Origin of the sequence: Rossellomorea oryzaecorticis (genome assembly GCF_038405515.1) — a bacterium.
GTDB lineage: Bacteria > Bacillota > Bacilli > Bacillales > Bacillaceae_B > Rossellomorea > Rossellomorea oryzaecorticis_A.
The window spans coordinates 1-115,343 of sequence record NZ_JBBYAF010000007.1; the positions used below are offsets into that span (position 1 = coordinate 1).

121 protein-coding genes and 3 pseudogenes (1 of these 124 running past the window's edge) are annotated in these 115,343 nt (G+C 44.7%); 99 read left to right on the forward strand and 25 right to left on the reverse strand.

All coding sequences use genetic code 11. The annotated features are described in order from the left end of the window. Positions 1-261: 261 nt before the first annotated feature. The 10 genes from AAEO50_RS05025 to AAEO50_RS05070 all read left to right on the forward strand — a co-directional run bounded on the left by AAEO50_RS05025 (position 262) and on the right by AAEO50_RS05070 (position 10,415). Positions 262-1,065 carry a nicotianamine synthase family protein gene (locus AAEO50_RS05025; RefSeq protein WP_341981144.1) on the forward strand — a complete coding sequence of 268 codons (804 nt, stop codon included), beginning with the start codon at positions 262-264 and terminating at the stop codon, positions 1,063-1,065. Further along, entirely contained in the window at positions 1,062-2,387 is a 1,326-nt protein-coding gene (locus tag AAEO50_RS05030) for an opine metallophore biosynthesis dehydrogenase (protein WP_341981145.1), read from the forward strand. Before AAEO50_RS05025 ends, AAEO50_RS05030 begins: the two co-directional genes overlap by 4 nt. A gap of 58 nt (positions 2,388-2,445) precedes the next feature. Next, the gene (gene cntA, locus AAEO50_RS05035; RefSeq protein WP_341981147.1) at positions 2,446-4,056 is read left to right on the forward strand and encodes a staphylopine-dependent metal ABC transporter substrate-binding lipoprotein; all 1,611 of its coding nucleotides are present in this window, start codon (positions 2,446-2,448) and stop codon (positions 4,054-4,056) included. Between the two features lie 111 nt (positions 4,057-4,167). After that, on the forward strand, positions 4,168-5,100 hold the full coding sequence (gene opp1B / locus AAEO50_RS05040) for a nickel/cobalt ABC transporter permease (protein WP_341981150.1): 933 nt from the start codon (positions 4,168-4,170) through the stop codon (positions 5,098-5,100). Next, positions 5,100-5,996: a staphylopine uptake ABC transporter permease subunit CntC gene (gene cntC, locus AAEO50_RS05045; protein ID WP_341981151.1), complete on the forward strand. Its 897-nt coding sequence runs from the start codon at positions 5,100-5,102 to the stop codon at positions 5,994-5,996. Before opp1B ends, cntC begins: the two co-directional genes overlap by 1 nt. A gap of 15 nt (positions 5,997-6,011) precedes the next feature. After that, positions 6,012-6,827: a staphylopine uptake ABC transporter ATP-binding protein CntD gene (gene cntD / locus AAEO50_RS05050; RefSeq protein WP_341981152.1), complete on the forward strand. Its 816-nt coding sequence runs from the start codon at positions 6,012-6,014 to the stop codon at positions 6,825-6,827. Next, positions 6,821-7,552: an ABC transporter ATP-binding protein gene (locus tag AAEO50_RS05055; RefSeq protein WP_341981154.1), complete on the forward strand. Its 732-nt coding sequence runs from the start codon at positions 6,821-6,823 to the stop codon at positions 7,550-7,552. The genes cntD and AAEO50_RS05055 overlap by 7 nt, the downstream gene beginning before the upstream one ends. Positions 7,553-7,643: 91 nt before the next feature. Next, complete coding sequence (gene cntE, locus AAEO50_RS05060) at positions 7,644-8,816, forward strand: staphylopine family metallophore export MFS transporter CntE (protein WP_341981156.1); 1,173 nt, start codon at positions 7,644-7,646, stop codon at positions 8,814-8,816. Beyond that, positions 8,803-9,522: a DUF488 domain-containing protein gene (locus tag AAEO50_RS05065; protein ID WP_341981158.1), complete on the forward strand. Its 720-nt coding sequence runs from the start codon at positions 8,803-8,805 to the stop codon at positions 9,520-9,522. The genes cntE and AAEO50_RS05065 overlap by 14 nt, the downstream gene beginning before the upstream one ends. Positions 9,523-9,695: 173 nt before the next feature. Continuing rightward, entirely contained in the window at positions 9,696-10,415 is a 720-nt protein-coding gene (locus tag AAEO50_RS05070; protein WP_341981161.1) for a UTRA domain-containing protein, read from the forward strand. Positions 10,416-10,455: 40 nt separating this feature from the next. Here the strand turns inward: AAEO50_RS05070 and AAEO50_RS05075 are convergent, their stop codons facing one another. Next, positions 10,456-12,183, reverse strand: a complete 1,728-nt coding sequence (locus AAEO50_RS05075) for an amylo-alpha-1,6-glucosidase (RefSeq protein WP_341981163.1) — start codon at positions 12,181-12,183, stop codon at positions 10,456-10,458. Positions 12,184-12,307: 124 nt separating this feature from the next. On the opposite strand from AAEO50_RS05075, the gene AAEO50_RS05080 reads away from it, so the two are divergent. From AAEO50_RS05080 to AAEO50_RS05095, 4 genes and pseudogenes are all read left to right on the forward strand, one after another. Continuing rightward, entirely contained in the window at positions 12,308-13,804 is a 1,497-nt protein-coding gene (locus tag AAEO50_RS05080; RefSeq protein ID WP_341981165.1) for a PTS transporter subunit EIIC, read from the forward strand. Positions 13,805-14,169: 365 nt separating this feature from the next. After that, positions 14,170-14,301: pseudogene (locus tag AAEO50_RS05085) on the forward strand (hypothetical protein); the annotation flags it as partial. Positions 14,302-14,929: 628 nt separating this feature from the next. Beyond that, the gene (locus AAEO50_RS05090; RefSeq protein WP_341981167.1) at positions 14,930-15,193 is read left to right on the forward strand and encodes a hypothetical protein; all 264 of its coding nucleotides are present in this window, start codon (positions 14,930-14,932) and stop codon (positions 15,191-15,193) included. 115 nt (positions 15,194-15,308) lie between these two features. After that, a complete protein-coding gene (locus AAEO50_RS05095) occupies positions 15,309-15,431 on the forward strand; it encodes a hypothetical protein (RefSeq protein WP_341981169.1) in 123 nt (40 codons plus the stop codon). A 174-nt stretch (positions 15,432-15,605) separates the two neighbouring features. On the opposite strand, the gene AAEO50_RS05100 is transcribed toward AAEO50_RS05095, so the two are convergent. Next, positions 15,606-15,890, reverse strand: coding sequence for a hypothetical protein (locus AAEO50_RS05100; RefSeq protein ID WP_341981171.1), 285 nt, complete (start codon positions 15,888-15,890; stop codon positions 15,606-15,608). A gap of 219 nt (positions 15,891-16,109) precedes the next feature. Here AAEO50_RS05100 and AAEO50_RS05105 point away from each other — a divergent pair, with 219 nt between their 5' ends. Next, on the forward strand, positions 16,110-16,850 hold the full coding sequence (locus AAEO50_RS05105; protein ID WP_341981173.1) for a class I SAM-dependent methyltransferase: 741 nt from the start codon (positions 16,110-16,112) through the stop codon (positions 16,848-16,850). 94 nt (positions 16,851-16,944) lie between these two features. Then, positions 16,945-17,415, forward strand: a complete 471-nt coding sequence (locus AAEO50_RS05110; protein WP_341981175.1) for a DUF4306 domain-containing protein — start codon at positions 16,945-16,947, stop codon at positions 17,413-17,415. A gap of 227 nt (positions 17,416-17,642) precedes the next feature. On the opposite strand, the gene AAEO50_RS05115 is transcribed toward AAEO50_RS05110, so the two are convergent. After that, positions 17,643-17,987, reverse strand: coding sequence for a hypothetical protein (locus AAEO50_RS05115; RefSeq protein WP_341981177.1), 345 nt, complete (start codon positions 17,985-17,987; stop codon positions 17,643-17,645). A gap of 193 nt (positions 17,988-18,180) precedes the next feature. Between AAEO50_RS05115 and AAEO50_RS05120 the strand changes: the two genes are divergently transcribed. The 12 genes from AAEO50_RS05120 (at position 18,181) to AAEO50_RS05175 (ending at position 24,861) form a co-directional block, all read left to right on the forward strand. After that, entirely contained in the window at positions 18,181-18,384 is a 204-nt protein-coding gene (locus AAEO50_RS05120; protein ID WP_341981179.1) for a helix-turn-helix transcriptional regulator, read from the forward strand. Then, the gene (locus AAEO50_RS05125) at positions 18,381-18,758 is read left to right on the forward strand and encodes a hypothetical protein (RefSeq protein ID WP_341981181.1); all 378 of its coding nucleotides are present in this window, start codon (positions 18,381-18,383) and stop codon (positions 18,756-18,758) included. Before AAEO50_RS05120 ends, AAEO50_RS05125 begins: the two co-directional genes overlap by 4 nt. A gap of 220 nt (positions 18,759-18,978) precedes the next feature. Continuing rightward, positions 18,979-19,377, forward strand: coding sequence for a DUF4181 domain-containing protein (locus tag AAEO50_RS05130; protein WP_341981183.1), 399 nt, complete (start codon positions 18,979-18,981; stop codon positions 19,375-19,377). A gap of 76 nt (positions 19,378-19,453) precedes the next feature. Then, positions 19,454-20,368 carry a Nif3-like dinuclear metal center hexameric protein gene (locus AAEO50_RS05135; RefSeq protein WP_341981185.1) on the forward strand — a complete coding sequence of 305 codons (915 nt, stop codon included), beginning with the start codon at positions 19,454-19,456 and terminating at the stop codon, positions 20,366-20,368. 27 nt (positions 20,369-20,395) lie between these two features. After that, positions 20,396-20,806 carry an NUDIX hydrolase gene (locus tag AAEO50_RS05140; protein ID WP_341981187.1) on the forward strand — a complete coding sequence of 137 codons (411 nt, stop codon included), beginning with the start codon at positions 20,396-20,398 and terminating at the stop codon, positions 20,804-20,806. A 252-nt stretch (positions 20,807-21,058) separates the two neighbouring features. Continuing rightward, complete coding sequence (locus AAEO50_RS05145; RefSeq protein ID WP_341981189.1) at positions 21,059-21,448, forward strand: NUDIX hydrolase; 390 nt, start codon at positions 21,059-21,061, stop codon at positions 21,446-21,448. A 46-nt stretch (positions 21,449-21,494) separates the two neighbouring features. Then, positions 21,495-22,061, forward strand: a complete 567-nt coding sequence (locus tag AAEO50_RS05150) for a GNAT family N-acetyltransferase (protein WP_341981192.1) — start codon at positions 21,495-21,497, stop codon at positions 22,059-22,061. 56 nt (positions 22,062-22,117) lie between these two features. Next, positions 22,118-22,462, forward strand: coding sequence for an ASCH domain-containing protein (locus AAEO50_RS05155; RefSeq protein WP_341981194.1), 345 nt, complete (start codon positions 22,118-22,120; stop codon positions 22,460-22,462). 101 nt (positions 22,463-22,563) lie between these two features. Then, positions 22,564-23,454 carry a GNAT family N-acetyltransferase gene (locus AAEO50_RS05160; protein WP_341981196.1) on the forward strand — a complete coding sequence of 297 codons (891 nt, stop codon included), beginning with the start codon at positions 22,564-22,566 and terminating at the stop codon, positions 23,452-23,454. Between the two features lie 165 nt (positions 23,455-23,619). After that, positions 23,620-23,874, forward strand: coding sequence for a hypothetical protein (locus AAEO50_RS05165; protein WP_341981198.1), 255 nt, complete (start codon positions 23,620-23,622; stop codon positions 23,872-23,874). Positions 23,875-23,969: 95 nt separating this feature from the next. Then, on the forward strand, positions 23,970-24,512 hold the full coding sequence (locus tag AAEO50_RS05170) for a GNAT family N-acetyltransferase (RefSeq protein WP_341981200.1): 543 nt from the start codon (positions 23,970-23,972) through the stop codon (positions 24,510-24,512). 97 nt (positions 24,513-24,609) lie between these two features. Further along, the gene (locus AAEO50_RS05175; protein ID WP_341981203.1) at positions 24,610-24,861 is read left to right on the forward strand and encodes a hypothetical protein; all 252 of its coding nucleotides are present in this window, start codon (positions 24,610-24,612) and stop codon (positions 24,859-24,861) included. A 70-nt stretch (positions 24,862-24,931) separates the two neighbouring features. Here AAEO50_RS05175 and AAEO50_RS05180 read toward each other — a convergent pair whose 3' ends face one another. Next, positions 24,932-26,041 (reverse strand): hypothetical protein, encoded by a 1,110-nt coding sequence (locus AAEO50_RS05180; RefSeq protein WP_341981205.1) that lies wholly within the window; start codon positions 26,039-26,041, stop codon positions 24,932-24,934. Positions 26,042-26,301: 260 nt separating this feature from the next. Between AAEO50_RS05180 and AAEO50_RS05185 the strand changes: the two genes are divergently transcribed. From AAEO50_RS05185 to AAEO50_RS05255, 15 genes are all read left to right on the forward strand, one after another. After that, complete coding sequence (locus AAEO50_RS05185; RefSeq protein WP_341981404.1) at positions 26,302-26,829, forward strand: ATP-binding protein; 528 nt, start codon at positions 26,302-26,304, stop codon at positions 26,827-26,829. Between the two features lie 55 nt (positions 26,830-26,884). Beyond that, positions 26,885-27,355 carry a GNAT family N-acetyltransferase gene (locus AAEO50_RS05190; RefSeq protein WP_341981207.1) on the forward strand — a complete coding sequence of 157 codons (471 nt, stop codon included), beginning with the start codon at positions 26,885-26,887 and terminating at the stop codon, positions 27,353-27,355. Between the two features lie 305 nt (positions 27,356-27,660). Further along, positions 27,661-28,356: a Type 1 glutamine amidotransferase-like domain-containing protein gene (locus tag AAEO50_RS05195; RefSeq protein WP_341981405.1), complete on the forward strand. Its 696-nt coding sequence runs from the start codon at positions 27,661-27,663 to the stop codon at positions 28,354-28,356. Between the two features lie 61 nt (positions 28,357-28,417). Beyond that, a complete protein-coding gene (locus AAEO50_RS05200; protein ID WP_341981209.1) occupies positions 28,418-28,840 on the forward strand; it encodes a GNAT family N-acetyltransferase in 423 nt (140 codons plus the stop codon). A 44-nt stretch (positions 28,841-28,884) separates the two neighbouring features. Beyond that, positions 28,885-29,418: a cysteine hydrolase family protein gene (locus AAEO50_RS05205; protein ID WP_341981406.1), complete on the forward strand. Its 534-nt coding sequence runs from the start codon at positions 28,885-28,887 to the stop codon at positions 29,416-29,418. Positions 29,419-29,429: 11 nt separating this feature from the next. Beyond that, the gene (locus AAEO50_RS05210) at positions 29,430-29,717 is read left to right on the forward strand and encodes a DUF4306 domain-containing protein (RefSeq protein ID WP_341981211.1); all 288 of its coding nucleotides are present in this window, start codon (positions 29,430-29,432) and stop codon (positions 29,715-29,717) included. A 54-nt stretch (positions 29,718-29,771) separates the two neighbouring features. After that, entirely contained in the window at positions 29,772-29,993 is a 222-nt protein-coding gene (locus AAEO50_RS05215; RefSeq protein ID WP_341981213.1) for a DUF3953 domain-containing protein, read from the forward strand. Between the two features lie 59 nt (positions 29,994-30,052). Further along, positions 30,053-30,922 (forward strand): alpha/beta fold hydrolase, encoded by an 870-nt coding sequence (locus tag AAEO50_RS05220; RefSeq protein WP_341981215.1) that lies wholly within the window; start codon positions 30,053-30,055, stop codon positions 30,920-30,922. Positions 30,923-30,945: 23 nt separating this feature from the next. Continuing rightward, positions 30,946-31,740 (forward strand): aminoglycoside phosphotransferase family protein, encoded by a 795-nt coding sequence (locus AAEO50_RS05225; RefSeq protein WP_341981217.1) that lies wholly within the window; start codon positions 30,946-30,948, stop codon positions 31,738-31,740. Between the two features lie 393 nt (positions 31,741-32,133). After that, positions 32,134-32,571 (forward strand): hypothetical protein, encoded by a 438-nt coding sequence (locus AAEO50_RS05230; RefSeq protein WP_341981219.1) that lies wholly within the window; start codon positions 32,134-32,136, stop codon positions 32,569-32,571. Positions 32,572-32,952: 381 nt separating this feature from the next. Continuing rightward, on the forward strand, positions 32,953-34,560 hold the full coding sequence (locus AAEO50_RS05235) for a metal ABC transporter solute-binding protein, Zn/Mn family (protein ID WP_341981221.1): 1,608 nt from the start codon (positions 32,953-32,955) through the stop codon (positions 34,558-34,560). 279 nt (positions 34,561-34,839) lie between these two features. Then, a complete protein-coding gene (locus AAEO50_RS05240; RefSeq protein ID WP_341981222.1) occupies positions 34,840-35,262 on the forward strand; it encodes a hypothetical protein in 423 nt (140 codons plus the stop codon). Positions 35,263-35,326: 64 nt separating this feature from the next. Continuing rightward, complete coding sequence (locus tag AAEO50_RS05245; protein ID WP_341981224.1) at positions 35,327-35,932, forward strand: hypothetical protein; 606 nt, start codon at positions 35,327-35,329, stop codon at positions 35,930-35,932. A 235-nt stretch (positions 35,933-36,167) separates the two neighbouring features. Continuing rightward, positions 36,168-37,037 (forward strand): hypothetical protein, encoded by an 870-nt coding sequence (locus tag AAEO50_RS05250; protein WP_341981226.1) that lies wholly within the window; start codon positions 36,168-36,170, stop codon positions 37,035-37,037. Positions 37,038-37,083: 46 nt separating this feature from the next. Continuing rightward, positions 37,084-38,340, forward strand: a complete 1,257-nt coding sequence (locus AAEO50_RS05255; RefSeq protein WP_341981228.1) for a hypothetical protein — start codon at positions 37,084-37,086, stop codon at positions 38,338-38,340. A 559-nt stretch (positions 38,341-38,899) separates the two neighbouring features. Here the strand turns inward: AAEO50_RS05255 and AAEO50_RS21395 are convergent. From AAEO50_RS21395 to AAEO50_RS05270, 4 genes and pseudogenes are all read right to left on the reverse strand, one after another. Then, a pseudogene (locus AAEO50_RS21395) lies at positions 38,900-40,615 on the reverse strand (diflavin oxidoreductase); the annotation flags it as partial. Between the two features lie 122 nt (positions 40,616-40,737). Next, positions 40,738-42,094 (reverse strand): annotated as a pseudogene (locus tag AAEO50_RS21400) (cytochrome P450); the annotation flags it as partial. Between the two features lie 50 nt (positions 42,095-42,144). Further along, entirely contained in the window at positions 42,145-42,786 is a 642-nt protein-coding gene (locus tag AAEO50_RS05265; RefSeq protein ID WP_341981232.1) for a TetR/AcrR family transcriptional regulator, read from the reverse strand. Positions 42,787-43,445: 659 nt separating this feature from the next. After that, complete coding sequence (locus AAEO50_RS05270) at positions 43,446-44,687, reverse strand: S8 family peptidase (RefSeq protein ID WP_341981234.1); 1,242 nt, start codon at positions 44,685-44,687, stop codon at positions 43,446-43,448. A gap of 818 nt (positions 44,688-45,505) precedes the next feature. Between AAEO50_RS05270 and AAEO50_RS05275 the strand changes: the two genes are divergently transcribed. The 11 genes from AAEO50_RS05275 to dnaN all read left to right on the forward strand — a co-directional run bounded on the left by AAEO50_RS05275 (position 45,506) and on the right by dnaN (position 57,522). After that, entirely contained in the window at positions 45,506-46,333 is an 828-nt protein-coding gene (locus AAEO50_RS05275; RefSeq protein ID WP_341981236.1) for an MBL fold metallo-hydrolase, read from the forward strand. 305 nt (positions 46,334-46,638) lie between these two features. Then, complete coding sequence (locus tag AAEO50_RS05280; protein ID WP_341981238.1) at positions 46,639-47,169, forward strand: RNA polymerase sigma factor; 531 nt, start codon at positions 46,639-46,641, stop codon at positions 47,167-47,169. After that, on the forward strand, positions 47,166-48,098 hold the full coding sequence (locus AAEO50_RS05285; protein WP_341981240.1) for a hypothetical protein: 933 nt from the start codon (positions 47,166-47,168) through the stop codon (positions 48,096-48,098). The genes AAEO50_RS05280 and AAEO50_RS05285 overlap by 4 nt, the downstream gene beginning before the upstream one ends. 38 nt (positions 48,099-48,136) lie before the next feature. After that, positions 48,137-48,970: an ABC transporter permease subunit gene (locus tag AAEO50_RS05290; RefSeq protein ID WP_341981242.1), complete on the forward strand. Its 834-nt coding sequence runs from the start codon at positions 48,137-48,139 to the stop codon at positions 48,968-48,970. After that, positions 48,967-50,007, forward strand: coding sequence for an ABC transporter permease (locus tag AAEO50_RS05295; RefSeq protein WP_341981244.1), 1,041 nt, complete (start codon positions 48,967-48,969; stop codon positions 50,005-50,007). The genes AAEO50_RS05290 and AAEO50_RS05295 overlap by 4 nt, the downstream gene beginning before the upstream one ends. Before the next feature lie 461 nt (positions 50,008-50,468). Then, positions 50,469-51,746 carry a S1C family serine protease gene (locus AAEO50_RS05300; protein ID WP_341981246.1) on the forward strand — a complete coding sequence of 426 codons (1,278 nt, stop codon included), beginning with the start codon at positions 50,469-50,471 and terminating at the stop codon, positions 51,744-51,746. 284 nt (positions 51,747-52,030) lie between these two features. Then, entirely contained in the window at positions 52,031-52,912 is an 882-nt protein-coding gene (locus AAEO50_RS05305) for a peptidylprolyl isomerase (RefSeq protein WP_341981249.1), read from the forward strand. Between the two features lie 137 nt (positions 52,913-53,049). After that, positions 53,050-53,760: a hypothetical protein gene (locus AAEO50_RS05310; protein WP_341981251.1), complete on the forward strand. Its 711-nt coding sequence runs from the start codon at positions 53,050-53,052 to the stop codon at positions 53,758-53,760. Positions 53,761-53,884: 124 nt separating this feature from the next. After that, entirely contained in the window at positions 53,885-54,589 is a 705-nt protein-coding gene (locus AAEO50_RS05315) for a response regulator transcription factor (protein WP_341981253.1), read from the forward strand. Beyond that, positions 54,579-55,982 carry a HAMP domain-containing sensor histidine kinase gene (locus tag AAEO50_RS05320; RefSeq protein ID WP_341981255.1) on the forward strand — a complete coding sequence of 468 codons (1,404 nt, stop codon included), beginning with the start codon at positions 54,579-54,581 and terminating at the stop codon, positions 55,980-55,982. The genes AAEO50_RS05315 and AAEO50_RS05320 overlap by 11 nt, the downstream gene beginning before the upstream one ends. A 409-nt stretch (positions 55,983-56,391) precedes the next feature. Continuing rightward, positions 56,392-57,522, forward strand: coding sequence for a DNA polymerase III subunit beta (gene dnaN / locus AAEO50_RS05325; RefSeq protein WP_341981408.1), 1,131 nt, complete (start codon positions 56,392-56,394; stop codon positions 57,520-57,522). Positions 57,523-57,615: 93 nt separating this feature from the next. Here dnaN and AAEO50_RS05330 read toward each other — a convergent pair whose 3' ends face one another. After that, positions 57,616-58,131 (reverse strand): GrpB family protein, encoded by a 516-nt coding sequence (locus tag AAEO50_RS05330; RefSeq protein WP_341981256.1) that lies wholly within the window; start codon positions 58,129-58,131, stop codon positions 57,616-57,618. Between the two features lie 298 nt (positions 58,132-58,429). Here AAEO50_RS05330 and AAEO50_RS05335 point away from each other — a divergent pair, with 298 nt between their 5' ends. The 4 genes from AAEO50_RS05335 (at position 58,430) to AAEO50_RS05350 (ending at position 62,356) form a co-directional block, all read left to right on the forward strand. Next, entirely contained in the window at positions 58,430-59,458 is a 1,029-nt protein-coding gene (locus AAEO50_RS05335) for a serine hydrolase domain-containing protein (protein WP_341981258.1), read from the forward strand. A gap of 223 nt (positions 59,459-59,681) precedes the next feature. Continuing rightward, entirely contained in the window at positions 59,682-59,951 is a 270-nt protein-coding gene (locus AAEO50_RS05340) for an autorepressor SdpR family transcription factor (protein ID WP_341981410.1), read from the forward strand. Then, complete coding sequence (locus AAEO50_RS05345; RefSeq protein WP_341981260.1) at positions 59,948-60,559, forward strand: hypothetical protein; 612 nt, start codon at positions 59,948-59,950, stop codon at positions 60,557-60,559. Before AAEO50_RS05340 ends, AAEO50_RS05345 begins: the two co-directional genes overlap by 4 nt. Positions 60,560-61,114: 555 nt before the next feature. After that, entirely contained in the window at positions 61,115-62,356 is a 1,242-nt protein-coding gene (locus AAEO50_RS05350; protein WP_341981263.1) for an ATP-binding protein, read from the forward strand. A gap of 65 nt (positions 62,357-62,421) precedes the next feature. Here AAEO50_RS05350 and AAEO50_RS05355 read toward each other — a convergent pair whose 3' ends face one another. Beyond that, positions 62,422-62,802 (reverse strand): VOC family protein, encoded by a 381-nt coding sequence (locus AAEO50_RS05355; protein WP_341981265.1) that lies wholly within the window; start codon positions 62,800-62,802, stop codon positions 62,422-62,424. Positions 62,803-63,022: 220 nt separating this feature from the next. On the opposite strand from AAEO50_RS05355, the gene AAEO50_RS05360 reads away from it, so the two are divergent. Next, the gene (locus tag AAEO50_RS05360) at positions 63,023-64,696 is read left to right on the forward strand and encodes an aminoglycoside phosphotransferase family protein (RefSeq protein ID WP_341981412.1); all 1,674 of its coding nucleotides are present in this window, start codon (positions 63,023-63,025) and stop codon (positions 64,694-64,696) included. Positions 64,697-64,906: 210 nt separating this feature from the next. Here the strand turns inward: AAEO50_RS05360 and AAEO50_RS05365 are convergent, their stop codons facing one another. Then, positions 64,907-66,559, reverse strand: coding sequence for an ABC transporter substrate-binding protein (locus AAEO50_RS05365; RefSeq protein WP_341981267.1), 1,653 nt, complete (start codon positions 66,557-66,559; stop codon positions 64,907-64,909). Positions 66,560-66,658: 99 nt separating this feature from the next. Here AAEO50_RS05365 and AAEO50_RS05370 point away from each other — a divergent pair, with 99 nt between their 5' ends. From AAEO50_RS05370 to AAEO50_RS05390, 5 genes are all read left to right on the forward strand, one after another. Then, positions 66,659-67,924, forward strand: coding sequence for an MFS transporter (locus tag AAEO50_RS05370; RefSeq protein WP_341981270.1), 1,266 nt, complete (start codon positions 66,659-66,661; stop codon positions 67,922-67,924). 201 nt (positions 67,925-68,125) lie between these two features. Beyond that, complete coding sequence (locus tag AAEO50_RS05375) at positions 68,126-68,935, forward strand: DUF2935 domain-containing protein (protein WP_341981272.1); 810 nt, start codon at positions 68,126-68,128, stop codon at positions 68,933-68,935. Positions 68,936-69,285: 350 nt separating this feature from the next. Then, on the forward strand, positions 69,286-69,684 hold the full coding sequence (spxA, locus tag AAEO50_RS05380; protein WP_341981274.1) for a transcriptional regulator SpxA: 399 nt from the start codon (positions 69,286-69,288) through the stop codon (positions 69,682-69,684). Between the two features lie 76 nt (positions 69,685-69,760). After that, positions 69,761-70,174: an Rrf2 family transcriptional regulator gene (locus AAEO50_RS05385; RefSeq protein WP_341981276.1), complete on the forward strand. Its 414-nt coding sequence runs from the start codon at positions 69,761-69,763 to the stop codon at positions 70,172-70,174. A gap of 70 nt (positions 70,175-70,244) precedes the next feature. After that, positions 70,245-70,571, forward strand: coding sequence for an IDEAL domain-containing protein (locus AAEO50_RS05390; protein WP_341981278.1), 327 nt, complete (start codon positions 70,245-70,247; stop codon positions 70,569-70,571). A gap of 144 nt (positions 70,572-70,715) precedes the next feature. Here AAEO50_RS05390 and AAEO50_RS05395 read toward each other — a convergent pair whose 3' ends face one another. Then, positions 70,716-71,030: a hypothetical protein gene (locus AAEO50_RS05395; RefSeq protein WP_341981280.1), complete on the reverse strand. Its 315-nt coding sequence runs from the start codon at positions 71,028-71,030 to the stop codon at positions 70,716-70,718. Positions 71,031-71,434: 404 nt separating this feature from the next. On the opposite strand from AAEO50_RS05395, the gene AAEO50_RS05400 reads away from it, so the two are divergent. The 6 genes from AAEO50_RS05400 (at position 71,435) to AAEO50_RS05425 (ending at position 78,560) form a co-directional block, all read left to right on the forward strand. After that, the gene (locus AAEO50_RS05400; RefSeq protein ID WP_341981282.1) at positions 71,435-74,464 is read left to right on the forward strand and encodes a carbohydrate binding domain-containing protein; all 3,030 of its coding nucleotides are present in this window, start codon (positions 71,435-71,437) and stop codon (positions 74,462-74,464) included. Positions 74,465-74,645: 181 nt separating this feature from the next. Then, entirely contained in the window at positions 74,646-75,314 is a 669-nt protein-coding gene (locus AAEO50_RS05405; protein WP_341981284.1) for a nitrous oxide reductase accessory protein NosL, read from the forward strand. Continuing rightward, positions 75,277-76,635, forward strand: coding sequence for a right-handed parallel beta-helix repeat-containing protein (locus AAEO50_RS05410; protein ID WP_341981286.1), 1,359 nt, complete (start codon positions 75,277-75,279; stop codon positions 76,633-76,635). Before AAEO50_RS05405 ends, AAEO50_RS05410 begins: the two co-directional genes overlap by 38 nt. Next, complete coding sequence (locus AAEO50_RS05415; RefSeq protein WP_341981289.1) at positions 76,611-77,075, forward strand: nitrous oxide reductase accessory protein NosL; 465 nt, start codon at positions 76,611-76,613, stop codon at positions 77,073-77,075. The genes AAEO50_RS05410 and AAEO50_RS05415 overlap by 25 nt, the downstream gene beginning before the upstream one ends. After that, on the forward strand, positions 77,065-77,877 hold the full coding sequence (locus AAEO50_RS05420; protein ID WP_341981290.1) for an ABC transporter permease: 813 nt from the start codon (positions 77,065-77,067) through the stop codon (positions 77,875-77,877). Before AAEO50_RS05415 ends, AAEO50_RS05420 begins: the two co-directional genes overlap by 11 nt. Before the next feature lie 5 nt (positions 77,878-77,882). Next, the gene (locus AAEO50_RS05425; protein WP_341981292.1) at positions 77,883-78,560 is read left to right on the forward strand and encodes an ABC transporter ATP-binding protein; all 678 of its coding nucleotides are present in this window, start codon (positions 77,883-77,885) and stop codon (positions 78,558-78,560) included. 73 nt (positions 78,561-78,633) lie between these two features. On the opposite strand, the gene AAEO50_RS05430 is transcribed toward AAEO50_RS05425, so the two are convergent. From AAEO50_RS05430 to AAEO50_RS05450, 5 genes are all read right to left on the reverse strand, one after another. Beyond that, on the reverse strand, positions 78,634-79,854 hold the full coding sequence (locus AAEO50_RS05430) for an MFS transporter (protein WP_341981295.1): 1,221 nt from the start codon (positions 79,852-79,854) through the stop codon (positions 78,634-78,636). Between the two features lie 69 nt (positions 79,855-79,923). Continuing rightward, a complete protein-coding gene (locus tag AAEO50_RS05435; protein WP_341981297.1) occupies positions 79,924-80,577 on the reverse strand; it encodes a metalloregulator ArsR/SmtB family transcription factor in 654 nt (217 codons plus the stop codon). Between the two features lie 224 nt (positions 80,578-80,801). Continuing rightward, positions 80,802-81,119: a hypothetical protein gene (locus tag AAEO50_RS05440; RefSeq protein ID WP_341981299.1), complete on the reverse strand. Its 318-nt coding sequence runs from the start codon at positions 81,117-81,119 to the stop codon at positions 80,802-80,804. Between the two features lie 38 nt (positions 81,120-81,157). Continuing rightward, positions 81,158-81,637 carry a GNAT family N-acetyltransferase gene (locus AAEO50_RS05445; RefSeq protein ID WP_341981301.1) on the reverse strand — a complete coding sequence of 160 codons (480 nt, stop codon included), beginning with the start codon at positions 81,635-81,637 and terminating at the stop codon, positions 81,158-81,160. A 64-nt stretch (positions 81,638-81,701) separates the two neighbouring features. Continuing rightward, complete coding sequence (locus tag AAEO50_RS05450; protein WP_341981304.1) at positions 81,702-82,112, reverse strand: NUDIX hydrolase; 411 nt, start codon at positions 82,110-82,112, stop codon at positions 81,702-81,704. A 685-nt stretch (positions 82,113-82,797) separates the two neighbouring features. Here AAEO50_RS05450 and AAEO50_RS05455 point away from each other — a divergent pair. From AAEO50_RS05455 to rbsK, 7 genes are all read left to right on the forward strand, one after another. After that, positions 82,798-83,556, forward strand: a complete 759-nt coding sequence (locus AAEO50_RS05455) for a YdcF family protein (protein ID WP_341981305.1) — start codon at positions 82,798-82,800, stop codon at positions 83,554-83,556. Positions 83,557-83,791: 235 nt separating this feature from the next. Continuing rightward, entirely contained in the window at positions 83,792-84,199 is a 408-nt protein-coding gene (locus AAEO50_RS05460; protein ID WP_341981307.1) for a hypothetical protein, read from the forward strand. Between the two features lie 155 nt (positions 84,200-84,354). Next, entirely contained in the window at positions 84,355-84,801 is a 447-nt protein-coding gene (locus AAEO50_RS05465) for a GNAT family N-acetyltransferase (RefSeq protein WP_341981310.1), read from the forward strand. Positions 84,802-84,946: 145 nt separating this feature from the next. Then, on the forward strand, positions 84,947-85,297 hold the full coding sequence (locus AAEO50_RS05470; protein WP_341981312.1) for a DUF4181 domain-containing protein: 351 nt from the start codon (positions 84,947-84,949) through the stop codon (positions 85,295-85,297). 179 nt (positions 85,298-85,476) lie between these two features. Continuing rightward, entirely contained in the window at positions 85,477-87,531 is a 2,055-nt protein-coding gene (locus tag AAEO50_RS05475) for an alkaline phosphatase D family protein (RefSeq protein WP_341981314.1), read from the forward strand. 340 nt (positions 87,532-87,871) lie between these two features. Continuing rightward, a complete protein-coding gene (locus tag AAEO50_RS05480; protein WP_341981316.1) occupies positions 87,872-88,654 on the forward strand; it encodes a DUF2935 domain-containing protein in 783 nt (260 codons plus the stop codon). An 84-nt stretch (positions 88,655-88,738) separates the two neighbouring features. After that, positions 88,739-89,629, forward strand: coding sequence for a ribokinase (gene rbsK, locus AAEO50_RS05485; protein WP_341981318.1), 891 nt, complete (start codon positions 88,739-88,741; stop codon positions 89,627-89,629). A 211-nt stretch (positions 89,630-89,840) separates the two neighbouring features. Here the strand turns inward: rbsK and AAEO50_RS05490 are convergent, their stop codons facing one another. Then, on the reverse strand, positions 89,841-90,638 hold the full coding sequence (locus AAEO50_RS05490; protein ID WP_341981320.1) for a LysM peptidoglycan-binding domain-containing protein: 798 nt from the start codon (positions 90,636-90,638) through the stop codon (positions 89,841-89,843). A gap of 140 nt (positions 90,639-90,778) precedes the next feature. Here AAEO50_RS05490 and AAEO50_RS05495 point away from each other — a divergent pair, with 140 nt between their 5' ends. From AAEO50_RS05495 to AAEO50_RS05510, 4 genes are all read left to right on the forward strand, one after another. Next, the gene (locus AAEO50_RS05495; protein ID WP_341981322.1) at positions 90,779-92,458 is read left to right on the forward strand and encodes a spore germination protein; all 1,680 of its coding nucleotides are present in this window, start codon (positions 90,779-90,781) and stop codon (positions 92,456-92,458) included. A gap of 27 nt (positions 92,459-92,485) precedes the next feature. Continuing rightward, the gene (locus AAEO50_RS05500; RefSeq protein WP_341981325.1) at positions 92,486-93,595 is read left to right on the forward strand and encodes a GerAB/ArcD/ProY family transporter; all 1,110 of its coding nucleotides are present in this window, start codon (positions 92,486-92,488) and stop codon (positions 93,593-93,595) included. 5 nt (positions 93,596-93,600) lie between these two features. After that, positions 93,601-94,719, forward strand: coding sequence for a Ger(x)C family spore germination protein (locus tag AAEO50_RS05505; RefSeq protein ID WP_341981414.1), 1,119 nt, complete (start codon positions 93,601-93,603; stop codon positions 94,717-94,719). Positions 94,720-94,906: 187 nt separating this feature from the next. Then, positions 94,907-95,323: a YbaN family protein gene (locus tag AAEO50_RS05510; RefSeq protein WP_341981327.1), complete on the forward strand. Its 417-nt coding sequence runs from the start codon at positions 94,907-94,909 to the stop codon at positions 95,321-95,323. A gap of 76 nt (positions 95,324-95,399) precedes the next feature. On the opposite strand, the gene AAEO50_RS05515 is transcribed toward AAEO50_RS05510, so the two are convergent. Together AAEO50_RS05515 and AAEO50_RS05520 are read right to left on the reverse strand one after the other, a co-directional pair. After that, entirely contained in the window at positions 95,400-95,894 is a 495-nt protein-coding gene (locus tag AAEO50_RS05515; RefSeq protein ID WP_341981329.1) for a L,D-transpeptidase family protein, read from the reverse strand. 92 nt (positions 95,895-95,986) lie between these two features. Then, a complete protein-coding gene (locus AAEO50_RS05520; RefSeq protein WP_341981331.1) occupies positions 95,987-96,439 on the reverse strand; it encodes a hypothetical protein in 453 nt (150 codons plus the stop codon). 127 nt (positions 96,440-96,566) lie between these two features. Here AAEO50_RS05520 and AAEO50_RS05525 point away from each other — a divergent pair, with 127 nt between their 5' ends. After that, positions 96,567-97,106: a GNAT family N-acetyltransferase gene (locus tag AAEO50_RS05525; protein WP_341981333.1), complete on the forward strand. Its 540-nt coding sequence runs from the start codon at positions 96,567-96,569 to the stop codon at positions 97,104-97,106. Positions 97,107-97,292: 186 nt separating this feature from the next. Here the strand turns inward: AAEO50_RS05525 and AAEO50_RS05530 are convergent, their stop codons facing one another. Beyond that, positions 97,293-97,520, reverse strand: coding sequence for an IDEAL domain-containing protein (locus AAEO50_RS05530; RefSeq protein ID WP_341981336.1), 228 nt, complete (start codon positions 97,518-97,520; stop codon positions 97,293-97,295). Positions 97,521-97,753: 233 nt separating this feature from the next. On the opposite strand from AAEO50_RS05530, the gene AAEO50_RS05535 reads away from it, so the two are divergent. The 4 genes from AAEO50_RS05535 (at position 97,754) to AAEO50_RS05550 (ending at position 99,528) form a co-directional block, all read left to right on the forward strand. Further along, the gene (locus tag AAEO50_RS05535) at positions 97,754-98,263 is read left to right on the forward strand and encodes a GrpB family protein (RefSeq protein WP_341981416.1); all 510 of its coding nucleotides are present in this window, start codon (positions 97,754-97,756) and stop codon (positions 98,261-98,263) included. Between the two features lie 24 nt (positions 98,264-98,287). Continuing rightward, entirely contained in the window at positions 98,288-98,725 is a 438-nt protein-coding gene (locus tag AAEO50_RS05540; protein ID WP_341981338.1) for an NUDIX hydrolase, read from the forward strand. A 230-nt stretch (positions 98,726-98,955) separates the two neighbouring features. After that, positions 98,956-99,162 (forward strand): hypothetical protein, encoded by a 207-nt coding sequence (locus AAEO50_RS05545; RefSeq protein ID WP_341981340.1) that lies wholly within the window; start codon positions 98,956-98,958, stop codon positions 99,160-99,162. Positions 99,163-99,222: 60 nt separating this feature from the next. Beyond that, positions 99,223-99,528 carry a hypothetical protein gene (locus tag AAEO50_RS05550; protein WP_341981342.1) on the forward strand — a complete coding sequence of 102 codons (306 nt, stop codon included), beginning with the start codon at positions 99,223-99,225 and terminating at the stop codon, positions 99,526-99,528. Between the two features lie 97 nt (positions 99,529-99,625). Here AAEO50_RS05550 and AAEO50_RS05555 read toward each other — a convergent pair whose 3' ends face one another. Both AAEO50_RS05555 and AAEO50_RS05560 read right to left on the reverse strand, forming a co-directional pair. Beyond that, a complete protein-coding gene (locus AAEO50_RS05555) occupies positions 99,626-99,820 on the reverse strand; it encodes a hypothetical protein (protein WP_341981344.1) in 195 nt (64 codons plus the stop codon). Between the two features lie 284 nt (positions 99,821-100,104). Beyond that, positions 100,105-101,655, reverse strand: coding sequence for a hypothetical protein (locus AAEO50_RS05560; protein WP_341981346.1), 1,551 nt, complete (start codon positions 101,653-101,655; stop codon positions 100,105-100,107). A 193-nt stretch (positions 101,656-101,848) separates the two neighbouring features. On the opposite strand from AAEO50_RS05560, the gene AAEO50_RS05565 reads away from it, so the two are divergent. From AAEO50_RS05565 to AAEO50_RS05595, 7 genes are all read left to right on the forward strand, one after another. Then, positions 101,849-103,429, forward strand: a complete 1,581-nt coding sequence (locus tag AAEO50_RS05565) for a bifunctional metallophosphatase/5'-nucleotidase (RefSeq protein WP_341981349.1) — start codon at positions 101,849-101,851, stop codon at positions 103,427-103,429. A gap of 260 nt (positions 103,430-103,689) precedes the next feature. Further along, positions 103,690-104,577 (forward strand): alpha/beta fold hydrolase, encoded by an 888-nt coding sequence (locus tag AAEO50_RS05570; protein ID WP_341981351.1) that lies wholly within the window; start codon positions 103,690-103,692, stop codon positions 104,575-104,577. 143 nt (positions 104,578-104,720) lie between these two features. Further along, positions 104,721-105,131, forward strand: a complete 411-nt coding sequence (locus AAEO50_RS05575) for a VOC family protein (protein ID WP_341981353.1) — start codon at positions 104,721-104,723, stop codon at positions 105,129-105,131. 145 nt (positions 105,132-105,276) lie between these two features. Next, positions 105,277-106,797 carry an MDR family MFS transporter gene (locus AAEO50_RS05580; protein WP_341981355.1) on the forward strand — a complete coding sequence of 507 codons (1,521 nt, stop codon included), beginning with the start codon at positions 105,277-105,279 and terminating at the stop codon, positions 106,795-106,797. Between the two features lie 182 nt (positions 106,798-106,979). Beyond that, the gene (locus AAEO50_RS05585; RefSeq protein ID WP_341981357.1) at positions 106,980-107,498 is read left to right on the forward strand and encodes a phosphatase PAP2 family protein; all 519 of its coding nucleotides are present in this window, start codon (positions 106,980-106,982) and stop codon (positions 107,496-107,498) included. A 44-nt stretch (positions 107,499-107,542) separates the two neighbouring features. Next, complete coding sequence (locus AAEO50_RS05590) at positions 107,543-108,688, forward strand: glycosyltransferase family 1 protein (RefSeq protein ID WP_341981359.1); 1,146 nt, start codon at positions 107,543-107,545, stop codon at positions 108,686-108,688. 306 nt (positions 108,689-108,994) lie between these two features. Further along, positions 108,995-109,567: a DUF4256 domain-containing protein gene (locus tag AAEO50_RS05595; protein WP_341981361.1), complete on the forward strand. Its 573-nt coding sequence runs from the start codon at positions 108,995-108,997 to the stop codon at positions 109,565-109,567. 119 nt (positions 109,568-109,686) lie between these two features. Here the strand turns inward: AAEO50_RS05595 and AAEO50_RS05600 are convergent, their stop codons facing one another. Beyond that, positions 109,687-110,607 carry an NAD(P)-dependent oxidoreductase gene (locus AAEO50_RS05600; RefSeq protein ID WP_341981418.1) on the reverse strand — a complete coding sequence of 307 codons (921 nt, stop codon included), beginning with the start codon at positions 110,605-110,607 and terminating at the stop codon, positions 109,687-109,689. 227 nt (positions 110,608-110,834) lie between these two features. On the opposite strand from AAEO50_RS05600, the gene AAEO50_RS05605 reads away from it, so the two are divergent. Then, positions 110,835-112,514, forward strand: a complete 1,680-nt coding sequence (locus AAEO50_RS05605) for an alpha-glucosidase (RefSeq protein WP_341981363.1) — start codon at positions 110,835-110,837, stop codon at positions 112,512-112,514. Between the two features lie 516 nt (positions 112,515-113,030). On the opposite strand, the gene AAEO50_RS05610 is transcribed toward AAEO50_RS05605, so the two are convergent. Next, positions 113,031-113,153 (reverse strand): hypothetical protein, encoded by a 123-nt coding sequence (locus AAEO50_RS05610; protein WP_341981366.1) that lies wholly within the window; start codon positions 113,151-113,153, stop codon positions 113,031-113,033. Positions 113,154-113,611: 458 nt separating this feature from the next. On the opposite strand from AAEO50_RS05610, the gene AAEO50_RS05615 reads away from it, so the two are divergent. From AAEO50_RS05615 to AAEO50_RS05635, 5 genes are all read left to right on the forward strand, one after another. Further along, positions 113,612-113,989: a hypothetical protein gene (locus tag AAEO50_RS05615; protein ID WP_341981368.1), complete on the forward strand. Its 378-nt coding sequence runs from the start codon at positions 113,612-113,614 to the stop codon at positions 113,987-113,989. Further along, a complete protein-coding gene (locus AAEO50_RS05620; RefSeq protein ID WP_341981370.1) occupies positions 113,986-114,477 on the forward strand; it encodes a hypothetical protein in 492 nt (163 codons plus the stop codon). The genes AAEO50_RS05615 and AAEO50_RS05620 overlap by 4 nt, the downstream gene beginning before the upstream one ends. 101 nt (positions 114,478-114,578) lie before the next feature. Next, complete coding sequence (locus AAEO50_RS05625) at positions 114,579-114,788, forward strand: hypothetical protein (protein ID WP_341981372.1); 210 nt, start codon at positions 114,579-114,581, stop codon at positions 114,786-114,788. A 43-nt stretch (positions 114,789-114,831) separates the two neighbouring features. Next, on the forward strand, positions 114,832-115,005 hold the full coding sequence (locus AAEO50_RS05630) for a hypothetical protein (protein WP_341981374.1): 174 nt from the start codon (positions 114,832-114,834) through the stop codon (positions 115,003-115,005). A 184-nt stretch (positions 115,006-115,189) separates the two neighbouring features. Beyond that, a protein-coding gene (locus tag AAEO50_RS05635) for a GntR family transcriptional regulator (RefSeq protein WP_341981419.1) crosses the window boundary here: on the forward strand, positions 115,190-115,343 show its 5' end (the start). Its footprint extends 233 nt past the window's final position; the window shows 154 of its 387 coding nt (coding positions 1-154); its start codon is at positions 115,190-115,192; the stop codon falls past the right edge of the window.

Below are 115,343 nucleotides of genomic sequence, written 5' to 3' on the forward strand. Positions count from 1 at the left end.
TTTGAGCCAGGCACAAAAGGGGTGATTTGAGCCAGGCACAAAAGGGGTGATTTGAGCCAGGCACAAAAGGGGTGATTTGAGCCAGGCACAAAAGGACTGGTTTGAGCCAGGCACAAAAGGGTCGAATTGAGCCAGGCACCATCCCCTCGACACCATCCCCCGGTCAATCACACCAATACAAGCCTGTTTCAATCAGGGCTCAATTCATTGGGGCAGGCGGCAAATTTCAGAATACAAAATAATTCATCTGGAGGAAATGAAGTGAAAGCACTCAAGACATTTGAAGACGAATTGCTTATGTTTTTGGAACGATTTGATCATGCCGTTCAGGGATTCACTTCTGAAGACGATGATGCTTTGGAATTGGAGAGAGTGGTCGATGAGTATTCCCGTTTCATACTCGACGATGCATACATAGAGAAATGGGGACAGCTTGAACGGAAGGGGGTCCCGAGCGAAGTTTATCTGCTGCGTAAGGCTTCGGCATTCGCTGTTGCCACCCTGGAGAAACATCGCGCCCATGCGCTTTTAAAAGGAAGGACTGGGAAGGCGGATTACTTTGAAAATATTGAATCGTGCATCGATGAAGAATTCGGAAGTTTCCAAGTAACGAGTGAATCGGTTGTCCTTCTTGTCGGATCCGGTTCTTTCCCGATGACTCCGCTTGTCATTGCGAGACGCACGGGGGCGAAGGTCCTCGGAATCGATATTGATGAAGAAGCGGTCACATTGGGACGCCGGGTTGTAGAGAGTCTTGGTTCGGGTCTTGATATCAGGCTCGAACAGAAGAGTGTGGAAGAACTAGAAAACTTGAGAGAAGTAACGCATATCATCTTCAGTTCTACAGTGGAAGTGAAATACGACCTGCTCGATCAGCTGCATGACTTGACGGGGGACGGGGTTGTCGTGTCGATGCGTTATGGGAATGGTCTTAAATCGCTGTTCAATTATCCTTCCGAGGAAGTGGATGCAGGGAAATGGATTACAGCAGGGAACGTGATCCGCCCTGATCAGATATTCGATCTATTCATTTACGAGAAAGCTTTACGGGGAGGGGTCCGATGAACAAGCGGGTATTATTTGCCGGGACGGGACCTGCTTCCGTGCAGCTTGCTGTGATGGTGAAAAACAGATTGGGCTGTAAGGTAGGGCTGGCAGGGAGGCAATCCTTCCGTTCGAGGGTTTTTTTTCAATCACTCGAGGTGAATCAGGATCACATTCTTGTGTCTGTTCAAAATCAGAAGAATGAGAGAATGATAGGGGAATGCAAGGTGGATCATGTATATCCCGGGTTTGAAACGGTGGAAGGCGGATGGGATGTCCTTGTGCTGGCAGTCACCACTGATGCTTATATTGATGTGCTTAAAGCAATCAAACCGGAAGTTTTGAAAAAGGTCCAGGCCATTGTACTTATTTCTCCTACATTCGGATCCAACAGCCTGGTTAAAAATTTCATGAGGCCGGTTAATGAAGAGGCGGAAGTCATCAGTTTTTCCACGTATCTAGGGGATACGCGCTGGGCAGAAGAGGAGCCCTCTCATCGGGTGATCACAACGGCCGTTAAGAAGAAGCTGTACATCGGTTCCAGCAGGCCATCGTCGCCTATCGTCCAGTCGCTTGCGGCACTGGGAAGGGAACTTGGCATTGAATTGGTCAAAATGCGGTCCCCGCTTGAAGCGGAGACGAGGAATATTTCCCTGTACGTCCATCCTCCCTTGTTCATGAATAAGTTTACGCTTCGGGCCATTTTTGAAGGGGACGGCCCCAAGAAGTATGTCTATAAACTTTTTCCTGAAGGTCCGATCACTCAGCAGCTGATCCGGGATATGCGTTCTCAGTGGCAGGAGATGATGAAGATCCTTGCGAAGCTTGGCATCGCTCCACTCAATCTTCTCCGGTTCATGACGGACGATACCTACCCGGTAAGACTTGAAAGCCTGCCTCGTCAGGACATCGAAAACTTTGAACAATTGCTGCCGATTCACCAGGAATATTTACTGTACGTACGCTACACCTCCTTGTTGGTCGATCCATTTTCGACTCCGGACGAGGAAGGGAGATACTTCGACTTCTCTGCAGTTCCGATTCGTAAAATGTTCATCAATCGGGAAGGTGAGCTCGATATCCCGAGAATGCCGAAAGAGGATTACTACCGGATCAAAATCATCCAGGGGATAGCCAGATATTTGCATGTTGCGTGCCCCTCCATAGACAAACTGATTGGGACATATGAGGCTAAATTGAAAGAAATGGCGCACATCCATCAGGAAGACAGGCGATCCGACGCATTCCTGGTCCCGGATTTTCGTGAAGATGTTGAACGGATCACGGGGGAGCTCGGGGCAGATGTTCCTGAAAGAGGGAACACTTTACAGAATAAAACGTAAGTACGCACGTCATTTACAATGAATTTTTAAAAAAGAAATCAAGATAAGGGAGAAAAAAATGAAAACATACAAACGATTTGCGTTGTTGTCTTTGACACTAGTGATCCTGACAGCCCTGGCTGCCTGCTCATCCAAAACGGAGGGAGGCTCAGGGGAGCATAGTGAAAAAAATGAACTGGTATATGCGACGGCAAAGGATATCAATGACATGAATCCGCATCTTTACACGGGCTCGATGCCTGCGCAGGGGAAAGTGTTCGAGTCGCTCGTGGAAAATACGGAAGACGGCATCAAACCGCTGCTTGCCCAATCATGGGAAATCTCAGAAGACGGTAAGGTGTATACGTTCCATCTGAGGAAAGGGGTCACCTTTCACGACGGGGAGCCATTCAATGCGAAAGCGGTAAAGAAGAATATCGAAGCCGTTCAACGCAATGCTGAAAAGCATGCCTGGATCAAGCTTTCGTCGAAAATCGACAGCGTCCGGACAACGGGAGAACATACAGTGGAACTTGTTTTAACAGAGCCTTATGATCCGGCGCTTGTCGAGCTTTCCATGACAAGACCATATGTGTTCCTGTCGCCGAACGATTTCAAAGACGGAGAAACGAAGAGCGGGGTCAAGGACTATAACGGAACAGGGCCATATATCCTGAAGGAACATAAGGTGGATGAGTACGCTGCATTTGAAGCGAACAAAGACTATTGGGATGGAGAGCCTTCCTTAAAGAAAATCACAGCAAAAGTGCTGCCTGCCGGTGAGACGACCTTCCTTGCCTTTCAAAAAGGGGAAATCAATTTCGCGTTCACTGATGACCGTGGTGCCGACAGTCTGAACAAGGAAGCAATGGATCAGTTAGTCGAAAGCGGTGATTATCAAGTGGTGAAAAGTGATCCGATGAATACGAAAATGATCGTTGCCAACAGCAGCCGCAAGAACTCACCTGTCAGTGACAAGGCCGTCCGTGAAGCCTTTTGGTATGCAATCGACAGGGAGACCATTACAAAAAAGATCCTGGAAGGAACCGAAACCGAAGCACATACCCTGTTCTCGTCGAACGTTAACTACGCTGATGTCGAGCTTGAAAAACGGGAATTCGATTTGGAAAAGGCAGGGGATATTCTCGATACTGCAGGCTGGAAGGATGTAAAAGAAGGATCCGTGCGCATGAAAGACGGCAAGCAGTTGGCCATGCACTTATACTATGACATCAATTCATCCTCGCAGAAGACACAGGCTGAATTCATTCAGAGTTCATTGAAGAAAATCGGGGTGAAGCTTGACCTCGTCGGGGAAGAATCTACATCCATTGCCAATAGACGGTCAACCGGGGAGTATGATCTTCTATTCAACCAGACATGGGGACTTGCCTATGATCCACAAAGCACAATCGCAGCATTCACTTCGGAAGCATCATATCTTCATACAACACAAGGCATTCAACAGGCGGATGAATTGTACGAGAAAATCGACGATGTGATGAGGGCGACCGACGAAGAAACAAAGAAAGCATTGTATAAAGATATCCTCACCATCGTCCACAAGGAAGCGGTCTTCATCCCGATCTCGAATGGAAGCATGACCGTGGTCGCACCGGCCGATATGAAAGGATTATCGTTCAAGCAGACGCAGTTCGAACTGCCATTTGAGAAAATGAGATTTGAATAGGGTGACAGCAGAGTCTGGTATCAGTCCCGTTCAATTCATAAAGATGACCCGGAATTCCGCCGGGTCATACCTCATTTTTAATATGAAAATCAGTGTAAGGGGAGTGTTGATATGGTTCGCTATATGATAAGGAGGCTGTTGATTTCCATCCCCGTCCTCTTCATCATTTCGTTCATCACCTTCGTACTGATGAATTTATCTCCGATGGACCCGGCGAAAGTCGTCCTGCAGGCACAGGGGGTCCCCGTCATTACTGGGGAGTTGATGGAACAGACGAGGGAGGAGCTTGGCATGGATCGGCCGTTTCTTATCCAGTATGCGGATTGGCTGTGGTCCTGTCTCCACCTGGACTTTGGGACATCCTTTGTAACGGGGCAGCCTGTTTGGGCACTTCTTGGACCTGCGTTTTTCAATACGTTGAAGCTGACGCTTGTATCTTCCTTCATGGTCGTTCTGTTTTCCATCCTTCTGGGCGTCATCTGCGCCCTTCGGGAAGGGAAAGCGCTGGATCAGTCGGTCAGGGGGATTTCCTTTTTCTTGACGGCGATGCCTTCTTATCTGCTTGCATCGTTGATGATCTGGTACTTTGCCGTGAAGCTTGACCTGTTCCCGACAAATGGGACGGGTTCGATAGGCAGTTACATCCTGCCCGTTACCGTTATTACTATAAGCTATGCAGGTATCTATTTCAGGGTGGTCCGGAGTTCGATGATCAGCAACATGAGAAAAGACTATGTGATGTACGGACGTGCTTGCGGGCTTAAGGAAAGGCATATCACGATGAGGATATTGCGCAATTCCCTGCAAGTGGCGATTTCTGTCTTCTGCATGGCGATTCCCATCATCCTTGGAAGCACGGTTGTGGTGGAGAATGTGTTCGCCTGGCCGGGGGTCGGGAGTCTCAGTGTCAAATCGATCGTCAGCCGCGATTTTCCGATCATACAGGCATACGTGCTGCTCGTAGCCGCGGCGTTCGTCTTGTTTAATGCATTATCGGATATCTTGAACGCTGTGATAAATCCAATGGTAAGGAATGATCTGTAATGACAAGGCTGAAACATTTAAGGAATGATCCTCTGGCAATGATATCGATTGTGATCATCCTGTTCACGATCATCTGCGGGATCTTCGCACCTTACATCGCCCCCCACGATCCTGAAGAAGTGAACATGAACCTGCGCTATGCCCCTCTTTCCTGGGAATACCTTCTCGGGAATGACCATTTGGGACGCTGCATCTTATCACGCATCATCTACGGAATCCGGCCGAGTGTACTGTGGGTCCTCGCAGCGCTTGTCGTGTCGGTGCTGATCGGGGCGGTGATCGGTTTCACGGCTGGATATTTCAGGGGGAAAGCGGATACCTTTCTCATGAGAATCTGCGATATCATGCTGTCGTTCCCCGGATATGTGATGGCGCTTGCCATCATCGGTGTGCTTGGAGTCGGCCTTGAAAACATCCTGATCGCCTTCATCACAATAAAGTGGGCATGGTTCGCGCGTATTATTCGCACCTCCGTCCGCCAGTTTGCAGAGGCGGATTATGTGAGGTATGCGAAAACGATCGGAAAGGGGCATATCGAGATCATGGTCAAGCACATCATCCCGGTGACATTCGCCGACATCGCTGTGATATCAAGCAGTTCAATTTCCTCGATGATCCTTCAAATCTCGGGATTCTCCTTTCTCGGACTCGGGGTCCAGGCACCGACGGCCGAATGGGGGATGATGCTTAATGAAGCGAGAGAGGTCATGTTTACCCGTCCGGAATTATTGCTCGCTCCGGGGGTTGCGATCATCCTCGTTGTCATGGCTTTTAATTTCTTCTCGGATGCGCTCCAGATTGCACTTGATCCTTCGACGCAGGAAAAGAAAAAGAACGTGAAGGGAAATTATCTATTGAAGAGACGGCTGAACCGTCATGAATCTACGCAGGCATAAGGAGGAGAACGTGACGTGACCATACTGAAAGTAACGGGCTTGACCATCCTGGATGAAAGGACGGGTGACACCCTGGTGAAAGACAGCTCTTTTCAATTGAAAAAAGGGACTTGCCTTGCCATCGCGGGAGAAAGTGGAAGCGGAAAGTCATTGACGTGCCGGGCGCTCATGAGGCTGAATCAACCTGGGCTTAAAGAAACGGGGACGATCCTGTTCAAAGGGGAGGATATCTCCCTTTTCACAAAAAAAGAGATGAGGAAAAAACGGGGCAGGGAAATCTATATGATCATGCAGAACGGCATGACCGCGTTCGATCCCTCAAGCGTCATCGGTGTGCACCTGAAGCAGGCGGCAGCCGAACATTTCGATTGGTCGGCTGAGGAAACGGAGAGAAAGCTTCATTGGGCATTGGAAAGTGTGTTATTGAAGAATCCTGGTGAAGTGATGAACCATTATCCCCACCAACTTTCCGGGGGGATGATGCAAAGGGTGATGATTGCCCTTGCCCTCGTCCTTGAACCAGACCTGATCATTGCGGACGAACCGACAACGGCACTAGATGCGATCACTCAATATGAAGTGATGAACGAGCTCTCCCGCTTACGGGAAAGAATTGGCTGTTCGATGATTTTTGTCTCTCATGACCTCGCCATGGTAAGGAAAATCGCGGATGAGCTGCTCGTGATGAAGGAAGGGGAAATTGTCGAGTGCGGCACGGTAGAATCGGTCTTCCGCAAGCCAAAGAATGACTATACCTCGTATCTGATTTCGACGAGGCAGGCTTTGAGCGATCATTTTACAAGCTTAATGGGGAGTCGTGAACAATGCTGAAGGTTGAACATGTAGTCAAATCGTATAAACAGGGGGGGCTCTTTTCCCAAGAGAAGAAACAAGTGCTTAACGGGGTCAGCTTTCAAAGCCTGCCGGGCGAATGCCTTGGGATCATTGGTGAAAGCGGCAGCGGTAAATCGACCCTTGGGCGGCTCCTGATTGGAATCGAGAAGCCAGATCAAGGGACCGTCCTAATGGATGGTGCCGATGTATCGAAACGTAAAATACGAGCAGGGAAAATGAGTGCCGTCTTTCAGGATTATAAATCGTCCATCAACCCTTTTTTTACAGTGGAAGAAGCAATCATGGAACCGCTCGGCAGGAATGGGGAGACCAATAAGGTGGAAACCCTGCTGAAAGAAGTCGGCCTGCCGCCTTCTTACAGACAAAAATATCCCCATGAACTATCTGGGGGAGAAGTTCAAAGGGTCTGCATCGCCAGGGCTGTTGCTGCCGAACCCCGGTGTATCCTTTTGGATGAAGCCATCAGCTCCCTGGATGTGTCCGTCCAGCTGCAAGTCCTGGATCTCTTACGGACCTTGAAGGAACGCAGGAGGATGAGTTACGTGTTCATCACTCATGACATCCAGGCAGCCGCTTATCTGTGCGACCGCATCATCTTTTTCCGGGATGGACGGATCGAAGAGATTACAGAGACCCGGCAGTTGAAAAATGTGAAGTCCGATTATGCGAAAAAGCTGCTGGGTGCGCTCGTGATGGTGTAGCAGCGGCGGCTGCAAGTCAAGAACATCTAGAGTCGAAGGGGAGGGCTGTCCGGCAAGGTGCCCTCTCTTTCTAAAAGAAGGAGGGAGCAATGTGAAGGGAGCTTTATCATGGCCCTTTTTACGATTATACATATTAGTACTATTTTACTTCAGTGCAAACGCCATCCTGAACGTGCTGATTCCGCTGCAGGGAAAAGAGTGGGGCGCGAGCAATACGGCGATTGGCTTGGTGATGGGGGCGTATTTATTCACTACCATGTTCTTCCGGCCCTGGGCTGGAAGGATCATTCAGAAGCACGGTCCCATAAAGGTGCTCCGTATCATTCTCGTCCTGAACGGTATTGCCTTGGCGATTTACGCCGTATCAGGATTGGGTGGGTATGTACTGGCACGGATCCTGCAAGGTGTGTCGACTGCCTTCTTCTCTATGGCGCTCCAAATCGGCATCATCGACGCACTTCCTGAAAAAGATCGTTCTCAGGGGATTTCCCTTTATTCATTGTTCTCCTATATTCCCGGGATTCTCGGTCCATTGGCGGCTGTCGCCATCTGGCAGGAAGGGATGGATTCCTTCGGCTGGGTGATGATCGGGATCGCTGTCGTCACCGGTATTGTCGGGTATAGTGCAAAGATGGAAAGTGGGGAAGCTGAGGAACAGTCGGGTAACACAGAGAGGGGACATGTGCTGGCATCTTTCGGGCAATTAGTAAAGAATCCGTTCCTATTCAAATGCAGTGTGCTTATGCTTGCATCGTCTATTGTATTCGGGGCGTTCACCACGTTCATCCCGCTCTACGCCCTTCAACTGGATGGCGGCAGTGCCGGGGTCTTCCTAATGATGCAGGCGGCGACTGTCGTACTGGCGCGTTTCACATTGAGAAAGCATGTCCCTTCTGACGGAAAATGGCACCCGGTATTTGTGATGGGAACATTCCTCCTGCTCGCCCTCTCCGCGCAGTCCGTCAGCTTTTCCTCCACTGGCGGCGCAGCCTATTTCTATGCAGCGGCCATCGGGATCGGGGTGGCTCAGGCCTTGATTTATCCAACCCTCACAACCTACCTGACCTTTGTTCTCCCCAAGGCGGACCGAAACGTTTTACTTGGGCTGTTCATCGCAACGGCCGATCTTGGCGTTTCCATGGGAGGCGTCATCATGGGTCCGATAGCCGACTTGACGTCATACTCAAAGATGTATATGGTGTGTGCGGGATTAGGGGTGATGATGGTTGGTTTTTCTTATTGGGGCCGGAATGAAAACGTGTAGCTCATCATCCATGTTATTGATAAACATGGAAGCGTCCTTTCCTAAGTCAAAACAAAAAACGAGAAAAGAGCTTGCCAATCATAAGGATAATGGGAAGATGAACGGGTATAGTAGTATACACGTCAATTTCCTTATGAAAGGGGATGTTCTTATGAAAATATATACAATTGGTCACTCGGTTCATTCCGAGGAACATTTCCTAAAGATGCTGGAGACCGTCGGAATCAGGTGCGTAGCGGATATCCGCGCCTTTCCAGCCAGCCGAAAGCACCCGCAGTTTAAGAAGGAAAACATGGAGAAGTGGCTGGGGGAAGCGGGCATCGGGTATCGTCATTTTCCTCAGCTCGGAGGCAGGAGGAGCCTGTCGGGGCATACAGGTGAAGACCTGAATGCCGGATGGAACAACAGGTCCTTTCACAATTATGCGGATTACACCCTGACGGATGAGTTCAAAGGGGGCCTTGACGAATTGAAGGAACAGGCATCGGGGACCAGTCTGGTCTATATGTGCTCTGAACGCCATCCTGCCAGATGCCACCGTCTGCTCATCAGCAACTTGCTGAAAGCACAGGGATGGGATGTCCGCCATATCATCGATGATTCAAATGGCCAGTCTGAACTGATCCCTCATGAACTCGGAAAATGGGGGGCCATGCCGATCATTGAAGAAGACGGCACGGTCGTGTATCCTGAGCTGGATGGGTAATTTTCGTCATCATAAGACAGGTGAGGGCTTCCTGTTCCGTATTAAGTCCTTCGGTGTGTGTAATCATTTGATGGCCCGTGGGGCTTTTTGAATGAGGGAAATTAAGGTCCACCTTTTCCCCGACATATGATACTATCTCAATAAGAAGAACAAGTGCAGTACAGGAGGCAACCATGCCAAAAACGAAATACATAGAAATTTATCAAGACCTGAAACATAAAATTGAACAGAATATTTATGAGTATCAACAGCTGCTGCCTTCGGAGAATACGCTCGTGAAGGAGTACGACTGCTCGCGGAATACGGTGCGGCGGGCGATCGGGAACCTGGTGAGCGAGGGGTATGTGCAGACGAAGCACGGTCAGGGTGCACGTGTGATTTATCAGGATTTCAAGCAGAATGAGTATATGTTCGGGGAGACGGAGACGTTCAAGGAATTTGCCCTCAGGAATCATAAGAAGCATGAGACGAAGGTGATTGTGTTTGAGGAGCTGACGGTGGATGAGGAGCTCCATGCGCATACGCTGATCCCGGTCGGGGTTGAGGTGTATCATCTGAAGCGGGTCCGTTATCTCGAAGGAAACCCGGTGATCATGGACTACAATTATTTCCGGAAAGATGTCGTGAAGGGGCTCACAGTTGGGATTGCAGAGGACTCGATTTACGAGTATCTGGATCGTGAACTCGATCAGCGGGCGGTCACGGCGAAGCGGAAGATGGTGGTGGAACGGACGACGGAAGCGGATGAAACGTATTTGAAGCTGGACGGTTTCAACAGCGTTGTCGTGGTGACGAGCCATATCTTCAATGCGGACGGTGTGATGTTCGAGCATACGCAGTCGCGGCATACGCCGGGGAATTTTGTGTTTTTTGATCAAACTCAAAGAAAGTAAAAAAGTGTACGAGAACCAGTTCTCGTACACTTTTTTTGGATTATTGAGCGAGCTTCGCAGCCAGGTGAATAAATACACTCGACGTCCATGTATGGGCAAGATCTCTCAATCCCTCACCGGTTTCTGCATGAAAATTCTCTGCGAATCCGCCATGCTTGCAAAGCTCAAGGAATTTCCAGGCGACGTCTTTCGCCAGTTCATGTTCCCCGCATTCTTCAAAAGCTTCCACAAACAGTAGGGTCGTCGGAGCCCAGATCGGTCCGCGCCAGTAGGCATCTTCTTCATAAAGAGGGCTGTCGATTGCTTCCGAAGCAATTCCCCACTTGGTCAAGTAGCGTTCGCTGCTCAGTGTGTCGATCATTTTTTTTCGGGCAGCTTCCGGCAGTTTGTCTGCAAGGATGATTGACACAAGCGGCAGGTAACCTTGGCTCTCAATCACTTTGCCGTCCCGTGTGAAGCGGGCGACGGGCAGGTCATCTACTAAGAAGTAGTCGCAGAATTTCTTAGTGTATCTGTCCGCTTCTTTTTCCCAATGGTTTTGATCCTGTGTACGTCCAAGTTTTCCTGCCACGACCGCAAGCATGTCCATCGACTTGATCAGGAACGCGGTCAGGTCGGGTGAATCGATGATGTCGGCATCCCTGAACACGGTGCTGTTGTCCTGGCCGGAATCATTGCCGTGATGGTATTCGCAGATGCCGTCGCGGTTGAAATCCTTGTAGTGAAGATAGAATTCTACGTGTCTCTTAATCTGAGAAAAGATGGTCTCCAATTGGTCGGTGGAGAGCGTCATGTTTTCCATCATCTTCAGTACGAACAAACCTTGCACCGGCGGCTTGGAGAAGTTCCAGCGAATGGTCGAGTCACTGACGGATCCCGGGATCTGTCCTTGGTCGTCCTGGTGGTCGAAAAGAAGCTGGATCTGATCCCAGGCGAGCTGATCGTCGACACCGGCAAGGGCCAGTCCGTTGAAGGCATTGTCCCAGCTCCATACACCTGGGAAGTTCGCATTCGACATGTACATCGCTTTTCGTTTTAACAATCCTTGCTCATTGACGATGCAGGTCCAGTTCAGGTACGCGGCTTCTCTCAATGTCTGTTCATAGCCCTCGGGCACAGTTGATTGCTTTTCCAAGAATGATAGGAAATGATTCGTGCTTTTATCGATTGCTGCTTCAAAGGAATATTCCCTCTCTTCAGGGAATCCGCCATTGGTCGGCACGTCTTCGATGACACATAGGAAATCCACAGCACCGTCAAGCTGGGTAATGTGTATGGAGGACAGGTTGTCCGCCTCGACCGTGCTTCCGACTGAGTCCATGAAGACATTCTGCTGAAGGGAGACATTGCCATTCGGGGCAAAGATCATGTACTTGGTGAGATTCTTGTAGCTGTTGATCAGGCAGAACTCTTCACCGGGATTGCCTAATAGATAGTTATATTCGAAGTTGAAGACGGGCTGGGTGTCGAGGATGAGCCCGACGTTGTCACCTGTCCCTTTTACAAAAATACGCTCGGAATCTTCGAAACACAGTTGAAGTTCCCCGCCCTCGAATGAAAGGGAGATGCGGAATTCGTCTGCTTCATATGTGTAAGGAACGGGTTTTCCGTTCACTGCCGGGATAACCTTTAGGGCATTTTGGTGCTGCTTTGATTTCCCCCGAACCGAGTTCAGGTACAAGCCATTATTTTCAGGCGTTTCGCTTTCCTGGAAGGTGAGGGCCATATAAGAACCGAAATGGCTCATCGGTGTGATTGTGATATCCATGTTGAACGCTCCTTTTTTCAAAATAGTCTTGACAATGATTGATAACAATTTATACTGTACTATAACGAACTTGTTTAAACAAGTTGAAAATTTATGAAAGCGATTTATTGAGGAGGTCGTGAGGATGGGCTTTAAAGAGAATGTTGCTGACATTATAAAGAATATAGGCGGCGCGGAGAACGTCAACAGTGCTTCGCATTGTGTCACAAGGCTCCGTTTGGTGCTGGTGGATGAGAGTTTGGTAGATAAAGAAGCATTGGAAGAAAATGAACTTGTGAAAGGGACGTTCACGGCGAGCGGTCAATTCCAGGTGATCATCGGTCCGGGCATGATTGAAAGGGTTTACAATGAGTTTGTCACGCAAACCGGTGCGGAGGCCGTGACGAAGGACGACATGAAGAAGGAAGTAGCCGAGAAGGGGAATGTCATCCAGAAGGGTGTCCGGGTGCTTGCTGATATCTTTATCCCGATCCTGCCGGCGATTGTTGCGGCCGGATTGCTGCTCGGGCTGAATAATATGCTTGCGAATCCGGGCATCTTCTATGATGAAAAATCATTGCTCGACGTTCACACGGGCTGGACAGGCTTTGCCGAGTTCATCAATGTGATTGCGAATACAGCGTTTACATTCCTGCCGGTGCTCATTGCCTGGTCGGCTGCGAAGAAATTCGGCGGAAGCCCGCTGCTCGGGATCGTGCTTGGTTTGTTATTAGTTCACCCCTCACTGATGTCCGCTTACGCGTATGCGGAAAATCCGGGAGACGTTGAATACTGGAGCCTGTTCGGTTGGGACATTGCGAAGATCGGCTATCAGGGACAGGTACTGCCGGTCATTTTTGCGACATGGATCTTGACCTGGTCGGAAAAACAATTGAAGCGTTTCATTCATGATAATTTACAGATGATTTTTGTGGCACCTCTTGCATTGGTGTTCGCAGGGCTTTTGACGTTCGGGGTCATCGGACCGATCACGATGACTGGTTCGAACTGGATTACGGACGGCATTCTGTATCTATTTGAAGTGTCACCTGCATTTGCCGGTGCCGTGTACGGATTCATCTCCGGTCCGCTTGTCATCACAGGGATGCACCACATCTTCTTGGGCGTCAACCTGCAGATGGCGGGAACGCTCGGCTACGTAACGTTATGGCCGATCGGGGAAACCGTCACACTCGCACAGGGTGCTGCTGCGTTGACGATGTTCTTCATCATTAAGCAGAACAAGAAATTGAAAGGTGTTTCTTTGACAGCAACACTATCTGCGTGGCTCGGGGTAACAGAACCGGCCATCTACGGAATCAACCTCCGCTTCCGCTATCCGTTCATCGCAGTCATGATCGGAAGCGCGATCGGAAGTGCGTACCTCGCAGCACAAGGAGTGAAAGCGACATCAGTCGGGGTCGGCGGCTTGTTATCGTTCCTGTCTGTTTATCCGGAACACTGGGCTTTCTATTTTACCGGAATGGCGATTACGTTTGTGATCACGGTTGGATTGACGTTCGGGTTCTTCAAGAGTAATTTCTTCAAGGCCGGGAAGACGGCTGATGGGAAAGCCGGTGCTGGGAGTGGTGCTGGTGTGAAGGGAGAGAAGAAGTTGAAGGCAGAGAATGCTTCGGTTTGATGATTTTCTAGGAGGTACCCAGTGATGGGGCCTCTTTTTTTGGTTGTAAAGTGCCGAGAGGGGTGACTCGACACTTGACCTTTTAATTCAGTTTGTATTGTGGGAGGTGAATCTGATTTTGGGGGTAATACACTCGAATTGGGCTTGATACTTTGATAGAGGACTCTTGATAGAGTGAAAATAGGGGATTGAGGTAGGTGGAGATGGAAGAGAATTGGTTATTTTTTGATATTGGTTGTTAATCTTCGAAATGAAGTCGATAATCTTTTAATTTCCACCTTTAATTTTTGAATTTACCCGATTATTCTTTCGATTCTGCGAATATTTCCACCACTTACCAATAATATCCAAAATGGACACATAAAAATCGGAAAGAGGCCGCTTGTGATTGTATAACTTAGATTACGCCGGAAAGAGCGCAAACCTTAAAAAATGCAGGATACAAAACGGTGGGCAGGTATCTGACGAATGCCAGCGCAACCGGTCTGAATAATAAATCATCTTCCGCTTTAAGCCGGATTACTTAAAAATTCAGCCATGAATTCCATGATTAAAACAAAAACAATGAGACTGAGCGGGAAGAAATTTACGACTAGGATCAAGATTCTTTTGGCCAGCTTTTCTTTGCTGAACATGGACACAATACTTAATGGAATACCAATCAAAGGAACTAAAAAAACGCCAGTAAAGTAAAGATGCGGAGGACAGGTTGTATGCTGTCGCCGGCAGTTATAGATGACAGAAATAAGGAAATCGGTAAAATAATAATGGTTAGTAGGGCGGTCACAAACGAAAACGTTGTAAATATTTTTAAATTTTTCCTTTCCAATCTAATCACCTCGCTGGAAATAAATTATAGCAGGACCAGGAGGGACAGGTACAGTGGTTCACTTTTTGGACCGGTGTACCTGTCCCTCTGATTACCTCCCTCTGGCTCCCTCTGGTTACAAATAAGGGAGGTTTTTCTCGTTAACCTTCAGAATAGGGCTAGGTTCTAGGGGTATAAGGGAAGTTTTTCCCGTTAAGGCAAGTGAAATGGTTCATTTTCATGCTTTTGGAGTGAATAGGGGAAATTTTTCCCTCTATTTACTCTGTTTTTAATTTATCAGTGACTGGGCCCATGCAATGAGTACAGGTGATACAAGCTCAGTGGAAAGAATAGCAGAAGATTATGTGGCTTTTTTTAAGAGTGGATATGAAAAGCCTGTTTTTTTCACCAAAGACGAAGCTATAAACGGGTTGAAACAATCGGTTAAGCAATTCTTAGGTGCTGAAAAGAAGTTTGAAAATCGAGTGATCCGACTGAGGAATAAGGAAAACGCTGTAGTGTTTTACGAACAATTGATTGTAAAAGATGAGAAGGTATCGGCACGATTATTTACAATATAACCGGTTCCAATTGGAATCGGCTTAGATTTATTCATCAACAGACAATAAACAAATTCTTCATATTTTTCTCCATCCCTGCGCACGATATAAACAAAACACAAAGGGTGGTGAATGTATGTCCAAGCAGAAGAATAAGGACCGCAAGAATAATAAAGCGATGCCGAAGACCGATGTGGAATTTGCTCAAAATGGTCTTGAGAAGCTGGCGTTGAAGACGGAGGAAAGAGAGAATAAGTAAAGAGTGACGTTTTTAAAATTGGCTCTGTTAAAGTTTAAAGTTGATATTGAGAGAAAAAACATAACTTCCGTAAAAATGGAAGTTATGTTTGGTTTGATTGTCTTATTGAAGTAATGCCTCATTTAGTTATACATAAAGACTTACACATTAATTGAATCTTATATAAATAATGAATTATTTCTTACCTTTTAGTTCTAAAAGTATCGGTGCTATATTTAGTAAGATAGAAACAATTGTCAAAAACCATAATGCCCTTGCCATACCAGGTACTACATCAGATAAGGCCGCCCAATCTTCCGCTTTTACCCACCGAGATACATAACTGTAATCTGCACAAAGTGTTAATGCTGTAAATGATAATCCCATCGCCATAGCAAGCTTATAATCCTTTCCTGCTGCATACATATAAAGGTTTATAAAAGTTACTATTATTGCAATAACCCCAAATATTATCCACATAACTATTCCCCCATATCCTTTTGTGATTTCTTATTGAACAAACATGCCTGTTTATGGAATACCTATTATTTCCAATTTTATCATACAAATCCTTATCTGTTTTTCTAAGAAGATAAAAGATTACAATATTACTATTATTTTACATATAGTATGGTAAACTATCCAAAGGAAATTATTTGTTACGTTCCAACAAGAAGCAGGGAAGGGGAAATGTGTGAGATGGAATTCAGGGGTTCACGTGCATATGATCAAGAAGGTTTCTATTCGAGCTATATGAAACGCCGGGACCGGAAAGACAGTCCCAACAATGCAATCGAGGGTCCGATCATCAATGAGCTTTTAGGCGATGTTCAGCAAAAAGACATCCTGGACTTGGGCTGCGGGGATGCTTCATTTGGTAATGATTTATTAGAGCGGGGTGCAGCTTCTTATACCGGAGTAGAAGGTTCTGAACAAATGGCGCAAGCTGCAGAGCGGAATATGACTGATAAAAATGGGACGATCATTCGCGAGAATATGGAATCGTACCCTTACCCGGCGCACGCCTTCGATATCGTCACTTCCCGCTTTGCCATCCACTATGTCCAGGATATTCATACATTGTTTCAACACGTACATGAATCATTAAAAGAAAATGGGACGTTTGTGTTCAGCGTCCAGCATCCCCTTACCACTTCATCATTCGCAAGCAAACAAACAGGTGACAGGCGCGGAAACTGGATTGTGGATAACTATTTTCTTGAAGGGGAAAGAAAGGAGCCGTGGATCGATCAGGTTGTGGTGAAGTATCACCGGACGATCGAGCAGTATTTTCGGACACTTACTGCATGCGGTTTTACAGTCATGGATTTGCGGGAAGGGACGCCAAGACGGGACCATTTCAGCAGTGGGGAAGAGTTTACCAGACGGCAGAGGATTCCGGTTGTGCTCGCTTTTTCTTGCAGGAAGCTGAAGGGTTGAAAAGAACAATCAATTGATGGATGCCTGTTTCCGATAAATGAAAGATTCACGATACTTGGCGGCAGGCACAATAGTATGGAGGGGAGGTTTGCCAATGAATCGTTACGTAGTCCTGTTCGGACTTGGAGTGGTTTTTCTTCTTTTTTCTAGTGTGGCAACCTGGTATGAAGGAGCAGAAGTAGTGGATAGACCGTTCGAATGGAAGTATTCAACTCCTTTTTCAGGCGAAGTACTTAAAAGAAGTGATATTTTACAACTGGATTACTTTGTATATGCAGTGAAGTTTAAACCGACATTCCCGATTGTCATGGCACTATGCAGCATCTATCTATTAATTGTGACTGGCCATTATTTTTTGAAAAACAGGAAACGTTTATTTATCGGTTATGTTTCTTTGATTGCCGCATTTCTGTTTATCTTAGGTTGGTTGATGTTTTCCTCCACTACCGGAGGAGCCCGAACATTGTCGTATGTGTTGTTATCCAGCGGGGCTCTTTGTTTGGTGATTTCCATTCTGTATCATTTTGATCCTTATAAACGAGGACTGGTCTCTGTTAAAAAGTAGGTTGATTTACAGCGGAACTTGTTATTTTGTTAAAATCAGCATGAGTGATCGAAAAGTCCGCCTAAAACTTAATGAGCATGAAAAAAGCTTTCGTAACAGGGGGCTGGCTTTGATTTAAGGATTTAATTTACTAGAAGAATCGGAGAAAATAGTGTGGGTCTCGGTGAGAGGGTCCGAAGTGTAGGTGAAAACTAATTGTCCCAGACTTAAGTATCTTACGGTGACGATTAACCTTCAGCCTGATTTTCGAGGTTGAACACCCGCTTATCGATGTTTGTGATTCGTGTGTTCAGATAATGAAAATCAGTTTCGGAATTTTTGTTGGTTACTTTTAACATAGCGATGACATCTTCTGTTTGTGTTGCTTCAATCTGTTTGACTGTTGCGTCGATCTGATTGACGTTTACTTCGACCTGATTAACCTTTTCTTTGATGTCTTTGACATCAGTACTAGTCTCATATAACTCATTTCGAAACTCTTTCATTTCACTTTTGACTCCGGTCAACTCGCTTTGAAACTCCTTCATCTGACCTTGAATTTCGGTCAACATCCCAATGATTTGATTGTCCATTTTTCTCACCTCCTTCATATCATTATAAAGTATGGCAATGCATCGTACTACCTTAAGAGGCAATAATTTGGTGTGTTGAATTTCTCTTATTTTGGTAATTTTTATACTTTTAAATGTAAAGTAAACTTGACTAACCCAATAAATGTAAAGTACACTTTGTGTAAAGCGACCTTTACATAAAGAGGGTGAATGGATGAAAAATAAAATAAAAGAACTGCGGGCTGAAAGAAGGATGACCCAGGATCAGCTGGCGGCCAGACTGGATGTATCAAGACAAACCATTATCTCGCTGGAAAGGGAACGGTATAATCCATCCATCAATCTTGCCTTCAAGCTTGCACGGGTTTTTCAATGCAGCATCGAAGATATTTTTATTTATGAGGAGGAAAGCGAATGAAGAACAATAAGACGGTCTTTTTGGTTCTGGGTGTCATCTTGCTGATCAATGCTATTTTAGTCAATTCGGCTTACATCTCCGCAGGAAAGTTCCCGGAAGGTCTCATGACCGCGGCGATTGCCATCATGAGTTTTTGCATGGCCTACTTATCAGATCACTTTGCCGCAAAAGATGAACGTGCTCAGAAAATCAGGGAACGCGGGGTTTTCGTCAGTTACTTTTGGATGCTCGGCATCATCATTGTCCTGATGGCCCTTGTTAATCCTTATGTGGGACCCGTTCATCTTTCTGCATACCATTTATTGCTCCTGATCGCTTCCCTCTATATTTCAGTTGTGTTTGTGAATATGGTTTATTATGCGAGGAAATATTGAGAGAGCGTCCGCAAAAGTTTGTCTTAAATCTAATGAAGGATTCGATTGCTTCTATGGTGTTGATCCTTTGAGTATTTTCATATTTTAGTAACTGGGCTTACCTAAGAAGGGTAAGTCTTTTTTATTGAAAAATTTTCCTTGAGTAAGAAGAGGGGTTTTGAAATAATTGGTATTAAGTGAAACGTCTATTATCAATGCAGCGGTTAACAGGAGGGATTAAATGTTTTGGATGAAATTCAGCATTACTGTAATCGGTGTTTTTATGCTTATATCTATCGTAAAGCTGGTCTTAAGAAAATTATTTAAAATAGAGAAAGTTAAAAGAGAGTGGTTTTCCTATAATCATATAAATGAGCTGCATGGCAAAATTGATATGTGGATAGGGGTTATCACAAGCATCTCACTGGTTAGTTTTAGCTGGTTTCTTCTGTTCTACAATGAAGATCTCATGTACTTATTTTTAATCGTAGCAGGCTTTTTCACGATGGTGGACTATGGAGTAAAAGCATTTTTTGAATGGAAACATAGTGAATTTCCAAAACAAGCAATATTAACGATGGCTGAGATGACGATTTTGGTAACGGCTATTTTGACAGTGTTTCCGAGTATACTTAATTGAAGTCTTTTCCATCAAAGTTCAAAAGGGCAGCTTGTGATACCCATATTGAGTTTTTCGAATAGTGAGGAGCGTGACAATGGAAAATTTAATTCACATCGTTCGTCAATTAGATGCAAAGTTCAAGATCAAAAGCTTCGGAAAAGATCCTGCTTTCAGCAGATTCATTCCTCAGGTTTATGAAGGCGAGGTTCATTGGAGGGAGAAATTCGAACCTGAATTCAACAAGTTATTCAATGGCTTGATGATAAAAGGCAATCCAGAGGTAAAAAATATATTTTTGGCCGTTTTTCCTACTAAGGAAGTGTTAGAAGGATTTATTGAAAACGGGGAATCCGGTGACCTGCTTTTCATGCATCATCCTTTATTGATGGAGTGCGGGGATCCCAATGGAAAGTGGGGAAGGGGATTCGTGCCGATTGAAGAAAAACTGTTGGACGAAATCAGGAGCAAAGGTCTTTCCGTCTATACATGTCATGCTCCCATGGATTATCACGAAACGTTAGGGACAAGCCAGGCGATGGCGGAAGCACTGAATGTGGATATTACGGAAAGGTTCATTCATGACGATCGACACGGCTGCATTGGAATAATCGGAAATGTTGAAAAAACAAATACTGAAGATTTAATAGAAAACCTCAAACGTATTTTTGACATCCCTTATGTGGATTTTGAAGGACGGAAAAAAGAGATCAAAAAGGTAGCCATTGTTGCCGGCTGCGGAGATAAAACTCAATGGATGCAGCAGGCTGAAGACAAAGGAGCAGACGCGTACATCTCGGGGGAAATCCACTGTCACATCGATAATGATTATGGGAGAAAAAGATTTGATGAAGTCATAGACTACGCCAGACAAACAAACATGTCATTGATTGGCGTATCACATTCTGCCTCCGAATATTTAGTGAAGAAAACGTTGATGGCTCCTTGGTTTGAGGAGAAGTTTGACTTTGAAGCGATTCATTTGATTCCACAGGAAGATTGGTGGCTGTAAGGAACAATAAGAGTAGGAAGTGATATAATGCAAGGCTACAACGTCCTAATGATTTACAACAAAGAAATGAACAAGCTATTAATGTGTGAAAGGCTGAAAGATCCATACAAGGGACTGAGTAATTTAGTCGGCGGAAAAATTGAAAATGAGGAAACAGGTCTGGAAGGAGCCTATCGAGAACTTCTTGAAGAAACGTCTATTTCCAAGGAAAACATCACTCTTCATCATTTAATGGATTTTACCTATCACCATCAAAATTGTTATGTAGAAGTATATGTTGGAAGATTGAACAGCGATGTGTCAATTTCGGGTGTTGAAAATATACTCTATTGGTCTGAATTAGACCATAACTTTTTTGATACGTCCTTATATGCGGGTGAAGGGAATATCGGGCATATGATTGAGCAGGTGAATCTAGTTAGAGACAGACTTTTTTAGATGATTAGTGTCTTTTTTTTTTCTTCTGAAAGGTTAACATCACCTGCGATAATTATGGCCCTGTCTCTCAAAAGCATCGAGAGAATTGTCTATAAACAAAAAGAATAGGTGTTTTCTAGAAAGGTCTTATGCAGTGATAGAGCATAAGGCCTTTTTTGCTCAACATGCCCCAAAATCAATGACAAGAATAATCTGTAAATTCCGAACTGTTGTGGTAAAATTTAACTTATTAATAAATATAGAGGTGACCCCATGAAACACTGGTTTGGCTCAGCAGCAATCTGCTTCAACGAAAAGAATGAAGTTCTTATGGTCCGGGGCAGTGATAATGAAGGGTGGGCCATCCCGTCAGGCGGTATTGAAAAAGGCGAGACGCCTGAGGTTTGCTGCATTAGGGAAGTAAAAGAAGAGACCGGTTATGACGTCAGGATTATTGAGAAGCTGACTGTAAAAGAAACCATAATTAAAGGGTTCGAAGTGAAGACCCATTATTTTAAAGTAGAGAAACTTGGTGAGAGCGAGGGCATCGATGACCCGGATGAAACCATCGTTGAAGCAGCTTGGATAGCATTGTCTGATTTAAAAGACTTGACGCATATGTATCCGGAGGATGTGGGAACGATTATTAGGTGCACTAAATAGATATTACTTATTAGTTTGGTAAAATCAAATGCTTGCGAGGTGTAGAATGATAACTTATTTTGGGACTCCACGCATTGAAACAGACCGGTTGATTCTCGAGAAGTTCAAACTCACTGATGCCCAGGCCGCTTTTGACCACTGGCTGTCAGACGAAAGAGTATCAGACAACCGGGTGAGTGCGGCTCATCAATCAATCTCACAAACTGAAGAGAGGCTGTTTAACATTGTTTCGGATTATGAAAGTAAAGAGTTCTGCTATTGGGCTATTAAACTCAAGGAAAGCGGAGAACTGATAGGCGAGATCGACCTGTATGATATTGAAAAAGCAACCGGGAATTGCGAGGTCAGCTATTCGTTAGGCTGCAATTGGTGGAACAAAGGGTATGGAACGGAAGCATTGAGGGCAGTTGTCGAATTTGGTTTCACGCAAATGAGTCTGCACAAGATTTCTGCTGCTCATAACACCGATAATCCAGCATCCGGAAGAATCATGAGCAAAGCCGGTATGCTGCAGGAAGGAATTATCCGGGATATGATCCGCAACTCGAAGAATCAATATAAGGATTGCGCGGTTTATGGGATTCTTCAGGGGGATTATTGTAAGAAAATTTAAGAACGCAAGCTGTAATACTGAAAATAAGGATGTACGTTTATTAAAGGAGAACCACAATGAAAGCACTCATCATTAAATCACCCTGGATCGATATGATTTTTGAAGGAAAGAAGACGTGGGAAATCAGGGGGTCTAACACCAAAATCCGGGGAAAGATTGCGCTCATAAAGAGTGGTTCGGGAATGATATATGGAGAAATAAACCTCGTTGAAAGTATAGAGTTGAGTTTAACAGATTACCAGGAAAACAGACGATTCCACGGGGTGGCTAGTGAAGCTGCTGGAGAGCTTCCTTATAAAAGGACGTATGCTTGGGTACTCGATAAGCCGCGAATTTATAAGGAGCCCGTTCCTTATAAGCATCCGATGGGCGCGGTCATTTGGGTAAGGTTAACCGAATAGAAATAAGTTGAAATGAAAGAAACTCATTGTATTACTAGGGAAAGAAGAAAAGAATGGACTCAAAAAGAGCTCTGGCCGCTTGCCATAGTAAGGGGGATTAAATGAGTATCTCAATACAACCACCAGCAAATACAGAAGAACTCGTACGATTTATCGAAAAAGTGAATAGGAAAAAATCAAGTCACGTCGGTTATTGCGGGGGAGAGAAAGAGGAAATCTTAGACACTCTGCTGAACGATTTTTCTGACCTCAAACTTGAGGATTCATTCATGGTTGCTTATCGAGATGGCAGTATTGTAGGAGCAATTGGATTTGATATTGATCTTGAGGAAATAACGGCAGAGGTTTGGGGCCCATTTGTTGATGAAGGGGAAGGATGGAAAGACCTTGCCGGTTCATTATGGGAAAGATCCTTGGTGATGCTCGGGAAGTATGAAATTAAGAGTGTCTCTTTTTTCTTGAATCAATTAAATAAAAATAGCATTCACTTCGTTTCATTATTGAATGGGGTCCACCAGGGAGACCATTTAATCTTAAAGGCTGGTAAAGAAACTATCCCCAAGGATGGATATTGTTCAGGAGTATCCCCGTACACTCCTGAACATAAGGCAGCATTTCTAACGTTACATAAAGAATCCTTCCCTGATACATATTACCGGGGCGAGGAAATTCTAGATAAACTGAACAATGAAAACCAGCTACTTACTGCCCATGGCGAAAATGGCGAATTCACAGGCTATGTGTATCTCGAGGCATCGCCTCAGCATGGAGAAGGGACGATCGAGTACATAGCTGTCTCTCTTACGCATCGAAAAAAAGGAGTCGGTGTAGGGCTTGTCAAAGCTGCCCTTAAAAGATTATTTGAAATTGCCAATATCAATGAAATATCACTTTGTGTGAGTAAAGAAAATACGAAGGCTATAAATCTATATACTTCTGCGGGATTTGTGACGGAGCACGAGCTGGTGTATTATCAGGTACAATTAAAGTAATACTAGATAAATCTTAAAATATGGAAAGGGATTCCCTTGGGCAGTGGGACGGTCTCCACGGGACCTGTCCCCATGGTTTATTGTGCTTATGCTATTTGCTGGTCAACTAATCTATAACTTTTATATGTGGAAGAATAAAGAGAATGAATATGAGGGAGAAATACCATGCAAAACTCCACAAGTTTTAAACCAGAGTATATCACCATCCCGCTGATCGTCATCGTAAGCATTGTCTCATTATTGACACTGTTTACAGGTCATGGGTCCATGCAAGAGACGGTTTCATTTATTTTAACGATTGCCCTTCTTTCTTTTTTAGCGTCCGATCTTAAGAAGGGTTCCTTTGGGAAGAGGTCACCACACGCAGCCTATAAGTATGTGTTGTTGGTGTTTTTATTCTCGTTTTTAACACTCATGTGAATAGGATACTTTAAATGATCAGAAATTTTATTGAATAAGGGAATTCCAGGAGGATCTTGGATACCCCTTTCTTTACTAATGGAGTTGACGAGCCAATGACAATAAAAATGATACCATGCCAATGGGAAACAAACAGACTCACCATCAAGGACATGACCGAAGTAGAAATTCAACCTGTCCAGGAGCTATATGAACAGGGAAGCTATATCCACCAATGGGACGGCGGCAGCTTGGATCACGGGTATGCTTACCGCTGTTTTACGGATGGTGACCTTCCGCCTGGCGGTACCAGGGCTCAATATAAAATCCAGGTAATAAGGCAGAAGGAAACTGGACGTCTTGCGGGATTGCTGACAACTTATAACGGCTACCCAACCCGTGAAACCTTTTACATTAACTATCTGTATATTGACAAGTCGTACCATAGACAAGGACTGGGGCAGGAGGTCGTTCGTGAACTGATCGGTATCGTAAAGCAGACTGAATATCGTGAAGTGCGGGCAAATGTTGCAATGAAAAATTGGCCTGCTCTCAGGTTTTGGACGGGGCAGGGGCTAGACATCATTCAGGGGATATATGGCGATAGAGAATACGGCGCTGACAAGTACGCCGATTTAGAGTTGGTAAAGTTTTTGTGAGATTAATAATATAAAAAGAAGAAAAGATTAAAAGTTTGCAGGGGGAGAAAATGAAGAAGTATTATTTCGTGATCCATATTGAAAGGGAGGAAATGCAGTGGAGAAAATATTAGTGAAAACAGGGATTTATTCATTTATTATTTCTTTTTTCTTGTTTGTCGCCTTTTTCAAAAGAGAAAAAAACATTGGTTTTGAAGAGGAGACTATATATGAAATCACACCATTACCTGAGTTCTTCTTTAAAATCTTCAGGTTTTCTGTCATCCTTTCAATCATTGCGGTGGTTGCCGCCTTTTTATATGTACAATATCTAAAGGATGACATTTCTGAAAAGGAGAGCGGTGATTGAATCAGATTGATGCCATATAATTGGATGCAATAAAAAACACAGGGACGAATCTCCTGTGTTTTTTTACACATCATTGATAATTAACAATCGCAGGACTCGGTTCCATTTTTAATACTTCTTCAGGCGTCAGCACCGGTACGTCTTTGTCATAAAAAATTTTGAATCCGCCATATTGATTCGGTTCATCACGTATGTACTTCTTGTACAGGGCCAGCTTGTCCGCAGCCGGTCCCCAGCCGTCAAAGTTGATGGCGACCTCGACGTTGCTTGTCGGTTGGATCTTGTCTTTATGCGTCAGTACGTGACCGGTGAACTGGTGGACGAGTACCAGTTTATCAGGCAGGTTGTTCTTTTTGGTCAGCTCCGATACATACTCGACTGCCTCCTGGATTTCCCTTCCGTCCACCTGCCCGAGATCCTCTCCGGGTTTCTCGCCTTCAGCGACGTGGAATTCGGTATCGATGGCGAGGTGAACCTGCGGGTGTTTGAGCCATTTTTCGACCATTTTCACCTGATTCATGACGGTGTCCGTCCCAAGCTGGATATCGAGGATCACCAGCGCATCATGTTTTTCAGCAAGCTCTACATACGTTTCAATATTCTCCTCTGATGTCATCCGTACATACTCTCCCTTTGGACCCGGTTCATTCTGTGCCATGGTCGTAATCAGCTCAATCGTCGGCACAGCCGGACGGTCGGGATCGGCATCGGAATACGCCTGTGTCTGTTCCTTCAGTTTCTTCATGAATTCCTCGGGCTCCATCGTACCCAGAATTCCCATGTTTTCGGACTGCGGCGTACCGTAGAAAGTGACGAGGCGGTGATTTTTTAATGGTCCGTCGGATGGATCCTTCATTCCGTTTGCCAGCGTTTCGCCTGCAGGAACCGTACGTTCGGGGTTCCCGCCCCGCGCCTCTTTATCAGGCATGTGCTGCTCTTCCTCTTTTGACAGTTTTTCCTTCAAAGGCACAGCATCTTCAGATGGTTCCAGCGGTTTGAAAGGCTGTTCGGTTTGTTCGTTTTTCTTTTTTTTCGGTGTCTCATTCTGATTTTGTGTCTCTTCCGTCTTTGATTTCTCATCTGAAGACGTTACTTCCTTCCCGGTCTTCTCAGAAGATGAATTCGTGCACGCCCCCAGTATAAGTAATGCAGATGCAAGAGCCAGAGATATTTTTTTCATTCCCACACACCCTCTCATAGAAGAAGAATATGGATGACTTTAACACATTTTCCTATACAAGAAACCTATGTAAACAGATTGATAGGAACTTTTAATCTTTAAGTAAGAGCCAAGCGGGGGTGATTTTTAAGCAAAAAAATGGGAGTCAGCAGTGAATGGTTTTCAACAAAAGGGATATTAAAACAATGTTTTATCGTATCTGCCAGATGATTACGAATTGTGGTAAAATAAGTAAAAATCGAAAAACGGGGGATGCCCAGATGTTTGAAACGTTTGACTTTGACCTCATTTTTAGGGAACGAAGCGTTGTAACACCTTTGGTGGTCATAATGTGCGGCGTGGCTGGTTCCGGGAAGACCACGTTTTCGCAGCGATTGGAGAAGAAAGGTTTTGTCCGGCTTTCCATTGATGAAGAGATATGGGCATCCAGGGGCCGGTATGGGGTTGATTTCCCCCTTGAGAAAATAGAAGAATACAAGAAAGAAGCAGAAAGGACTTTACGCACCCGTTTAATAAAGTTGATTCAAGAAAAACATCAGGTGGTCATTGATTTCAGTTTCTGGGACCGGGCAAGACGGGGTCAATATAAGAAACTTATAGAGAACTCCGGCGGTAATTGGAAACTCATTTATATGAAGGTGCACCCTGATGATTTGCGCAAACGGCTTGCAATGCGAAATCAACATTTTGACGCCAATTCGTTTCCGATTTCAGAAGAGTTATTGACCTCGTACCTAGAAGGGTTTGAAATTCCTGATGGAGAAGGGGAAATCGTTGTTGAAAATTAGTTCTGGCTGCTAATAATGGCTTTAATCACACGAATGGATGCAGGGAGGTAGCGGGATGTCTCAAACACGCTGGATTACTAAAGAGGAGATCGCTATGATGCCAGACTTCTGGTACAGAATGGCTAGTGAGATGGGAGAAGTTGATGGAGTCCCCAAGCCGGATCTGGAAAGGCTGGAAGAAGTGAAAAGCTTGTTTTACAGTGAATTTGAATCAGGCAGATTAATGTTTAGAGTCGCTGTAGATCGCAATGGGAAGATTGTTGCTTGTGCAGGTGGACTCCTCAGAAAAGAATATTCTTTTCCGCTCGCCATAGAGCAGACTCTATTTGGCTGGGTGATAGCTGTATATACGGAAAAGGATCACCGTCGTAATGGCCTGGCTTATATGTTAGTGGAGGACATCTGCTTGTGGCTGAAAGAAAAAGGGGCTGACCGGGCAAGGTTGTGGACGAGTTCGGGTGGAAGAAGCGTTTATGAGAATCTGGGATTTGAAAAGATGATGGATATGGTAAAGCCGCTTACTTGAAAAGGAGAAGACTGCAGGAGAGGCCATCTGCTTATTACTTTTTGTCTTGGAATATGAGCTGCGGTCCTGACCTTATTGAGACGGTATGAAATGGTGATGATTGCACCCATTGCCTACTTAACGTCTGGTGTCTGTTTTTATTATACGTTCTTTGGCGGTGGCGGCGATCATTTTATCGCTTGGTTTACTTGGGGTTTTATTTGATATTTTTTATAAAAAATTGAATATAGAATGAAGGAACTGTTTTGTTGAAGGCAGAAGAAAGTAGCATGCACATTTCTAAATGAAAGGCTGTGAAGCAAGTGGTGAAACAACTTATTACAATGGGCGGCGGAGGGTTCTCCATGGAACCTGAGAATCCGTTGCTCGATCGGTATATTCTTAAGCAGTCCGGTAAGGCAAATCCGAAGATCTGTTTTATTCCTACAGCTAGTGGGGACTCGGATACATATATCTCGAGATTTTATGACTTCTTTGAAAAAGAAGACTGCCAGCCTTCCCACTTGTCATTGTTCAAACCGCCTACAAGAGATATCGAGGGCTTTTTACTAGACAAAGATATTCTGTATGTTGGCGGCGGGAATACGAAGAATCTGCTGGTCTTATGGAAAGAATGGGGATTGGATAAGATGTTGAAAAAGGCTTGGGAGCAGGGTACCGTGCTCGCGGGGATCAGTGCAGGATCCATTTGCTGGTTTGAAGAGGGAGTGACGGATTCATACGGAGACGGGCTGGAGCCTTTAAAGTGTCTCGGTTTCTTAGAGGGCAGTAATTGCCCGCACTACGATGGTGAAGCCGAGAGGAGACCCTCCTATCATAGATTCATTGAATCAGGGGAAGTTCAATCCGGCATTGCGGCTGATGATGGGGCGGCTGTTCATTATATTGATCGGGACATATATAAAGTCGTCAGTTCACGACCGGATGCGAAGGCGTATAAGGTTTATTTTAAAGAAAAGGTTCATGAGGAAGAGCTTGAGACGACCTTCTTGGGGACTTAAATAAAAAAAGCAGGGGGACGACCCCCTAGTATGCTAATTTAATAGAAAGCAGGACATACACATGCAGGAATTAACGTTAAAAAACGGAACGGCATACAAAATCAGAGAATTTGAAGAAATGGATTTTAAGGGTGTTCATCAGTTAAACGCCGAAGAGGAATGGAACAATCTCGTTAAGAAAGAGGAAGATACGAAAAATGCATGGATGCATTCAACGATCAGATTCCTTGTTTTCGATGGTGACACTCTCGCCGGGTATATAAGGGGGTTCACAGATGAGAACGTGACGACATACATTTGCGAACTGCTCATCAACAAGCGTTACCGCGGCCAGGGGATCGGGTCGGAGCTGATTAAATATGTTCATCATCTGTATCCGAAAACCAGGGTCGAATTACTGGGTTCGCAAACGTCGAAATCTTTTTATGAAGCGAATGATTACAGGGCGTTCTATGGATTTAGAAAGACGATTGAGGAGTATTGAAATCGGAAGAAGATGTGCTGATGAAAAGGGGAGAATTCAATAGTATGAGCAGTGCCTTGATCATAATAGATGTACAGAAAGGGATGTTTATAAAAGGGGCAGCCGTGTACAAAGGGGAGGAGCTGATTTCTACTCTAAAAACATTGATAGAGAAGGCTCGTTCCACCGATACGCCTGTCTTTTACGTGCAGCATAATGCTCCGGCAGGAAAACCGTTGGAAGTTGGAAAAGAAGGATGGGAGATTCATGATGAAATTAAACCTCGGCCTGGGGATCCCATCATCCAAAAAGAAACTCCGAATTCCTTCTTGCATACCAAATTAGAAGAAGAATTGAATGAAAGAGGGATTAAACACATTCATATTGCAGGAATCCAAACAGAAGCATGTGTCGACACCACTTGCCGCAGTGCGTTCAGTAAGGGTTATAAAGTAACATTGATTTCAGATGCACACAGTACCTGGGATTCAGGTGATCTTACTGCGGAACAAATTATCGGCCACCATAATGGAGTGTTGAGGTGGTTTGCGGATGTTTACCCGTCTGAAGAAATAGAATTCGAGCAGCCGGCAACGTAGGGAGGGTTTTCATGAAGGGTTGGATTTTCTTTATTCTTTGTTTACCGACATTCCTGATCTCATATGTTTATTCTTTTTTTATTGCAAGTAAAATTGCCTACTTGCCGCAATCAGATTGTAAGCCTGAGTTTATTCTCACCCCGCAAGATGTTCATTATTGCAGTGATATTTATGCCATCGATGTCTTTTTAATCGCCTTGAAGACCAATCCGATTTCGTATCTATGCTTGTTTTCTGGGCTTTATATAATCGGGTTTCTGGGATATAAAATTTTCGCAAAAATAAAAGGCGGAGAATGAGGGGAATGGTGAAGGCTGCAGAAGCAGAGAACCATAACACGGGGGGATTACTCTATGTTGAAAATATTAAGAATTACTATTGCCTCCATCGCACTTATCATGGCAAGTTACAGCCTGATAACAGACAACTTTTGGCTGCAGCCTTACACGTTATTCTTGTTGGGCATGATGCTGCTGATAATGGGACTGGAAGAATTCCAAAAAGGAAAGATCGTTTACGGCTACCTAAGTGTTGGGGTTAGTTTGTTTTTAATGGTGGTGTTGTTTTTTATTTGAGTGGGATATGGATATGTTTATATAAAAATAGTTGGATAATGCAATGAGGGGGTGATCCGTTGGAAAAAGGCATTTTGGAATATATGGTTCTTGGTGAGGGAAAGACTCCCTTGGTCCTTGAAGTTGGCATAGGGGGCTCTTTCTATAATTGGTGGCCCTTTGTCCAGGAGTTGAGAAAGGATTTTACGATTGTGATGTACCATAGAGCTGGTTATGGAAAAAGCAAAGTATCAAGTAATCAACGAGATATCAAAAATATAGCTGAAGAATTGGATTCGTTACTAATTCATTTAGCCATCAAAGAAAAATTTGTTTTAGTTGGTCATTCATTTGGAGGTCTGTGCGTACAGCAATATGCAAAGATGTTCCCCGAGAAATTGAAAGCCGTGGTGCTGATTGATTCAACTTCTTTCCAATTTAAGAGACTGTATGATCTTGATTTACCAGTTATGTATTCGTATATCAGTCTGGAAAAGATGATTGAAAGTAACTTACAATCCTCATTGAAAACTAGAGAAGAGCTGGAATTGGATTTTCAAGATACACTCCAAGGTGCACAACAGATTCTCCCCGAAGAGCAGTTTGATCGATTTGTGGACTTTATCACAAGCCCTGATCTTTTTAAAACCATAGCGGAAGAATTTCAAAATTGGGATAAAGACAGCGAGATCATAAAAGCTGCTGGTGAGTTTCCTGAAATTCCACTAGTCGTTATTGCTCGGGATGAAAAGGTATCTGCGCTTCCCTTTATTGAATTCGGGATTCCCGAAGAGGAAGCGTACCTGCACGAGAAAATATGGAGAGAGTTACAAATCGAGTTATCACAGATGAACAGCCAAGGTAAGCTTGTTCTGGCTCATGATAGTGATCATGAAATACATAAGGACAGACCTGAAGTGATTGTGGAATGTTTGCAAAAGTATAAATAAATCGAGTGCTGGGAGAAATCTACATGTCATACAACAAAAAAGAAGAAAAGCTCACCGGAGGTAACGTCTCATCCGTCTATCGATTGGAAGATACGGTCCGCCGGGAATTAAAACCGGAGAGTCATAAAATACATAAGCTGTTAAATCATTTGGAAAAGAAAGGATTCAGCCAAGCACCTGTGTTTCTAGGGATCGATGAGAAAAACAGGGAGATTCTTTCTTTTATAGAAGGAGAAGCGGGCAACTACCCTCTGAAGGAATACATGTGGGCTGATGAAGCGCTGGAGGAGATCGCAAAAATGCTCCGTTTTTATCATGACGCGGTCAGCGATTTTCCATTTGATGAAAGCTGGCAGCCGATCGATAACACTCCAAAGCCGTATGAGGTCCTGTGCTATAATGATTTTGCAATTTACAACATCATTTTTAATCATAAAAGGCCGGTTGGGATCATCGATTTTGATGTTGCCGGCCCGGGCCCGAGGATTTATGACATTGCCTACACGCTCTACACATGTGTGCCGTTAAGCCGGCATTACCATACTGAAGCGGGTGAGGAGGTCCTCTATCAATCAGCCAAAGATGCCGAGCTGATCAAACGAAGAGTGAAGTTATTCTTTAAAGCCTATGGAATGGATTTTGAAGAGGATTTTGTGGAGATGGTTGTACTGCGGTTGGAAGGACTGTGTAAAACGATGCAACGTAAAGCCGCAGAAGGTGATGCTGCTTTTCAAAAGATGATCGATGAAGGGCATGTCGAGCATTATAAAAAGGATATTGCGTTTGTTCGGGAGCATGGGGAAGAGTGGAGATCGTAAGTGGGCGATTTCTCTGGGAAAGGGACAGAAATGTCCTTTTTTTCGTTGGAAATGATGAAAAAATGACTGAATCTGTCCGCAGTGGTCATACTTGGGCCTGTTTCCCGGAGTGGAAGGAGTATCGAAAAGGCAAAAAAGCGGCTCGGAACGGAAAATATTAATATACTAATTTTTATTGCGCCGGTTTTCGAATAATTGCGCCGGAATCTCAATTATTGCGCCGCTTTCTCATTAATTGCGCCACTTTCACGATAATTGCGCCTGTTGTCGAATTTTCTTTACTGGGAAGGATGGGTACTGCCGCGTCCGCATAAAACAAACATCATAATAACAAGTGTAACAATGACATCATCAGGGAAAAGGGGGAGAAAACAATAGAGGAGGACCTTCAAAGTGACGCAGCAAAATGACATGGATGAGGCATTAAAGCGGCTGGAAGATGATTATGTGAGAGCCGTAAAGGAGAATGACAGCACGAATGTAAAGGATTTTATTGAACAATTTTTGTATGATTCGTGGGAGTATAATGATCAGAATATAGAAATGATCAAGACCGTTCTGGGCCGTTACTCAAGTGGGAGGATTCCTCAGCGAACCTTTCGCTCATCATTCAATTATATGACTGAAGAGCTTCAGGAGAAATTGAGGCAGCTAGATCATGATAAGGTATATCCTGTCCTTCACTCGAAGGATGGAGCTTCTATGCTCGTCGCTTTCGTAGACGGTCTGGTGCTGCAGTACTATATAGGAGCATATGACGTTGACGATTTAAGAGAGATGACTCCGTATTTAAAACGTGTCATTCTGCAGATGTTGAAAACGGAAGTGTAAGGGAAACGAGAAGATAGGGCCAGTCCCCCAGGCGTGCTTGGGGACTGGCCCTTATTTTGATGTGGCAGTAAATAGGGCGGAGGAGGTATTGAAATGCAGGATACTTTTCCTTTGATTTAATGAATAAATAACTTGAATTCAATTGAAACATATATTACAATTCAAATCGTAATGATTTCGATTTAACCAAGGTATAGGATGTAAAACGGTGAAGTCAGAAGTTTGCAGGCTCATTGAATTCACGTCAAAATCAATGGATTCTTCACAGTACCTAAGAAATCGTACCTACATACAAGTCACAAAGGTGAAACGTGTAACAAAATAATATTTTTTTAAGTTGTAAATCGTAATGATTTCGATTTAATTATTGGAGGAGAAAAAATGTCTAAGAGAATTGTAGGTTTACTAAGTTTGTTTACTCTGATTTTCGGGGTGGCTGCTTGTGGTCTTGTAGAGACAAATAGCGGGGAAGAAAGCAAAGATCCAAAGGAGAAGGTAAAGGTTTTTACTACTGTTTATCCCCTGCAGTATTTTGCTGAACAGATTGCAGGGGATGAAGCTGTGGTGGAGTCAATCTTGCCGCCGGGTTCCGATCCTCATCATTATGAACCAACGACGAGAGAGATGGTGAAAATCGCTGAGTCCGATGCTTTCATTTATAATGGAGCAGGTCTGGAATCTTATGCAGAGCAAATCTCAGATTCTATTCAATCCGCAGACGTGAAAATAGTGGAAGCTTCAAAAGGGATAGACTTAATAGATCACGGCCATGATCATGAAGGAGAAGAGGGAAATCATGATGAAGAAGAGGAAAATCATGATGAAGAAGGGGATCATGAAGATGAACATAAGGGACATGGGAACAAAGATCCCCACGTGTGGCTGGATCCAATGCAGTCTATCAAGCTGGCAGAAAACATTAGGGATACACTGGTAGAACTTAAACCTGAAAAAGAAGAAACCTTTAATGAAAACTTCAAAGAGCTAAAAGGAAATCTTGAAAATCTACATGATGAATTCCATACAAAGATTGAGAGTTTGCCAGGAAATCGAATCATTGTATCTCATGCTGCATACGGATATTGGGAGCAAGCCTACGGGATCGAGCAACTTGCTGTTTCTGGTTTAAGCCCCAGCAATGAACCTTCACAAAAAGAGCTGCAAAACCTTATTGAAATGGCAGAAAAGTATGGATTGAAATACGTGCTTTTCGAACAGAATGTAACTCCTAAAGTGGCCGATGTCGTTAGAAAAGAAATCGGTGCAGAGGCTTTGCGTGTCCACAATTTATCAGTTTTGACAGAAGAAGACATGAATAATAACGAGGATTACTTTACACTCATGCATCATAATTTAGAAATATTATCCCAAGCCTTATCCCAACCTTCAAAGACTTCGGCAGAATCATCTGGCAGTGAGCAAGGGCACGACCATGCTCATGACGAAGAAACAGAGAAAATTTATGATGGGTACTTTGAAGACAGTCAAGTAAAGGACCGTTACCTTTCAGATTGGGAAGGTGACTGGCAATCTGTTTATCCATTCCTTAAAGATGGTACTCTTGATGAAGTGTTTTCCCATAAAGCAGAACATAATGGAGATAAATCAGCCGAAGAATACAAAGAGTACTATAAGGCAGGGTACCAAACAGATGTCGACCGGATATTGATTGAAGGAAACACTGTAACATTCTATGAAAACGGGGAAGAGAATTCGGGTGAATACATCTATGATGGATATGAAATCCTGACCTACGATGCCGGAAATAGAGGAGTAAGATTCATCTTTAAACGAGCAGAACAATCCGGGGATCTTCCACGATACATTCAATTCAGTGACCATAGTATCTATCCGACAAAAGCTGATCACTACCATCTGTATTGGGGCGACGACCGTGAAGCTTTACTAAATGAAGTCACCAACTGGCCAACTTATTATCCATCAGAAATGACTGGAGAAGAGATAGCAGATGAAATGATGGCTCATTAATTTGAATTTCAAATTTTGATATTTCTTACGGTCTTGGTGCTCAGGTGCCAATACTGATGGATTGCTGACCCCTGCAGTTTTTCCTGGTTTTCAACAATATTTTAAAAAATCCGGGCCTGACCCCCGATGCGGTGAAATTTCACTGTGCCTCGGGTCAGGCCCTTTTCCCTGTGCTTGCTAATCATTTGAAAAAATACGGAAAAAATGTAACTTTATTGAAGGTTAAGCGTCTCTATAGTAGATAGGGGATGAAAAGGGGCAATGAGGGGAGGAAATTCATTGAAGATTGTTTTTAAATTATTGATTGCAGCTGCACTATTTTTAACGGGATGTACAGATAACAATCCGGCAAACTGGAAGTTAAGTCCTGCGTTTACTTATGAGAATATGACCTTACATGGTACTGAAGGGAAGTTCGGAATGATCAAAGTGAACGGGGAAAGCGATGAGCCGGAATTTCCAGTAGGTGAGGGCAGACAGTATCAGGTTTATTTCTTGGAGAGACCAGAAGATTTTAATGGTAAACGTTATAAGATGGCTGCAACCCATAAGGATACAGGCGAGACTGTGAAACTTTATGAATGGGAGATTGATAACGAACAAAGCGGTGCGAAATTTGTACTTGATCGTGCAGGGCTTTGGAAGATTGATGTATTAGTTGACGATGAACCGTATACAAATTTTATCGTTGAAGCAAAATAGATGGTTATACCAACGGGAGGCTGATTAACGCAATAGCGCCTGATCATTAGAAAAGGAGAGGAAAATGAGACGTTTTAGAAAACTACTTTTTTACCTGTTTATCTTGTTTACAATATTGGTTACCGGCTGCTCTAATGAACTATCAAATGAAGAACAAAACATAGAAGTCCGGGAACGCTCAGACTATGATCCAAATAAGTATAGAAATCTTAAGGAAATAAGTAACAACGAACAAGTCCGGCAGGTTCGGGACATATTAAATGATGCAAAGTGGGAAGAAAAAATAGTAAATATGACAAGATTAGCTGATTATCGTTTTACCTTCCATTTTAAAAATCCTGATATTGAAGCAAAACCCGTTATCTATGAACTTTGGATCAGTCCCGACTTGGATACAGTAGAAGTTATTAGAGGACAAAGAGAATATACTCAAATAAGTGAACAAAACTCAGAAATCTTATATGAAACGTTAACTGGAAATAAATTATCTGAGTTAGAAGGAAGAATGGGGATGGGTCAAAACTATGAAGAAGCTCTTGAACATGTATATTTTTTTAATCGGGCATCAGATTTAGAACCTGAAATTTCGTCTGAAGATGCTAAGAATGAATGGATTGATCGATTAAAAGATTTAAGAGAACAAGGCATTTACCTTGGGTCGGTTTTTTAGTTAAAAACCGGCTTTTTAATTTGCTCATAGTACTACGTTCATATCCTGATGCCACAGAATCATAAGAATAAATTTCCTCTAATCCATGCTTTTTGACTCATCACATTCCTCCCCTTATAGGTTGAAAGAATCTTTTCTTTGTTAATGTTATGAAATACGACAAAAATGAACTAATTATGTCGAATGTTGTCTATGTCAGTCATTTCATATTGCATTTTTGAAAGGGGGTGAACCTATGCGGATCCGGTATTATATTTTAATGGGTGTGTTGGTGGTGGCGGCTGCTTTCCTTCCGACTCATGCGGCTGCAGAGAAAAACAATGGAGCGGCCCACTCCGGGAATGCTCACCCTGCTGAAGTACATACGAGCGTAGTTGAAAAAGTCAAAAAGGTCGATTTTCCCCAAAAAGCCGCACCTGCTGCTACTGAAACGAAACAGAAGGGTCAAAAAGAAGAGGTCCAAAAACCAGAAGTGATCAGGGAACGCAAGCCGGTTACAAAAGAAAATCCCGTACATGAGACGCCGGGGAACAAACGACAGAGTGGCAAAGCTGCAACTCCCCCCACTCATAAAAGGGAATTTGCTCCGGTTTCAAAACCTTCGGTGAAAGAGGTTGAAAAACGGGCGACAGAAAGAAAAAATCAACAAGACAATCTCAGAGAGAAACAAGAAGAAGTCTCTCAATCTTCCGGAAAATTCATGCCCGAACCTCAAAGGGAGAAAGAACTCACCTTCCAAAAGCAGCAGGAAAAAGTAAACGTTGGTAAGAAAGATGCCCCAATCTATCAATCAATCAAGAAGATGGATCTTGTCCAACGAAATCCTGCCCATGAAGGAGAAACGAATGCTCCTTTTGAAAAGAGGGCAATCCCCGGTGATGTCGAGGCAGTGAACAACGTTCCTCAGCGGCTGCCATCTTCAGGGGGACAAGCCCAGGAAACATTCAGCCAAGGTACAGGCATGGTAAGCTTCATTCACCATCAGGCAGTTTGGGATATCGGGTTAAAGCTTCGCACCATCTACCACTCGCGCGAAGATACATATTGTTATCAATGGATGAATGCTCCACCGTCACCGCCGCCCAAGGCAGCTCCTTTTATCTAATAAAGTATCTAACTAAAATTATATGGATAAAAGGAGTTAATCAAGCATGAAACATTATTTGAACACTAAAAAACTAGTAAAATCTTTCGTTGTCCCTGCTGTACTGTCATTCGGACTGATCACAGGAGGAAATGTCACAGCTGCTTCTGGATTCGAAAAAGGACAGGGCGAACCTGTCAAAACACTTGAGTCACATAGTGACCAGGTGGACCAGTCAGGCAAGAATGCTGAAGCGCCGGGCCGTGACGTTCCAGCTCAATCCAAAGCAGAAGAAAAAGCTCATTCCAACACAAAAGAAAAAGAGGACACCAAGCAGAAGGAAGAAAACAAGGGTCAATCAAAGGCAGAATCCAAAAAAACAGAGCCTGTCAAGCCTGCACAGTCTGAGACTCCTGCCAAAGCAGACACTGACAAGAGTGCTGATCTGAAGCAAAATGCAGAAGAGAGAAAGCTTGAAGCACAATCAAATGCCAAAGCCGCAAAAAAACCTGAACAGTCGGCACAGCCTTCCGGATTGAATGCTGAAGAAAAAGCAAACAACCAGCGTGAAAATGAAAAAGAGAACAAATCCCAGGCAAGTACACATGCAAGTGAAACAGCTTTGGAAAACGCCAACGAAAACTCAGCGATTTTCTCACATACTGACGTATTGGAAGACTACCTTTTCGGATCCGACTCCGCAACATCAGCGAATCCTGAAGGACAGGATTTTTACATCGGAAAGCTGGGTTACGGCAGTCTCGATCAATTCGATGAAAGCACAGGCAGCGGAATCTATTTCAGCAGCGACAGAGCGGAAGAGGCAAGCTATGTATACGGATACTGGTTCTTATCAGGAATGCAGATCGCTCCTGAAGGATTGTCACCTACTGAGTGGGGAGAAGAGCAGGCGAAACTGGCTCTTGAAAACTATGAAGATATGAAACGTGTATATGGATCAAAAGTCAGATCGGTCATTTTCATCGATGTCGAACCTGCGCTTAGCGGTATGAAGGAATATGACTTCATCAATAATCAATTGATCTACAGCGCTTTCGTCAACTACCTGAATGAATATGGCCAAGGTGTCACACCTGGTACATACTCCTCTACCTGGAGCTGGGACGTGACGATGGGCAGTTATTCACCTGATACACCTGGTGCGTACTGGCTCGCTTATTACACCGGCGACCTTCCATCCGAGGCTGAGTTGACAACAAGCAACCCATACTGGATCACGTTCCCGGGAACAGACGAGCAGGCACAAATCTGGCAATACTATGGCGGCTTTGATGATTATAATGTAGCATCAATGCTTCCGTAGGCTTCATGAGCATATATGCACCATAACCCCGATAACGAATTGTCACATTTCGTTTCGTCATTTGACCCCGCCACTTTTAAAGAGGCGGGGTTTCTTTTAATAGCCATAGCGGCAGGTACCGCGGCTCACAGCTTGAATGATGGGTTGATCGTTATATGCTTCCTGATAGGGGGTTTTTTGTTAAGGTCAGCTAAAATAAAATGATTCAGTATAAATCGGTAAAGTCAGCACATATCGTGAAAAGTCAGCACAAATCGATAGGAGCTGGGGTTCTAAAGGGGTTAAGGCAGCGCAGCGGACGGTTCAGGAGCTACCAGCCATACGGTTCAATCCACATTCCATCATATACAATCCACTTTTTTGAAATACAAGCCACTTTTCAAAAATACAAGCCATTTTCCAAATTTACGTGCCACTTTTTCATTATTCAAGCCACTTTCCCTGTTTTTTAAGCAACTTGTCGAAAAATCTTTAAATCATTGCCTGCAACAAAATTGCATCGTGATGAAAAAAGACCGGTACATAATGCGTACCAGTCTTTTTGATGACTATTGCTTTATTAAATTCCTGCCCAGACATCTTTGCCGAAGCGGCCATCCTGCTCAAGCTTCTCAATCCATTTTTTGGATTCATCTTCAGATGCGCCATGAACATTCCGGTATGCCTGACGAAGCGTATCTTCCACTTCAGGGGCCATCCGGCTGCCATCACCGCAAATATAGAGGTGTGCGCCGCGGCCCAACAGGTAGATCAGATGAGAGGCGTCCTGTTTCATTAAATGCTGTACATAGGTTTTCGGCTGCCCGTCCATACGTGAAAAAGCTGTGTGGAGCGTGACGATGCCATTTTGTTCAGCCCGCTCAAGTTCATCGCGGTAGATGTAATCATGCTCACAATGGCGGCATCCGAAATAGAGATGCGCTTCGCCAACCGGCATGCCTTTTTCCTTCATACTGCGGCGCGCTTGCAGGAAGCCGCGGAATGGAGCAACTCCAGTACCGGGTCCAACCATGATGACCGGGGTTTCAGGATCATCCGGCAATTGGAAATTCGACTGGGGCGTGCGGATGAAACAAGCGATGTCTTCTCCTTTTTCGAGACTTGCCAAGAAGTTGGAGGCGACACCTTCATATTCACCGTGACCACTCCAGGCCGCTCCCTTTACGACACCGACCGTGATGCTCAGTTTTTCAGCATCCGCTGCTGGTGACGAAGAAATGGAGTAATATCTCGGCTTAAGAGCCGGAAGCAAATCCATGAACCGTTCAAACGGCAGCTCACATGCTTCATATTTTTCCAGGAAATCCATCATCGAGATTCGTTTCTTCAACACCTGCTCCTGATAGACACCCTCTTCTAGCAGGACTTCCAATTCCTTTTTGTGAGGAGGGCATACCGTATAAGCTGCCAGTTCACGTATCTGAGCCCGTGTGGCTGCCTCTTGTAATTCGACACAGTGGGCAAGGAGATCGAATAAGGCCACAGGCCGGTCAAGCGGCAGGTGTGCGGCGCTCCGCCCGCTAGCTGACAGCACGACTTGGTCATTCCCGTTCAAGCCGAACCGCTTCAATACACGGTTCACATTTTTGGAGCTGTTCTTAGGAAGGACCCCGAGGTGATCTCCTTCCTTATAGGACAGCCCAGACGGCAGAGAGACTTCGATATGGCGGGTGCTTCTGCCGCTGTTTGGTGTCTGAAGCTCCTTGTTATCCAGGATACTGGTGTTCACTGCTTCATATGATTGCGCTAGAGGAGAACCGCCTATACCGCTGACAAATTCCATGCTAAGGCTTTTCCGTTCCTTGCTTCCGCTGTTCTCAACTTTCAGTCCGAACGTCTCGACCGCATCTGCCCACATGCTGTCTTTCCATTGCTCCAGCTGTTCTTCGAAATCGCCGCTTGCATCTCCTTCGCCGCGCTTGGAGAATCTTACGGCGCCTTTTTCAGCAAGCTTCTCATCAATCAATCTTGGTACATTTTGATACGTGCTTGCCCAGTTATGATCTCCGCATCCGAACACCGCATAATGGACACCGCCGAGTTCACCGGGCTTCACTTCCTCGAGCCATTGGACGAATTGCCCGGCATTGCTTGGCGGCTTCCCATTGTAGGAGGAAGTGACGATCAAGACTGCTCCATCTTCCGGCAGGCTGCCTACGCGGTCGTTAAGAGGGGATACCTCTGTACGGACGCCGTGGAAGCTTGCGGTATCCGCGAGCTCCTTGGCCACGCCTTCTGCCGTACCGGCATCAGAACCGTAAAGGACGAGCAGGGGACGGTCATTAAGACCGGAGACTACAGGGGCATCCTGCTCCCGGTTGTCTTTCTCTTTTTTCTCCATTCCATTTTCACCGGAAGAATATAGAGAGTGATCGACAGCCGACTGATCTCGCTGTTTTACTTTGATCTTAAAGTCGCCAGGTTTAAGCGTCAGGGTCTGTTTGACATCAAGTTTGTAGTCTTGATCATCGATGAACTCAAAATGCTTCAGCAGCATGCCGAGTACAAGAGTCGCCTCATGAAGGGCAAACTGCATCCCGATACAGGCACGCTGACCGTTCCCGAACGGCTTATACGCATGGTGCGGGACTTTTTCCGGATTTTCAAAGCGTTCAGGGCGGAATTCTTCCGCATCTGCTCCCCAAGCGTCTTGATCACGGTGCAGTTCAGGGATCAGCACGGTGATCCGCTCTTCTACTTTCTTCACCGGGTACTTGCCGGCAAGGACGGTATCCTCTTTAGCAAACAGGCTGAAGGCAGGAGCCGTCGGCCATAACCGCAGTGATTCATTCAAAATCATCCGGACATATTTCAGATCGATCACTTGTTTATAGGTCGGTGCAGTCCCTGAGAAAACTTGATCCACTTCCTCGCAGGCTTTCTTTAATTTATCCGGATTTTTCATCAGGAAGTAAAGGGCGAATGACAAGAGCCCGCTTGTTGTTTCATGTCCAGCAATCAGGAAGGTGATGATCTGGTACCGGATATTCTCGTCATCCAGTTTCTCTCCGGTTTCAGGATCCTTCACATTCAACATCCGGGACAATAAATCATTCTCTTCCTGCGATCCATTTGCCTTCCGTTCAGCGATGATGTTATCGACCATTGAGAACATCGTCTGTGTGTCATGTTTAAATTGGCGTTTCGTCCTGACCATCAGCTTATCCTGTATGTCCAGTCTCTGCAGCTGGTGCATCGCTTCATCCATTGCCCGGACCATAGAGATGATGAACGGATGGGGGCTCTCACGGTAAAAGCTGTTGAACCGGTAGTTGAACCCGCACAATCCGATCGTATCGAGGGTCAGACGAGTCATATCTTCCGGCACATCGATTTCTTCATTTGGATTCAGCCGGGCCCATTTCTGGACAAGCTGGACGGCGATATCGACCATCATCCCATGATAATCCTTCATCGCACGCTGGCTGAAGGTAGGCATGAGGATGTTGTGCGCCTTACTCCAATTCGCCTCATCCGTCCGGCTGGTGAACAACCCGTCCCCGCCGAAGGCACGCACCTTCTCGAGTGCGCCTTCAATGCTTTTATCAAATCTCGATTGGTCACATACCTCTTTAACCAGCTCATGCCCAGACACGATGATCGTTGAAGAAGAAGGGGTCTGCAGTCTGAAGATGGGTCCCTGCTCCTCTGCGAGCTTCATGAAAGATAACGTCGGATTATCCTTGTCGATCAGCGGAAGATGTCCGAGTGGTCCGTATGTCTTTGGCTGTGGGATCGCTTCATATTTTTCCATTGAAAACACCCTTTCGAATATGATTGGTTACACACGTCTGCTTTAACACATCACTTGATAAAGTTTGCGCGCAGGCTGTGTTTGATCACTTCTTTCCATTGTTTTGCATCTTGAGTGATGGACGTGAAATTCCCTATGATATGAGGGGCTGCCTGCTGATAGGAAACAGACGAAAGAAGCATGACGATAAGTTCTTCCGGATCCTGATCTGCCAGTACCCCCATTTCAATTCCCTTTAGAATAAATGGATAGCTTTGTTCGTGAAAAGGTCTGATCAGCTGTTCAAATAAGTGGTCAAACCTTTCGCCTTTTTGAATGCTTTCATTCATAACAAATAAACTGAACTCCCTATGCTCGAATGTCATATCGACCATCCTGTCGAAAAGCTCACCCAGCAGCTTTCTCATATCCGAAGGCTCCTGAACAACGTCCAAGTCGAAATCATTAATTTCCAATACTTCTTCGGAAAGCTTGAGTATGACTGCTTTCCAAAGGTCCAGTTTCGAACCGTAATGGTACTTGATCAACGCCATATTCACATTGGCATCCATAGCAATTTCGCGGAGGCTCGTTTCCTCAAAGCCTTTCGTTGAAAACAACTTTGAGGCGGAACGTAATAGCTCCCCCTTGGCCACTTCATTATTCAAACGTGGCCTTCCGGGTGCTTTCTTTTGATGATCAGATTGAGTCATAATAAGAGGTCCTTTCTTTAATTAATCAAGTGATTAATTAGTATGCGTTTAGTATCGGACATCTGTAATGGAAAGTCAAACGATAACAGAATGGGGCTATGGGGACAGGGGCCTATACCCGTTTCTGGGCGGGGAGTTCGGGGATGGAGATGGGATGTTTTGTTAAAATCAGCATAAAACGATATAAGTAAGCATACATCAGAAAAATTCAGCATAAATCCAAAAAAGTCAGCACATATTCGTGAAAAGTGAGCACAAATCGATTGGAGCTGTGGTTCTAAAGGGGTGAAGGCAGCTCAGAGGGGGGGAAGGGGCTTCCAGCCGAACGATTCAATCCAATTTTCTTCATAATCAAGCCACTTTTTTGAAATACAAGCCACTTTCCAAATTTATGTGCCACTTTTTCATTATTCAAGCTACTTTCCCTGTTTTTCAAGCAACTTGTCGAAAAATCTTTACCCAGCTGCAGATCGGCCTGGGGGTTCAGGTACGTTGTCCCGTTTTTGTGTAAGGAGGGACAGGCCTGTCTTCTTTCCAAACCCAGTAGCCCCATCCTTATTTCCATAGAGGCTTATAAAAAGAAAAGAGGACATGACATTTTCGGAAATTGTCATGTCCTTTCTTCTATTAATCTACTAATTTGTAGTCTTCAGCCAAACTTAAGGGTTCACAGTCGGGAACCCAAAACCGGACGCATAGTCATCGCCAGCGGCTGCACCAGAGCCGCCGAGGATATCATTGTTCGTCGCACGGTTCTGAATTTCTGTACGAAGCTGGGCTGCAGATAAACTAGGGTTTGCCGCCCAGATTTTAGCGGCCAGGCCGGATACGTGTGGAGTAGCCATCGATGTACCGCTGATGGTGTTGTACGTACCGTCGTACCAGGTTGATTCAATAGCGCGTCCCGGTGCAGATACTTCCACATCACGCACTCCGATTACGTAGTCGCCATCTGTGTCCGGATTTCCGCGGGACGAGAAGTCAGCTACACGGTAAGTTCCATTCTGCTGGACATCTTCAAGTGCTGCCACTGCAATTGCATTTTCCACCGCTCCTGGGTATCCGATTGTATTGGCACTTGGACCGGAGTTCCCCGCTGCCGCCACGACAAGTACACCTTTGTTATAGGCATAGTTGACAGCGTCTGTAATCAGCGGGCTTTCAGAACTTGCCCCCAGTGACATCGAAATGACCGTATTGACATTCAGTCGGTCAGCTTCATCAGCAGCATAACGGATAGCGGCTGCAATGTCATCAGAGTAACCGGATCCACGGTCGTTCAATACTTTGTAGGCCCATAGCTTGGCGTCCGGTGCTACACCATAGATCCCGTCTCCGGCACCACCGTCGGCAAGGACAGTTCCTGCTACATGTGTACCATGGCCGTTCTTATCTTCACAGAAGTTTGTGACGAGGCTTGCTTTTCGTTGGGAGAAATCGTTACACTGCTCAACGTTGTTAGCCAGATCAGTATGATTGGTGTTGGCGCCGGTATCAAGGACAGCCACTTTCACACCGCTTCCCCCGGAAGTGGCACTGATGCCCGCATCCTCATACATCGCTTCAATTCCCCATGGTGTCTGATCACTTGGTGCGGCTATTGCATTTGAACCAGGCTTAGCTTCCAATGATACTTCATCGACAAGTTTGACAGATACGTTTTTATTCTTTTGCAGCGCTTTGTATTGGGCTTCCGTTACATCGGTAGAGAAGCCGTTCTGATCAAAGTCCCAGCGCACACCGTAATTTTGCTTAGCGCTGTTTTCTGCCTTTTCATTAGTGGATGAAATAAGAACCCGTACCTTTTCTGCTTGTTCTGTGGCATCAACCGGACTCGTATAAGCCGGGCTGACCAGAAGAGCACTCATCACGACAGTTCCAAGAATCTTTCCTACTTTCATTTACAACATCCTCTCCAGTTTTTATCTAACCAACCATCGGAGACACTTCTACGTCTCCCTGAAAAAAAGCTCCCCTCCTCACTGAGAGAAATTGACAAGAATCATCTAGTGAACCATTATGTAGAGATTCTTACTAAAACGAATTGTAACAAAATTTCATTATTTACAGAATAGGTGAAAAATTCAGGTTTTTGGAAAATCATTACATATAACAGTGACGAATCTATTTATTCATAGGTAATTGAGGAAAATTTTCATCAAAGACAGAGTTAAACCGCGTTTTGTATAGGGTGAAAGTCCTGGGTTTTCCCAACCTGTTTTTGAAACTTTTTTAGTGATGGGGGTGAAGACCTGATTTCGATTGCAGATTTGTGGAAGCAGGGATTGTAGTGTGATGAGCAGGAGGGAAAGATTTTGGGGATTTCTGTTAAAGTCAGCGTATAACAAAATTAGTCAGCATAAATTCATTTTTTTCAGCATAAACCGGAAACGTCAGCATAATTCGAAAGCAGCCATGGTTGTAAAGCGGGGAAGGTAGCGCAGATGACGGTTCAGGGGCTTCCAGCAAAACGAAACTATCCCACTTTCCATCATATTCAATCCACTTTCCCCGTTTATCAACCAACTTGTCGAAAAATCTTTTAACGAATCCAAGGTGGTCGTTTTACTTGGATTTAATTCCTGCGATGGAATCACGTTTTTTAAAAGGGAGTGGAACTGTGATACGACTAAAGTTGCAGCCAACATCATCTAAAAGGTGGATGAGTGTTTCAGGGGATTTTTGTACTGTTAAGATACATAAAATTTCCGGAGGACAAATGATGAAAAAGTATATCTGTACGACATGTGGAGTCCAATATTCTAAGAGTAAGAGCGAACCTGAACATTGCCCAATCTGCGAAGAAGAAAGGCAGTATGTGAACCCTGATGGTCAATCCTGGTCTACCCATGATGAATTAATGGAGAGCGGAAACTACAAAAATATCATCATTAAAGAAGAACAAGGGCTATACAGCATCACCACAACTCCGAAAGTGGGAATCGGGCAGACAGCCTATCTGGTCATCAGTGAGGGTTTCAATGTTCTCTGGGACTGCATCACATACCTGGATGACGAAACGATTGCATTCATCCGTTCATTGGGCGGGATCCATGCAATAGCACTTTCTCATCCCCATTACTACTCAAGGCAAGCGGATTGGGCGGAAACGTTCGATGCCCCGATCTATATTCATCGTGGCGATCATGAATGGATAATGGAACCAAGTGAACATATCCGTTTATGGGAAGGTGAAAAAAGAGAGTTGAATGAAGGATTAACATTACACCGTCTCGGAGGGCATTTTAAAGGCGGTGCAGTGCTGCATTGGGCAAATGGGGATTGCGGCAAAGGGGTTCTTCTGACCGGGGATATCATACAAGTTGTTGCCGATACCGGCTGGGTAAGCTTTATGTACAGCTACCCGAATTTGATTCCCCTGCCTGCGAGCAAAGTGGAGGAGATGGCGAAGAAAGTATTTGAGTTACCATTCAACCGCTTATACAACGCTTTTCACAAAGTGATAAAAGAGAATGCCCATCGTGCAGTTCAGCGGTCGGCCACTCGTTACATCAAAGCACTTAACGGTGAATTGTTCGATACATGAAAATAGCAAAAACATGGCAGCTTTACACAATACCATATTTAAATAACTAGGAAGCACGGGGACGGGGATTTCTGCTTAGAAAGCATAAAAACCGTCCCCGTGCTTTCGTGGTGATATGAAATCCTCCAATGGTCAACGGGGAATATATATTCCAAGTCACCGCCCGCCTTCTAGACTAGCATCCTAATATGCTACGATTAAAGGAAAGTGGAATTAATTTAACATTTTATGAAATTATTTGAACCTATCCTTCTATTTTTCTATCTAATGATATAGAGCCAATGAATGTCCTGGAGGTACTGATCATGTCGCATATAAAATTAATCAAGAAAGCCAAAAAGGGACATCACCCCTCGTTCATTGCGTTGATGAAAGAGTATGAATCGACGATGTACCGGGTGGCGAAGGGGATTTTAAAGAGAGATCATGATTGCGCAGATGCGATTCAGGAAACGATCTTGATCTGTTATAAGAAGATGAGTTCGTTGAAAGAGGACAAGTATTTTAAGACGTGGATGATCCGCATCTTGATCAATGAATGTACTTCCATTCTTCAAAAACGCCAGTCGGTTGTGCCTGTATTGGATTTCATACAAACGGAAGAAGAGGACTTGGATTTTAAATTATCGGTCCAAGAAGCCGTGGCGTCTCTGCATGAGGCCCTGCGAACGGTGACGACTCTATACTATTTTGAGGACCTTACAATCAAGGAAATCTCACAAATTCTCAACATACCAGAAGGGACCGTGAAATCAAGATTATCGAAAGCAAGGGAGCTTTTGATGGATCAACTCGTTTCTGAATCGAAACCTTCAACAAGGGGGGCGTGGAAATGAATGAGAACGAATTTGATGCAAAGGTAAAAGGGTTGTTTGATCAAGATTCAATCCCGCCAATCGTGAAGAAGCGCATGAATGAAGCCTATGACAGGATAGAAGAAGATGGTAAAAAGAACAGATGGAAGATGATTTACCCTATCATTAGTAAGAAAGTGAAGGCAGGACTGATCGGTGGTCTGATGATCGCCATTCCGGCTTTCGGTGTTTTCGCTTATAACGGATTCCAGCTTTTTGATTCAGAAGGTGAAGTCGTGATGGAAATATCAAAGTCCCCTGCCGACGTTCAAGAGTGGAATGATGATTCGGTCGAAGCGCTTAAGGAGAAAGTGAAACAGGGGGAAGCGCTCGTCTATTATAAAGTGAGTGATTATCCAGAGAAGGCATTCACCGTTTACAGGAAGCCAGCCGTTTTCTCAGATTTTCAAAAATACAGGGACACCATTGCACATTCCTATGCCCCAAGTGAAACGCTTCCCCTCGGTTTCAAGTTTGTAAGCGGCAAGATCACGGTGGATGCGGCGGAGGGTCAATTCCAGAGAGTGGAGTCAGAGCTATTTGCCAAAGCGGCGCACAGTGAAAAAGAAGTAGTGGCCAAGATTGTGAAGGTACAGGAGAAGAGTGACCAAATTGTCACTGTCACCACCTACAGCAATGACAAGACCGAATTGTTCATCCGGAGCTCGTCCAATGTGGAGCTTTATGAAAATATGCCGTTGGATGATGGGGAGTTATCTGTATCCAAGGTCGACCTTCAGGACCATGAAGCCTTTTATCTTAAGAAGACGAAGGGGGAATTCCCGTATCAATCGATTCTCTGGATAAAGGAATATGATGGGGAAAAGGTGATGTATGAAGTGATGACATACGCACTCGACGAGCTATCCGAGGATGACTTGACCGGCATAGCTGAAACCATCCATCGTTAATGCCTTGTATATAAGACTCATTCCAGAGGAGGTATCGTATGAATAAATTGAGTGCTTCTGCCATTCAGGTGTTGATGATCCTTACTGGTATTTTTGCCATCAGCATCCTGCCATCGATCATCAATGAATTGTGGAAGATCCTGGCGGGGTTCTTTTCCCTTTCCAGTCTTGTGTATGTCAATCCAATATTGGGGGTGGAAAGAGAGCTTTTTCCATTCTTTTGGAATGCGTATGAATATTCCCTGACCGTCTTTTTTTCGGCATTATTCCTGTCCTTGTCAGCTGCCATCTTCATGTTGTTTTTTTATTTTCTGCTTGGCAAGCCGTTTCAGGTCCTGGTTGATTCCTTTTCCTTTTTATTCAGCTCGCTCCCGGACATCTTCATCATTGTCGGGAGTCAGCTGCTTGTGGTGTGGATCTACCGGAAGACCGGGATCTTTCTATTTGATTTTGTGGCGCTTGGGGAAGACAGGGCGTATGTCCTTCCAGTCTTATGTTTATCGATTCTTCCGACCATGTATTTTATCAAGACGTTGACGGTGTTGATGAGGGAGGAATTTGAGAAGCCCTACGTGGAACTTGCAAAGAGTAAAGGCCTATCCTATTTCCGCATCCTATTTGTCCACGTATTCCGAAATACAATCATCAGCCTGGCCTACCACGGGAAGAATGTGATGTGGCTGATGCTGTCCAATCTGCTGATTTTGGAATATTTGTTTAATATGCTTGGTGTCACCACGTTTTTATTTTCCTATAACACGCCGACTCTATTTGCGGTCTCATCTGTCTTATTATTCGTCCCGATATTTTTGTTTCTTAAAGGGGTCCAAAGGATGGCGAATTCGATGACTGGAAATGAGGTGGAGTTATGATATGGAATGTCATTCGGCAGCCTTTATTTCTTATCGGATTTCTAACCATCCTGATCATCACATTGGCGAGTGTCATTCATGCAACTCACTTTGATTCGGTCATACCAAATACAGAGTGGCTGAAAGACAGCGAGGGAAAAGTGATTGCGGGACCCCCGTTGGAACCTGCCAAAGAGTACCCATTCGGCACGGATAAGTTTGGATATCATATGTTTTATAGGCTGCTGCAAGGTGCGAAGTATACGTTTGGAGCTGCTCTTCTCGTCTCAATTCTTGGTTTCTCGCTTTCTTTCATACTGGGAACGTTTCTGGCATTTTGGAAGAAGAAAGGATCGGCAGCATTACTAAAAGGCATTTCCTCTTCGTTCTATTTCGTGCCGCAATCGATCATTGGCTATAATATCTTGTATCCTGTACTATGGGAACCGCCTGAAGGCTTTGCTTACACGTTAACCGAAAGAGTGGTGTATCAAGTCATCATGCTCGCCCTCATACTTGCACCTACCACAGCGCTGCTGATCGCTGATGAAACCAGGGAAATCCTGAAGCGGGAATTTATTGAGAGTGCGGTTACACTTGGGGCTTCCCCCTTTCATATTTTCAGGAAGCATGTACTGCCGCATCTGACACCAAGGTTATTTCTCATATTTCCAAGAATCATCGTTCAGGTTCTCTTGATCATCGCCCATCTAGGCATTTTCCAGATTTATTTCGGTGGTACATCCGTCTGCTATGATGTTTTCTGTGACCCACCCATGCCGATAGCGAATGAATGGTCCGGGCTGCTTGGCATGTATATCAAACAAATCAACTACCAGTGGTGGCTGGCAGTCGGGCCGCTTGCATGCTTTACCATTTCCATCCTTGCCATCAACAGTATGTCTGCAGGGATTGAGAAGGGACTTGCCCCAAAGAAAGCTTATAGTAAGAGAAGGAGTCGCAGAAGCAAGAAGCGGTCAGCTTCCGCTGGTACACCTGTATTTAAAGCGGGAGAGGAAGATTTCGAGAGAGTGAGAAGGGATGATTACGCATCTTGATGGAGGAGTGAATGAGAAGCATGGGGATGGTGGGGAAACACATGAACCATCCCCGTGCTTTTTGATTAATTCATAAAATTGCTGAAAACGATGAGATATAGGTATTTTACAGCCCTTACCGAGGGGCAGATCAATTTAAATGAACTTGCAGACTGCCAAATTCTATTGGCGGTTCTTTTTTTGCAAAAACATCCACTCTTTACAAGCGGATGATGAAGAAAATCTTTTAGTTTTGCTTGGAAATCGTCGAGTTTCTACCAAAAATCATCGAGTTTCCATCAATAATCATTTAGTTCTGACCAATAATCGTCGAGTTTCACAAAAAAATCATCCATACCCACCTTAATCAATAAAAACTTCCCACCCTGTACATAGATTGTTAATAGTTTCGTAATATTTTCCTTCTAAGATGAAATCAACAGCAAAGTTCAACCGAGCAAAAAAATCGAGGAGGAAATCACATGTTCGAAAATAACAATCAAAACGAAGAATTGACACATATAGAATCAAACAAGCCGGAAGCCGTGAACAAAGAGGAAATGCAAAGACGTGATAAGCCCAAAAAGCCATTCAAAGGGAAGGGATTTCTATCCACAGTCAGTGCCGGAATCATCGGGTCGGTCCTGACACTGACGGTATTGCCTCAAACGGATTACTATCAGAATCTCGCTCAGCCGGGCATTGAACAATCTGCAGGAGAAAGCGGTCAGGCGGAAACTGCTTCTGATTCGGAGATCACTCCTACAACCGTGTCAACCGGGACTGGGAGCGATGTGGCAAATGTCGTGGAGGATGCCTCTGAATCGATTGTCGGAATCGTGAATTACCAGCAGCAAAATAACCGTTCCACTGGCATTTCACAAGATGCTCAAGCAGGTACTGGTTCAGGCGTTCTTTTCAAAAAAGAAGGAGACAGTGCTTACATCATCACCAACAACCATGTCATCGAAGGCGCTTCTACAATCGAGGTTTCCCTTTATGATGGTGGAAAAACGGAAGCCGAGTTGATCGGTGCAGATCCATTGACGGACCTTGCCGTGTTGAAGATCGATGGTAAATATGCGGACAACCTGTTGGAAGTCGGCGATTCCAGTGCATTGCGCGCCGGTGAACAGGTGATCGCCATCGGTAATCCGCTTGGCCTTGATTTATCAAGAACCGTTACTCAAGGAATCGTCAGTGCGGTCGATCGTACCATTTCAGTGGACACATCTGCAGGTGAGTCACAATTGAATGTCATCCAGACAGACGCAGCGATCAATCCGGGTAACAGCGGCGGTGCGCTCTTGAACTCAAAGGGTGAATTGATCGGGATCAACAGCTTGAAGATCGCCAACTCAGGAGTAGAAGGGCTTGGTTTTGCGATTCCAAGTAAGGACTTCATGCCGATCGTGAATGAAATCATTGAAACGGGAAAAGTGGAGCGTCCATATATCGGAATCGGAATGACGAACCTAGCCGATGTGCCGCGCAACTACCTGGGGGATCTGCCTGAGGAAGTGGAAACAGGTGTGATTGTCGCAAGCATCGACGGCACATCAGCGGCAGCTGAAGCCGGGATAGAAGAGGGCGATGTGATTACAGAACTCAATGGTCAGCCCGTGAAGAGTCCGGCCGATTTGAGAAGGCTGTTGTACGCTGACTTAAAGGTGGGCGATCAAATCGAGCTGACCGTTTTCCGGGGAGATGAAGAGAAAACGATTAGCTTGACTCTGACAAGTAATGCGATGGTGAATTAGCAGGTTTATTGATGAGTGGTGCCAGGCACAGAACGGGTGATTTGTACCTGGTACAAATGGAGTCTGATGTACCTGGTACAAAATGGATGGATTTTACCAGGCACCAATAGGTCAAATTGTACCAGGTACAGAACGCATTATTTGTGCCTGGCACAAAGCGGATGGATTGTACCAGGTACAAAAAGGTCAAATTGTACCAGGCACAAAATGCATGATTTGTACCAGGTACAAAAAACTGGGTGTTACCAGGTACAACCAAAATCCAGCAAAAAGGAGAGAAAACATTGACTAAAAAGAAATCGATCACATTATGGAGTGTATTAGGAGGTATTGTCGTCATCGGGGCGCTGCTTGCTGCGTTTGGTTTTTCTAAAGAGGAAGTGGTGGCGAAGGTGGGAAGCCAGTCGATCAGTAAAGAGGATTTGTATTCGACGCTGGTGGATCAGTATGGGGAGGCTGCACTCGATACGCTGATTGCGGAAAAGATTGTGGAACTTGAGGGTGATGAAAAAAATATCAAGATCAAGGATAGCGAAATAGAGGATGAACTGCAGTCTATTAAAGATTCCTATGGGGGAGACGAGGCGTTCGATGAAGCGCTGGCTTCCAGCGGGGCGGATGCTGCGAGCCTGAAAGAGAATATCGAGACGTATTTATTGACTGAAAAGCTGCTCAAGGATAGGGTGTCGATTACGGATGATCAGATAAAGGAATATTTTGAAGCGAATAAAGATTCGTTTGCTCAAGAAGAGCAGGTTGAAGCAAGCCATATTCTTGTAGAAGACGAAAAGACGGCAAAGGAAGTGAAGGACAAGCTGGATGCCGGCGGGGATTTTGCAGAGCTTGCGAAGGTATATTCCACTGATACGTCCAATGCTGAATCTGGAGGGGAGCTCGGATTTTTTGCCAAAGGAGAAATGGTTGAGGAATTTGAGGAGAAAGCCTTTGAGATGAAGCCAGATGAAATCAGTGAACCAGTCAAAACAGAATTCGGCTACCATATCATCAAGGTGACGGACAAAAAAGAAGCGAAGGAAGCAGTTCTAGAAGAGCATAAAGAGGAAATAAACGAGATTCTGTTCGATCAGTCACTTCAAACGGAGTACGGAACGTGGCTTGAGGAAAAGAAAGAGAAGTACAACATTGATAATCGCTTGAAAAGTTAATGAACCAGTCATTATTTGTTCATAAATCGGCAATAACTTCCGGGAATAATGAGTTTGCACGGAAACGGATCCCGACTTCAAGGTCAGTTACATAAAAAGGATTCAGCTTCCGGAGCAACAAAAAAGGAGGCAATACAATGACAAAGAAAAGAACACTGGCGTATGTACTGACAGGGGCATTATCTGTCGGAATCTTCGGGGCGATTCCAGCCTTCGCCGCAGAGAAGGACATTGCGAAGACAAATGATTCAGCGGTAGTCGAGAATGAAACGGATCCGGCATTTGGGGGCCATCGCGGCGGCGGACATGGGAAGTTCCACCTGAATGAGGAGCAGCTGCAGGAAAAGGCAGAAGAGCTTGGAATCGACAGCACCGATAAGGATTCACGTGAACTCGCCAAGGAAATCATGGATGCCGAACTTCAAAAAAGAGCAAAGGAACTAGGGATTGAAACGGAAGGAAAAGATCACCGAGCTGTAATGGAAGAAATCCGAGGAGTTGAGCTTACCGAAAAAGCGAAGACATTGGGGATTTCGACAGAAGGAAAAGATCATCAAGAATTGAAAAAAGAAATATTCGAAGCATCCATTTTAAAAGCAGCCAAGGAGCTTGGTATTGAAACGGAAGGCAAAACGACAAAAGAACTGATGGATGAGATCATGACCGATCATGCCGATGAAGCGAAAGAACTTGATTTCTTCCCTTTCAACAAGGAAAAGGACCACTTTTTCCGGATGGGCGGTAAGGGGCATCACGGTCCGGGGCATGGAAAAAGGTCTCATGAATCAGCACCTGATACAAAGCAGAATGGGGAATCATCAGCCGAATCCAAAAGTGAAACATTATAGGACCACCCCCACAGGAAATCCCCGCCACGCTGCGGGGATTTTTGGGTAGAGGGAAATAATAGAATGGATTGGAAAAAAAGACTATAATTTAGATAGAGAGAATTAGGGAAAGGAGCGGATGTTGATGAACGTGCTGGTAGTGGAGGACAATGAAAGTGTCACGTCGATGCTTGAGATGTTTTTTACAAAAGAAGGCATTAAAGGGGAGTTTGTCCACGACGGGGCTGAAGGGTACCGGCGTTATAAAGAAGGGGATTGGGATCTCATCATCCTGGACTGGATGCTGCCTGGGATGGACGGGGTGACCATATGCAGGAAGATCAGGGAGGAAGAGTCGCAGATCCCCGTCATCATGCTGACGGCGAAGGACAGTGAATCCGATCAGGTGCTCGGGCTCGAGCTCGGTGCCGACGATTATGTGACCAAGCCCTTCTCGCCGCTTGCCCTGATGGCAAGGATACGCGCTGTTACACGCCGGTATCAGGGGGAGAAAAACAGTGGATCCGGAAATCAGGATGTCATGACGGCGGATTTCCAGATCAGTAAGGAAACCCGTGAAGTCCTTCTGAAAGGCGTTCCGCTTACCAATCTCACGCCAAAGGAATTTGAATTGCTCTATTATCTTTCACGGCATCCGCGCCAGGTGTTCTCGAGGGAACAGCTTCTTGAACGCGTATGGGGATATGATTTTTACGGAGATGAACGGACGGTCGATGTACATATCAAGCGGCTTCGCAACAAAATCGGCAGCAAGGAAAAGCCGTACCTGCATACGGTCTGGGGAGTAGGGTATAAATTCGATGAAACGGCGGCCGGGGATGAAATTTAGATATCTTTATCAGCTGCTTCTCAGCCATACAAGCGTCCTCATCATCGCCTTCCTGATCCTCGGCACCCTGTTTTCCCATTACGTCGAGAATCTTGTTTATGAAAATAAGGTCACGGAACTGAGGTCGTACGGGGAGAAAATTTTATCAGACCTTGAACGGCCCAGTCCCAGGAGGCCTCTTTATCTCGAGGAATACAGCAACCTGCTGCAGGCACGGAACATCGACTTGATCACATTCAACCGGCAAGGGGAAGTTTCCTATTCAAGGGGCGGGGTGTACCCGCGGATTGAGCTCTCCCAAGAAGAGTGGCAGAAAATTGAACGTGGTCAAACCGTCCCGCTGAAAAAAGACTTCGGCCGTTTTGACCAGGCGGTATCGCTCGTCATCATGCCGCGGGTCGTCAATGAACAACTGGCCGGCGGGCTGATCTTGATTTCCCCGATCAGCGGCACGCGGGAAATGCTGACTGAAATCAATCAATATCTTCTCTATATTGTGCTGCTCGCCCTGGCGATTTCAGTGTTGATCTCCTTGCTTTTGTCAAAGCTTCATGTAAAAAGAATTCAAAAGATCCGGGAGGCGACTTCGCTCGTGTCATCCGGTCATTACGATGTGCACGTCCCGAGCTCCAACTTCGATGAAATAGGCGATCTTGCCGAGGATTTTAATGAAATGGTCGCGAAACTCCGGACATCCAAAGAGGAAATCGACACCCTCGAAAACCGGAGAAGGCAGTTCATGGCGGATGTGTCACACGAGATGAGAACACCGCTTACCACGATTCGCGGTGTCATTGAGGGCATCAGAAACGACATGATCCCCGAAGAACAGAAAGAGAAAAGCTTCGGTCTCGTCAGCCAGGAAACAAGGCGGCTCATCAGACTTGTCAATGAAAACCTGGATTATGAAAAAATACGCTCCAACCAGATCGCCATCACGAAAGTCACCGTCCCGTTACTGGATGTGTTCGAAGTCATCAAGGAGCAGCTCGATTTTCAGGCTGAAAAAAAGGGGAACGAAATCAAAATCCTTGCAGATCCTGATGCATTGGTGCACGCCGACTATGACCGGCTCATCCAAATCCTGATCAACATCACGAAAAACAGCATCCAATTCACCTCCGGGGGAACGATCACGCTGAGCGGTGCCTCTTCCGGAGCCGAAACCGTCATCGAAATCGAAGACACTGGAATTGGCATGGACACCGAAGAAATCCAATCGATTTGGCGCAGATTTTATAAAGCGGACCTGTCCCGTACCAATAACCCGTACGGTGAATTCGGGCTCGGCCTGTCGATTGTGAAGCAGTTGGTGCTGATGCATGAGGGGACGATTGATGTGTTTAGTGAGAAGGGCAGAGGTACTAAGTTTGTGATTCGGCTGCCGTTGTAATATTCAAGTTTTAAGGCCCGTCCCAGGGGGCGTTAATGCGTTAACGTATGTTGGGACGGGCCTTTAATTTTGGTTGCTCGAACCTGTTAAATTTCACCGTGCCGGGAGCCAGGACCTAATTTTGTGCGCAGGTAAAAATTATTCGACAAGTGGCACGTATTTAGGAATTTTGGCTTGAATATTGGAAAAGTGGCTTGAATACTCGAGATTTGGCTTGTGAATTTAAAATCTGGCACGTATTTTTCAAAAGTGGCATGTATTTTTTGTGGAGTTGCATAAAAGTTAGAAAAATATCAATTATGAAATTTTTTCCTTCTGAATATGGTATGATAGGAATATACGTTCGTATAAATGATTGGAATTATAATTTAGATGAATGTTAAAAGCTGAAAATGAGAGGGTTTTTTTTATGGAGTTTAAAATAAATAACGACTATTTCAATAAAGCTATTTCAGAAGTTAGTAAGGCTGTATCTTCTAGAACGACACTGCCGATATTGACAGGGATTAAAATAACAGCAGATACTGAGGGCTTAACACTTATAGGAAGCAATTCAGATATTGTTATTGAAAGAAATCTTCCCAGTTCAAGTGATGGGGAAAATATGTTAGAGGTCTTTAAAAAAGGCAGTGTAGTCATTTCTGCAAAGTATCTAAGCGAAATAACTAAAAAGTTGCCTGGTGACATCTATTTAAAAGCTAATGAAAATCAATCGGTAGTTATACAATCAGATGAAATCGTTACTAAATTAAACGGGCTTAATGCAGAAGAATATCCTTCTTTGCCTGAAGTTCATTTAAGTAACAATTATAAAATGAATAGTGACGATCTAATAGATATGATTAAACAAACGGTTTTTGCTGCCTCAAAAAGTGAGACAAGACCTGTACTGACTGGGGTTAATTTTTCTATTGAAGAAAGTGTGCTTACTTGTGTGGCAACAAATTCAAACAGATTAGCGTTGAAAAAATATCAGGTAGAAACGAATCTAAGCGGTTCATTTATTGTGCCTGGTTCATCTTTAATTGAATTTATGAGGTTATTTGCTAGTTATACAACCGAAATTGATATCTATGCCACAGAGACGAATATCGTTTTTAAATCGAATACCATTTCTTTATATTCAAGGTTAATTGAGGGTGTTTATCCGAATGTTTCAGGTTTAATTCCGGAACAATCAAGCACCGTCATTACTTTAGATACTATACAATTGTTAAAAGGCATTGATCGAGCAAGCTTATTTGCCAGTGAATGGAGAAATAACAATATCAGTCTGCAAGTCACTGATCAATCAAGGATAAAAATTTACTCGAAAGCATCAGAAATGGGGCAAATTGAAGAAACGCAATACATAAAAAATATTTCAGGGGATGCTGAGTTGAATATTACGCTTGATGGGAATTTTATGATGGATGCACTAAAGGCTATTAAAGAAGATGAAGTGAAACTATGTTTCAATGGTTCGATGAGGCCCATTCTCGTTCTGCCAGTAAGAAATGATTTTCAATTGCAGCTTATCTCTCCAGTGAGGTCCTATTAAAATACTAAATGAACTGCATTCTAGAAAGCGCGGGGACGGATCTTGCGCTTTCCTCTGCATTCAAGGGGGCGGGAAAATGGAGCATGAACATTATTAAAGTTCTCCTCTGGCTTTTTCAATTATATCTTTGATGAACGGTTCTTTATGTTGAGTGTAGGCCGGGCGGTCGTACTTATATTCTGCAGCGAGTTTACTCTTCAGTGAAGCATATTCTTCAGCTGCTTTAGGATATTTTCTAAGATAATCTCGGAACAATAATTTTTCCATCCATTCTGTACTTTCAAACTCCCAGATGTGTAAATGACAAGTGCCCCTGCCCCATGATCCCTTTCTGAAAAATCTTCTATCAGTTAATTCCGGTTTCGGAACATACTCAAATTCGATTTGGCTTAAGGGGGCAACTAATGCTGATGTCCTGTTTAAGTCGTCGATGCCAACCATAATATCGATGATCGGCTTCGCTTTTAATCCCTTTATCGCAGTGCTTCCAATATGTTCTACTGCGGCAATACCCTGACCAACAGCCTCAATGATCTGCTTTTTTTCATAATCAAATTGGTTTTCCCATTCGGGGTTATATTCTTTTAAATGTACGATCGGTTTTGTCATGAGCTCTCCTATCAATAAATTCTTTTTTTCCTTGAGGAATGACTAAAGAACAATTCGGCTTACAATTTATTTTAGCATAAATTACCTATTATAAAGCCTGATCCCTGGCAGCTGAAGCTTGGGGACGGTTCTCTTGCTCCGGAAGGAAACGCAGAAATCGCCCCCGTCCTTTATTGAAAATTCCGCTTGAGTAAGCAGATGGAATTTGAAATAATTGGTATCAAGTTAAAAGGGGGCTTATTTTAACTTGTACCTCTTCTTAAATCAAGGGGCACATAATTTAGATTGAATGGAGTGTATGATATTGATTCTCGGCAGCAAAATTAATTCTTCTTTCTTCCCCATACTAGATCATGTTAACAATACATTTAATCATGTAATCTGTTCAGGAGCATCCATTCTTATCATTCATAAAGATTCGGTCGTGTTAGAACGGTACATAGGGAAGCAATCAGGTGAAATAGATGCTAGACCAGTTCAGCCTGATACACAGTTTCATGTAGCTTCAGTGAGGAAAAGTTATATTGGATTTGCAGTTTCTTACGCATTGTATTACGGATACATAAACAGTATTGATGATCCTGTAAGATCATATTTGCCAGAACTTGAAGAGAGTGCCTGGAAAGGTACTACTATCAGGCATTTACTTACACATACTCATGGGTTGAAAAAAGAGGGGAATCTAACCGTTCGTGAGTATATTCCCGGCTCAAACTGGTCTTATAAACAAATTGGGATCGAGGCTCTTACTGAGATTGTTAAAAGAACAACAAATAAATCAGTTGCAGATATTCTTCATGAAAAAGTCTTCAGGCCCCTAGGTTTTATACAATCCAATTGGTATTCAAAGAAACACAAGCAGCTTGTGGATGTGATTTTACGGTACGAAGGGGATGAAGACTGGAGTACTAGTGAAAGCACTGAAGGCGATAAAATGAATATGTATGTATCGACGAGGGAGCTGGCTTATTGGGGGTATCTCCATTTGAAAAAAGGAAAAATAAATGGGAAGCAAATTGTTCCCAGAGAAATCATAGATATGGCCACTTCTCTTCAAAGTCCATCCACCCTTCATAAGGATTTGCCTCAAAATGGTTTCTTATGGTTCGTAAAAGATTTACCTGCCAAAAAGACAGAGATAGGTCATTTCGTCCCTGAAGGTTCCTATCAAATACTCGGCTTCACAAATGTAACCTTGTTAGTCATTCCCTATGAGGATCTAGTTGCAGTTCGTATGTTTAATAGTTTTGGTTCCCCGGAAGGATATGATTACTTATCGGATGTAAGATCGTTTGGCGATACGATAATGAACTGTGTAACTAACTAAATTCAACAGGCGGTTATGTTGGGGGGCTCTAATCTGAGCCTTTATAAAGCCATCTATTGGCCCGGAACATAGCGTGATAAATGATGTGTTAGGCGGTATTCATAGTGATGAAACATAATTTTCCGGTGGTCGACTTGAAGATGATTGTTGACATTTAGTTCCAATAGTATATAATTTAAGTAATTAAGTAATCACTTAAATGAAAGGAGTACCTTTTTTGTCAATTAACGAGCTGTTTAAAGCTTTATCTGATGAGAATAGAAGAAAGATTTTGGACCTGCTCCGGAATGGAGATTTGACAGCAGGGGAAATTGCCAATCATTTTGAAATCAGTAAACCTGGGATATCGCAACACTTATCTGTATTGAAAAATGCTGAATTGGTTTATGCCTTTAAAAAGGGGCAGTATGTTTATTATTCTTTGAATTCTACGGTTTTTCAGGATGTTATGAAGTGGGTCATTCAATTTAATTCTAAGGGGGAGAACGAATGAACAGTAAATTCATGATTAGTTTCTTAACTATTTTTACTCTCGGCGTAAGTATCTATCTATATGCTACGAACATTGAAATGATGGAACCAAAGTATGGACCAAGTGAAGTTATCTTGCTCACTATTCCTTTAACAATGGTTTTATTAAACATTCAGCTCTTCATTCTGCCGAGGCTCATTAAACGGATGGATTCCTCCTCCAGGTTTATGAAAGGGATTGATCACATTTTTCTGTCCCTTATTGTAATCCTTTTTGTCCTGCATAGTGGGTTGCTTCTTGTCACTATGGGTACGGAGTTTGACCTATTAAGATTAGTTCCGATTCTTGTAGGGACAGTCCTTATTACGACTGCAAATACACTTCCAAGGTTCCAACTGGATACGAAAGAAAGCTCTTCACCCCCGATGAACTCAACTAATCAAGTATGGAATACTATACTGCGCCCATTTGCTTATCCGCTTTTTGCAGGAGGATTCCTTATGATGTTGTCTGGGCTTCTTGAAGGAACTCTTATGTTGATCAGTTTCTTTACCATACTCTTCAGTACCCTGCTTGCAGCCGTTTTTCGTGCATATAAAGCATATCAGCTTCATCTAAATGAACGGTGAATTCAGTGGCAGGGGATTAAAGGAGTATAATCTGGTTTATGTAGAGACGAGGTAGCTTCGGCACCTCTTTTTTTATTGGATTCCTGCTGCTTGCACATAAGTGATGATGAGGGGGTACGTCGGGCAGCGCGTCGGTGCTTTGCCTGTGCGCTACCCGAATGATATAAAAGACGTACGAAATGAAGAGATGGATGATTAATAGGCAAAACTCGAAGATTATTCAAGGAAACTCGACGAATAATGTCCAAAAGTCGACGATTATGACTGATTTCTCGAAGATTTTTGGTCAAAACTAAAAGATTATCTACTAACAAACCAATTTTTCCTGGTGCTGGACACTAATAATAGAAAACAATCCCGGCGAAAGGCGGACATTCCGAAAAAAAAGGAGGCTGTTCTGTCCCTGCTATCATAAAAAATAGTCCATTCTACTAATCAACCCCCCGTGCTTCCTCCAGTCCATATTTTGGATGTGAAAAGGATTTTTAAAAAGAATGTCGAAGAATTAGTAAAGATGACTGAAAAATCCTGTTTTTGTCATGAAGGAGATTTTGTATGATAGAGTCCGTCCACCATTTAGTTCTGCATGTGGTATTTATATTGTTTACGATTCTTCTGTTTCAGATGTTTACCAGAGAAGCGGAAAACGGGACGATAGAGTTTAACTTGAAGTTTCTCTTCACGAATATTGTGATCGTCGTGTTTACCATGACATTTCCCGTGGTGTATTCAAGCGGATATGTGTACGATTTTAAAGTGATTCCCATCATCATTGCCTTTATCTATGGCGGCAGGAGGGTGGGGTTCGCCACGTTTTTCGTGTTGCTTTTGACCGGCTGGTTTACCAATCATGTATTCATCAGCCTGGCCGTAAATTATACAATCTATTGTCTGCTGCTGATTCCTCTATCTAAATGGTTCAGAAGGTCTAAGTGGAAGAACAAAATTCTCATAGTTTCCATTTTTTATTTTTTCGTCCCGGCTACAAGAGCCATTTTTTTACTAATGAAAAATGAAACAAATCAGCTTCCTTTAATGGTCAGTTCCACTATGGCCATATGGATTACACTCGTACTCATCATCTATTTGATTGAAATCAGAATGGAACAAGCAAGAATTAAAAAAGAGCTGATAAAAGCTGAGAAATTCAATGTCGTCAGTCAGCTGGCGGCATCGGTCGCACATGAAATCCGAAATCCGATGACAACGGTAAGGGGTTTCATGCAGCTTCTGCAGGGAGATCGTTTATCACAGGAACAAAATACGTTCATCAATATATCCATAAAGGAATTAGACCGCGCACAAGAGGTCATCAATCAATATCTTTCCCTCGCCAAACCGCAAACGGAAGAATTAGAAGAGTTCAGTCTGACCTCAGCCTTTAATGAATCCGTTGAAGTGATGTCAACCTATGCCGCTATGAACAGCATTGAAATCAAGAAAGACATTGAAGACGGCTTGGTGTTAAAGGGATTGAAACTGGAGCTTCAGCAAGTCTTCATCAATATTCTTAAAAACGCGATTGAAGCGATTAAAGAGAATGGAGAAATAACCGCTGCAGCCACTGAAAATAAAGATGGCAAAATCATGGTTACCATTAAAGATAATGGTGCCGGCATGCCGCAAGAGCAGCTCAAATCACTAGGCAGCCCCTATTATTCCACAAAAGAAAAAGGGACGGGGCTTGGATTGACGGTTTGCTATCAGATTGTGAAGCGGATGAAGGGTGAAATCGTGGTGGAAAGTCAATTGGGTAACGGAACGATGTTTACTATTCTTTTGCCCAAGCATACATAACTTATTTTTCCTACATAAAAAAGCCGCCTGAATTTGGCGGCCAATTGAATGATCATGATTAAGGGTTACTTTTTCTCCATTACGGCAAAATAGTTTTCTTCATTATCTGCAAAGTTAAATACACTGCCATGCGGCATATTTACGATTTCTCCAACTGTCATTTCTTTATTTGATAACTCACTGTGTAATTGATCAAGGTTATCCGTGAATAACATTAAAGAAGGAGTATCAAGGTTTAAACCAGGAGACATTTTAGAAACGAAATCTTTATCATGAAGAATGATGCTTGTTTCTGCACCTTTTTTGGGTGCTATCTCAATCCACCTCATTCCCTGATTGTTGTTCTCTTCATCTAAGACCACAAAGCCTAATTTTTCAGTCCAGAATTTCACTGCGTCATCTTGATTATTGACATACAACATGATTTGACCGACCTTACTAAACATAGAATTCCGCTCCTTTTTTAAAAAAATGATAGTACTGCTTAAAATTAATATTCTTTATTGTGAAGGTAAAACCCTTCTTCCCTAATCCTGCCGGTACTCAGGTGTACAGAGGAACGGTTTATGCCTTTTATAACCGGGGCAAGGTCCGTCCCCACAACTCTCTGGAGGTGACGACATATTAAATATTAAAACCAACCATACATTTAGAACGATCGAACCGATCCCCAAGGGCTGGTCGAGCGATAAAAAATACTATATTGAAACCGATACTGGTGAAAAGCTGCTGCTCCGTACGGCTGATCGTTCAGAGTACGACATGAAGAAGAGCGAGTTTGAAATGTTGAAGAAGTTAGCCGAGAGGGGACTGTCCATCTCGCAGCCTGTTGAGTTCGGCTTGTTTGATAACGGCAATGGTGTGTACTCTCTTTTTACATGGTGTGAGGGTGAAGACGCCGCCATTGTATTGCCTGAATTGACCGATACGGAGCAATATGAACTGGGGTTGAAATCGGGTAGGATACTTCGGGAAATCCACTCGATTCCTGCGCCGGTTGATCAAGAGGATTGGGAAACGAAATTCAATCGTAAAGTGGACGGCAAGATCAAACAATATAATGACTGTCCCATCAAAATAGAAGACGGCGATCGAGTCATTTCCTATATAGAGGCGAACAGGCATCTCCTGAGGAGACGGCCGCAATCCTTTCATCACGGCGATTATCACGTGGGAAATATGGTCATTTCTGCAAAGAAGGAACTCTCCGTCATCGATTTCAACCGACATGACTTCGGTGATCCGTGGGAAGAGTTCAATCGCATTGTGTGGAGTGCTTCTGCCAGTCCGCATTTTGCGACGGGGCAGCTCAACGGCTATTTTAACGGCAGGCCGCCGGAAGAGTTCTTCAAACTTTTGGCGTTTTACATAAGCAGCAATATGCTGTCGTCCATTCCCTGGGCGATTTCTTTCGGTGAAGAAGAGATCAACGTCATGAAGGAGCAGGCCAAGGAAGTGCTGCGCTGGTTTGACGGCATGAATAATCCAGTACCGACGTGGTATCTGGAGGATTTTTATGTTCAGTATATCAATCAGATTCCATACAAACTAAAGTGTCCCTATGACTTCTCGTTCATCGAGCGATATGGTGAGGTCTTCAAGGTGTATGACGATCAGGACTCAGGAAATATCTGCTTCGGGGTAAAGAATGGCGGTGAAAGACATTTCATAAAATATGCCGGTGCACCGACAGAGCGTTATGCCGGAAATCCCGAAGATGCGGTTGCGGGGCTTAAGGCCGCCGCTCAGGTTTATAAGGATTTAGAGAACCCTCATTTGATCCGGTTGATTCGGACGGAGGAAGTCGGGGGAGGATTTGCCGCCATTTTTGAATGGACAGACGGCGAATGTATGGGCAGGATGTATCCGCTCTCCAGGGAGAAGTTCATGCAGATGCCGGATAACACAAGACTGGACGTGTTCAGTGACATACTAGACTTTCACATCCACGTGATCAGGCAGGGGTATGTGGCCATCGATTTTTATGATGGCAGTATCCTGTATGATTTTCTTGCAAAAAAGACCCTCATCTGTGATATTGATCTCTATTCCAAAATACCCTATATCAATACGATGGGAAGAATGTGGGGTTCATCCCGATTCATGTCGCCGGAGGAATTCACACATGGTGCATCGATCGATGAAATCACGAATGTGTATGGAATGGGAGCCACCGCCTTCGCTTTGTTTGGCGGGGAAAAGGACCGTTCACTTGAAAAGTGGCGGTTGAGTGAAGCGTCATACAGAGTGGCACTTAAAGCGGTCAGTGATGAGCGAAAGAAACGTCAGCGATCGCTGGCGGAGTTTAAGAAAGAATGGGACCTGTCTTTAGGAACATGAAGGGGGACGTAAATGATGGGGTGGGCCATTATTTTAGCCATTGCATATTTACCGATTATTTATAGGATTCATAAGCGGTTAGCTGAATTGGAAGAAGAAGTTTCCAGGCTTAAAGGTGAGAAAACGGGGGCTCGGTAAAGAGTGAATTTCTGTTGAAGGCCCGTCCCAGCGCGCGTTAATGCGTTAACGCAAGTTGGGACGGGCCTTCGCTTATAGATCCGGCCGTACCCACAGTTTTGAGAAGTCGACATACCCGAAGTGTTTGATTTTGATATTCATGATGTCGGTTGAGAACGGGATGTATCGTTTCTCGTAGTAAAGGGGGATCATGATCGATTCTTCGATGAGCATTTTTTCAGTTTTTAAATTCAAGGCAGTCCAGTCCTCGAATGGCGTGTGCAGATATTCCTCCAGTTGATCCTTCCATTTTTCGCTTTTCGCAAATAGTTGATAGAGAGGGGAAAAGCCGTTTTTCAAAAAGTGATAAAACGAGAAGTTCTGGTTGGATTCGAAGATTTCCCCGTGAACGAAGAGATCGACGTTCAGTGTTTTTGGGTGCTTCGTCAATGTATCTGCAAAGGAAAACCACTGGCGGTCGACAGGGATGTCCTCTTTTTCAAAGATGTCAACGAGCCAATCTGTCGTCCTGGCTGTGTGATTGGCACAGCGAATCACAATCGGCTCTGTGAACGAAGGGCGTTCCGGCTCTGTGATGGTCATATGATGATCCTGCCCGATCAGGATGCTCTTCTCATTTGGTGTCATCCGAGGGTCACACTCCTTAAGAGAGTGACGGTTCTTCGCAATGACCCAGTGCAGATAATCGCGGACTTCCTTCCTCTGAATCGCAGAGTCCCTGCCCGGTGTGGCATTCATGATCACGATGCCAAATCCCGAGTCGCTCTCCACTTCTACCGAAGAAGAATGACTTCTCTCGATGTGAGATTGATAGACGCCCTTAAAGTCCTGCGGGACCTGGACAAATTCGACGGCATCGAGGAGCGGCCTTTCATGAAAGTGCTCCTTGAATGCAGCGAGTGTCGTCTTTGAATCGCTGTTTTCCTCAAGAGAAAAGCAGCCCGTCCCAAGGACACGGTCTTTATTTTCCTTATAAATGCTTGCACACATCATGCTGAGCATCGGAAGCATATAGCTGCAGCCTCCGGGGTGGCCGATGTCGATGATGAGGGGTGCCTTCACCTCGATGGTTTCAACGGGCGCCCAGAGATCCCGGTAATGCGGAAAGTTCCGAAGTCTTTCAAGACAGTCCGCGACATCCTTGGCAGTCAAAATGGAGCCGTCATGAAACTTGATATCCTTTTTTAAATAGATCCGCAGTTTAGTAGGGGAAATATCCCAGCTGTGGGCGAGTTCGGGGATGATGTCCCCCTCTTCGGTTATGGAGACCAGCCGGTTGAATACGTTTGCCACCAAGTGGGCGCTGAGAACGTCCGCTGCCTCTAAAGGATGAATGGAGAAAAAGGGATATCGCTTCGGGACAATCAGTTTATCTTCTGACTCCTGCACAAACCCGAGCTTCGTTTGAAATTTGTTCATCAGCCTCATCTTGCTGTCCGTCGACCAGTTGTACATCAAATACTTGCTGATCCGTTCAACAGGTGCCTCATCGATGAGCTTCACGACTTCTTCTTCAAACTCTTCCTCGACATCTTTTTTCCATTTCAGCGTCGATACATTCCCGCGTCCGCGGCCAGGCGTAAAGGCAATCCACCCTTCCTCATTCCATTTTTTCAAGTAGCGGGTCGTCTGCTTATGGCTTAACTGCAGCGTCTCGGAGATTTCCTCCATGCGGATGCTGCCAGAGGGATAGTACCTCCAAAGGGTGAGTAATTTATTCTCCATCGAGCTTCTCCTCCTAAAAGGGGACATTGTTTTGAAAAGTGTCTATTTTTAAAATAATACGTCTAGTTTACTATACAGTAAATAGGGGAGGGGAACAACATGAAGTGGAAGGAATTACCTCGTAATATAAAAGTGCGGATGATCACGTCATTTTTTAACCGCGCCGTTTCATCAGCCGTCATGCCGTTCATGGCACTGTTCTTTGCACAGGAAATGAATAAGATCTGGGCAGGGGCGTTCCTGATCATCACCGTGGTGATCGGATTTTTCATCAACCTGGTAGGCGGATACATATCAGACCGCTTCCCGAGGAAGAAGGTGCTGTTGACTACGTCCTGGTTGAATGCCTTATTTTTTCTCATCATGACCATCAGCTTACTTCCGGCGGATAATCTGATACTGCTGTTCGCAGGTGCTTATATCGGATTCATCATCACGAGCAGCCTTGGCCGTCCGGCGATGCATGCGATCATCATTGACTCGACGACCCCGGAGAATCGGAAAGCCGTCTACGCACTGGATTACTGGCTCGTCAATCTTTCAATGGCGATCGGCGCAGCCCTCGGGGGACTTCTGTATCTGAACCATAAGACAGAACTGTTCATGATGCTGACCTTCACTTCAACGGTCATCCCGATTGCTTATGGGATCTGGCTGCAGGACAAGTTCAAGGACCAGCTTCAGAAAAAACACGACAATGTATTCATCGACCTCGTCAACAATTACCGGATTGCCTTCCGGGATTCAGCTTTTGTAAAAGTAGTCGCGGGGTCCACCTTCATCTTTGCAGCGGAATTCTCACTGAACAGCTATATCGGGATCCGCCTTGCCGAAACATTCAAAGCGGTGAACATCGGAAATTTCGAAATCGCCGGGGTAAGGATGCTTAGTATCCTGAATATCGAGAACATGCTTCTCGTCGTATGCTTCACGTTCATCATCAACCGCTTCACGGATCGTCTGAATAAAAAGAATGCCCTCTTGATCGGGCTCATCCTGTACGGTATCGGCTATGTGACTGTCACATCCGCCAACACATGGTATGTCCTGATCGCATTCAACCTGATTGCGACAATGGGAGAACTGATCTACTCCCCGATTCGCAACGCCGAGCAGGCCAATATGATTCCGAGCGACAAACGTGGCTCTTACTCAGCCTTTTCCAACCTGTCCTTCAGCGGGGCGGACCTCGTCGCACGTTCCACCATCATCATCGGTGCCTTCCTGATGCCGACGATGATGAGTGTCTACATCGGATTCATCGTCATGCTCGGTACGGTTCTTGTGTATACTGGGTTGTTTGCACGGAACTGGACTACAGGTAAGGTAATAGAGGGCAGCGTGACTGCTAGTGGGGGGAAGTAGGCTGAAAGGGGATTTCTGATTCGTCAGGAATCCTCTTTTTAGTGAGGGAAAGAAGTACGGGCACGGATCTTCTGCATTGGCCTCCCTATGCGTCCCGCATGTAAATACTCTGAAACTTCATGTCTAACAAATTATTAGACTTCTTCTTACACCAAATCCTCCATATATATGTAAAGGGTTCTTAAAAAGAGGGGGAAGAGGATGAGGAGTTTTAATGAAAGCGCCGTGTTTGAACATACATTTTGGCTGCAAGTGCTGGGGGATCATGGAAGATTTATTCGGGATTCTCTGTATCCATCTCAAACCGACAGGATAAAAATAGCAAAGGAATTTGTAACGGTTTTTGATCAATACTTAGAGACCGTACGTAATGGGAAGGAGCGTGATTTCAAGCAGTTCTCCAATGAAGTGGAAGCAGTTGTGAAAAAGATGCGCCAATTTAAACTCTCAATCATGAAGGATCAGCTGCAGGGGAAAGTGGGGGTCCATTTATCCCCGACCTTCATCAATCATATGGTGAATGAGCTTGATGAGTACCTAAACGTAATCAGTTATTTAAGTAAAGGGGAGGTGCCTCCTATTTTTCATGAGCTTCATCATCATCTGATTTGGCTGCTTGATGCAGGAGGCCACGCAGGTGCCATTCATGATGAACTGGATGCCGTGGAAAAGAGGCTGCGAAAGAAAAGCCATGAATTCACGAAACACTTTGAGCAGTTTTACTTGAAAGCTGTGGAGTTGACCGGATACTTGCGGACAAACATGAGTGAGTTCCCGGCTCTTCACCGTTTCAATCGTGATGTCGAAATGGAAATGGGTTTGTTCAGAACCTTTCTGAAAGAACTCGAGGAAATGGAGATTTCTGAGGAAGTACTGGGGACCTTTTCAGGCTTAATGGCTGACCACATGGCAAGGGAAGAATGCTATTATTTGATTAAACTGACAGAATCAACCCAAGTGGAGTCTCCGGATTGTGATCCCGGTAAGCCTCGTACAATGGACCCTTTTTAATATTAAATTCTATTGTGGCGAGTGGACAGGTACCTTGACCGGTTTCCCAATGAACCCTATCCTATAACTTCACCAGGTCTCTAACATGCGCCATGGACCTGTCCCCATGGCCCGGGGGATCCTTTATTTAAAAAACTCAAAATGAAATCGAAAGTTGGAAACAAAAGATGGTATTGACTTTCGCAACTGTAAATATTAATATTACAGATAAGAGATATCACTTTCATTCTTCATCTTGAAGAAAGTGGATCCTTTTTTAAACCTTAACTGTAAAAATAATTGTTACATTTAGGTGGTTTTAACATAAAATGAACTATATATAACGGCGAAAGCCTCAAGGAGTGAATAAAATGGTTACACTATACCTTACACCAAGCTGTACTTCTTGCCGAAAGGCCAGAGCGTGGTTTGAAGAACACGGAATTGAATATACCGAACGGAACATCTTAATGGAGCCGCTGACTGTAGATGAGATCAAATCGATACTGCGCCTGACCGAGGATGGGACGGAGGAGATCATCTCGAAGAATTCCAATACGTATAAAGAGTTGAACGTGGATATCGATTCACTGCCGCTCAAGCAGCTGTATCAGCTCATCATGGAAAACCCTAAAATACTGCGCAGACCGATCATGCTGGACGAAAAAAGGATCCATGTAGGGTATAACGATGAAGAGATTCGCAGTTTCCTGCCGCGCAAGCTTCGTACGTTTTCTTATCAGGAGTTAATGATGAAAGAGGCAAATTAGGTCGGGTTGGCAAACTTGACTAGCCCATCTGTAACATTTACCATTACAGTGCAGAATAGAAAGTAGGAGGCAGTCAATGAATAGTGATTTTACTCTAGCCATTCACAGTTTAACGTATCTTGCCCTTCAGCTTGACCGGATGTCCAAAAGCGACGAAATTGCAGAGAGTGCAGGGGTGCATGCCGTCCGGATCCGGAAAGTCCTGAGCTTGTTGAAAAAGCATGGAATCATCAAATCGAAGGAAGGGACCGGCGGCGGATTCATCTTCGCAAAGGAATTAAATGAAGTGAGTCTCTGGGAAATCTACATGATTACGTCAGAGGGCACGCTGCAGCCGAAGTGCCCCGACTCGAATGAAGCGTGTGTCGTGGGGGCGAATATGCAAAAGGTCTTGTTCAGCATCTTCCTCGGTGCGGAAGAGCATCTTGGTGAATATTTAAAACAATATACCATTAAAGATATCGTTGATCTGATTTCAAAAGAGAAATAACATGGAAGGCTTCAAGCTTCCATCTGCCTTAAATGTAATAAAAAATATTTCAGTTTGAAAGTTGGTGTAAATGATGAACACAATCCTAACAACCGGCGATTGGGTAAAAGGGACATCACGTAACGGCGAATTGATCATCGGGTATATCGAAAACCTCGATCATCATAGAGCCACTGTGAAAGCCAAAGTCATCACAAGTGATAACAGGGAAATCGAAGGCAACACCATCCCTTTATTAGCAAAAGATGTGAAGAAACTGCCCGATTTCAGAATAGCAAATAAGGGACAAATTCAGTTCCTGATTGATTTGGCCCTATCTACAGGAGATGAAGAATGGTTCCTGGAGTTGACGTCTAAGTTGAATTCGATGAGGGAGCTTGTGAGGGATGCAAAATGAAATTAATATGGGTGCCTGATGCTTGATACGTTAAATCTTTAGCGTAGTGGGGGTCGGGCACCTTTTTTCGATAGGATGAGCCAGACAAGGGGGCAGGGACGTTGGCCGTTTTTTGAAATGAGCCGCGGTGCCTGCCCCGGTGGTTCATGAAGCACTCATCTTTCTGGAATTAATGATATAAAAGATGAAATAAGTGAGTAATGCCAGGATGATATAAAATAATTCTAGGTTAGTAGAATCTATGTTTCCTACTGATTCATTTACGTTAAACACACCGAATAAGTAGTTTGTTACAAGAAACAGCAATAGAGTGGTCCAGCTTTGAATGATGGATTTACTCTTAATGCTTCTCTTTCTTTCATCGTCATTTGGACCAATCGGATAACTTTTCTTTCCTGTGATCCAGCCTATGGATACGACCCATAGCAGAATGACAATCAATTGAACAAAAAATTGCATGATACACACCTCTGCTAATCTAAATTTTCTATTTCAACTATACCTCATGAACGCAATAAAAGGAATAATTTTACTTATTATTGAGCACTAAGAATCAATTGAGTAAATGAAAAAATTTATAGAGGAATTCAAAAAACAGGTGTAGAAACTATTAAAAGGGTACTCTTGGTTTTTATACGTTTTTTAGAAAGCGTTTTCTTTTTGAAAAGAAACGTTTAACTTATACTCCGTTTCGAAACCGGTTTCGGTATAAGGGGGTATTCCATGCTGGAACCAGAGATGTACACCGATGCATCACAAGAATAATTTTTTCCGCAAAATCGAAACCGGTTTCGTGAAGTGGATTCGGTGTTGCGAAGGGCCTGCCCTTCTTCACATATACAAACAAAGGAGGAAACAAAGGGATGAGAAACAAAGTGGTGATGAGTTTGCTTGTGTTGGTGCTGGCATTGTCTGTAGTGCTTCCTGTTGGAGCAAAGGGGCTTAACAGTGAGGAAGAGGCGAGGCTGAAGCGCTGGGAGGAGAGAGGGATCTTTGAAGGCTTGGAAAAGATGAAGAAGAAGCCTCATGCTGCGTTATCGAAGGTTGAGTTTGCTGCACTAATTCATTCAGTGATTGGCTACGGCAGGGATGGGATGCCGTGGAAAAATGCAGATGTTGTGAGACGTGCGAAGGAAGCCGGGTATTGGAATGTGGTATTTGGTGAAGGGGTTGAAGGGAATTCGGCCATGAAGAAAGGGGAAGCTAAGGAGGTTCTTGAGTATTTACTGCCAGGGAGTGAATTGATTTCAGGGGAAGATGGCAGTAGCCCCCTAAAGCTTGTGGATGCGGTCCGTTTGATCGATGACAAGGTGGATGAATTTTACCATCAGGCGGGTGTGTTTTCCGGTGAGACCATTGAAGGGAATGCGCTTGTGAATCATGGTGATGTGACGCTTGAGGATGTAAGGATCAAGGGGGATCTCTATGTTACGAACGGTGCAGCGCCCGGCAAGGTCACGCTGAAGAATGTATCGGTCGATGGGAAGGTCTATGTGGAGGAAGAAGTGCAGAATCTTGTACGCTCCGTGAAATCGGATCTCGGTCAGGTGGTTGTGTACAAACCAGGTAAGGAAAAGTCGGACTGGACGCTCGTGTGGTCGGATGAGTTCATCACGGATGAAATCGACCCAGAGAAATGGACCTACGACATCGGGAACTGGATTGTGGATGAAGAGGGAAATCCTGTGTCTCCGGGCTGGGGAAATAACGAGCTCGAGTATTATACGGATTCTCCGGACAACTCTTTTATCCAGGATGGAAAGCTCGTGATCAAGGCGAAGAAGGAGGAGACGCCGATTACTGATGAGTTCGGTTCGTATGATTATTCCTCTGCCAAGCTGAAGACGAAAGGCTTATTTTCTAAAAAGTACGGGAAGTTCGAGGCGAGGATGAAGCTTCCTGAAGGACAGGGATTCTGGCCTGCATTCTGGATGATGCCGGAGGATAGTGTGTATGGAAGCTGGCCGACATCCGGTGAAATTGACATCATGGAATCGGCCGGGAGAGATACAGGCACGATCGGCGGGACGATCCATTATGGCGAGGAGTATCCGAATAATACGTATACGGGGGCTGAGTATCATTTTCCAGAGGGAGAAGATACGACCGGCTACCACACATATGGGATTGAGTGGGAACCTGGTGAAATCCGCTGGTATGTAGACGGGAAGCTATATCAGACGCTAAATGACTGGTTCAGCAAGGGCACGAATCAGGCGGATCGGTACGCATTCCCGGCACCGTTCGACCAGGAATTCTATATGATCCTGAACCTTGCAGTGGGCGGCTGGTACGGCGGCAACCCGGATGAGACGACGCCATTCCCGGGTGAGATGGAAGTGGATTATGTCCGTGCTTATGAGCTGACGGGACGTGAATATATGGAGCCGGTCGAGCCTGAAGAGGTGAAGGAAGAGCTGCCTGAAGGGGCAAAGTTTCCGCTCGAGGATGGGAATTACATCTATGATGCAGCCTATTCAGAGCCGTTTACGGTGGTGGATGCTCCTGAAGAAACTTTGAATCCATTATATTGGAACTTTGTTGCACTGCCGGATTTCGGGGGCAGTGGGACGATAACGAAGGAGGACGTTGGCGGCGTTCCATTTGCCAAAACTCAAGTGACGAACCCTGGAAATGCCTTGTGGGCACTTCAATTGATACAGAACGTGTCGATTGCAGAAGGTGGTAGGTATAAAGTCAGCTTTGATGCCAAGTCGGATACCACGAGGAACATGATGACAAAGGTGTCAGGCGGAGCTGAGAGAGGATACGCCAACTATTCGGGTGAGCAGACGATCCCGCTGACGAATGAGGTTCAGTCGTATGAATACACGTTCACACATCGTCAGGATACGGATATTGCGGCAAGGCTCGAGTTCAATATGGGGGCAAACGGAAATGCGCCCGTCTGGATCGGGAATGTCCGGGTGGAAGAGGTGGAGCCTGTAGATCCTGAAGGTGCTTCGAAAACGCCGCTTCCTGACGGGAATCATATTTATAACGGCACCTTTGACCAAGGAGATATGTCGCGGATGAAGTATTGGGATGTCGCAGTGAACGAGCCTGCGGAGGCGAGTGCTGATGTGCCGGAAGCGGCGAGGGAGCTGCATGTTGCGGTCAAAGACGGCGGTGCTTCTGCTGACGACGTCCAAGTAAAGCAAACAGGATTGCAGCTTGCGGACGGTGCATCGTATGAGTTGACGTTCGATGCACGTGCATCTGCTGACCGTCCGATCGAAGTTCAATTTCTGAGTGAAGACGGGACGACAAGTTATTCTGATTCAGTGAGCGTGGATGTGAGCGGAGACATGGCTTCGAAAAAGGTGAACTTTACAATGCCTGAGGGCCAAAGCGATGAGTATGGACAGCTGGTGTTCAAGATGGGCGGTGTGAGTGGAGACGTTTATCTTGATAATGTGAGGCTGATCAAGACGTCGGTGGATGTTGAACTGGAGCCGTTGAAGAATGGAGATTTTGCTTCGGGATTTGATTTTTGGAGTCAGTATATACATTTTGATGCCCAGGCGGATCTGTCTGTGACAGATGAGAAACTGAACGTGAATATAGCGAGCGCCGGGAACGAAACATGGAGCGTGCTTGCGGAGCAGGGGAATCTTAATCTGGTGCAGGGTGTGACGTATGAATTGTCCTTTGACGCCCGCTCGACGGTGGCGAGGAACATGGAAGTGACGTTGGAAAATGCAGGGTATTATCGCTATTTGAGCCAGTCGATTTCAGTAGGTCAAGAAATGAAGACTTATACGTTTGATTTGGTCATGAGTGCGAATGATACTGCTTCATTGAAGTTCCTGATGGGGAAATTCGGCGAGGCCCATGAGATTACAATTGACAATATTGTCCTTCGGGTGAAGGATGCAGGAGTGGAGAACTAAAACGAATGATGAATGGGGACCGCAGAGGCGGTTCCTGTTTTTCTTTTTGAAGGCCCGTCCCAGGGTGCGTTAACGCGTTAACGCACCCTGGGACGGGCCTTTGTCACGATTTTATCTAATAAACTTCATTTTTATTTCACAATTTCTTTGTATTCTAATACTGTCGAAAGGAGAAATGAAGATGAAGAAATTATTGATGGCTATTATTGTATTGTTATTTATATTTGTTGTTTCTGCATGCGGTTCTGCAGGGACTGGACCGGTTGAGAGTAAGGAGAAGGAGACTGGTCAGCAGCATGAGGCGAAGAAGGATGCTGATGGAAAGCTTGCCGAACCGGGTGATGATACCGTTTGTGCGTATTGCAATATGAAGGTGCATACATCGGATTCCGACTTTGGCGTGTTTTCTGCTCAGGCCGTTAAGGAGGATGGTTCGAATGTGTTCTTTGATGATATCGGATGTATGTTGAATCAGGAGCGCGTGGATGAAACGGTGTATGCGGAGAAGTATGTAAGGGATTACGAGACGGAAGAGTGGATACCTCTTGATGATGCCCATATTGTGAAGGCTGAAATTAAGACGCCGATGAATTATGGCTATGCGTTTTTCGCAAAAAAGGAGGAAGCCGAGGCATTCATCGGGGAGCAGGATGACAAAGCAAGCTTTGCCGCATTGGACACGATCGATGAGGTCGCAAGCCACAGGCATATGAAGAAGATGGAGCGCATGAAGGATGGAGAAGGTCATCATGAGATGAAGAAAGGCGAATCGATGGAAGGTGAGTCACACCATGGTGAGGATGATGGGTCACATGGACATGATGAAAGCGATAGCAATCATTCACATTAAGCCTTTTACTCATGGGGGAAATCTGAAAAAAATGCTGTGTGCGCTCTTCGTTTTCGCTGCGGCTGGATTCTTAGCGGAAGGGAAGATCTTTGCACAGGAATCACTGCAGAAGAAAATCGATCAAGCAGAGCCGGGTTCGACGGTGATCATCAAATCTGGCATTTACAATGAGCCGATAACGATCTCCAAACCCTTGGTCATCAAGGGGGAAGGCAGGATCATTTTTTCAAGTCAAAGCGATGAGTCATTCATCACGGTGGAACATACATCTCATGTCGTGATCAATCACTTGTCGGTCGAAGCGGAACAGGACCGCAATGAAATGACCGCAATCACCGTCAAAGACAGCTCGGGCATTGAGCTTTCAAATATCGAGATCACCAGGTTCAATCAGGGTGTCGAATTGTTCAACGTGAAGGACAGCACGCTTGATATGCTGTCCATTAAAGGGGTTCGCGGCCACTTTTCAAAAAAAGGCAATGGGATCTCCCTGTTCGGGACCGAGGGCATCACCGTGAGGGACTCCGAGATCGATCAGGTTCAGGATGGCTTGTACATCGAGGAGGATGAGAAATCGAGGGTGCTCGATAATCTCGTAACAGGATCGAGGTACGGCATCCATCTCATGTATTCCAAAGGGGTGACGGCCGCGGGGAATACCCTCAAGAAGAATGTGACAGGCTTGATGCTAATGATGACGAACCAAACGGCCATCAGAGATAACCGGATCTTGCTTCATACCGACTACAACGGGTACGGGCTCGTATTGTTCGAGGGTGAAGCGATTGTTGTGAAGGGAAATGAGATCAGCGAGAATGCTGCAGGCATGTCCCTTCAAAAAATAAAGAACTCTGAGATCGTAGATAACAAAATCATGGCCAATCAGACAGGCGTGCAATTCATTCATTATGATGAGAGTAATCAGATGAGCGGGAATGAGCTCTACGGCAATATCCTGTCGGCTGCTTCCGATGTGAGAGGTGCCGGGGTTGATGGGAATGAATGGGATGATTACCGCGGATTCGATCTGGATCGTGATGGGTTCGGGGACACCCCGCATCAAGTCAAGGATCTGTTTTCGCAGCTCATGATCAATGAAAAGCCTTATCAATTTTTCTTCGAGGCGCCGAGCATTGTGGCACTTACGAGTTTGGAGAAAAAGCTGCAGGTTGAAGAGGAAACGGGAGTCAGGGATGAACGGCCGGTAGTGAACCCGGCTGAAGACAAGGAGCAAGGAAGCTTTCACTTTGTTTTCTTCCTGGCTGGGGCCGCGATTTTTACAGGAGGGGTGTTAGGATGGAGAAAAATCGCATCATCATGATGATCATACTGGGCTTCATGTCGATCGGGACGGCAGGGTGCGGTTCAGCGGATATGAGCCCCCGTGCCATACAGCCGGAAGTGGATACATGTGAAGTGTGCAATATGAGCATTGCCCACGACGAATTCGCTGCGCAGGCTGTCACTGAAAAAGGGGATCACCTCATGTTCGATGACATCGGGTGCCTCGTGCAATATGAAGGCACAAAGGAAATCGGGGCGCACTACATCAAGGAGCATGCTACCAATGAGTGGATCGATGCAGACAAGGCATTGTATGTGTATCATAAAGATTTTTGGACGCCGATGTCTTATGGGGTCCTGGCATTTACAACGAGGGAGGATGCGGAAGCCTTTATCGAGCAGGAAGGAAAGGGCGAATTGCTGAAGGCCGGTGATTTAAAGGAGCATGAATGGGGTGTTCATTCTCATGAAGAGTAATGCTGAGATGATGATGACGGAAATGAAGAAGATGGCGAGGGCACGTTCCCTCTTGGCATTCGGATTCTTATTCGTGTTGCTGCTCGTCACGATTACGAGCATCCAGATGCTTGCGATGCCTGTCACCTCTTCATTCACGAGATTTTCAGCCTCATTCCTGAACGTCATTCTGTTTCTCCTGCCCCTTTTCACACTGGCGATCGGTGCCCTGTCGATTGCATCTGATGTCGAATCAAAATGGTTTTCCTTGCTTAAAACCTATCCGATCAAGGTCAGAACTTATCTCTTCGGAAAATTCACGGCATTGATCAGTTCGTTCACGCTCATGTTGTTGATTGGATATGGATTGGTGTTGATGATTCACTCTTTTGGAGGGGGAAGCCATTTCGACCTGCTGTTAGTACTTCTATCGTTTTTCAGTGTGGCGATTTTCTCATCGCTTTCGATAGTCGCCGGCGGCCTTGCGAAGGACAGAATCCACAGCTTGTCGCTGGCGCTTGGCATGTGGGCGTTCTTCCTGCTAATCTATGATTTCATCGTGATGAGTATCGGAACCATGGTGTCTGGTAATCTATTAAAGCTGCTCGTCCTCGTGCTTACGTTCTCAAATCCGGCAGAATGGCTGAGGATCGGCTACCTCTTGTATTCAGGGAACGGAGCGGTGCTGGGTCCTGCATATTATTCCTTTACCGGTTTTTTTGTTTCCCCAGTCGGGATTGCCGTCTATCTTATTGTGACAATCCTCTGGGTGCTGCTCCCCTTAGTACTCGGAACCATTTTCTTACAACGAAAAGAAGGATGATTGAGATGATACAGGTACAATCACTATCAAAAACATACAAGTCCGGTAAGGCGGGGCTCCATCCCTTTGATCATCAAATCCCGCAAGGCACGGCTCTCGCGCTCACCGGGGGAAATGGGGCCGGCAAATCCACACTCATCAAGCTGCTTGCGACAATCATCAAGCCGAGCTCAGGGACGATCACGCCCGGCGGCCGCTCCTTCAGCTATATGCCGGATGACCTGGAATTCCCGCTTCAATTGACTGCCATTGAGGCACTCGGGATGCTAGGGGTATTAAAGAAGGTGGACGGGAAGCGCAGCCTTCAATTACTGAAGGAAGTCGGCCTGTATGATGCACGCCATCAAAAGATCGGCACCTTTTCAAAGGGAATGAAGCAGCGATTGTCCTTCGCTCAGGCGATGCTGTCGGACGATGACATCCTCATCCTTGATGAACCGACCAATGGTCTCGACCCTTATTGGATCAAGTGGCTGAAAACATACTTGAAAAAGGAACGTCAAGAAGGGAAGACCATCATCTTTTCCACCCATGATCTAAGCCTTGTCGAGGACCTTGCAGATGAGATGCTTTTCTTCTATGAAGGGAAGGTATTGATCCGAGGGAGAGTCGGAGAGTTGAGGGGGAACGGGGAGCGGTTGGAGGATGTGATTGTGAAGAGGCTGGAGGAGTTGAATGGATAGAATGACGAGTATACCGAAGGCCCGTCCCAGCGCGCGTTAACGCGTTAACGTGTTCTGGGACGGGCCTTCTGGCTTATTTAGGCAGGGTTTCTTTCAATCGGACGGCTGCGAGCAGTCCTGCACTTAGTGGTAAGATTGCGACCAATCCGATGGCCCATTCCACATTCAGGAGATCTGTCAGCAAGCCTGCGAATAAGGCTCCGAAGGCATATCCGCTGTCTCTCCAAAAACGATAGACACCCATGGAGGACGCTCTCCATTCCGGCTGGGCGACATCGCTTATGGATGCCTGCAAGGTTGGGTAGACCATTGCGGTTCCCAAGCCTAGGAGAATAGCGGCAATCAGCCATAGACTGTATTGACCGACGAAAAGGATCATCCATAGGGAAAGGGCCTGCAGCCACATCCCGCCGGCGATCAGCCACTTTCGTCCAATCTTGTCGCTCAATGCCCCTGTGAAGAGTTGGAAAAATCCCCATGAAGCGGGGTAAATCGCGACCAAGACACCGATTTCCGATACGGTCAAGCCGACGCCGGTAAAGAATAAAGGAAAGAGTCCCCACGCCATCCCATCTTTAAGGTTTGTGCTTAATCCTGCAAACGTGATGCTGGATAGGTTTTTATTTTGATACGTCGTGGTTTTAAAGACTTCTTTGGCATTCAGAGACGGTCCATTCTTTGCGGCTCCTTTTGATTGAAGCTTAATATGCCCGCTGGTATCCTTGACAAGCAAGGAGAGAATGAATCCGATCACGACGATGACGATCCCTAAGTAAAACGGCTCGGGACGGTTTGAAAAATTCGTTGCCACAAAACCGGAAACGGCAGCCATCGCAGCCACCCCGGTATAGCCGGCAAATTCATTCAGCCCTACAGCCATCCCTCGTTGGGTAGGTTTTGAAAGGTCGATTTTCATATTGACGGTCATCGACCATGCGAGCCCCTGATTGATCCCCAAGAAGATATTTGCAACGACGATCATCCACCACGACGTTGCAAAGATGACGAGCAGAGGCACGAATAAACCGAAGCCCCAGCCGATGAGAAGGACTTTCTTTCGGCCAAACCGGTCGGCAACCGCGCCAGCAAAGTAATTCACAATTGCCTTTGAAAACCCGAAACTAATGATAAAAGAGAGTGCCGCACTCGCCGATGCCAATCCAAACTCTTCTTCCCCGATGATCGGAAGAATGGTCCGTTCCAGACCAACCATCGACCCGACAAAGAAGTTCGTCACGACAAGCAGTATGAAGTTCAAAATATTCTCTTTGATTCCAATTCTTATCTTACTCAACCTTTTCACCTCAAAATGGTGAGCCAGGGGGACAGGTACTTTGGCCAGGATGAGCCCCTGGATCACTTCTTAATGAATATACTCCGCTTGTTTCCACTCATGAACTCCTTCTTCCATACGGTAAGCTTCAAATCCATGGACAGTCAGCGTTTCAACTGCTTGAGTGGCAAACGCACAGTATGGCCCGCGGCAGTATGCAATGATCTTTTTATCCTTAGGAAGAGAAGAAAGATGCTTTTCCAATTCCTGCACAGGTACGGACCTTGCTCCCTTGATATGTTCATTCATGAACTCATCTTGGGGCCTGACATCAATCAGTATCGCCTTACCATTTTTCAGTTCATGCAGCATATCTTTAAGTTCCACCAGTCTAATCTTTTCATTTCTTCCGATATAATCTTTCCTCACGCGGGTCATATCATTGAATTGCTTCTCAGCTAAACCCTTGATCGAATGCAGGAGGCCAACGACATGATCATCTGCCAAGGAGTAATAGACGTAGTTTTTTTCCTTATGAAAAGTAACCAGCTTAGCCTCCAGCAGTGATTGAAGATGCTTAGACGTATTCGCCACAGACATCTTCGCTTCATTCGATAACCTCTCCACTGTCTTGGGACCTTGAGAAAGATAATCCACCAGCTCAAAGCGTTTTGGGCTGGAGAGAGCCTTACTGATCCGGGCAAATTGGCTATAAACAACATCTTTGAATTCTCTGGGTTCCAACTTGTTCACTCCAATCTATTCAACTGATTGGTTGAATAGATTGGAGTATATGATAAAAGTTTTGATGTGTAAAGTGGTTTGCTCGTGAAAAAAATGTGGATGGTTAGGGGAATTAGGATGGGGAGGGGGATATGGGTGGTATCGCGGGGCCTGTTCCCCAACGAGGAACGTATTAACGGGGCGGGGGGGACAGGCAAAATTTTTCATCCTTTCATTTGATGTGATCAAAATGGATTTTCTCCTTTTACAAATGGCACAAACACGATATAATTCGAAACTGCGAATAAGACCCAAAAAAAGACTGATGACATTCTATGTTTGTAAAGCGTGCTTCCCTTTAGGATAAGCAAGCCTGCAGTCAACGTATAAAAGACATAAATCAGATACGTCACGCCAAACCAATTCACCCATACATCTCCCATGAATTCAATGCCGGAATTTTCGTAAGCAGGTTTTACTAAGTAGAACGTGACAAGAAAACCGGCAGCCAGGAGAGTAGTGAGTTCGGTCAATTTAAATAGAGCGTTGTTTAATTTGCTCAAAGATAACACCTCCTGTAAGTCAGGCCACAAATTCCGTTTTACCTGAATTCCTTCTCAAGCTCAATCTCATCCTTCAGCGGAATCCCATCCTTCCCAATCAAAGGGATTGACGGTTTTATCTCTCTCGCTCTTTGGACAGCATTCTTATGTATCTTTACTAAGTCAAAGCCTCTCTTTTGATAAAACTTCAATGCTGGCAAGTTATCATTTGTCGTAATCAGTTTTACACGTTCACATTTGTTTAGAATAGCTGCACGTTCAACTTCTTGGAGAAGGGCAGAACCGATGCCTTTTCCTTCTTCTAAACTATCTAATGAAATAATCTCACACTCTTTCTTTTCCATGACGTATGTGATCAATCCAATGATTTCATTTTCACCATTTAATATGGCAAAGCCATCTAACGTCGAGCAGTCGAATATCCCGGTCGAAATCACCATCTTCGGGCTTCCCCAGTGGAGGGTGAAGAACTCAGTGAGTTTATTTTCAGGTAACGTGTTTGTTGGGACTATGTTCATCTTAAAACCTCACTTTGCAAGTCTGCTAGAGTAGTTATTTTAGTGGGGCAAGCCCGGTTCCAGGTTATGATTGACCGCCATCATTAAATAATGATTGAATTTTTAAAGCAACTTCTTTCGGTCTAATCTCAATCGATTGCAATTCATTGATATTCACCCACACCGGCAGGTAGGTTCCTCTGTCTCTCTTGTCGTCTGTGAATTCTTCACCCTGCCCGGCCCCGAAAGTTCCCGAGATGATTTCAGAGCGAAAGAAGTATTGAGTACCGTAATATTCTACCTCTGAAATGCACTCGTTCACGTTTACTTCCACTCCCAGTTCCTCTAATGCTTCTCTTTTTGCACCCTCTGCCGGTGTTTCTCCGTCTTCGATTCCACCGCCGGGAAACACATAGTAAACTGCACCATCTCTTATTCTTTTCATTAAAGCGAGTTTATTATTTTCTACTATTACAACCGCGCTCCTGTTTCTCAAGACCACATACTCCTCTTTTGTGAAATATTAAGCGTCTTTATATAATTCCATATAAAGTCAGTTATTCCTTGTTGTGTTGAAAAGCGGTAGTTTAGGGTCCGTATGGGCAGGTAACCGATGGTGGTTTTGAAACCCTGATATGGGAAGGTTTTGGGGGTTTTGAAAGAAAAATAACATAGCCCCTTATTCGCAATCAAGCAGATTAATCTGGTGAGACCAAATCAGAGCTATAATGCGAAAGGGGCTATTTTTATTTCAGTTTAACTGAAAATGCGTGTCTATCAAAAAATGTCCGAGTATTAGACGGTAGGGAAATATTGGGCCAGTCCCCCCCCAGGTTCATTTAGCAGCGATGCGGGGGACAGGCCGTGTTTATGTGCGAATTATGTATTCTATATAGCTAACAAAGCGATTCCGATGAACAGGATGACCAGCAGGATCGATAATACAATCACTCTTCTATCTACCATGTTGTAACCTCCCAAGTTGAATGAAGATACCCTCATCTTATCATAGATTCTTTACTATTTTGGTAGACGTGAATAAATGGAAACTAGTGGAGCGATAGGATTTTTTTATGAGAAGCCGGAGGTGGGTTGTGGTAAAATAAGGATATTGTTTTTGTGGAATAGATAAGTAAAACAATTCAAGTTTTGCTGTTTCTGAGAGGAAGGAAAGGGCGTTTATGAAAAAAGTCAAACCTATTTACATACTATCCATTCTGCTCATCGGATTACTTGTGATTCTTTTCGGCAGGACATTCGGTGTACTGTTCATCTCAGCCAATCTCGTTTTTATTCTCCTTATTTTGTTTCTTCTAAAAAGGTACAGGGCATCGATGAAGAAAGGATTCGATTATATGGCCAGGTTTTTAATAATTGTTTACGGAGTGTTCCTGCTATCCTTCATAGCGGTCGAAGGGTTCATCCTTTATGAGCTGGAGAAGTCGAAGGATGTCAATGCAGAAGAGATTGATGTGGTGATCATCCTAGGTGCAGGCCTGAAAGGAGAAATCCCATCGAAAACCCTCCTCTCAAGACTGGAAGCTGGAAAAGCATTTCTGCTGGAAAACAAGGAGCTGCCAGTGGTGGTCTCAGGGGGACAGGGAGAAGGCGAGTCGATTTCAGAAGCTGAAGCAATGGGGCTTTACCTGAGGGAGCACGGGATTTCCGGGGGTAGGATCATCTACGAGAAAGCTTCCACCACCACTTATGAAAATCTTAGAAACTCTAAAGAAATCCTGCATGAAATGGGAATGAAGAAACCGAGTGTCCTCATCGTGACCAGCGACTATCACGTGGTGAGGGCGAAGATGATCGCCGATGAGCTGGCTCTTGATAGTCATGGACTTGCAGGGAGGTCGCCTTTACTTGTCAAAGTGAACTATTTCATAAGGGAGTATTTTGCCATCGTGAAAACGCTCGGGGAGAAGTTTTTATCGTAATTGAAGTAGAGTTGGCCGTCGTTAAGTGAAGATTGCTGAAATAGAGATGAAAGATTAATAGGCAAAACTCGATGATTATGAGTGATTTCTCGATGATTTTTGGTCAAAACTAAAAGATTATCTGCGAAAGAGCTGGGATCAACCCCAAGTTCGCTAAGCGTGCCGGTGGGGAAGCCCTATTATGTGGTTTTTAGAATCTGGAAATCAATAAACAACGACCAAGGAGGAGTCAGTATTGGAAGAATATATTAGAAATAATGAAGAAATGATTATTATTATTTATTGTTTCATTATTTTATGGCTGAATGTCGGCTATTTAAGGGAGTATAAAAAGATTAAAAGAGGGCTGAATGAAATTTCTTCTGTGGATGAACTTGAAATAAATCCATATTCCATGTCCCTGGATATCATGGTGTTGATCTTTAACTTTTTCCGCAGATGGTTGATTTATATCCTTGCTGTACTGATGACAGGCAATGTGATCGTTCTCGTCATTTCCGTCATTTTATTTATCGTCAGCTTGTATGATTGCTTATTTAATTACAGCTTGGAAAAGTTGAGGGAATCGAGACTTCTCATGTATCTGGCGGTCGCCGATACGATTTATATTTCGGCTTTTGTTTTTTATCTTTTTACAAATTAGTGCTGGTGAGGACTTGATGGGTATGCCGGTTGTAATTTCTACAGCAGCGATAGTTAAAAGTGTTAGAATTACAGGGTGGATCAAACAGGGGTAATCTGGAACAAAAACATACATCCCATGCTGAAACAAACATTACATAAGAGGTGCACACGTCCATGAGCTGGAAATTAAAGAATTTCAATGAATTATCAACAAACGAACTGTACATGATTTTACAAGAAAGAACGCAGGTTTTTGTGGTGGAGCAGGAGTGTCCTTACCTGGAAGTCGATGGGAAGGATCTTCAATCATATCATCTTTACCACGAAGAAAATGGTGAAGTGACCGCCTATGCCAGACTTTTGCCGCCAGGTGTTTCTTATAAGGAAGCGTCGATCGGCAGGGTCTTGGTCAAGCGTGAACATCGGGGCAAAGGATTGGCAGGAGAACTTTTAAAAAGAGGGTTGGATTTCATCCACAATGAAGTGGGAGAAATGACTGTTAAAATCCAGGCGCAGGAATATTTGAGGGAATTCTATGGTTCATTTGGCTTTCAGGCGATAACGGATACCTATTTGGATGATGGGATTCCTCATATTGATATGGTAATGGAAAAAAGGTGAGTCAGTTGGACTGTAGTCCACATCTGTTATTCCACTGCAGTGATGCAAAACCCTGTAGAATAAGGAGCAATGTTTTCATGAAATTTGGTCGTTATAGTTATGATGATTCAATCCGGCACCAGGCTGATCTTCGGAGGTACAGTATATGGTAACCTTTTTCATTTACTTAGCAGCCTTTGCAGCTGTCTACTTCATTTTTGAAAAAATTGCGAGAAGAACGTGGGGCATCCCGAAACAACGGGAGCCTGGAATCCATGGTGGCAACACGCTTCACACCTGGGGACTGCGCATCGGTTGGGCTGTATTCTTTGTGACTGCTGTGTTTAGCGGATCGGGACTGCTGCCCGCCATCATTCTCATCATGATTTGGTCATTCCATGCCTTTATGCAATGGAAATATCATAAGGCTCAACGAGAATACATGATTACCCTATTAGGGCTTGGGTTCTTCATTATCTTTATTGCGGTTGGATACACATTTGATTTGCTGATTTAAAAAAAGAGGGCAGGGATATTTTTTCCCTGCCCTCTTTTTTGTGCAAAAGGCGGGGTCAGCCCCCTCCACATAAAAGCTTCATCGTGCAGAGGGACACGCCCCTTTTTCCGCACCTGTCCACACCCCCTCCGTCTTATGAGAATAAGATGGTAATAATTCTATGGACGGGGGATGATCGAGTGGGTGTTCGTGAGCTGCCGACGATTATGGCCGGACCTATGTTAAGGCGGGTCGAGGATAGACAGGCTTTTATATGGATTGCTTTAAGTCAGCCTTATCACATGGAGGCTGAGATATTTAAGGTTACCAGGGATAAGCATTCTGATGGTTTCACCTATACGGAAGTTGATTGTTTTTCGGAAGCCTGGACGGTCAGGGTTGGGAAGCGATTATATGTCAGTTTGATCAAAGTTTCTCCTGAAGCTGGAATCTTCCCTGCCAATACGCTTCTCGGATATAATCTGACATTCAGCAGCAACAGGGGAGAAACGCTGAAACTTGGGGACTTCGGCTTGCTGTCCTCGGATCATCCAGCAGCGATTGTTTATGAAGGGCTTGCATATCCGACGTTTTATATCAATGAAGGAACTAAGAACAAGATTCTGTACGGTTCATGCCGGAAATTGCACGGGGAAGGGGAAGATGTGTTCCTGGAAGCGGACCGGATGATCGCTGCGAATCCTACCACCACTGATCGGCCGTCCTCGCTCTTCTTATTGGGTGATCAAATCTATGCGGATGATGTTGCGGACTCCGTCATTCTTCCAGTCATCCGGTTAGGGGAAGAATTGATGGGGCGTGAAGAGGAACTTGGTATAGTTGAACCACGGGTAAATCAGCCCCTTTTTAAAAAAGCAATCGGGCAGATCAACGGCAGACAGTATATCAGTAAACGATTCTGCAGGTTCACCTCAAGAAAAGCCGCCAACCACCTCTTCACGCTGGGGGAATATATGGCGATGACCTTATTGTCCTGGAGCCCGGAGCTTTGGAAACTAAGCCCCGATTACGGAATGTTCAAGTCTTTTCATGAGTGGACGGAAGAGGATGGGGTGTATTTTGCCTTCAAGGACAGAGATTCAATGGAATATAACCGTGAGCATGAACTCCTCGAAGAACGCTATCAAAAACAGGGCATGGAGGTAGCCGGCACTGTCGATGCGCTCAATGCAGTGAGAAGGGTGATGGCCAATACGCCGACTTATATGATGTTCGATGATCATGATATCACCGACGACTGGAATCTGTCCGAAGAGTGGAAATCAACCGTTCGGGAGGCACCATTGGGAAAACATGTGGTCAGTAACGGACTTGCTTCCTATTGGTTATGTCAGGGCTGGGGAAATGACCCTGATTCCTTCCATCATTTTGCAAAAGCGATGCGCGCATATCTGGAATCTTATCAACCGGGGTCCTCCTCCCACACCAGATGGATGAACCTTCTATGGGACTATGATTCCTGGCATTTCACTGCCCCGACAACGCCTGCAGCCGTTTTTCTTGATACAAGGACCCAGCGCGATTATGAGCATGAACCGCAGCCTGTCAAACTGTTCAGAAGAATTGAAGAAGTCCGGAAGAGTCCCAATTTGATTAAGGAGGCTGCGTGGGATAAGGTTACCGCCAAACTCAGTGCTTCGGGCTGGAGGGAGGGCGAACCATTGATCATGGTATCCCCGACACCGCTTTACGGAATTGCGCTGATTGAAACCTTCCTGCAGAAATACATGCTTCCCCTCCGTACATTCGGCCTTCCAGTACAAAGCAGCTTTGATCTCGAGTCCTGGAAATACAACGGGAAAGGTTTTAACGAATTCATCCAAAGGGCGGCGGATTTGAATCCAAGTGACTGCATCATCCTATCCGGCGACCTGCACTCAGCATCAGCCGTCAAATCCTACATTACCTTTCACGACCGGGAAAGCAGCCTCACCATCCACCAGTTTACAAGCAGTCCCATGAAGAACATGAGCTATACCGGCATGGGGGGCTCTTTGATGAAACTGATGATGTGGATCAATGCCAGAAATAGAACCAATCGAACGATTCACCGTTCCTGTGATCAGGAATGCAACCTCATTCTCAAGGATGGAAAAGGCGGGGGAGACACTGATTTAAAATGGACGGAGAGTATCCGGTATCTGCCTTTGAACGACGGTACGTTGATTGAGACGAAGAACAATTTGGGTGTGTTCACATATGATTCGGGTGAGATTGGGAATATGTTAATTTGATAGTTGTATTGAAGAGGGTGTCTTACCCCGGCCGTGTTAGAGGTTCAGCGTGGCAGCGGGGCCGGCACCTTTTTTAGTGGGACTAAAAGGTGAAGTGAAAGATTAATAGGCAAAACTCGATGATTATGTACAGAAACTCGATGATTTTATAGTGAAACTCGATGATTAAGTGGTAAAACTCGATGATTACTGTACCGAAACTCGAAGATTTGACTAAAACTATAAGGACTCACCCTTTAGCGATAATATAAGCACTCATGCACCTTATGGATTTGGGTGGAATGAGGACAAGAAGCCGCAAATATATTCTATAGGAACATGAAACTGAGGAGGTGAGGTGTTGGCGAATCCTATTGTGGCCAGGTCATTGGATGAAATTACTTTTTGGTCCAGAATAATGAAAGAACATGCCCTGTTTTTAAGCTTGGGATTTACGTATGAACAGAAACAGTTAATCGAGGAAGCACGACAGTTTATCTCTTTATTTGAAAGGATAGAGGAAAAGTTAGCAAGATTTTCGGTGAACTCAGATTTACGTCAGGTTCAAGCTTTCAATTCCGAGGTTTATCAAGCTGCCGTGGCAATTTGGACTTACAAACGCAAAGTTTTAGGTTTGACTCTACGGTGCGAAATCCGTACAAACAATTTCCCTTTATTAGTCGATCATATTAGTCGAGAAGCAGCCTACTTTGCAAACCGTTTGAAAGAACTCAATGAGGGGAAATTGGCCCCAGAACCAGATGCGGTCATCGAAGAAAATGTATTCTTCTTAAAGATTATGGCGGATCATGCTAAGTTTATCGGTCATCTTTTAGATCCATCGGAAAGAAAATTGGTAGAACAGGCGAGAGAGTTTAGCCATGACTTCGACCAATTAATGTTTCAGGCCGTCGATTTGTGTTCTATGCGTCCACAATCAGAAACGAAACCGATACTTAGTCAATTTTTAAATCAAAATAAGGTTTCTGTCGCTTCGTTAAGAGATTTTAAGAAAACAGCAAGAGAGTTAATAGAGGAATGCCGCATCAAAAGTAATATCCATCCGCTATTAGCAGATCACACATTTAGAGAAGCCGAAAGATTCTTGGAAATCATTGATTTATTTGAAGGAAGCTTGAAATAATCGTTTGAAGCATGGTGATTGTTCCCATGCTTCTTTTTGCTGTATAAAGAAAGTGGAGGTTCAATAAAGAAAGGAATGAAAATCATGAAAAAACCAAAGATTGCGGTCATCGGAAGTTCATCGATGGATTTGGTTGTCACATCGAAAAGGCGTCCACTCGCGGGAGAGACTGTCCTCGGAGAGTCCTTTGAAATGGTTCCCGGCGGTAAAGGGGCGAATCAGGCGGTGGCAGCAGCACGCCTTGGAGCGGAAGTACATATGATCGGGTGCGTCGGGGATGACACCTATGGGAAGGATATTCTCGACAATTTTAAAAATAATGGTGTTCACATAGGATATGTGAAACAAATTACAAACCAGTCCAGCGGCACGGCTCACATCATTTTAGCGGAAGGGGATAACAGCATCGTCGTCGTCAAAGGGGCGAATGATTTCGTCACGCCGGAATATGTGAACCAGTCCCTGACACTTTTAAAAAAATTCGACCTTGTCATGATCCAGCAGGAAGTGCCGGAAGAAACGGTTCTCGAAGCGGTCCGTTTATGCCATGAGATCGGAGTCCCGCTTTTATTGAACCCGGCTCCTGCAAGGGCGATTTCCAATGAGGTTGTTGATAAAGCGGCGTATCTGACGCCGAATGAACATGAGGCAGGCATGTTGTTCAATGGACTGGAGCTCTCGAAAGCACTAGAAAAATATCATAACAAACTGTTCATTACCGAAGGGGCGGCCGGTGTCCGTTATCACGACGGCAGCGGAGAACACCTAGTACCGTCATTTCCTGTAAAAGTCGTCGACACCACCGGGGCAGGCGATACATTCAATGCGGCATTTGGAACGGCCATTGCCGAAGGGAGAGACCTGAAAGAAAGCTTGCGTTTTGCCAATCGTGCCGCTTCCATGTCGGTCACCGGATTCGGTGCTCAGGGCGGCATGCCGACAAGGGAAGAAGTGGAGAAGGGGCTTGCTGAATGAGCGGAATGGTGAATAAATATGATCCATTCTTATTTGGAAAAGGGGTTTCACTGTACGGTACCCTGCCGCCATGCCGGCCAGCCCTTTATGCATTCAAGCTTCAGCGTATCGAGGGGATTCTTGTATCGTTCCCCAACAAAAAAACTCAGAGCCCAGCGCCCTGAGATAGATAGTATGTTTACCGCTCACTCGCTCTCGTATCTTCTCCCGATTAAAAATCCACTTTGATTTTAACAAGGTCCTGGATGCTTCCATCCTTTGCACTTCGGCTGTACACCCACAGTTCTCCTGTATCAGAGGTTGGCTGGCGGTCAAAGGGAAGGGTTGCAGTAAAGAAACCATAAGCCGGTGCCCCTTCATTTGCAGTGGTAAAGCGTTCATTTGTAACAATGACACCATTGTTATCTCTTAGCTGATAGTTGACTGTAGCTTCAAACACCCTGGCATAGCCTTCCACTTGTTGACCACTGTTGATCGAAGTACCCGGAATGGGTTTGGTCACGAAGATATTTCTTGATGTAGGAATCGGAATGATCAAGTGATAATCCTGCCAGATGACATCCCTTTGGAAGCCGGGGCGGCCTGCATTCGCTGTTTCAATGTCAGATACTGAAACACTATACAGCCTTGAAATGGAATACAGTGTATCGCCGCTGACAATCTTGTAAGAGAAGGCAGGGACAAGCAAGGGCTGGTCTACGAAAATTAAACCAGGGTTCTCAATATTGTTGATTCCAGCCAGAAGATCTACATGTGTTTCAAAAGTTTGAGCGATGGCTGTGAGTGTGTCTCCGGTTGTAACAATGTGAGTCATAAGAGGCGTCGGGGTTGTAGTTGGGATGAGTAGCACATCACCTGAAAAGATCAACCCTCTGTCTGTCACAGGTGGAAACAGATGGTTCGCTCTTTCAATTCCTGCGACGGTACTTCCGTATTTTACAGCAATCGAATAGAGTGTGTCCCCCGGCCTGACTGTGTAAATGAAACCTTTGGTATGAATCGTTGGCATTCTAAACACCCCCTTTCATTTCTGTATATTCTATGAAAAGAGTGGAAGAGGGAGAACGGCTGATTCATTACAGAGAGAATGTTTACTAGAGTTAATAACCAAATAGGATTTCTCTCACATCAAATTCTAGAGTTTTTTATATGTTTACAATGCTCCCTTTGTTAGTGCTTGTCCCCGATACACAGCGGGGATTGGGCTACTCAAACCGTCCCGCTTTGTCCACACCGCTCCGTACTGCAAAAATTCCACATACCCGCAATGAAAAAGTATATTTCTTCCCTCCCAAGACAAAGCTGATACCATTGACGACCAGAAGGGGGACCATTATGTTCTTTAAGAAAAACGAAAAGAGTCCCGGAGTAGAGAAATTGAAGTCCAAAGAGAGCGATATCCAGATGGCTGAATCCTCTGAGGAATTCACTAGAGCGATCAAAAACAGATTAAACAATAGCTCAGATGTGGTGGTAATCAAGGTGCGCCCGGATCTCACTATCATCTATATAGAAGCGTTAATTGAAACATCAATGCTCAATCGCGATATTATCGGCCAGCTCAATGAAGAGTCTGTTGCCCCTTCGACAGTGGAGAGTCAAATGAACTCAGGGGATGTTCAGCAGATCACTTCATTGAAGGAAGCTGTTTTTTCCCTTCTCGGCGGAGCTGTCCTGATTCATGTTGAAGGATTCGCACCTGTCGTATCCGTTATGATCCCCACCACGGACCGGCGTTCTTTAGCAAAGCCAGAGAATGAATCCATCGTAATCGGTCCCCAGCTCGGTTTTAATGAAAGTATGGCGACGAATATTTCGCTGGTCCGGCGATATTTGGTAAATCCAGATTTGACTACTGTGTCTATGACCCGCGGGGAACAGACAAGGACCGCAATCTCTATCATGTACATAAATGGAATAGCATCAGATGAGATGGTGGAAACGGTCAAACAGCGCATATCCAATATTTCAGTAGACGGTATCATGGACAGTTCGGTCCTCATGCAGCTGATTGAAGATAATTCGATGAGTATCTTTCCGTTGATGGTGTTAACAGAGCGGCCTGATCGTGCCTGTTCGTGGCTGCTTAATGGAAAAATCATCATCATTGTTGATGGGAGCTCCCTGGTTATCGGATGTCCTCAAAGCTTCATTGAGTATTTTCAAAGCATGGAAGATCAAAACGTTAAGTGGCAAGTCGCCTCTTTTTTTAGGCTCTTACGCATGATCGCGATGCTGCTGTCTGTATTTTTTACAGCAATCTATGTGGCCTCTTTGACCTATCATTATGAAATCATTCCTCAGCCGCTGCTCATTCCTTTGAGTGAGTCGCGTTCGAGGGTCCCCTTCCCGCCGATCATCGAGGCGCTTCTTCTGGAATTCATCATTGAATTACTGAGGGAAGCTGGGGCCAGGCTGCCGACCAAAGTAGGCCAGACGATGGGTATTGTAGGGGGGATTGTCATCGGGACGGCTGCGGTCGAAGCTGGATTCACCAGTAATATCCTCATCATCATCGTAGCTCTTGGAGCACTAGCCTCATTCACCACACCTAACTTCATGATGGGGAATGTCATTCGGATCCTGCGGTTTCCGATTATTATTTTAGCAGGGTTCTGGGGCTTTTATGGCACGATGTTTGCCTTTTGCTTCTTGCTCATCCACCTCTTGAGACAATCTAGTCTTGGGAGTCCATTTTTGGCACCGTTTTATCCGCTTCGGTTTAGGGATTGGGGGAATAGTGTGGTGCGGCTGCCCCTCAACCTTACGTCGAAACGTCCATATCAGACGAGGCCGCTTAATTCTAAAAAGTATGATTCAAAGAAATAATTCAAGACAATGGAGAGGAGGGATCAAATGAAGGTATCCATATACCCTGAACAACACCATCTGGTCAATGCTTTTCTTGTTATGTTCATTATCCACTCTGCCCAGTTGGGAGTCGGCGTCCAAGGGTTTCAGAGAATCATCTATATGGAAGCCAAACATGACGCGTGGATGTCGGTCCTTCTCTCCGGGGGCATTGCAAGTATCATCGGGTTTATTATGGTGAAGACTCTCCAATCCTATGAAAGTGCGGATCTATATGGGATTCAGCGGGACGTCTATGGAAAATGGATCGGGACCTTCCTCAATCTCGTGTATGTTTCCTATTGCCTGGGCGCTTTTCTTGTGATCATTCGAAATTATATTGAAGTCCTTCAAGCATGGGTCTTCCCTGAGGTCCCAACCTGGTTCCTTGCCCTTACCCTTATGCTCTTGGTTTTATATGGGGCATTGGGGGGATTCCGGATCATCGTCGGAGTCAGCTTCTTCAGTGTGTTCTTGGCGCTTTGGTTATTGGGTCTGTTGAGCTATCCTCTCCAATATATCAATTGGCAGAATATTATGCCTATGTTTGAAGCGAATACGATGGATATATTAAAAGGTACATATGCCATGACATTCACTGTCATCGGGTTTGAACTGATGTATTCCTACTATCCTTATATAAAAGAGAAACAAAAAACAACTCGGTATATGCAGATTGGATTAGCGTATACGACCTTCCTCTATTTAGCCGTCATGCTGGTATCGCTTGGCTACTTCAGCGGGGGTCAGCTTGAACGGACGATCTGGGCCACCCTGTCATTATTTAAAATCGTCCGGCTGCCGTTCATCGAACGGTTCGAATATGTGGCCATCACGTTTTGGATGCTTATTATCCTTCCCAATCTCATGCTGTACATATGGTCCGCATCAAGGGGGGTCACCCGTATTTTTCAATGGAAAGAAAAAACGTTCATTTGGATTTTTTCCATTTTCCTGTTTGCCGCTATCCAGTTTTTCGTAACAAGAGAGCAGATCAACGCCCTCAGTGATCTTTTTGGAAAAGTATCTTTTTATGTAGTCTATTGTTATCCCATTGTCCTTTATATATTTGTATTGATAAAGAAAAAAGTAGTGAGGAAGGGGAATGCAACGTGAAAAATATGACTCGATTGTTATTGGCCCTTTTTGCACTTTCATTTCTTAGTTCCTGCGCAGATCCGAGTACGCTTGAGAAAATCGGGATGATCACAACGGTAGGCTATGACAAAGCGGATGGAGAAGAGATTCAAACAACCATCCTGATTCTTGAAACGGACCCGCAATCCGTGGACAGTACGAATGTCATTTCCAGTAATGCACTGACAAGCAAAGGCGCAAGAATAAAGGGAAGCCTCAAATCACAGAAAAAATTAGAGTCAGGTCAATTGAGGGTAGCCCTTTATGGTAAGGAAGTGGCTGAAAAAGGGTTCATCAACTTGGCGGATACCCTAAGCAGGGATCATGCGATCAGTGATTTAACCTATTTGGCTGTAGTGGATGGAAAGGCGAGTGAGATCCTGGAGAAAAAATACGAACAATTTTCTGATGCCGGACAATATGTGTATAAAGAGATTGAACAGAACATCAAAGGGGAAACGATTCCCTCACCGACTCTCCACGAAATGCTCCATGATTATTATTCCGTTGGCATTGATCCGCTGATGCCGCTCCTCAAAGTGGAGGACGAAATGATCACGATCACGGGGATGGCCATTATGAAGGATGACAAAATGGTGGGAAGGATTTCGCCGATAGAAGCCTTCTATGTCAAATTGGTCAACGATCAATACGATGCCGGGAATTTCGAATTGACGCTTAAGAACGGAAATGACCCGGAATTAATGGAAGGACAGGATTCTTCCAAAAAGATTGCAGTCGCATTGGATACCATTAAAAGTAAAAGCAAGATTGACCTCCTAGATGAGCAGACGTTGGAATTTGATCTGGACATATCGATGAACGCACGATTACAGGAAATCAACCAGAAGATTGATTTAAAGAATCCTAAGAACATTGAAATCCTCGACGAAAAAATAAGTCAAGAAATGAATAAGGAAATCAAAGAATTGATTAGATATGGGAAGTCTGTCGATTCTGATTTCATTGGGTTTGGAGAAGTGTACCGCAGTGCGGTCCCCCATTCAAAATTAACGAAGAAGAAATGGCATTCCATGTATAAAGATGTAAAAGTAAACGTGAACATCGACTTTCAAATTGTTAGAACGGGAGTGGTGGAGTGAGGTGGGGGTGCTGAAGAAAAACTCATTACATGAAACCAGTCCCTTCTGTCTTCACTTTTCCGCCATAATTAACAGAAATCCCCTAACCAAGAAAGCGCATATCCCTGTTATAGTTATAATACAATGAATGTTGGGTAGGTATAGAATAAGAACACCGATTCTACAGCAATCTTAGGGGAAATGAATCATGACACTAAAGAAGATGAAAAGTATCCTGTTTATGCTGCTTGGACTGATCTCCTTGGCATTCGGGCTCGCCGGCACAGTGCTGCCTGTCCTGCCGGGCGGTCCGTTTTACTTATTTGCCGCATATTGCTTTGCAAAAAGTTCCAAGCGGATAGAAGACTGGTTTAAAAGCTTAACCATATATGAAAAGTATGTAATGGGCTTCCTTCAAAAGAAGGGGATGACTCTGAAAGAGAAAATTCGAATAAACGTGACGGCAGATTTCTTTATTCTGATTTCCATCGTGGTCGTCGACATCTTATTCGTTCGAATTCTATTGATTGGACTCGCCTTGTACAAACACTATTATTTTATAAAAAAAATCAAGACCCTTCATCCGGACGCAAAAGAAGAAGGGTTGAAAGAAAAACTGAATTAGCGGTATGGGCCTGACCACGGTGCGTGAAATTTTAGCGTATCGGGGGTCAGGCTCTCTTTGTAAGAAAAAAACGTTTTTACTGATGAATGAAGACAGGAGTCCCAATCGGGATGGTGCGTGCCAATTCTTCCACATCTTTGTTATACATACGGATGCAGCCCAGTGAAACGGCTTTGCCGATCGAGCTCGGATTATTGGTCCCGTGAATGCCGTACCCCTGTTTCGATAAACTCATCCACATGGTGCCGTATGGTCCGCCGGGGTTTGGCGCCTTGTTAATGATGATGTAGTTTCCCACGGGCGTTTCCGATACCATTCTGCCCACAGCGATTGGATACTGCTTTTGCAGGGTGCCATTCCTTAGCAGTTTTAATCTACGGTTGTTTACAGACACGTCGATTTGAAAGGGCAGGGTGTCGGGCGAAGGGAAACCTGGAATGACAATGGGCTGGCCTGGGTAGATGAGATTTGGATTGATGGATGGGTTGGCACGGATGATGACCGGGAGCGGGACGCGGTAATCCCGTGCAATTTGATTCAGCGTCTCACCGGGTTTTACAATATGGTTCAAATCAAACACCACCTTTGCATACTTTTATAGTGTATGTTTGAGGCGGGATAATAAGTGCGAATCAAACCTTTACAATTTGTATTTCATTTACTTCAGTCTTCTTTTATAAAATGCTTATAATACAATAGTAGAATGAATAATAGGATTGGATCTAAGAATGCAGAGTGCCCCAAGCTCCACCACCCATAATGAAAATATCCCCATGGTGCAGGAAGCAGGGCAATGACCTCATATAGTAATAAAGCAATCGTCCAAAAAAAGACAAAGAGAGTCCGTACCCACCTTGTACGATCAAAAGGATACCAATTTAAAAACATCATATTGACCGGTGGAAGCAAAATGGAATGCGCAGGTAATGCTGCCCAATCAATTTCTTTAGAAAAATACCAATACCCGAGATACTTCATATCCACATAAAGATCAAAAGACAGTTGTAATGAAATGGTGAAAACAAAAATATGGGCAATTTGCTTGGCAGTTAATGTTTTATTTGTTTTGAAAGCAACCAAATTAAAAAGAATTACGGCGATCATCAGTCCAAACATAATAAAAGTCCTTTTCGCATTAATGTGTTAAGTGTACTCTCCTATTCTGCCCAGTATGATGGAAACTATTTACCAGTGAGTATGAATTGTACGGCCATGTGAAAATAAACGATAAGGAGAAAACGCTTTGAATATCAAACAAGTATATGAATACGACATTGATCATGAATTGAGAGCTAAGCTGCAGCAGTTATTAATCGAATGTTTTGATGAGGAGTATCCACGGGATAGGATTTACTACAAGCAATTACCGCATTTCCGTTTCATCGCCTATGATGATCTGGATCAACTTGCTGGTCAAGTGGGATTGGATTATCGAGTAATGAACGTAAACGGGGAGCCGGTAAAGGTACTTGGACTCATTGACGTGTGCGTGGCGAGAGAACATCGTTCACAAGGGATAGGTTCATTGCTTCTATCTGAAATTGATGCATTTTGTAAAAATAGGGCTGTTGATTTTCTCCTTCTGTTTGCAGATAAAAAAGAACTGTACATGAAGGCAGGGTTCAAATCAGCCGAAAGTAAATGTAAATGGCTGCAAATAAACGATGTCAATCAAACTACATATGGTATAGGTCATCAAAAAATAAAAGAACTGATGATAAAAGAAGTGGGAAATAGAAAGTGGAAAGATGGAGAGGTTGATTTAATGGGTTATCTTTACTAAGGTGCCTGCTCGTTGTCGGTCCACTATTCGCAAAATAGAATGACAGGAATCGAACACCCGCCGAAAACAGTAAAGGACGGTCTCCATGTATAAAACAAGAAGACCGTCCAATTATATTCTTTATAATAATAATGAGAATTCCAATAAAGTTACGTGCGATCCAATGGATAAAAGCCGCTTCGTTACCTATTGTGCTTGTGCATCAATTTGGTCTAGTTCCTCATGGATGTGTTTTAATTCCTCTGACAGCCGGAGGAACTCTTTTTTATTTCTGTCACGTAATGAGTGGTCGATTTTCTGTTCAATTTGCTCTTTGCGGAATGTTAACATCGCCTTGTCCAATATCATTTCTGCAAATAGGGAGTCCATGCTGATCAGATCAGTCTGTGGGGATTGAAGCAAATACTTTTTCATGTAAAATCAACTCCTTGACCTTTTTTCTATTATACTAACCAATATCAAAATATTCAAACATTTTTTATTTTAGAACGCCCGTCCCTCGATGCGCTGCCGCATTAACGCATCGAGGGACGGGCGTTGTTTTTCCGGAAGAAGGAAATTTCAACTTTTTTATGGAAGTAGTAAGGGCTAAGGTTTTGGGAGGAAGAATTCGTTCGAGTGAAGTGATGGTGAAATGGGGTGAAGCAGTGAAAGTGAGATTAACGGATTACCGGGAAGAATGGAAATCCATGTATAAAGAGGAAGCGGCGTTTTTGATGACAATATTCGGGGATGAAGTCGTTTCGTTTGAGCATTTCGGGAGCACGGCGATTCAAGGCATGAAGGCGAAGCCTGTGATCGACATGATGTGCATCGTGAAGGATATCTCGGCGATTGATTCATACAATGAACAGATGGAGGAACTCGGCTACGATGCAGCGGGTGATTGGGGAATCGAGGGCAGGAGGCTGTTCCGGAAAGGCGGAGAGAATAGGACGCATCATATTCATGTCTATCAATCCGGCAATCCGCAGATTGAACGGCATTTGATCTTCAGGGATTATATGCGTGCACATCCTGACGAGGCAGCGCGATACAACCGGTTCAAGGAAGAGCTCGCGGATAAGTATGAGTCGACCAAGGACTACAGTCCGGCTAAGAAGGCGTTTGTTTCGGAGATGGAGAAGAAGGCGCTGGATTGGCAGAGGAACAGGTAAAGCGTTACATAAGGAGGAAGTAAAATGTTTATCGTGAATGTAGAAGCTGCCATTCACCGGGATGGCAAGTGGCTTTTGATCAGAAGAAGTGAGAAAGAGGATCATGCACCGGGCATGCTTTCGCTTGTCGGCGGGAAGTGTGATGCTGAAGGTGTCTCGACTGAGATTCTGGAGCGGACCTTGATCCGGGAAGTGGATGAAGAAGTAGGGATTAAGATTGGCGGCCTTACCTATGTGAATAGCTGCTCTTTTGTAACGGATACAGGCATCAATGTCATCGATATCGTCTTTCTCTGCAACGTTGAATCCGGGGAGCCTTACACGAAAAGTCAGGATGAAGTGGATGAAGTGTTGTGGATGTCGACTTCTGAGATTCTGGAGAGAGAAGAGATTGCAAGGTATTTAAAGGATAATATCCAGCAGGCTGAGAAAAAGTTGGATGCTGGCTTTTTTGTGAAGTAGCAGTAATTTTTATAATGAAAAAAGTGTTCATGGCTTCCTCATGAACACTTTTGGAGAGATCCATGATTGTCACGCCGCAAAAGTCGCGTTACGCCAATCATGGCAGGGAATGTGAAGTTCACATTCCATCATTAGCGTAAAGTATGAAACGCGTTTCATAGCAAGGGGAATTTAGTTGAATGTGTTTTTTTTTCGAAAACGGTAGACGATTTTCTGGAGGGATGTTCAAGATGTATTTCTTTATTTTCATTGGAGTCATCATCCTGTATTTCGGTATCAGGGTGTGGATCGGTTCAAGGAAAATGGAGTTTTATGGAGATAGTATCAAGAAGAATTCGAGCAATGAAAGGGACGAATCGTATCAAAAATCCGCCCGGCATGCTGTACAGTTGAGGAATAACAACAATCAAAATGGAGGCGGCGGGCCGATTGGTTAAGTGATGGTTTCTGGTTTCTGCGCTAATGAATGACTTCTTTAAAAGTTAGGGGATAGCGAGATGAAAAAATGGATCGGGTTGGTCAGTGTGTTGGTGCTGATTTTCATCATGCTGCACAGCACACCGCATTTAGCATTGAGGACGAAAGTGTTCCTTATGGGGTATCCCGCGGCAGCCCTAGCATCGAGCATCGTGGATGATGAGTTTCATAATGATAGGGATAAAGATGCAATTACCGCCTTGAACGCAAATATCTATACTCTCACAGACCCGCCAGTCGAAAAAGCGACTCAGGGTCAATTAAGAAACTACTTGGTGAGGAAGGTGGGCTTTCTTCATTTTGCCGAGTATTATGGGGAGGGTTAAGAGTGTTCGATGGGTTTCAACCAAGAATACGTATGCAGGAAAGGAAATACTGCGATAGTTGGTATCGGGGGCTTATCTATAGGAGATGGGCTTCTTTTTATGTTGAGAACCATTGGGAGTGTGGTCTCGCTTGCGGACCGTTATCTGGTTGATCATAACCGATGAGGAACAATAATAATTGTTGGAAATCGATTACATCTTCAGCTGTTCGATAATAGAAGGAGACCCTTTTAGAGAATTCGATAATAAAGTTCTCGTAATCGATAATAAAGTCTTGATTTTCGATAATCAATCGTTTGTTTTCGATAATAAAGTGTTGGGACCCCAGAGTGGAAGTGAATATTTGTTTGATTTTTATGGAAAAAGAGCTGAATGAGCTTCTTTTTTGTTGGGGGAGAGACAAAACTCAATGTTTTCGGCAGTTTTTCCTCAGTTTTTTTCAAAAAATAACCTATTTTTCTTCAGAAACCAATCAAAGGTGCGGGCCGCTTCCCTTCTTTCAACCAGATCAACCCACCCAAAATAAAAGATGCCCGCACCCCGTCCACCGGATGCAGGCATCGAACTCCATTCAAATCAATACAAATTAAAAATATAAGGACCGATGAACGTGATATAAAACATCATATACATGCCCATATAATAAAACGCTCCGCTCATGGAACCCCAGTCCGGATCTCTTCCGAATTTCCAGATGATCAGTGTGATCACGCTCAGGAAGAGAGTTACAGCATATGCACTGCCCGGGAATAAGAGGTAACCAGGAGCCATCTGATGGAAGTACGCATTCATCGCATCCTGGGTGTAGGAAATCGGCATGAACATAAAGATGATGATGGCCAGATATTCAACCCAGCTGATTCCATCTTTTTCGAATGCATTTGGTTTAAAGATGTACATGAGTATCAGCAGGAAGAGTGATGGCAGTACCCAGTAGAAGGAGGTCATGATGGTGACCAGGCTGCTGAACATCATGAGCACGCCGTTGTTGATCGCTTCCTTTACAGAACTTTTTGACCAGTCGGTGCTGGCTGCAATGACCTCGGGATTTCGGGAATTCCCTGTCAGTTTGTAGGTATCTCCATCATAATTCATCCAGACCATCGCATCATCGGAAATCCTCATCGGCGGATATGACACATGTTTTGTCGTACTGACCGGAGCTGCAGTGAAGCTTGAATCTTCATTGAACGGCGCCGCGTACAAGCTAATCGAGTTATTGTCACCAACACGTGTCCCTTCCGATGTCAGCAGGATCATCTCTTTACCGTCTATATTCATCATTTGGACACCGCCGGGGCTCATCAGCTTCTGTCCGGTTTCGGAATGAACGAACTCCACCTTCTCTCCGTCCAGCATGGAGCTGCCAATGTCCTCAACGGGGGCTTGTACTTTAAATACTTTGTAGGCAAGAGTCCCTTGGGTCCTTGATTTTTGATTATAAAAAACAATCAGGTTCCCGCCGTTCACCTTGAACGTCAGTCCATTGATCTTCTTATTAGGTGAGCTGTCGACAGTCAGGAAAGGCTCGCTGACTTGCTTCTTTTCATCGAGATAGTATAACAGGTCATGGGTATTGTCTTTCTCCACCTGAATGATGGCACTTCCATCGTCGGCCACATGCATGTCAGAAATCACGTTTTGGAACGTATGTATGTCAGCAGAAGCGTTCTTTTCAGGATCATAATGACTTAACGTATGGCCATTCCAAAAGAAGACATCATTTTTTCCTGCCCCCAAGCCAGTGATTTCTTTTTGAAGTATGAAATCCTTTTGATCTCTCGTCGAAACGAGATTTCCATCTTTATAATAGATGAGTTCCTCTCCATTGCTCCAGAAAGGGAACCCCCTGGTGATCTTCGTATTCGTTGTCTCCTGTTCTGCGATTGTTAACTCATCGTTCATCCTGATGGATTGAACTTGACCATTGGCTGCGATATGAATTCGGTCTTCTGAATCGACAAACATCTGCGGCTTCTCTTCAAATGAAGCAGGGAGCGGAACGGACCTGCTCCAGTCAGGGTGCGGCAGCTCTTTCACAAGCAGAAGCTGATGCACAAATAATGCTGAAATAAATATCAATGTAAGCCCGATTGGTATTCCAAAGGCCTTTAACTTCTCTCTCATAAAACATCCCCCAATGTTATCTTTATATAATTTTGAATTTTACCACAATAATCGACAGTAAACACCATTTTTTTACAAAAAAATCAGAAATCCAAGGTTTATTGAATATCTTTACAAAACAATAATCTCCCATTAAAAATGCCTCAAAACTCGTGTGCTACGTTGAAGGTGACAAAACATAGGGAGGTTTTCCATGTCTGTAAAGAGATTGATGTTGGCAGCGATCGTGACAGGGGGTTACTTCATTGGATCATCATTTGCTTCGTCTTCCACCGACCCTGAAGAGTATATTTCCGTGCAGCTCTTGGGGGTCAATGATTTTCATGGACAGCTGGAAACATATCGATCAAGGAATGGAAAGCAGGTCGGGGGCGCTGAGTATCTGGCCGCCTATTTAGAAAAACACCGTCAAGAGAACGAAAATACCCTTTTGGTACATGCCGGCGATATGGTCGGTGCCAGCTCGCCCGTATCATCACTTATGCAGGATGAACCTGCCGTGGAGTGGATGAACAACGTTGGCTTCGACATCGGCACATTGGGAAATCATGAGTTCGATGAAGGGACGGACGAAATGTTCAGGCTCCTTAAGGGAGGCAAACATGATAAGACAGGCGATTTTGAAGGTGCGGCTTTTCCTTACACTGCTGCCAATGTCATTGATAAAAAGACAGGGCAATCCATTTTACCTCCTTATGTGATTAAAGAAGTCGATGGCGTGCCGATCGGATTTATCGGCGTTGTCACAACCGAAACGAAGGATATCGTCCTTCCAAGCGGGGTTGAAGACGTGGAATTCACGGATGAAGTGACCGCCATCAATCAAAGCGTAAAAGAATTGAAGGCAAAAGGGGTACAGTCCATCATCGTTCTTGGGCATGTTTCAGCCTCTTTGAACACAGATGGATCGGCCCCGGCTGAAGACGTCGCAGAATTTGCGCCCCGCATCGACGATGAAGTCGACATCTTCTTCGGCGGCCACAATCACGGCTTTGCCAACACAATGGTCGACGGGAAGATGATCATTCAATCGTATTCGTACGGAACAGCCTTTTCAGACGTCGATCTTTTCATCGATCCGGAATCGAAGGAAATCGTCCATAAACAAGCTGAAATCATCTCCACTTATCATGAAGGAATCGAGCCGGATAAAGAGGTCAAAGAGATGGTCGATGCTTACTCGGCAGACAAAGAAATGATGCTGAGCCAAGAGATGGGAAGGGCAGAAGCTTCCATCTCGAAGGAAAAGACCGATAGCGGCGAGCGCTCGATAGGAAATCTCGTTGCTGATTCACACAGACAGAACATGGGTACCGACATAGCCTTTATGAATCCCGGATCGATCCGGGCGAACCTGAATGAAGGAGAACTTACCTGGGGAGAACTGTACACCATGCTTCCCTTTGGTACACACCTGGTCAAAGTCTCCCTTACTGGCTCCGAACTGAAAGAAGTGCTGGAACAGCAATGGACAGGAAACTTCCAGACGGTCATGCAGGCATCCGGACTGCATTATACATGGGATAAGGACGCACCTCCAGGCCGAAAAGTCATAGACATGACTGATGAGGACGGAAACACCATTCAGCCGGATCAAACGTATACCGTTGCCTTGACCAATTACCTTGCAACCGGAGGGGACGGCTTTACAGCTTTCAAAGAAGGAACCGATCCAGTAGAAGGCCCGCCGACATTGGACTCATTCATTACCTATATCATTGAGTCGGGCGGGAGTGTAGCACCGCCGGAGATGGGACGGATCAAGGTTCATTAATTTCGTTAAGATAATATATAGTAAAAATAAAATCGTAAAAAAGATGCCGGATCAGATTGGATTTGGCATCTTTTTTGATGAACTGAATCCTTTTTCAAAACGAGGTTTGATTCGAAGGGTTACTTAAGGATGTAAAAAACAGATAAGTATTTAAATATATATGGTAAAATTATCAAGAAGTCTTTTTCATTATTATTACTTTAGATTTTTAATTCCTATGCTTGCTTAATACAAGAATACTATTAAAAGGAGCTGCAAGGATGAACCTGACAAATGGAGAGTTTACCGTTGAGTTAAATGGAATCAGTCATTGGGTGAAAATTGAAGGCATTGAAAACAACACAATTCCCATCGTCATTCTTCACGGGGGACCAGGCGGAAATCATTATGTTTTTGAAAGGACAGCTGGGCATTCATTATCCAGGACCAGGACAATCGTTTACTATGAACAGCGAGGGTGCGGCAGAAGTGCGATGCCAGAATCGGAAAATGATTATACACTAGATTTGCTCATTCAAGACTTTATAGAATTGAAGAAATGGTTAGGAGCAGATAAAGTTGATCTTCTCGGGTATTCATTTGGGGGAGAGTTGGCACTTGAAATTGCGTATGCCATTCCTAATGAAATTAATCAGATGATCCTGTCTGCTCCTAGTTTAATAGATACAGATATTCAGAAAATGATTCAAATAACAGGGTTTATGACAATAGCAGATAAAAATCTTTATAGTATGATATCGAAGCTGCAACAAGAGGGATTATCTATTGAGGATTTATATAATAGGATATGGGCCATTGTAGAACCCGAGACTGTGGATTTACTATTATTTGAGAATCAAGAGATTGCAAAGGAAAATAGAGCAATGTGGAAAGAAAGTAAGTTGATAAACACAGGTTTGATGATGAATAGCCTTCAAAATAATCCGGCGAAAACTCCATTAATCTTTCGTCTGGAGGAAATAAAAACCCACACTCTGATCATTACAGGAGTCTTCGATCGAAATACAGGGCTGCCTATTTCAAAAATCATACATAAACATCTTAAAAATAGCAGTCTGGTATTATTCGAGAAGAGCGCTCACTTTCCTGACTTGGAGGAAACAGAAGGATTTATTGAGAAAATAAATGAATTTCTGAGAGATAACTAACACAAAAAAGGGGATTAGGACATTGCTTATGCTACAGCAGCCCTCATCATCGTGACCTTTGTATTCAATTACTTTAGTGATCTATCGAAAAAATGGTGAATTGAAATCTTATTTTTATTTTAAACCAGAAAGGAGACTGAACATTGGCTGAAGGACTGCTTCATCATGTAGAAATCTATGTATCCGACATAAAGAAATCAACTGCCTTTTGGGGATGGTTCCTGCAGGAGTTAGGCTATCATTCTTATCAAAAGTGGGATAAAGGAGAGAGCTGGAAGCTTGGGGAGACTTACCTTGTGTTTGTCCAGGCGGACGAAAGATATTTGGATGAACCTTATCACAGATGCAGGACCGGTTTAAATCACTTGGCTTTTCATGCTGCTTCCCGTGAAAGAGTGGATGAGATGACCGTAAAGTTAAAGGAGAAGCGGATCAACATCCTATACGAAAATCTGCATCCATTTGCAGGCGGTGAAGATTACTATGCTGTGTACTTTGAAGATCCTGACCGGATAAAAGTAGAGTTTGTGGCACCAGCTTTATTAACTCAGTGAAAAGAGGGAACCTTGAATTGGTGCCTGCCCCCGGAACGGTGAAGACTGCCTGTCCGTCAAACCGGATTTTAACTAGACATTCCCAAACAGAAGAATATAATGAAAAAGACAATAGCACATTTTTTACATAAAAAGGGTGACATATATGGTAGCAAAAGAAGGCAATATGAAGCTGGCGCTTGCGGGTCTCCTGCTCGGGATCTTGATGTCGGCGATGGATAATACCATTGTGGCGACTGCTCTTGGATCGATCGTTTCGGATCTTGGCGGACTCGACAAGTTTGTCTGGGTGACGTCTGCTTATATGGTGGCAGTCATGGCCGGGATGCCGATTTTCGGCAAGCTCTCCGACATGTATGGAAGGAAGCGGTTTTATATTTTCGGTCTTTCCATTTTCCTGGTGGGCTCGGCACTTTGCGGAATCGCACAGGATATTGTGCAGCTGAGCATTTTCAGGGCGATTCAGGGAATCGGGGGTGGAGCGTTACTCCCGATCGCGTTTACGATTGTCTTTGATATTTTCCCGCCTGAGAAAAGAGGGAAGATGACGGGGATACTAGGTGCGGTATTCGGATCGGCTTCTGTATTCGGTCCGTTGATCGGTGCGTTCCTGACCGATAACTTTAGCTGGCATTGGGTGTTTTATGTGAATGTTCCGATCGGACTTCTTTCATTATTCTTCATCATCACTGCGTATAAAGAATCGCCGCAGCGGTCCGACCAGCGAATCGACTGGGGAGGTGCGGTCACGCTTGTTATCGCGGTTGTGAGCTTGATGTTTGCGCTTGAACTGGGAGGGAAGGAGTTCGCCTGGGCTTCATGGCAAATCATTGGGTTGCTGGTGTCATTTTTCGTTTTCATCGTAAGCTTTATTATTATTGAACGGAAAGCAGCAGAGCCGATCATTTCATTCTGGATGTTCAAGAGTACCTTGTTTGCATCCTCTCAGGCACTTGCTTTTCTTTACGGGGCGGCGTTCATCATCCTGACCATCTTGATCCCGATTTTCGTTCAGGCTGTGTATGGCGGTTCGGCCACGAATGCAGGGATGATTCTGACGCCGTTGATGCTTGGATCTGTGGTCGGAAGTGCGATTGCCGGAATCCGTATGACGAAAACCAGTTATCGCAACATCATGTGGGTGTCAATCATCTCCTTCATCGCGGGTATGATGCTGCTTACAACGATGGGGCCGAATACAAGCAGGCTTCTGCTGACACTCTATATGACCCTGAGCGGATTTGGTGTCGGGTTCTCGTTTTCGCTTCTTCCTAATGCGACGATCCATAAGCTTGATCCGAGATTCAGGGGATCCGCAAATTCGACCAACGCGTTTTTCCGTTCACTGGGGATGACGATCGGAATCACGGTGTATGGAACTCTCCAGACAAAGCTCTTCGCTTCTAATTTGGAAGAAGCATTCAAGGGACAGGGAGGGGGACAGGCATTCCCGGGCGGAGGAGATCCGAGAAGCATCTTTGAACCGGAAATGCGTGAACAGATTCCTGATGCTGTATTGGAAAAAATCACGACGGCCATGTCTGATTCGATTACGACAACATTTGCATACGCATTGATTCCCCTGATTATAGCATTGTTCTTTGTGTACCGGATGGGGAGCAGCAGGCTGGAGATCGAGAAAGAGGCTTCAAAAGCTTCCAGGTAGGGGGAAAGGTGAAAAAGGAGAACGAGGCAGTCAGCCTTGTTCTCCTTTTTTATGTTGAATTTGGGCCCAGCCACTCCCTTTACAATTACCCCCAATGAAATTTACACTTTTTTACCACTCCTTATAAGAGCCCTAACAATTCGAATTTATAATGAAGGTGACTAATTAAAGGGGTGATATCAATGGATCGAATGATCACAGGGCTTCATAAGGTGGATCAGCAGCTCTTTTACAAAATAAACGGAAGTAAATTGTACCGTACCTTCTTTGGGGTAATCACGCACTTGGGAGGTGCCAGAATCTCCATTCTTTCCATCCTCGCATTGGCCCTTCTCAGCAGTGTCTATCCTTCGATCAGACCTGCCGTCATTCAAGCATTCCTCGTCTTGAGTGTCAGTCACTTCGTCATGCATTTCATCAAGCGTTCAGTGAAAAGGATCCGACCTTATCTAACGCTGCCTGATGTGATGCACCACGGTCATCCATTTGAGGATCACTCATTTCCATCAGGCCACTCAACGGCGATCTTTTCAATCACAATCCCGTTTATGCTTCACTTTCCGGCGGCCATTGTGATTTTGTTTCCCATCAGTGTACTCGTTGCCTACTCGAGAGTCGTGCTCGGCGTGCACTATCCTTCCGATGTGATGGCTGGAGCGTTCCTGGCTTTGGGTACAGCGGTTTTTGTTTCCATTTTGTAGTAGGCAGTAGAAAAAAACGGAATCAAGAAAAGGGAGGATTCAAGATGAGAATCGCTTTGTTTTCCGATACGTACCACCCCCAGGTAAATGGGGTGGCGAGAACCTTGAAAAGGCTGACCGATTATTTTGAAAAGAAGGGCATTGAATATAAGGTGTTCGTGCCTGAAACCGATGCCCGGAAAGAACAATATCCTAACGTTCATTCGTTTACCAGTTTTCCTTTTATCTTTTATCCCGAGTGCCGGACGGCCATTGCCAATCCCATCACGATTGAAAAACAGCTGAAAGAATTCTCTCCCGACCTCATCCACGTGACCACACCGCTCTCGATGGGGCTTATCGGTGTCCACTGTGCAAAGAAAATGAATATCCCGCTAGTCGCCTCCTATCATACTCACTTTGATTTTTACCTGGATTACTACAAGATGACCTGGTTATCACCGTTGCTTTGGAAATACATGAAGTGGTTTCATTCGCGTGCCCAGAGGATTTTCGTTCCTTCCATTGATACAAAAAAACACCTTGAATCCAAGGGGTTTCAGCATCTGTCCATTTGGAGCAGGGGAGTGGACTGCGAAGCTTTTTCACCAAGCAAACGAACCAATGGACTCAATGATAAATTTACTTTGTTATACGTAGGAAGACTGGCGCCTGAAAAGGACCTGGAGACGTTAACGAAGATCATCAAGTTCCTGCCCCCGGCTGTCAAAGCTACTGTCCAATGGATCATTGTCGGAGACGGTCCTTTGAAAAAAGAAATGGAGAGGGATTTAAAGGAGGAAAACGTGACGTGTACCGGATACCTGAACGGCGGAGAACTGGCGAAAATCTATGCTTCCTCCGATCTCTTCGTCTTCCCGTCCGCCTCCGAAACGTTCGGAAACGTCATATTAGAAGCATTTGCCTCAGGACTCCCGGCAGTAGTTGCGGACAAAGGCGGAGTGACAACTATCGTGGAAGATGGCAAAGACGGCAGGATTGCGAGAGCTCATCATTATGAATCTTTCATAGAGGCGATAGATGAAATCACAGGAAACGAAGAACTGCATAAATCCATGAGCCGGCAAGCCAGATTAAAAGCAGAACACCTCTCCTGGGACAGCATTTTCAAAAAGCTTGAGTTTGAATACAGGGAAGTACTATCCCTCTCGTTTGAAGAGGTCGGAGATGAAAGGGTTTCATCACTGTAAAGGCCCGTCGATCTGTGTGGCTTCCCGGTCAGGTCCTGCAGGGAGGTACGACCGAGGAGCTCACCAACCGCCCGCGGAAAGCGAAGACTTGCACGGAAATCAACAGCGGTGTTCAACACAGGATTTGGAAATCGTGACAAAGGACATAATGGTGTTGAAAAGCTTCATAACCTGGGTCTGCACTCAATTGCGATAATGATATTTTTTTAGGGAAATTGCGGTCGTTGAAGGGTTCTGGGATACACGTCTTGAATTAAAAAAATAGACCGTTAGCCATAAACGACTAAGATAATGGAGGGATCGAACATGACAAATGAAATCAGCGAGAAAAAATTGTCACAAGAACAGAGTGAAGAGTTGCTCCACGTATTGAAAGCACGTTTTGAGAAAAATATGAACCGCCATGAGAATCTTAAATGGGCAGAAGTCCAAGCTAAGCTCGAGGCTGATGCAGAAAAGCTGTGGTCGCTCAATGAAATGGAAAGAACCGGCGGTGAACCGGATGTGATCGGGTTTAACAAAAAGAAGGACGCATACATGTTTTGTGATTGTTCACCGGAAAGTCCTAAAGGCCGGAGAAGTGTGTGCTACGACCGTGAAGCGCTGGAGTCAAGGAAAAAACATAAACCAGAAAATAACGCGATTGATATGGCAGCTTCCATGGGCATCGAACTATTGACGGAGGAACAATATCGTGCACTGCAGAAACTTGAACATTTCGATAAGAAAACCTCAAGCTGGGTGCAAACCCCCGATGATATCAGAAAACTGGGCGGTGCACTATTTTGCGATTACCGCTTCGGCCACGTCTTCGTGTACCACAATGGAGCTGAATCCTACTATGCTGCCAGAGGATTTCGCGGTTCGCTGATGGTCTGAGGAGGCTGGCAAAAAAAGGCCGAGAGCATAAAGGAAATCACTCAAGGCCTTCAAATTCACTTCTAAAGCCACATCCGTCTATGAGCAAATGGTGGAAAGGTATTCACTATGCTTGCCGGTCATTCATTTCCCATGCTCTTGCTCATCATCTCATAATACTGATACAACGCCTGTGTCCCCTTATTTTCACCGCCGGATTGACTCAGCTGCTCATATAATTCTTTCGCAAGCTTCAGTCCGGGCACAGGGACCCCCATGTTTTCAGCAGACTCGATCGCGATTTTCATGTCCTTGATAAAGTGTTTCACATAAAAGCCCGGATCGAAATTGCCGTCGATCATGCGTGTTCCCAGGTTGGATAGGGACCAGCTTCCGGCTGCACCTGCTTCGATGCTCTGCAGCACGGTTTTCGGATCAAGCCCTGCTTTTTCAGCATAGAGGATTGCTTCGCAGACGCCCATCATCCCGGAAGCAATCGCGATCTGGTTGCACATTTTCGTATGCTGGCCGGCACCCGCGCTTCCTTGCAGTACGATATTTTTCCCCATTGCTTCAAGTGCCGGAAGGATTCCTTCGAAGTTGTCTTTTTCACCGGCGACCATGATGGTGAGGGCAGCGTTTCGGGCGCCAACATCGCCGCCGGATACTGGAGCGTCATAAGCATGAATGCCCGCTTCCTTTGCTTTCTTAAAGATGGATTCTGCCAAGACGGGGGAAGAGGTGGTCATATCGATCACATACGAACCCGTCTTCGCGTTCGCCAAAATACCATTCTCGCCGAAGTATACTTCTTCCACATCTGTTGGATAGCCTACAATCGTGATGATGATGTCAGACTGTTCCGCAAGCGCTGCCACGCTTTCCTGCCAGCGGGCACCTTCTTCCAAAAGATCGGATGCCTTTTCTTTCGTCCGGGTATACACATTCAGTTCAAAACCAGCTTTCATGAGATTGCGGACCATGCTTTTACCCATGACCCCTGTACCGATAAATCCTATCGTCTTCTTTTGCACTTCGTCGCCTACTTTCTGATTAAGAATTTATAAATCTATTAGTAAAAGTATACCAATACCTATACGATAGGAACAGAATAAGGCATACCATTTACTTTTCTAAAGGCCCGTCCCTCACTGCATTGCCGCTTTAATGCAACGAGGGACGGGCCTTCTGATTTATCTCTGTTAATGCAACCGGTTTCATAGTATACTAACTTTATTGTAGAATGATTGAAGATCAACTAGATTCAACAACAAAAAGGAGCGATTATATGTCTAAGCAATGGTGGAAAGAAGCGGTTGTCTATCAAATCTATCCCCGCAGTTTCAAGGATTCGAACGGCGATGGAATCGGCGACATCAATGGGATCATTTCGAAGCTCGATTATCTGAAGGAGCTTGGGATTGATGTGATCTGGCTGTCACCGGTCTATGATTCACCAAACGACGATAACGGGTATGATATCAGTGACTACCGCGGCATCATGGATGAGTTCGGGACGATGGCCGACTGGGAACGCCTCCTGGATGAAATGCACAAGCGCGGCTTGAAGCTGATCATGGACCTGGTCGTAAACCACAGCTCGGATGAACATGCCTGGTTCGTCGAGTCCCGTAAATCGAAGGACAATCCTTACCGGGATTACTATATATGGAGGGACGGAAAAGACGGAGGGGAGCCGAATAACTGGGAATCCTGCTTCAGCGGTTCAGCCTGGAAATACGATGAAGCAACGGACCAATATTTCCTTCACCTCTTCAGCCAGAAGCAGCCTGACTTGAACTGGGAAAACCCGAAGCTCCGCGAAGAAGTGTACAACATGATGAAATTCTGGCTCGAGAAAGGAATCGACGGCTTCCGCATGGATGTCATCAACTTCATTTCCAAAGTGGACGGCCTCCCTGATGCCGAGAAACCTGAAGACCGCAAGTACGCACCGGGTGGAGACTACTTTATGAACGGCCCGAAAATCCATGACTATCTACAGGAAATGCATGAAAAGGCACTTTCCGGGTACGACGTCATGACGGTCGGCGAAATGCCGGGTGTGAACGTGGAAGAAGCGAAGCTCTATACAGCCGAGGATCGCAAAGAAGTGAACATGGTCTTCCAATTCGAACATGTGGATCTCGACTCAGGTCCGGGGGGCAAATGGGATCTCCGTCCGATGAGAATGATCGCGCTGCGCGACAGTTTCACGAAATGGCAAAAAGGTCTTGAACACGAAGGCTGGAACAGTCTCTATCTCAACAATCACGACCAGCCGCGCATGGTATCGCGTTTCGGGAACGACAAAGAGTACCGGATCGAATCTGCGAAAATGCTCGCGACGTTCCTTCACACGTTAAAAGGAACGCCGTACATCTATCAAGGTGAAGAGCTCGGGATGACCAATGTGGAATTCAATTCGATCGATGACTATCAAGACATCGAAACGCTGAACATGTACCGAGAAAAAGTGATTGAAAACGGGGAGGACCACGATAAAGTCATGCATTCCATCTATGTGAAAGGCCGCGACAACGCCCGCACCCCGATCCAGTGGGATGACAGTGAGCACGGCGGCTTCACAACCGGGACACCGTGGCTGAAAGTGAATCCGAACTACAAGGAAATCAACGTCAAACACGCAATGGCTGACCCCGATTCCGTTTTCCATTACTACCGCAAGCTGATCGGGCTCCGCAAAGAAAACCCGATCATGGTCTACGGCTCGTATGACCTCATCATGCCGGACCACGACCAGATCTACGCGTACACTAGGAAATATGAAGGCCAGACCATGATCATCATGCTGAACTTCTCAAGCGGCACACCGGTATTCCAACTGCCTTCTGACTTTGAAAGCAAAGGTGAGCTGTTGATCAGTAACTATGATGTAAATGGAGACGAAGACATTCATGAAGTGGAACTACGGCCTTATGAGGCTCGGGTTTACTTGATGAAATAATCGATACTGGAAAGAGACTGGGACAAAAGTGTGTTAGTCTAAGTAAAACCCGAACTAATTTGCCTTTCAGGAGGCAAGTAAGTTCGGGTTTTTAGTTTGTTTTAATTTAAAATGAGATAGTAGCACTTTCCAGCGGTTGATTGGAGTGCAAGACGAAGACTCCTGCGGGAAGAGTAGCTTATTAGAAAAGCGGAAGGGCTTTGCTCAGAGGCGTGTGGCATAAGACGAATCGGCCACGAAGGCGTTCTTTGCCTTCTTGGTCGGTTTGGCTTATGACATGTGCCTCTAAGCCCTGCAGCTAGACATGTGAGACCCCGCAGGAACGAAGTGACGAGGAGGCTCACGGGCTACCCGCGGAAAGCGAAGTCTTGCACGGAAATCATTAGCGGCATTAACATTCTATACTGAAATTGTTCGTCTTTATATGGTGGTTTTTTAGTTTCGTCCCAGCCTCTTTTCTGTTTTTGATTAAAGGAAAAAGGAACCCATTCATTCAAGTTCCTTGTCGTACGTCCATTATTTACGGTTCTTTTGACTTCCATCCGTTTGTACAGACGAGATTTCAACTTTATCACTCATCTGCTTTTCAGCCAGCTTCTTCGCTGCTTCATGCTGCTGTTCTTGAGTAGGCTTTGACATGTTCCATTCCTCCCTCATTCGTGCTATTTCTTTCTTAGTATTGGTTTTATGGTATAACTTATTCTTATTTAGATACATTTAATAAGGTTTAAACCGGTTCCAGCTGTTGATTGGAGTGGAAGACGAAGACTCCTATCAGAAAAGCGGAAGGGCTTTGCTCAGAGGCTTATGACATGTGCCTCTAAGCCCTGAAGCTGGACAGTTAAATCTCCTTACGAGGCGACTAGGAGGCTCACGGGCTACCGCGGAAAGCGAAGTCTTCCACGGAAATCAACAGCGGTGTTCAAGGGAACCATCATTTATATCTGAAATAGCCCCTATGTAACAAACAAGTATCCGATATTCTGTCATAAACACAGGACTATCGTGGGGTTTTGTCGTTTTAAATCGAATTCTGTTGGATATCAAGGTATAATTTAGTACTGATGATAGATTCATACATAAGGGAGGAAAACATGATGGGATGGGTAATCGCCATTTTGTTTGGTACAGCCGTCGTGCTGCTCATTTTATCGTTTATCAAAACGACGCAATCCAAATCACAACTGGAACAGCAAATGGAGCATGTTTCGATTTCAGTATTGAATGAAGTCCATGAACTTGAGAAACAAATACGGAACATGCAATTAGATGCAGAAATTACGGCACAGCAGTCAGGGGCAATGGAAGCTTCCTCTGAAGAGCGCCTCATGCTTCGTGACATGCTTGATATGCATAAACGCGGGTATTCAATTGAAAGCATAGCATCAAAAAAACAGCTGCCTTCAACCGAGGTCGCGCACATGCTTGCTCCATACATGTCAAGAAAGGCTGAAAGGGGCATGGTTGCACAATGACACCTAATTCCCTGCGCAGTTTTGCATTAGGCCTTTTACTTGCAGCGACTGTTACTGGAGGGTTCTATTTCTTCGGACCTTCAGAAGCGAAGAGCACGGAGAAAGCGGATCAAACAGTTAAAACAGAAAAACTTACAGAAGACGACATGATCGAACAACTGACATCCAATGGTTTCGTTGTACAGACAGAAGACGAATGGAACAAGCAGATCGCCGCTGTAAATGAGAAAAAAGAAGAAAAGACCAAAAAGAAATCAGAGAAGAAAAATGATGACGGTGTTGTCTACCGCACCATCCTGAATGTATCGATGGGAATGACGAGCATCGACATCGGGAATGCATTGGAAGAAGCAAAAATCATCGATGACGGCATGAAGTTCTACAAAGAAGTGGAAAATCGCGGTCTAGAAAATGAACTAAGACCAGGTACATTCCAAATCGAAAGCGGAATGAGCATGGATGAAATCATTTCGATCATTTTTGAATAGGTTTATTTGAAAGCTCCTTATTATCAGGGAGCTTTTTAATTTTACAAAAAATTGAAACTTTACCATCTTGATTTCGTAAATAAGAGTAAGAGGTGATTCAAATGTCAGGAATATTCTTTATCATTTTAGTGCCCTTTCTTATCACATTCATAGCGATCTTCGTGACCAACTCATCCAAAGGTACCTATACTGGAGGCGGAGGACATACAACTTATTACGGAGGCGAAACCGGGAGCTCCGATTACTGCGGAGGAAATGATGGAGGTTTCAGCGGTGGAGACGGAGGCTGCGGAGGAGGGGGAGGCGAGTGAGCCTCCTTTTTATAAGGGAGATGATTATATGAAGCAATGACTATTGTTATTCAGCATGGCCATGATTGTCATCTTCGGAGGTGGTTTCCTGATCCGGCTTGTAAGAGACGGGGATTTCTACATAGCTGAATTTGCCGGGGGAATGTCAGGAATTGCTTTGTTGATCATGACAATGTTTGTGAAGAAAGGAAGAAATAAGCCATCATATAGGGACTGAAGAATCCTGAAGAATGTGAGGGGCGTGCTTTTTTGTTGTGCAATCCATCCCAAAAGACAATTTCCGCTGGAGGAAATTGTCTTTTTCAGTGACAAAAAGTAATTTTTGTATATAATGGTAATATATAGTGCATTACATGAGTAATGTACTAATGTGGTTAGTTAGTAAAAGAGGTGGTGGGATTCTGGTGTTAAATCCTGATAGTATGAAGCCGATTTATGTGCAAATCGCGGAGTGGCTCGAAACAGAAATACTGAACGGGATCATTGAACGCGATCAAAAAGTCTATTCACAATATCAATTGGCAGAGATGTTTAACATCAATCCGGCAACGGCTG

Excerpts from the sequence above, each read along its gene's own strand:
- AAEO50_RS05030 (WP_341981145.1), top strand. The coding sequence starts at position 1,062 with ATGAACAAGCGGGTATTATTTGCCGGGACGGGACCTGCTTCCGTGCAG.
- cntA (WP_341981147.1), top strand. The coding sequence starts at position 2,446 with ATGAAAACATACAAACGATTTGCGTTGTTGTCTTTGACACTAGTGATC.
- opp1B (WP_341981150.1), top strand. The coding sequence starts at position 4,168 with ATGGTTCGCTATATGATAAGGAGGCTGTTGATTTCCATCCCCGTCCTC.
- cntC (WP_341981151.1), top strand. The coding sequence starts at position 5,100 with ATGACAAGGCTGAAACATTTAAGGAATGATCCTCTGGCAATGATATCG.
- AAEO50_RS05055 (WP_341981154.1), top strand. The coding sequence starts at position 6,821 with ATGCTGAAGGTTGAACATGTAGTCAAATCGTATAAACAGGGGGGGCTC.
- AAEO50_RS05065 (WP_341981158.1), top strand. The coding sequence starts at position 8,803 with ATGAAAACGTGTAGCTCATCATCCATGTTATTGATAAACATGGAAGCG.
- AAEO50_RS05070 (WP_341981161.1), top strand. The coding sequence starts at position 9,696 with ATGCCAAAAACGAAATACATAGAAATTTATCAAGACCTGAAACATAAA.
- AAEO50_RS05075 (WP_341981163.1), bottom strand. The coding sequence starts at position 12,183 with ATGGATATCACAATCACACCGATGAGCCATTTCGGTTCTTATATGGCC.
- AAEO50_RS05080 (WP_341981165.1), top strand. The coding sequence starts at position 12,308 with ATGGGCTTTAAAGAGAATGTTGCTGACATTATAAAGAATATAGGCGGC.
- AAEO50_RS05090 (WP_341981167.1), top strand. The coding sequence starts at position 14,930 with ATGAGTACAGGTGATACAAGCTCAGTGGAAAGAATAGCAGAAGATTAT.
- AAEO50_RS05095 (WP_341981169.1), top strand. The coding sequence starts at position 15,309 with ATGTCCAAGCAGAAGAATAAGGACCGCAAGAATAATAAAGCGATGCCG.
- AAEO50_RS05100 (WP_341981171.1), bottom strand. The coding sequence starts at position 15,890 with ATGTGGATAATATTTGGGGTTATTGCAATAATAGTAACTTTTATAAAC.
- AAEO50_RS05105 (WP_341981173.1), top strand. The coding sequence starts at position 16,110 with ATGGAATTCAGGGGTTCACGTGCATATGATCAAGAAGGTTTCTATTCG.
- AAEO50_RS05110 (WP_341981175.1), top strand. The coding sequence starts at position 16,945 with ATGAATCGTTACGTAGTCCTGTTCGGACTTGGAGTGGTTTTTCTTCTT.
- AAEO50_RS05115 (WP_341981177.1), bottom strand. The coding sequence starts at position 17,987 with ATGGACAATCAAATCATTGGGATGTTGACCGAAATTCAAGGTCAGATG.
- AAEO50_RS05120 (WP_341981179.1), top strand. The coding sequence starts at position 18,181 with ATGAAAAATAAAATAAAAGAACTGCGGGCTGAAAGAAGGATGACCCAG.
- AAEO50_RS05125 (WP_341981181.1), top strand. The coding sequence starts at position 18,381 with ATGAAGAACAATAAGACGGTCTTTTTGGTTCTGGGTGTCATCTTGCTG.
- AAEO50_RS05130 (WP_341981183.1), top strand. The coding sequence starts at position 18,979 with ATGTTTTGGATGAAATTCAGCATTACTGTAATCGGTGTTTTTATGCTT.
- AAEO50_RS05135 (WP_341981185.1), top strand. The coding sequence starts at position 19,454 with ATGGAAAATTTAATTCACATCGTTCGTCAATTAGATGCAAAGTTCAAG.
- AAEO50_RS05140 (WP_341981187.1), top strand. The coding sequence starts at position 20,396 with ATGCAAGGCTACAACGTCCTAATGATTTACAACAAAGAAATGAACAAG.
- AAEO50_RS05145 (WP_341981189.1), top strand. The coding sequence starts at position 21,059 with ATGAAACACTGGTTTGGCTCAGCAGCAATCTGCTTCAACGAAAAGAAT.
- AAEO50_RS05150 (WP_341981192.1), top strand. The coding sequence starts at position 21,495 with ATGATAACTTATTTTGGGACTCCACGCATTGAAACAGACCGGTTGATT.
- AAEO50_RS05155 (WP_341981194.1), top strand. The coding sequence starts at position 22,118 with ATGAAAGCACTCATCATTAAATCACCCTGGATCGATATGATTTTTGAA.
- AAEO50_RS05160 (WP_341981196.1), top strand. The coding sequence starts at position 22,564 with ATGAGTATCTCAATACAACCACCAGCAAATACAGAAGAACTCGTACGA.
- AAEO50_RS05165 (WP_341981198.1), top strand. The coding sequence starts at position 23,620 with ATGCAAAACTCCACAAGTTTTAAACCAGAGTATATCACCATCCCGCTG.
- AAEO50_RS05170 (WP_341981200.1), top strand. The coding sequence starts at position 23,970 with ATGACAATAAAAATGATACCATGCCAATGGGAAACAAACAGACTCACC.
- AAEO50_RS05180 (WP_341981205.1), bottom strand. The coding sequence starts at position 26,041 with ATGAAAAAAATATCTCTGGCTCTTGCATCTGCATTACTTATACTGGGG.
- AAEO50_RS05185 (WP_341981404.1), top strand. The coding sequence starts at position 26,302 with ATGTTTGAAACGTTTGACTTTGACCTCATTTTTAGGGAACGAAGCGTT.
- AAEO50_RS05190 (WP_341981207.1), top strand. The coding sequence starts at position 26,885 with ATGTCTCAAACACGCTGGATTACTAAAGAGGAGATCGCTATGATGCCA.
- AAEO50_RS05200 (WP_341981209.1), top strand. The coding sequence starts at position 28,418 with ATGCAGGAATTAACGTTAAAAAACGGAACGGCATACAAAATCAGAGAA.
- AAEO50_RS05205 (WP_341981406.1), top strand. The coding sequence starts at position 28,885 with ATGAGCAGTGCCTTGATCATAATAGATGTACAGAAAGGGATGTTTATA.
- AAEO50_RS05210 (WP_341981211.1), top strand. The coding sequence starts at position 29,430 with ATGAAGGGTTGGATTTTCTTTATTCTTTGTTTACCGACATTCCTGATC.
- AAEO50_RS05215 (WP_341981213.1), top strand. The coding sequence starts at position 29,772 with ATGTTGAAAATATTAAGAATTACTATTGCCTCCATCGCACTTATCATG.
- AAEO50_RS05225 (WP_341981217.1), top strand. The coding sequence starts at position 30,946 with ATGTCATACAACAAAAAAGAAGAAAAGCTCACCGGAGGTAACGTCTCA.
- AAEO50_RS05235 (WP_341981221.1), top strand. The coding sequence starts at position 32,953 with ATGTCTAAGAGAATTGTAGGTTTACTAAGTTTGTTTACTCTGATTTTC.
- AAEO50_RS05245 (WP_341981224.1), top strand. The coding sequence starts at position 35,327 with ATGAGACGTTTTAGAAAACTACTTTTTTACCTGTTTATCTTGTTTACA.
- AAEO50_RS05250 (WP_341981226.1), top strand. The coding sequence starts at position 36,168 with ATGCGGATCCGGTATTATATTTTAATGGGTGTGTTGGTGGTGGCGGCT.
- AAEO50_RS05255 (WP_341981228.1), top strand. The coding sequence starts at position 37,084 with ATGAAACATTATTTGAACACTAAAAAACTAGTAAAATCTTTCGTTGTC.
- AAEO50_RS05265 (WP_341981232.1), bottom strand. The coding sequence starts at position 42,786 with ATGACTCAATCTGATCATCAAAAGAAAGCACCCGGAAGGCCACGTTTG.
- AAEO50_RS05270 (WP_341981234.1), bottom strand. The coding sequence starts at position 44,687 with ATGAAAGTAGGAAAGATTCTTGGAACTGTCGTGATGAGTGCTCTTCTG.
- AAEO50_RS05275 (WP_341981236.1), top strand. The coding sequence starts at position 45,506 with ATGATGAAAAAGTATATCTGTACGACATGTGGAGTCCAATATTCTAAG.
- AAEO50_RS05280 (WP_341981238.1), top strand. The coding sequence starts at position 46,639 with ATGTCGCATATAAAATTAATCAAGAAAGCCAAAAAGGGACATCACCCC.
- AAEO50_RS05285 (WP_341981240.1), top strand. The coding sequence starts at position 47,166 with ATGAATGAGAACGAATTTGATGCAAAGGTAAAAGGGTTGTTTGATCAA.
- AAEO50_RS05290 (WP_341981242.1), top strand. The coding sequence starts at position 48,137 with ATGAATAAATTGAGTGCTTCTGCCATTCAGGTGTTGATGATCCTTACT.
- AAEO50_RS05295 (WP_341981244.1), top strand. The coding sequence starts at position 48,967 with ATGATATGGAATGTCATTCGGCAGCCTTTATTTCTTATCGGATTTCTA.
- AAEO50_RS05300 (WP_341981246.1), top strand. The coding sequence starts at position 50,469 with ATGTTCGAAAATAACAATCAAAACGAAGAATTGACACATATAGAATCA.
- AAEO50_RS05310 (WP_341981251.1), top strand. The coding sequence starts at position 53,050 with ATGACAAAGAAAAGAACACTGGCGTATGTACTGACAGGGGCATTATCT.
- AAEO50_RS05315 (WP_341981253.1), top strand. The coding sequence starts at position 53,885 with ATGAACGTGCTGGTAGTGGAGGACAATGAAAGTGTCACGTCGATGCTT.
- AAEO50_RS05320 (WP_341981255.1), top strand. The coding sequence starts at position 54,579 with ATGAAATTTAGATATCTTTATCAGCTGCTTCTCAGCCATACAAGCGTC.
- dnaN (WP_341981408.1), top strand. The coding sequence starts at position 56,392 with ATGGAGTTTAAAATAAATAACGACTATTTCAATAAAGCTATTTCAGAA.
- AAEO50_RS05330 (WP_341981256.1), bottom strand. The coding sequence starts at position 58,131 with ATGACAAAACCGATCGTACATTTAAAAGAATATAACCCCGAATGGGAA.
- AAEO50_RS05335 (WP_341981258.1), top strand. The coding sequence starts at position 58,430 with ATGATATTGATTCTCGGCAGCAAAATTAATTCTTCTTTCTTCCCCATA.
- AAEO50_RS05345 (WP_341981260.1), top strand. The coding sequence starts at position 59,948 with ATGAACAGTAAATTCATGATTAGTTTCTTAACTATTTTTACTCTCGGC.
- AAEO50_RS05350 (WP_341981263.1), top strand. The coding sequence starts at position 61,115 with ATGATAGAGTCCGTCCACCATTTAGTTCTGCATGTGGTATTTATATTG.
- AAEO50_RS05355 (WP_341981265.1), bottom strand. The coding sequence starts at position 62,802 with ATGTTTAGTAAGGTCGGTCAAATCATGTTGTATGTCAATAATCAAGAT.
- AAEO50_RS05365 (WP_341981267.1), bottom strand. The coding sequence starts at position 66,559 with ATGGAGAATAAATTACTCACCCTTTGGAGGTACTATCCCTCTGGCAGC.
- AAEO50_RS05370 (WP_341981270.1), top strand. The coding sequence starts at position 66,659 with ATGAAGTGGAAGGAATTACCTCGTAATATAAAAGTGCGGATGATCACG.
- AAEO50_RS05375 (WP_341981272.1), top strand. The coding sequence starts at position 68,126 with ATGAGGAGTTTTAATGAAAGCGCCGTGTTTGAACATACATTTTGGCTG.
- spxA (WP_341981274.1), top strand. The coding sequence starts at position 69,286 with ATGGTTACACTATACCTTACACCAAGCTGTACTTCTTGCCGAAAGGCC.
- AAEO50_RS05385 (WP_341981276.1), top strand. The coding sequence starts at position 69,761 with ATGAATAGTGATTTTACTCTAGCCATTCACAGTTTAACGTATCTTGCC.
- AAEO50_RS05390 (WP_341981278.1), top strand. The coding sequence starts at position 70,245 with ATGATGAACACAATCCTAACAACCGGCGATTGGGTAAAAGGGACATCA.
- AAEO50_RS05395 (WP_341981280.1), bottom strand. The coding sequence starts at position 71,030 with ATGCAATTTTTTGTTCAATTGATTGTCATTCTGCTATGGGTCGTATCC.
- AAEO50_RS05400 (WP_341981282.1), top strand. The coding sequence starts at position 71,435 with ATGAGAAACAAAGTGGTGATGAGTTTGCTTGTGTTGGTGCTGGCATTG.
- AAEO50_RS05405 (WP_341981284.1), top strand. The coding sequence starts at position 74,646 with ATGAAGAAATTATTGATGGCTATTATTGTATTGTTATTTATATTTGTT.
- AAEO50_RS05410 (WP_341981286.1), top strand. The coding sequence starts at position 75,277 with ATGGACATGATGAAAGCGATAGCAATCATTCACATTAAGCCTTTTACT.
- AAEO50_RS05415 (WP_341981289.1), top strand. The coding sequence starts at position 76,611 with ATGGAGAAAAATCGCATCATCATGATGATCATACTGGGCTTCATGTCG.
- AAEO50_RS05420 (WP_341981290.1), top strand. The coding sequence starts at position 77,065 with ATGAAGAGTAATGCTGAGATGATGATGACGGAAATGAAGAAGATGGCG.
- AAEO50_RS05425 (WP_341981292.1), top strand. The coding sequence starts at position 77,883 with ATGATACAGGTACAATCACTATCAAAAACATACAAGTCCGGTAAGGCG.
- AAEO50_RS05445 (WP_341981301.1), bottom strand. The coding sequence starts at position 81,637 with ATGAACATAGTCCCAACAAACACGTTACCTGAAAATAAACTCACTGAG.
- AAEO50_RS05455 (WP_341981305.1), top strand. The coding sequence starts at position 82,798 with ATGAAAAAAGTCAAACCTATTTACATACTATCCATTCTGCTCATCGGA.
- AAEO50_RS05465 (WP_341981310.1), top strand. The coding sequence starts at position 84,355 with ATGAGCTGGAAATTAAAGAATTTCAATGAATTATCAACAAACGAACTG.
- AAEO50_RS05470 (WP_341981312.1), top strand. The coding sequence starts at position 84,947 with ATGGTAACCTTTTTCATTTACTTAGCAGCCTTTGCAGCTGTCTACTTC.
- rbsK (WP_341981318.1), top strand. The coding sequence starts at position 88,739 with ATGAAAAAACCAAAGATTGCGGTCATCGGAAGTTCATCGATGGATTTG.
- AAEO50_RS05490 (WP_341981320.1), bottom strand. The coding sequence starts at position 90,638 with ATGCCAACGATTCATACCAAAGGTTTCATTTACACAGTCAGGCCGGGG.
- AAEO50_RS05495 (WP_341981322.1), top strand. The coding sequence starts at position 90,779 with ATGTTTACAATGCTCCCTTTGTTAGTGCTTGTCCCCGATACACAGCGG.
- AAEO50_RS05500 (WP_341981325.1), top strand. The coding sequence starts at position 92,486 with ATGAAGGTATCCATATACCCTGAACAACACCATCTGGTCAATGCTTTT.
- AAEO50_RS05505 (WP_341981414.1), top strand. The coding sequence starts at position 93,601 with ATGACTCGATTGTTATTGGCCCTTTTTGCACTTTCATTTCTTAGTTCC.
- AAEO50_RS05510 (WP_341981327.1), top strand. The coding sequence starts at position 94,907 with ATGACACTAAAGAAGATGAAAAGTATCCTGTTTATGCTGCTTGGACTG.
- AAEO50_RS05520 (WP_341981331.1), bottom strand. The coding sequence starts at position 96,439 with ATGTTTGGACTGATGATCGCCGTAATTCTTTTTAATTTGGTTGCTTTC.
- AAEO50_RS05530 (WP_341981336.1), bottom strand. The coding sequence starts at position 97,520 with ATGAAAAAGTATTTGCTTCAATCCCCACAGACTGATCTGATCAGCATG.
- AAEO50_RS05540 (WP_341981338.1), top strand. The coding sequence starts at position 98,288 with ATGTTTATCGTGAATGTAGAAGCTGCCATTCACCGGGATGGCAAGTGG.
- AAEO50_RS05545 (WP_341981340.1), top strand. The coding sequence starts at position 98,956 with ATGTATTTCTTTATTTTCATTGGAGTCATCATCCTGTATTTCGGTATC.
- AAEO50_RS05550 (WP_341981342.1), top strand. The coding sequence starts at position 99,223 with ATGAAAAAATGGATCGGGTTGGTCAGTGTGTTGGTGCTGATTTTCATC.
- AAEO50_RS05560 (WP_341981346.1), bottom strand. The coding sequence starts at position 101,655 with ATGAGAGAGAAGTTAAAGGCCTTTGGAATACCAATCGGGCTTACATTG.
- AAEO50_RS05565 (WP_341981349.1), top strand. The coding sequence starts at position 101,849 with ATGTCTGTAAAGAGATTGATGTTGGCAGCGATCGTGACAGGGGGTTAC.
- AAEO50_RS05570 (WP_341981351.1), top strand. The coding sequence starts at position 103,690 with ATGAACCTGACAAATGGAGAGTTTACCGTTGAGTTAAATGGAATCAGT.
- AAEO50_RS05580 (WP_341981355.1), top strand. The coding sequence starts at position 105,277 with ATGGTAGCAAAAGAAGGCAATATGAAGCTGGCGCTTGCGGGTCTCCTG.
- AAEO50_RS05585 (WP_341981357.1), top strand. The coding sequence starts at position 106,980 with ATGGATCGAATGATCACAGGGCTTCATAAGGTGGATCAGCAGCTCTTT.
- AAEO50_RS05590 (WP_341981359.1), top strand. The coding sequence starts at position 107,543 with ATGAGAATCGCTTTGTTTTCCGATACGTACCACCCCCAGGTAAATGGG.
- AAEO50_RS05595 (WP_341981361.1), top strand. The coding sequence starts at position 108,995 with ATGACAAATGAAATCAGCGAGAAAAAATTGTCACAAGAACAGAGTGAA.
- AAEO50_RS05605 (WP_341981363.1), top strand. The coding sequence starts at position 110,835 with ATGTCTAAGCAATGGTGGAAAGAAGCGGTTGTCTATCAAATCTATCCC.
- AAEO50_RS05610 (WP_341981366.1), bottom strand. The coding sequence starts at position 113,153 with ATGTCAAAGCCTACTCAAGAACAGCAGCATGAAGCAGCGAAGAAGCTG.
- AAEO50_RS05615 (WP_341981368.1), top strand. The coding sequence starts at position 113,612 with ATGGGATGGGTAATCGCCATTTTGTTTGGTACAGCCGTCGTGCTGCTC.
- AAEO50_RS05620 (WP_341981370.1), top strand. The coding sequence starts at position 113,986 with ATGACACCTAATTCCCTGCGCAGTTTTGCATTAGGCCTTTTACTTGCA.
- AAEO50_RS05625 (WP_341981372.1), top strand. The coding sequence starts at position 114,579 with ATGTCAGGAATATTCTTTATCATTTTAGTGCCCTTTCTTATCACATTC.